Annotated in this window: 102 protein-coding genes and 2 pseudogenes (2 of these 104 only partly in view); 51 read left to right on the forward strand and 53 right to left on the reverse strand. The window is 65.1% G+C overall.

The features are described 5' to 3' along the window. The 4 genes and pseudogenes from OG874_RS35010 to OG874_RS35025 form a co-directional block, all read right to left on the reverse strand. A protein-coding gene (locus OG874_RS35010; protein WP_330251323.1) for an SDR family NAD(P)-dependent oxidoreductase crosses the window boundary here: on the reverse strand, positions 1-537 show its 5' portion. It extends 156 nt beyond the left edge of the window; 537 of the gene's 693 nt are visible here — the first part of the coding sequence; the start codon lies at positions 535-537; its stop codon lies beyond the left edge, outside the window. Beyond that, positions 534-1,526: an NADPH:quinone oxidoreductase family protein gene (locus OG874_RS35015; protein WP_330251324.1), complete on the reverse strand. Its 993-nt coding sequence runs from the start codon at positions 1,524-1,526 to the stop codon at positions 534-536. The genes OG874_RS35010 and OG874_RS35015 overlap by 4 nt, the downstream gene beginning before the upstream one ends. Further along, the gene (locus OG874_RS35020) at positions 1,523-2,302 is read right to left on the reverse strand and encodes an SDR family NAD(P)-dependent oxidoreductase (RefSeq protein ID WP_330251325.1); all 780 of its coding nucleotides are present in this window, start codon (positions 2,300-2,302) and stop codon (positions 1,523-1,525) included. Before OG874_RS35020 ends, OG874_RS35015 begins: the two co-directional genes overlap by 4 nt. A gap of 160 nt (positions 2,303-2,462) precedes the next feature. Continuing rightward, a pseudogene (locus OG874_RS35025) lies at positions 2,463-2,696 on the reverse strand (SDR family NAD(P)-dependent oxidoreductase); the annotation flags it as partial. Between the two features lie 428 nt (positions 2,697-3,124). On the opposite strand from OG874_RS35025, the gene OG874_RS35030 reads away from it, so the two are divergent. Genes OG874_RS35030 through OG874_RS35035 form a run of 3 tightly spaced genes read left to right on the forward strand, consistent with a single transcriptional unit; the run spans position 3,125 to position 4,276 of the window. Further along, positions 3,125-3,874, forward strand: a complete 750-nt coding sequence (locus OG874_RS35030; protein ID WP_330251326.1) for a GntR family transcriptional regulator — start codon at positions 3,125-3,127, stop codon at positions 3,872-3,874. A gap of 22 nt (positions 3,875-3,896) precedes the next feature. Further along, positions 3,897-4,085, forward strand: coding sequence for an AMP-binding protein (locus tag OG874_RS44960; RefSeq protein ID WP_442943172.1), 189 nt, complete (start codon positions 3,897-3,899; stop codon positions 4,083-4,085). Continuing rightward, entirely contained in the window at positions 4,028-4,276 is a 249-nt protein-coding gene (locus OG874_RS35035; protein WP_442943173.1) for a heme-binding protein, read from the forward strand. Before OG874_RS44960 ends, OG874_RS35035 begins: the two co-directional genes overlap by 58 nt. 82 nt (positions 4,277-4,358) lie before the next feature. On the opposite strand, the gene OG874_RS35040 is transcribed toward OG874_RS35035, so the two are convergent. The 11 genes from OG874_RS35040 to OG874_RS35090 form a co-directional block, all read right to left on the reverse strand. Continuing rightward, positions 4,359-5,213, reverse strand: coding sequence for an ABC transporter permease (locus OG874_RS35040; protein WP_330251327.1), 855 nt, complete (start codon positions 5,211-5,213; stop codon positions 4,359-4,361). Position 5,214: 1 nt separating this feature from the next. Then, on the reverse strand, positions 5,215-6,036 hold the full coding sequence (locus OG874_RS35045) for an MlaE family ABC transporter permease (protein ID WP_330251328.1): 822 nt from the start codon (positions 6,034-6,036) through the stop codon (positions 5,215-5,217). Between the two features lie 5 nt (positions 6,037-6,041). Continuing rightward, positions 6,042-6,710: a hypothetical protein gene (locus OG874_RS35050; protein WP_330251329.1), complete on the reverse strand. Its 669-nt coding sequence runs from the start codon at positions 6,708-6,710 to the stop codon at positions 6,042-6,044. Between the two features lie 33 nt (positions 6,711-6,743). Next, positions 6,744-8,024, reverse strand: coding sequence for an MlaD family protein (locus OG874_RS35055; RefSeq protein ID WP_330251330.1), 1,281 nt, complete (start codon positions 8,022-8,024; stop codon positions 6,744-6,746). After that, entirely contained in the window at positions 8,021-9,130 is a 1,110-nt protein-coding gene (locus OG874_RS35060; RefSeq protein WP_330251331.1) for an MlaD family protein, read from the reverse strand. Before OG874_RS35060 ends, OG874_RS35055 begins: the two co-directional genes overlap by 4 nt. Continuing rightward, on the reverse strand, positions 9,127-10,233 hold the full coding sequence (locus OG874_RS35065; RefSeq protein WP_330251332.1) for an MCE family protein: 1,107 nt from the start codon (positions 10,231-10,233) through the stop codon (positions 9,127-9,129). Before OG874_RS35065 ends, OG874_RS35060 begins: the two co-directional genes overlap by 4 nt. Beyond that, positions 10,230-11,270, reverse strand: a complete 1,041-nt coding sequence (locus OG874_RS35070; protein ID WP_330251333.1) for an MCE family protein — start codon at positions 11,268-11,270, stop codon at positions 10,230-10,232. Before OG874_RS35070 ends, OG874_RS35065 begins: the two co-directional genes overlap by 4 nt. 5 nt (positions 11,271-11,275) lie before the next feature. Beyond that, positions 11,276-12,313 (reverse strand): MlaD family protein, encoded by a 1,038-nt coding sequence (locus OG874_RS35075; RefSeq protein WP_330251334.1) that lies wholly within the window; start codon positions 12,311-12,313, stop codon positions 11,276-11,278. Next, positions 12,310-13,623 carry an MlaD family protein gene (locus OG874_RS35080; protein WP_330251335.1) on the reverse strand — a complete coding sequence of 438 codons (1,314 nt, stop codon included), beginning with the start codon at positions 13,621-13,623 and terminating at the stop codon, positions 12,310-12,312. Before OG874_RS35080 ends, OG874_RS35075 begins: the two co-directional genes overlap by 4 nt. A gap of 168 nt (positions 13,624-13,791) precedes the next feature. After that, positions 13,792-14,220 carry a hypothetical protein gene (locus tag OG874_RS35085; RefSeq protein ID WP_330251336.1) on the reverse strand — a complete coding sequence of 143 codons (429 nt, stop codon included), beginning with the start codon at positions 14,218-14,220 and terminating at the stop codon, positions 13,792-13,794. Between the two features lie 85 nt (positions 14,221-14,305). After that, positions 14,306-15,304 carry an LLM class flavin-dependent oxidoreductase gene (locus OG874_RS35090; RefSeq protein ID WP_330251337.1) on the reverse strand — a complete coding sequence of 333 codons (999 nt, stop codon included), beginning with the start codon at positions 15,302-15,304 and terminating at the stop codon, positions 14,306-14,308. Between the two features lie 324 nt (positions 15,305-15,628). On the opposite strand from OG874_RS35090, the gene OG874_RS35095 reads away from it, so the two are divergent. Together OG874_RS35095 and OG874_RS35100 are read left to right on the forward strand one after the other, a co-directional pair. After that, entirely contained in the window at positions 15,629-16,849 is a 1,221-nt protein-coding gene (locus OG874_RS35095; RefSeq protein WP_330251338.1) for a cytochrome P450, read from the forward strand. Positions 16,850-16,997: 148 nt separating this feature from the next. After that, the gene (locus OG874_RS35100) at positions 16,998-17,831 is read left to right on the forward strand and encodes an SDR family oxidoreductase (protein ID WP_330251339.1); all 834 of its coding nucleotides are present in this window, start codon (positions 16,998-17,000) and stop codon (positions 17,829-17,831) included. 375 nt (positions 17,832-18,206) lie between these two features. On the opposite strand, the gene OG874_RS35105 is transcribed toward OG874_RS35100, so the two are convergent. Together OG874_RS35105 and OG874_RS35110 are read right to left on the reverse strand one after the other, a co-directional pair. Next, positions 18,207-19,460, reverse strand: a complete 1,254-nt coding sequence (locus OG874_RS35105; RefSeq protein ID WP_330251340.1) for a PucR family transcriptional regulator — start codon at positions 19,458-19,460, stop codon at positions 18,207-18,209. Between the two features lie 551 nt (positions 19,461-20,011). Continuing rightward, complete coding sequence (locus OG874_RS35110) at positions 20,012-22,354, reverse strand: AMP-binding protein (protein WP_330251341.1); 2,343 nt, start codon at positions 22,352-22,354, stop codon at positions 20,012-20,014. A 300-nt stretch (positions 22,355-22,654) separates the two neighbouring features. On the opposite strand from OG874_RS35110, the gene OG874_RS35115 reads away from it, so the two are divergent. The 8 genes from OG874_RS35115 (at position 22,655) to OG874_RS35150 (ending at position 30,605) form a co-directional block, all read left to right on the forward strand. Beyond that, entirely contained in the window at positions 22,655-23,293 is a 639-nt protein-coding gene (locus tag OG874_RS35115; RefSeq protein ID WP_330251342.1) for a TetR/AcrR family transcriptional regulator, read from the forward strand. Between the two features lie 23 nt (positions 23,294-23,316). After that, a complete protein-coding gene (locus tag OG874_RS35120) occupies positions 23,317-24,399 on the forward strand; it encodes a CaiB/BaiF CoA transferase family protein (RefSeq protein WP_330251343.1) in 1,083 nt (360 codons plus the stop codon). Between the two features lie 119 nt (positions 24,400-24,518). Then, entirely contained in the window at positions 24,519-25,808 is a 1,290-nt protein-coding gene (locus OG874_RS35125; RefSeq protein ID WP_330251344.1) for an acyl-CoA dehydrogenase family protein, read from the forward strand. Between the two features lie 59 nt (positions 25,809-25,867). Next, positions 25,868-26,902 carry a phosphotransferase family protein gene (locus OG874_RS35130; RefSeq protein WP_330251345.1) on the forward strand — a complete coding sequence of 345 codons (1,035 nt, stop codon included), beginning with the start codon at positions 25,868-25,870 and terminating at the stop codon, positions 26,900-26,902. A gap of 75 nt (positions 26,903-26,977) precedes the next feature. Then, the gene (locus OG874_RS35135; RefSeq protein ID WP_330251346.1) at positions 26,978-27,646 is read left to right on the forward strand and encodes a nitroreductase family protein; all 669 of its coding nucleotides are present in this window, start codon (positions 26,978-26,980) and stop codon (positions 27,644-27,646) included. A 619-nt stretch (positions 27,647-28,265) separates the two neighbouring features. Beyond that, the gene (locus OG874_RS35140) at positions 28,266-28,577 is read left to right on the forward strand and encodes a PE family protein (RefSeq protein ID WP_330251347.1); all 312 of its coding nucleotides are present in this window, start codon (positions 28,266-28,268) and stop codon (positions 28,575-28,577) included. Between the two features lie 45 nt (positions 28,578-28,622). Next, positions 28,623-29,774, forward strand: coding sequence for a PPE family protein (locus tag OG874_RS35145; protein WP_330251348.1), 1,152 nt, complete (start codon positions 28,623-28,625; stop codon positions 29,772-29,774). Next, complete coding sequence (locus tag OG874_RS35150) at positions 29,775-30,605, forward strand: ESX secretion-associated protein EspG (RefSeq protein ID WP_330251349.1); 831 nt, start codon at positions 29,775-29,777, stop codon at positions 30,603-30,605. A 49-nt stretch (positions 30,606-30,654) separates the two neighbouring features. On the opposite strand, the gene OG874_RS35155 is transcribed toward OG874_RS35150, so the two are convergent. The 4 genes from OG874_RS35155 to OG874_RS35170 are packed head-to-tail and all read right to left on the reverse strand — an operon-like array spanning position 30,655 to position 33,046. After that, on the reverse strand, positions 30,655-30,990 hold the full coding sequence (locus tag OG874_RS35155; protein ID WP_330251350.1) for a DinB family protein: 336 nt from the start codon (positions 30,988-30,990) through the stop codon (positions 30,655-30,657). A gap of 31 nt (positions 30,991-31,021) precedes the next feature. After that, the gene (locus OG874_RS35160; protein ID WP_330251351.1) at positions 31,022-31,684 is read right to left on the reverse strand and encodes a histidine phosphatase family protein; all 663 of its coding nucleotides are present in this window, start codon (positions 31,682-31,684) and stop codon (positions 31,022-31,024) included. Beyond that, positions 31,681-32,595, reverse strand: coding sequence for a prephenate dehydratase (pheA, locus tag OG874_RS35165; protein WP_330251352.1), 915 nt, complete (start codon positions 32,593-32,595; stop codon positions 31,681-31,683). Before pheA ends, OG874_RS35160 begins: the two co-directional genes overlap by 4 nt. Positions 32,596-32,605: 10 nt before the next feature. After that, complete coding sequence (locus tag OG874_RS35170; RefSeq protein WP_330251353.1) at positions 32,606-33,046, reverse strand: hypothetical protein; 441 nt, start codon at positions 33,044-33,046, stop codon at positions 32,606-32,608. 849 nt (positions 33,047-33,895) lie between these two features. Here OG874_RS35170 and OG874_RS35175 point away from each other — a divergent pair. From OG874_RS35175 to OG874_RS35195, 5 genes are all read left to right on the forward strand, one after another. Then, the gene (locus OG874_RS35175; protein WP_330257562.1) at positions 33,896-34,657 is read left to right on the forward strand and encodes a DUF2470 domain-containing protein; all 762 of its coding nucleotides are present in this window, start codon (positions 33,896-33,898) and stop codon (positions 34,655-34,657) included. Between the two features lie 90 nt (positions 34,658-34,747). Beyond that, positions 34,748-35,539 (forward strand): CPBP family intramembrane glutamic endopeptidase, encoded by a 792-nt coding sequence (locus OG874_RS35180; protein WP_330251354.1) that lies wholly within the window; start codon positions 34,748-34,750, stop codon positions 35,537-35,539. A gap of 108 nt (positions 35,540-35,647) precedes the next feature. After that, positions 35,648-37,051, forward strand: coding sequence for an LCP family protein (locus OG874_RS35185; RefSeq protein WP_330251355.1), 1,404 nt, complete (start codon positions 35,648-35,650; stop codon positions 37,049-37,051). A 10-nt stretch (positions 37,052-37,061) separates the two neighbouring features. After that, complete coding sequence (locus OG874_RS35190) at positions 37,062-37,631, forward strand: ferritin (RefSeq protein WP_330251356.1); 570 nt, start codon at positions 37,062-37,064, stop codon at positions 37,629-37,631. Between the two features lie 85 nt (positions 37,632-37,716). Further along, positions 37,717-38,265, forward strand: coding sequence for a ferritin (locus OG874_RS35195; RefSeq protein WP_330257563.1), 549 nt, complete (start codon positions 37,717-37,719; stop codon positions 38,263-38,265). A gap of 304 nt (positions 38,266-38,569) precedes the next feature. Here OG874_RS35195 and OG874_RS35200 read toward each other — a convergent pair whose 3' ends face one another. From OG874_RS35200 to OG874_RS35215, 4 genes are all read right to left on the reverse strand, one after another. After that, positions 38,570-39,493 (reverse strand): DUF5926 family protein, encoded by a 924-nt coding sequence (locus OG874_RS35200; RefSeq protein ID WP_330251357.1) that lies wholly within the window; start codon positions 39,491-39,493, stop codon positions 38,570-38,572. A 100-nt stretch (positions 39,494-39,593) separates the two neighbouring features. Then, a complete protein-coding gene (locus OG874_RS35205) occupies positions 39,594-40,361 on the reverse strand; it encodes a glycerophosphodiester phosphodiesterase (RefSeq protein ID WP_330251358.1) in 768 nt (255 codons plus the stop codon). Continuing rightward, a complete protein-coding gene (locus OG874_RS35210) occupies positions 40,358-41,404 on the reverse strand; it encodes a DUF4328 domain-containing protein (protein ID WP_330251359.1) in 1,047 nt (348 codons plus the stop codon). The genes OG874_RS35205 and OG874_RS35210 overlap by 4 nt, the downstream gene beginning before the upstream one ends. Positions 41,405-41,498: 94 nt before the next feature. After that, on the reverse strand, positions 41,499-41,870 hold the full coding sequence (locus tag OG874_RS35215) for a rhodanese-like domain-containing protein (protein ID WP_330251360.1): 372 nt from the start codon (positions 41,868-41,870) through the stop codon (positions 41,499-41,501). A gap of 564 nt (positions 41,871-42,434) precedes the next feature. Here OG874_RS35215 and OG874_RS35220 point away from each other — a divergent pair. Then, entirely contained in the window at positions 42,435-43,046 is a 612-nt protein-coding gene (locus OG874_RS35220) for a hypothetical protein (protein ID WP_330251361.1), read from the forward strand. A gap of 50 nt (positions 43,047-43,096) precedes the next feature. Here the strand turns inward: OG874_RS35220 and msrA are convergent, their stop codons facing one another. Continuing rightward, positions 43,097-43,795, reverse strand: coding sequence for a peptide-methionine (S)-S-oxide reductase MsrA (gene msrA / locus OG874_RS35225; protein ID WP_330251362.1), 699 nt, complete (start codon positions 43,793-43,795; stop codon positions 43,097-43,099). A 299-nt stretch (positions 43,796-44,094) separates the two neighbouring features. Between msrA and OG874_RS35230 the strand changes: the two genes are divergently transcribed. From OG874_RS35230 to OG874_RS35240, 3 genes are all read left to right on the forward strand, one after another. Further along, positions 44,095-44,718 (forward strand): superoxide dismutase, encoded by a 624-nt coding sequence (locus OG874_RS35230; RefSeq protein WP_330251363.1) that lies wholly within the window; start codon positions 44,095-44,097, stop codon positions 44,716-44,718. Between the two features lie 193 nt (positions 44,719-44,911). Further along, a complete protein-coding gene (locus OG874_RS35235; protein WP_330251364.1) occupies positions 44,912-45,439 on the forward strand; it encodes a peptidase in 528 nt (175 codons plus the stop codon). A 295-nt stretch (positions 45,440-45,734) separates the two neighbouring features. Further along, positions 45,735-46,451 carry a TMEM165/GDT1 family protein gene (locus OG874_RS35240; protein ID WP_330251365.1) on the forward strand — a complete coding sequence of 239 codons (717 nt, stop codon included), beginning with the start codon at positions 45,735-45,737 and terminating at the stop codon, positions 46,449-46,451. A 313-nt stretch (positions 46,452-46,764) separates the two neighbouring features. Here OG874_RS35240 and OG874_RS35245 read toward each other — a convergent pair whose 3' ends face one another. Together OG874_RS35245 and OG874_RS35250 are read right to left on the reverse strand one after the other, a co-directional pair. Further along, complete coding sequence (locus OG874_RS35245) at positions 46,765-47,445, reverse strand: TetR/AcrR family transcriptional regulator (RefSeq protein WP_330251366.1); 681 nt, start codon at positions 47,443-47,445, stop codon at positions 46,765-46,767. 44 nt (positions 47,446-47,489) lie between these two features. Further along, positions 47,490-48,368, reverse strand: a complete 879-nt coding sequence (locus OG874_RS35250) for an SDR family NAD(P)-dependent oxidoreductase (protein ID WP_330251367.1) — start codon at positions 48,366-48,368, stop codon at positions 47,490-47,492. A 177-nt stretch (positions 48,369-48,545) separates the two neighbouring features. Here OG874_RS35250 and OG874_RS35255 point away from each other — a divergent pair, with 177 nt between their 5' ends. Next, the gene (locus tag OG874_RS35255; RefSeq protein ID WP_330251368.1) at positions 48,546-49,313 is read left to right on the forward strand and encodes an SDR family NAD(P)-dependent oxidoreductase; all 768 of its coding nucleotides are present in this window, start codon (positions 48,546-48,548) and stop codon (positions 49,311-49,313) included. Between the two features lie 73 nt (positions 49,314-49,386). On the opposite strand, the gene OG874_RS35260 is transcribed toward OG874_RS35255, so the two are convergent. The 4 genes from OG874_RS35260 to OG874_RS35275 form a co-directional block, all read right to left on the reverse strand. After that, entirely contained in the window at positions 49,387-50,205 is an 819-nt protein-coding gene (locus OG874_RS35260; protein WP_330251369.1) for a class I SAM-dependent methyltransferase, read from the reverse strand. 91 nt (positions 50,206-50,296) lie between these two features. Then, complete coding sequence (locus tag OG874_RS35265; protein WP_442943461.1) at positions 50,297-50,806, reverse strand: GNAT family N-acetyltransferase; 510 nt, start codon at positions 50,804-50,806, stop codon at positions 50,297-50,299. A 264-nt stretch (positions 50,807-51,070) separates the two neighbouring features. Continuing rightward, positions 51,071-53,026: a molecular chaperone HtpG gene (htpG, locus tag OG874_RS35270; protein WP_330251371.1), complete on the reverse strand. Its 1,956-nt coding sequence runs from the start codon at positions 53,024-53,026 to the stop codon at positions 51,071-51,073. Beyond that, positions 53,023-54,699 carry a TM0106 family RecB-like putative nuclease gene (locus OG874_RS35275; RefSeq protein WP_330257564.1) on the reverse strand — a complete coding sequence of 559 codons (1,677 nt, stop codon included), beginning with the start codon at positions 54,697-54,699 and terminating at the stop codon, positions 53,023-53,025. The genes htpG and OG874_RS35275 overlap by 4 nt, the downstream gene beginning before the upstream one ends. Before the next feature lie 266 nt (positions 54,700-54,965). Between OG874_RS35275 and OG874_RS35280 the strand changes: the two genes are divergently transcribed. The 9 genes from OG874_RS35280 to rraA all read left to right on the forward strand — a co-directional run bounded on the left by OG874_RS35280 (position 54,966) and on the right by rraA (position 60,383). Next, positions 54,966-55,616 (forward strand): DUF6474 family protein, encoded by a 651-nt coding sequence (locus OG874_RS35280; RefSeq protein ID WP_330251372.1) that lies wholly within the window; start codon positions 54,966-54,968, stop codon positions 55,614-55,616. Positions 55,617-55,680: 64 nt separating this feature from the next. Further along, on the forward strand, positions 55,681-56,187 hold the full coding sequence (locus OG874_RS35285) for a hypothetical protein (RefSeq protein WP_330251373.1): 507 nt from the start codon (positions 55,681-55,683) through the stop codon (positions 56,185-56,187). Positions 56,188-56,229: 42 nt separating this feature from the next. Continuing rightward, complete coding sequence (locus OG874_RS35290) at positions 56,230-56,880, forward strand: YcnI family copper-binding membrane protein (protein ID WP_330251374.1); 651 nt, start codon at positions 56,230-56,232, stop codon at positions 56,878-56,880. Beyond that, positions 56,877-57,431, forward strand: a complete 555-nt coding sequence (locus tag OG874_RS35295; protein WP_330251375.1) for a copper resistance CopC family protein — start codon at positions 56,877-56,879, stop codon at positions 57,429-57,431. The genes OG874_RS35290 and OG874_RS35295 overlap by 4 nt, the downstream gene beginning before the upstream one ends. Positions 57,432-57,462: 31 nt before the next feature. Next, positions 57,463-58,401, forward strand: a complete 939-nt coding sequence (locus OG874_RS35300) for a CopD family protein (protein WP_330257565.1) — start codon at positions 57,463-57,465, stop codon at positions 58,399-58,401. Positions 58,402-58,470: 69 nt separating this feature from the next. Further along, positions 58,471-58,929: an SRPBCC family protein gene (locus OG874_RS35305; protein ID WP_330251376.1), complete on the forward strand. Its 459-nt coding sequence runs from the start codon at positions 58,471-58,473 to the stop codon at positions 58,927-58,929. Between the two features lie 54 nt (positions 58,930-58,983). After that, positions 58,984-59,364: a DUF5313 family protein gene (locus tag OG874_RS35310; RefSeq protein ID WP_330251377.1), complete on the forward strand. Its 381-nt coding sequence runs from the start codon at positions 58,984-58,986 to the stop codon at positions 59,362-59,364. A gap of 65 nt (positions 59,365-59,429) precedes the next feature. Then, the gene (locus OG874_RS35315; protein WP_330251378.1) at positions 59,430-59,795 is read left to right on the forward strand and encodes a DUF5313 family protein; all 366 of its coding nucleotides are present in this window, start codon (positions 59,430-59,432) and stop codon (positions 59,793-59,795) included. Positions 59,796-59,897: 102 nt separating this feature from the next. Then, positions 59,898-60,383 carry a ribonuclease E activity regulator RraA gene (gene rraA, locus OG874_RS35320; RefSeq protein WP_330251379.1) on the forward strand — a complete coding sequence of 162 codons (486 nt, stop codon included), beginning with the start codon at positions 59,898-59,900 and terminating at the stop codon, positions 60,381-60,383. A 1-nt stretch (position 60,384) separates the two neighbouring features. Here rraA and OG874_RS35325 read toward each other — a convergent pair whose 3' ends face one another. Next, entirely contained in the window at positions 60,385-60,606 is a 222-nt protein-coding gene (locus tag OG874_RS35325; RefSeq protein ID WP_330251380.1) for an RNA-binding S4 domain-containing protein, read from the reverse strand. 143 nt (positions 60,607-60,749) lie between these two features. Here OG874_RS35325 and lysX point away from each other — a divergent pair, with 143 nt between their 5' ends. After that, positions 60,750-64,073 (forward strand): bifunctional lysylphosphatidylglycerol synthetase/lysine--tRNA ligase LysX, encoded by a 3,324-nt coding sequence (gene lysX / locus OG874_RS35330; RefSeq protein ID WP_442943174.1) that lies wholly within the window; start codon positions 60,750-60,752, stop codon positions 64,071-64,073. 102 nt (positions 64,074-64,175) lie between these two features. Further along, positions 64,176-64,415: a hypothetical protein gene (locus OG874_RS35335; RefSeq protein WP_330251381.1), complete on the forward strand. Its 240-nt coding sequence runs from the start codon at positions 64,176-64,178 to the stop codon at positions 64,413-64,415. 74 nt (positions 64,416-64,489) lie between these two features. Here the strand turns inward: OG874_RS35335 and OG874_RS35340 are convergent, their stop codons facing one another. Beyond that, entirely contained in the window at positions 64,490-66,004 is a 1,515-nt protein-coding gene (locus OG874_RS35340) for an MFS transporter (protein ID WP_330251382.1), read from the reverse strand. Between the two features lie 107 nt (positions 66,005-66,111). Between OG874_RS35340 and OG874_RS35345 the strand changes: the two genes are divergently transcribed. The 3 genes from OG874_RS35345 to OG874_RS35355 all read left to right on the forward strand — a co-directional run bounded on the left by OG874_RS35345 (position 66,112) and on the right by OG874_RS35355 (position 68,089). Further along, positions 66,112-66,873: a winged helix-turn-helix transcriptional regulator gene (locus tag OG874_RS35345; protein WP_330251383.1), complete on the forward strand. Its 762-nt coding sequence runs from the start codon at positions 66,112-66,114 to the stop codon at positions 66,871-66,873. 99 nt (positions 66,874-66,972) lie between these two features. Then, positions 66,973-67,590, forward strand: coding sequence for a histidine phosphatase family protein (locus OG874_RS35350; RefSeq protein WP_330251384.1), 618 nt, complete (start codon positions 66,973-66,975; stop codon positions 67,588-67,590). Positions 67,591-67,756: 166 nt separating this feature from the next. Beyond that, entirely contained in the window at positions 67,757-68,089 is a 333-nt protein-coding gene (locus tag OG874_RS35355) for a hypothetical protein (RefSeq protein ID WP_330251385.1), read from the forward strand. 87 nt (positions 68,090-68,176) lie between these two features. Here the strand turns inward: OG874_RS35355 and OG874_RS35360 are convergent, their stop codons facing one another. The 4 genes from OG874_RS35360 to aroQ form a co-directional block, all read right to left on the reverse strand. Further along, on the reverse strand, positions 68,177-69,097 hold the full coding sequence (locus tag OG874_RS35360) for a cutinase family protein (RefSeq protein WP_330251386.1): 921 nt from the start codon (positions 69,095-69,097) through the stop codon (positions 68,177-68,179). Positions 69,098-69,478: 381 nt separating this feature from the next. Continuing rightward, positions 69,479-70,948, reverse strand: coding sequence for a glutamate synthase subunit beta (locus OG874_RS35365; protein ID WP_330257567.1), 1,470 nt, complete (start codon positions 70,946-70,948; stop codon positions 69,479-69,481). Between the two features lie 56 nt (positions 70,949-71,004). Beyond that, positions 71,005-75,657: a glutamate synthase large subunit gene (gene gltB / locus OG874_RS35370; RefSeq protein WP_330251387.1), complete on the reverse strand. Its 4,653-nt coding sequence runs from the start codon at positions 75,655-75,657 to the stop codon at positions 71,005-71,007. 731 nt (positions 75,658-76,388) lie between these two features. Continuing rightward, a complete protein-coding gene (gene aroQ / locus OG874_RS35375; RefSeq protein WP_330251388.1) occupies positions 76,389-76,982 on the reverse strand; it encodes a gamma subclass chorismate mutase AroQ in 594 nt (197 codons plus the stop codon). Between the two features lie 233 nt (positions 76,983-77,215). Between aroQ and OG874_RS35380 the strand changes: the two genes are divergently transcribed. Both OG874_RS35380 and OG874_RS35385 read left to right on the forward strand, forming a co-directional pair. Continuing rightward, positions 77,216-78,994, forward strand: a complete 1,779-nt coding sequence (locus OG874_RS35380; protein WP_330251389.1) for a DUF4407 domain-containing protein — start codon at positions 77,216-77,218, stop codon at positions 78,992-78,994. 236 nt (positions 78,995-79,230) lie between these two features. Beyond that, positions 79,231-80,796 carry an adenylate/guanylate cyclase domain-containing protein gene (locus OG874_RS35385; protein ID WP_330251390.1) on the forward strand — a complete coding sequence of 522 codons (1,566 nt, stop codon included), beginning with the start codon at positions 79,231-79,233 and terminating at the stop codon, positions 80,794-80,796. A gap of 256 nt (positions 80,797-81,052) precedes the next feature. Here OG874_RS35385 and OG874_RS35390 read toward each other — a convergent pair whose 3' ends face one another. Further along, positions 81,053-82,594 (reverse strand): MFS transporter, encoded by a 1,542-nt coding sequence (locus OG874_RS35390; RefSeq protein WP_330251391.1) that lies wholly within the window; start codon positions 82,592-82,594, stop codon positions 81,053-81,055. An 85-nt stretch (positions 82,595-82,679) separates the two neighbouring features. On the opposite strand from OG874_RS35390, the gene OG874_RS35395 reads away from it, so the two are divergent. Genes OG874_RS35395 through OG874_RS35415 form a run of 5 tightly spaced genes read left to right on the forward strand, consistent with a single transcriptional unit; the run spans position 82,680 to position 87,525 of the window. Further along, complete coding sequence (locus OG874_RS35395) at positions 82,680-83,225, forward strand: TetR/AcrR family transcriptional regulator (RefSeq protein WP_330251392.1); 546 nt, start codon at positions 82,680-82,682, stop codon at positions 83,223-83,225. Between the two features lie 54 nt (positions 83,226-83,279). Next, positions 83,280-84,152 (forward strand): hypothetical protein, encoded by an 873-nt coding sequence (locus tag OG874_RS35400; protein ID WP_330251393.1) that lies wholly within the window; start codon positions 83,280-83,282, stop codon positions 84,150-84,152. Then, positions 84,149-85,246 (forward strand): DUF4129 domain-containing protein, encoded by a 1,098-nt coding sequence (locus tag OG874_RS35405; protein ID WP_330251394.1) that lies wholly within the window; start codon positions 84,149-84,151, stop codon positions 85,244-85,246. The genes OG874_RS35400 and OG874_RS35405 overlap by 4 nt, the downstream gene beginning before the upstream one ends. Next, a complete protein-coding gene (locus OG874_RS35410) occupies positions 85,243-86,226 on the forward strand; it encodes an AAA family ATPase (protein ID WP_330251395.1) in 984 nt (327 codons plus the stop codon). The genes OG874_RS35405 and OG874_RS35410 overlap by 4 nt, the downstream gene beginning before the upstream one ends. Before the next feature lie 3 nt (positions 86,227-86,229). Beyond that, positions 86,230-87,525, forward strand: coding sequence for a DUF58 domain-containing protein (locus OG874_RS35415; RefSeq protein ID WP_330251396.1), 1,296 nt, complete (start codon positions 86,230-86,232; stop codon positions 87,523-87,525). 152 nt (positions 87,526-87,677) lie between these two features. Here the strand turns inward: OG874_RS35415 and OG874_RS35420 are convergent, their stop codons facing one another. After that, positions 87,678-88,484 carry an RDD family protein gene (locus OG874_RS35420; RefSeq protein WP_330251397.1) on the reverse strand — a complete coding sequence of 269 codons (807 nt, stop codon included), beginning with the start codon at positions 88,482-88,484 and terminating at the stop codon, positions 87,678-87,680. A 41-nt stretch (positions 88,485-88,525) separates the two neighbouring features. On the opposite strand from OG874_RS35420, the gene OG874_RS35425 reads away from it, so the two are divergent. Then, positions 88,526-89,557 carry a stage II sporulation protein M gene (locus OG874_RS35425; RefSeq protein ID WP_330251398.1) on the forward strand — a complete coding sequence of 344 codons (1,032 nt, stop codon included), beginning with the start codon at positions 88,526-88,528 and terminating at the stop codon, positions 89,555-89,557. Positions 89,558-90,293: 736 nt separating this feature from the next. On the opposite strand, the gene OG874_RS35430 is transcribed toward OG874_RS35425, so the two are convergent. Further along, positions 90,294-92,459 (reverse strand): MMPL family transporter, encoded by a 2,166-nt coding sequence (locus tag OG874_RS35430; RefSeq protein ID WP_330251399.1) that lies wholly within the window; start codon positions 92,457-92,459, stop codon positions 90,294-90,296. Positions 92,460-92,547: 88 nt separating this feature from the next. Here OG874_RS35430 and OG874_RS35435 point away from each other — a divergent pair, with 88 nt between their 5' ends. Beyond that, on the forward strand, positions 92,548-93,207 hold the full coding sequence (locus tag OG874_RS35435; RefSeq protein WP_330251400.1) for a TetR/AcrR family transcriptional regulator: 660 nt from the start codon (positions 92,548-92,550) through the stop codon (positions 93,205-93,207). Positions 93,208-93,514: 307 nt separating this feature from the next. Here the strand turns inward: OG874_RS35435 and OG874_RS35440 are convergent, their stop codons facing one another. Beyond that, on the reverse strand, positions 93,515-94,933 hold the full coding sequence (locus OG874_RS35440) for a hypothetical protein (RefSeq protein ID WP_442943175.1): 1,419 nt from the start codon (positions 94,931-94,933) through the stop codon (positions 93,515-93,517). Positions 94,934-95,130: 197 nt separating this feature from the next. On the opposite strand from OG874_RS35440, the gene OG874_RS35445 reads away from it, so the two are divergent. Beyond that, positions 95,131-95,766 (forward strand): class I SAM-dependent methyltransferase, encoded by a 636-nt coding sequence (locus tag OG874_RS35445; protein WP_330251401.1) that lies wholly within the window; start codon positions 95,131-95,133, stop codon positions 95,764-95,766. 6 nt (positions 95,767-95,772) lie between these two features. Here OG874_RS35445 and OG874_RS35450 read toward each other — a convergent pair whose 3' ends face one another. From OG874_RS35450 to OG874_RS35460, 3 genes are all read right to left on the reverse strand, one after another. Further along, entirely contained in the window at positions 95,773-96,540 is a 768-nt protein-coding gene (locus OG874_RS35450) for an SDR family NAD(P)-dependent oxidoreductase (RefSeq protein WP_330251402.1), read from the reverse strand. 31 nt (positions 96,541-96,571) lie between these two features. Then, positions 96,572-96,931 (reverse strand): hypothetical protein, encoded by a 360-nt coding sequence (locus OG874_RS35455; protein WP_330251403.1) that lies wholly within the window; start codon positions 96,929-96,931, stop codon positions 96,572-96,574. 617 nt (positions 96,932-97,548) lie between these two features. After that, positions 97,549-98,628 carry an alpha/beta hydrolase gene (locus OG874_RS35460; RefSeq protein WP_442943177.1) on the reverse strand — a complete coding sequence of 360 codons (1,080 nt, stop codon included), beginning with the start codon at positions 98,626-98,628 and terminating at the stop codon, positions 97,549-97,551. Positions 98,629-98,997: 369 nt separating this feature from the next. On the opposite strand from OG874_RS35460, the gene OG874_RS44965 reads away from it, so the two are divergent. Then, complete coding sequence (locus OG874_RS44965) at positions 98,998-99,294, forward strand: DUF6968 family protein (RefSeq protein ID WP_442943462.1); 297 nt, start codon at positions 98,998-99,000, stop codon at positions 99,292-99,294. 250 nt (positions 99,295-99,544) lie between these two features. On the opposite strand, the gene OG874_RS35465 is transcribed toward OG874_RS44965, so the two are convergent. The 4 genes from OG874_RS35465 to OG874_RS35480 form a co-directional block, all read right to left on the reverse strand. Then, a complete protein-coding gene (locus tag OG874_RS35465; protein WP_330251404.1) occupies positions 99,545-100,261 on the reverse strand; it encodes a DUF3592 domain-containing protein in 717 nt (238 codons plus the stop codon). Between the two features lie 269 nt (positions 100,262-100,530). After that, entirely contained in the window at positions 100,531-101,271 is a 741-nt protein-coding gene (locus OG874_RS35470) for an SDR family oxidoreductase (RefSeq protein WP_330251405.1), read from the reverse strand. Positions 101,272-101,820: 549 nt separating this feature from the next. Beyond that, complete coding sequence (locus OG874_RS35475; RefSeq protein ID WP_442943178.1) at positions 101,821-102,372, reverse strand: site-specific integrase; 552 nt, start codon at positions 102,370-102,372, stop codon at positions 101,821-101,823. A gap of 36 nt (positions 102,373-102,408) precedes the next feature. Further along, positions 102,409-102,855, reverse strand: coding sequence for a hypothetical protein (locus OG874_RS35480; RefSeq protein WP_330251406.1), 447 nt, complete (start codon positions 102,853-102,855; stop codon positions 102,409-102,411). Between the two features lie 458 nt (positions 102,856-103,313). Here OG874_RS35480 and OG874_RS35485 point away from each other — a divergent pair, with 458 nt between their 5' ends. After that, positions 103,314-104,117 (forward strand): hypothetical protein, encoded by an 804-nt coding sequence (locus OG874_RS35485; protein ID WP_330251407.1) that lies wholly within the window; start codon positions 103,314-103,316, stop codon positions 104,115-104,117. Beyond that, the gene (locus OG874_RS35490; protein ID WP_330251408.1) at positions 104,114-105,343 is read left to right on the forward strand and encodes an XRE family transcriptional regulator; all 1,230 of its coding nucleotides are present in this window, start codon (positions 104,114-104,116) and stop codon (positions 105,341-105,343) included. Before OG874_RS35485 ends, OG874_RS35490 begins: the two co-directional genes overlap by 4 nt. 69 nt (positions 105,344-105,412) lie before the next feature. On the opposite strand, the gene OG874_RS35495 is transcribed toward OG874_RS35490, so the two are convergent. Together OG874_RS35495 and OG874_RS35500 are read right to left on the reverse strand one after the other, a co-directional pair. Continuing rightward, on the reverse strand, positions 105,413-106,942 hold the full coding sequence (locus OG874_RS35495) for a UvrD-helicase domain-containing protein (RefSeq protein ID WP_330251409.1): 1,530 nt from the start codon (positions 106,940-106,942) through the stop codon (positions 105,413-105,415). Further along, complete coding sequence (locus OG874_RS35500) at positions 106,942-108,939, reverse strand: ATP-dependent nuclease (protein ID WP_330251410.1); 1,998 nt, start codon at positions 108,937-108,939, stop codon at positions 106,942-106,944. The genes OG874_RS35495 and OG874_RS35500 overlap by 1 nt, the downstream gene beginning before the upstream one ends. Positions 108,940-109,620: 681 nt before the next feature. On the opposite strand from OG874_RS35500, the gene OG874_RS35505 reads away from it, so the two are divergent. Continuing rightward, a complete protein-coding gene (locus tag OG874_RS35505; protein WP_330251411.1) occupies positions 109,621-111,603 on the forward strand; it encodes an ATP-binding protein in 1,983 nt (660 codons plus the stop codon). Between the two features lie 269 nt (positions 111,604-111,872). On the opposite strand, the pseudogene OG874_RS44970 reads toward OG874_RS35505, so the two are convergent. Together OG874_RS44970 and OG874_RS35515 are read right to left on the reverse strand one after the other, a co-directional pair. Further along, positions 111,873-111,998 (reverse strand): annotated as a pseudogene (locus OG874_RS44970) (hypothetical protein); the annotation flags it as partial. Between the two features lie 51 nt (positions 111,999-112,049). Then, positions 112,050-115,343, reverse strand: partial view of a DEAD/DEAH box helicase gene (locus OG874_RS35515; protein ID WP_330251412.1) — the 3' portion only. The gene runs 1,566 nt beyond the window's last position; only the last 3,294 of its 4,860 coding nucleotides appear in the window; its start codon lies beyond the right edge, outside the window; its stop codon occupies positions 112,050-112,052.

Consider the following 115,343-nt stretch of genomic DNA (forward strand, 5'->3'; position numbering starts at 1 on the left):
GTCGGCTTCCGGTATCGCCTCTGTCATCCCGGTGAGAGTCGCGCCGGGGCACACGCAGTTCGCGGTCAAACCGTACCTGCCGTAATCCACGGCGAGTGCCTTGGTGAATCCGGCGAGGCCGTGCTTGGCAACGGTATAGGGACTGCTGAATCGGCCTGCGCCGAAGGCTTCGGTGGACGCTACATTCACGATCCTGCCGCTACCGTTCGCCAGCAGATCGGGCAGACATGCACGGACCACCAACATCGCACCGGTGAGGTTGACCGCCAGTGTGTTCTGCCACGTCTCGATGTAGTGATCGTCGGTTGGCAGGCCCCCTGCGGCGATGCCGGCGGCGTTCACCACGATGTTCACCGAACCCAGCGTCTGCCGCACCCCGGCCACGGCAGCCTCGACGCCCGCGGGATCGCTCACGTCGACCGGCGGCGTGCCGTCCCGATCGAGGACCGCGACGCGCACTCCTTGTTTGTCCAGCAGACGCGCGGTCGCCCGGCCGATACCAGAGTGACCGCCGGTGACCACTGCGACCCGACTCATGAGTGAGTCGTGAAGGTGATGACGGTTTTTCCGGTCGCACGCCGTTCCCACAGGGCCACACACGCCTCGGGGAGAGCTTCCAGGGGATAGGTGGCGCCGACGAGTGGCTTGATGCGCCCGTCGCCGTACCAGTCGAACAGTTGTTGGAAATTCGCGATGTTGGCGGCGGGATCTTTGATGGCCGACAGCCCGTAGGCGACGCCGATCACCGATATCGATTTCAAGATCGTGTAGTTGATTCCGAGTTGGGGGATGTCGCCGCCCGCGAATCCGACAACCAGGTAGCGGCCGTTCCAGGCAGTGCAACGCTTGGCTTGGTCGAACAGGCTGCCGCCGACGGGATCGAAGATCACGTCGGCGCCTGCTCCGTCGGTTAGCTCCAACAGCCGTGTGCGTAGATCCTCGATGCCGTAGTTGATGGTGTCGGTGGCGCCCATTGTGCGGGCTGCCCGGCATTTCGGTTCGGTGCTCGCGGCGGCGATCACTCGTGCGCCGATTGCGGTGCCGATTTGGACCGCGGCGCTACCGCATCCGCCGGCGGAGCCGAGGACCAGCAGAGTCTCATCGCGATCCAACCGTGCTCGTTGGGTCAGCGCGTGCATGGCTGTGCCGTAGGTGAGGTTGAAACCGGCCGCATCGGTGAACGGCATTTCCGCGGGAATCCGGTGAAGCTGTTGTCCGGGCGGCGTCACCAGCACTTCCTCGGAGAAGGCGTCATAGCCGGTCAGCGCCAGGACTCGTTGGCCAACACGGAAGTCGGCGACATGGGCACCGACCTCGATGATGGTTCCGGCGAACTCGCTGCCCGGCACGAACGGCGGCTCGAGCTCGAGCTGATAGAGCCCTCTCGTGATCAGTGTGTCGGGAAAGTTCAACGCGGCGGCATGATTTCGGACGCGAACCTGTTCGGCACCGCATGCGGGCCTCGTCCTGGTTTCCAGCGACAGCCCTGATTCTCCGGTCAGTGTGTTGCACACCCATGACCTCACGGTGCGACACCTCCATCGATGGTGATGAACGATCCTGTGGTGTAAGAGGATGCCGCCGACGCCAGATAGAACGCGGCGCCGACTACTTCGTCGGGCCGGCCGATGCGGTGCAGGGCAATAGGTTCGACCACGCTGGTCAGGATGTCGGGGTTGCGTACGAAACCCGCGGTGGTGTCGGTGTCGAAGGTGCCGCAGATGATCGCGTTGACCCGCACGTTGACAGCCGCGTATTCCTGTGCGGACGCTTGCGTCAGCGCGTTGAGCCCGGCCTTGGCGGCGCTGTAGGCAGTGGTGACCGGGGTCGGTCGCCGCGAGGCCAGCGAACTGATGTTGATGATCGATCCGCCGCCGGTAGCGGCCATCGTGGTGGCCGCCAGGGCGGTGAGGCGAAGGGGCCCTTTGAAGTTGATGTCGATGATTTTGTCGACGAGTGCTTCCGACGTTTCGAGCAGTGAGGGCGCGATCGGTGACATGCCCGCGTTGTTGATCAGCACATCCAGCCGTCCGTAACGCTCGATGACATCGTCGATCAGCCCATCCAACTGCCGCCAGTCGCCGACATGGCAGGCTCGCGGGAACGATTCGCCGCCGCGGGCATTGATCTCCTCGGCGAGAGCGTGGCAGGCGTCGTACTTGCGGCTGGACACGACGACGCTCGCGCCGCGATCGGCGAAGCCGAGTGACATGGCGCGCCCGAGCCCTCTGCTGCCGCCGGTAATGAGCACGACCTTGCCGGCGACATCGAACAGCGGGTCGGGGGTCGGAGCGTCGTTCATTCGGTGAACCTCCAAGAGTGTTCGAGCAAGCTGTCCACGGTGATACCGAAATATTCGCGAGTCGGATTCTGTGACCGGCCGGCCCGGTAGCCGGCATCGGACTGCGGTATCGCGAGCGGATGAACGGTCACAGGGCGACCATGTGAACTTGACGAGGGAGTTCAATCCCGTCGGTGTCGCCTAGATGCGTGGGGACGCCAATAGCTTGGCCGCCCAGGCCCTGTAGGTGCGTTGCCGCCGCCGCGCAGGCTTCCGGTTTTCGACTGGCCACAACAACATTGGCGCCGACGCCGATCAGTGCCTCGGCGATGGCCAAGCCGATCCCCCTGGTGCCTCCCGTGACGATCGCCGTTCCTCCGCTCTCACGCGCGATGTCGTTCGCACTGGGCGCCAGAGTGCCGCGCGGTGGACGACGTACCACGATGCGAAAGCCGTCGACGTCCACCAGATCCGTGAGGTTGGCACGGCCAGCGGTGAACTGGCGGACCTCCAACCGGCCTGCCGGCAGGTCGAGATGCGTGAGCAGATGAGACTCGAGCGCGGCCCAGTCGAGCTCAGCCTGGTAGTCGGGGTCGGTTTCGAAGTCCCACATTGTGTTCAGATTCTCCGGTCGTTCCAGCTCGCGAGGTTCCGCTCTTTGGCCTGGTGACAGCTGAACTCGTAGCCGAGCCGGTTGAACTCAAAGTTGCGGGTGAGTTCCACGGGTTCCTCCAAGCGGGTTTGACATGCACACTGCGGTGTGGTCGGATCAATTGATCCGGATCATTCCCGATGATCCGGATCATTGCACGGCGATAGCGCGCCGCGCAAGACAGGAGCGACATGCGACAGGCAACATCGGGGGGACCGCCCCGCTACGTCGAGATCATTCGGGCCATCTCCGACGACATCACCACCGGACGCATTGCTGTCGGAGAGCGCCTGCCGACTGAGAAAGGACTCTGCGCCCAGTACAACGTCGGCCGGCACACGATCCGCGAGGCAGTTCGCGGACTCATCGATCTGGGCATGGTGCAGCGCCGCCCCCGCATCGGCACCAGCGTCATTTCCGCGGAGCCCGTTGCAGGCTATCGGTGGGTGCCGGGCTCGGCCGCTGATATCGCCGCGAACATGAACGCGACCTGGATTGTGCGGGGACAGGAAACGGTCGTCGTCGCCGATGGAGAGCTGGCCGCCAGATTGAGCTGCGACGTCGGAGAACGATGGTTCCGTTTCGCCGGCCCGCGCATCCTACGGGACCGCAGCGTCCGCGAGCCGCTGTGTTTCAGCGAACAGTACGTGCAGGACACCCCCCGCGGGCGCGAAGCGATTCGCACCCCATCGATGACGCCGGCGTCGCTCGATGACCAGGTGGTCGAACAACAGATCCTCGCCAGTGCGCTCAACGCTGAGCAGGCGGCAGCGCTGAACGCGGTCACGGGCAGCCCGGCCCTGGTGGTGGTGCGCCGCCATTACAACGCCGAGGGCACCCTGCTTGCCGTCGGTATACACAGCCATCCGGGGGACCGCTTTTCCATCACGATGACCATCCCGGTCGGGACGAGTAATGGGAACTCGCTAAGTGGCGAATAATCTTGCTGACAAGTTCGAGGCCATGGCCGACGTGGCGCCGGGTCGCATGTGCGTAATCGACCACGACCAACGCCTGACTTACGCAGACATCGAAGCGCTCGCGAACCGGTTTGCCCATCACCTGGCTGATCACGGGATCGGTCCGGGTGATGGGTGGCATTGGCGAGTCGCAACAGCGCACCATGGATCGTCGCGTTCCTTGCCCCGCTGAAATTGCGCGCAGTCCGGTCAATATCAACTACCGGTACATCGCAGGCGAATTGGCGCACCTATTCGACGACAGTCTTCGCGGGAGGCGTTCCCCTCACACGCGACGGCGTAGTCGTCGGCGGTCTCGGTGTCAGCGGTGGATCGGGAGAACAAGACCAGACCGTCGCCGAAGCCGGCCTGACAGCACTGTAGCGATCGGACACTATTTCCTGCCTCGACCCATTGACAAACCTCGGGTCGAGGCAGGATCCACTGCACCCCAACTTCTTTCACACTAACCGCTGATGCGTGCTCCAGCGTCGAAACCCCAGAGGGCCATGGTCATCAGGAGGTTGACGCAGATCATCAGGGTGATGCCTGCGCGCATGGCGCGGCCTGCGGCGACGCCGACTCCTTCGGGGCCGCCTGTGGAGTAGTAGCCGAAATAGCACTGGATGATTGTGGTGAGTATGACGAATATGACGGCTTTCAACACCGAGTACAGGATGTCGGTTCCGTTGAGCACCATGTGGAAGTAGTGGTTGTAGGTGCCGGGGGCGTGGCTTCCTGCCAGGCCGATGGCGAATTCCACGGCGACGAAATTCGCTACAAGACATACCAGGTACAGCGGAATTATGGCGGTGACCGCTGCCATCAGGCGGGTGGTCACGAGGTACGGAACCGGCCGTATGGCCAGAGATTCCATCGCATCGATCTCCTCGGCGATGCGCATGGCGCCCAGTTGCGCCGTGAATCGGCATCCTGCCTGCGCGGCGAAAGCGAGTGAGGCCATGATCGGTGCGAGTTCCCGCGTCGCCGCGGTCGCCGCGACCAAGCCGGTCGCGGGGCCGATCCCCAACAATTTCAGGGCGCTATAGCCTTCGATGCCGACAAGCGCGCCGGTGCTCGCGCCCAAGATGATGATGATCCCCGCAGTGCCTCCGCCGACTATGAGCGAACCGTTTCCCCAAGTGACCATGGATATGAGGCGGAGCAATTCGGTGCGGTAGTGGCGCAGCACGATCGGGATACCCGCAATGGAACGCAGGAAGAAGTTGGCCATGTGGCCCAGCCGGATGATTCCCCCCAGCGGTGCGCCTGCCGCGCGGACAACCGCTCCGAGGCCGAGCGGATAATATGTCGACGCCATCTCACAGCGCCTGTCGAGGGAAGATCATGGTGTAGAGCTCGGTGAAACCGACGTTCACGATCATCAGCAGAACGATCGAGGCCACGACCGACGCATTGACCGAGTCGGCGACTCCCCCGGGCCCACCTTTGGTGCTCAATCCTTTCTGGCACGCGACGATCGTCACGATCATCCCGAATACCACGGCCTTCACCATCGCCAGGTACATATCGCCGATGGTGGCGAAGGAAGAGAACGTGGCCAGAAAGCTGCCTCGCGTCCCGCCCTGAACGAATACATTGAACAAATAGCTGGCCAGGAAGCCGACGAACGCACTCAACCCGGTCAACCCGACGGCGACGACGACACCCGCGGCGACCCGGGGAACCACCAGCTTGTGCAGTACCGAAACCCCCATCACCTCCAGTGCGTCGATCTCTTCTCGGATGGTGCGCGAACCGAGGTCGGCGCAGATCGCCGAGCCCACCGCGGTGGCAAGCAGCACGGCGGTCACTACGGGTGCCGCTTGCCGGATCACGGCGAGTCCGCTGGCCGCGCCGGACAGCGACGTCGCCCCTACCTGATCGGCGATGAGCCCGAATTGGATCGACAGGGTGGCGCTGATCGGCAGTGCCACAGCGAGAGTCGGTAGATACGACGTCTTGATCATGAAGGCCGCCTGCCGCACGAATTCCTGGAACGCGAAGCGGCCCGTGGCGATGTCGAGCACCAGGCACTGTATGGCCCGCACCCCCATGACGAATTGCGCGCCCACGGTTTCGAGCGAGGCGACGGGATGGCGGCGAAGGTAGCCGCGTCCCCACTGTTCGATCTGTGACACCATGGCGCTCAGACCATTTCGACTTTGCTGGCCAGCCAGTGGCCATCGACTCGTTCCATCGTCATCACGACGCGACTGCGGTCGACGCGAGGGGCGGGACTTTGGGTGTTGGTGACCATTTGGTCGACGAACAGCATGACCTCGACCCGATTCTCGCTGGCGGATTTGACACTCGAATCGACCACATTCCCCTTGCTCACCGCATTGTTCTGCACGAGCAGCGATTTCAGCTGGTTACTCGACTTGGAGTACATATCTTTGAACTCGCCGGTCGACCCGTTCAGCACGTCGGTGAAGTTCTGATCGATGTGCTGGAAGTCGATGCTCGTCAACGTCACGGCATAGGTTCGCGCGGTATCCGCCGCCTGCCTGGCCGCGTCGTCGATATCCTTGCGCTGCTCCAACTTCCACACTGCGATGCCTGCGCCGACTACCAGAGCGATCAGCACCACTACGACGAACGCGGCCGCGCCACGCAGGACCCATCGCCGACGCGAGCTCGGGGACTTGTCGTCGGTGCCCGCGACAGCCGTGTTCTCGGTGTCGTCCTGACCAGAGCTGCTCACCTCGGGAGCGTCGGTGTCGTCGCCGCGCGAATCCGGTTCGGGCGTCGTGACATCGCCGTCAGATGTGTCCGTGGCGTCTTTCATTTCGTTCCCGGGGGGTGAGACTTTCATCGGTCATACTCCTGAACATCGTTGATCCGACAGCTAATTGGGCGGGACGTAGACCGGTGCGGGCACGCCCCCGTAGGGTGTCGGAATTGTCAGCCGCCCTTGTGGAGTCGGGTCGGTGGTGGCCAGAGGGTCAGCGCCCGGTGGTGGATAGGAGGCGTTGTCCCCCGGCGGGCGCGGAGCGTTGCGCGCGCCACGGGGTAGCAGGCTGGGATCCGGGTCGGAACAGTCGACGTAGCGGTAGGGCTCCGGGTAGCTGGGATCGGTGGCGGGGAACCGGGGGACGTTGTAGTCGCACTGTTTACGCGGGTAGATGCTCACCAACGCCCAGATCTTGCCGTCATGCACTGCCGAGGCCACCGCGTCGGCGGCGGAACCTTCTCGCTGTTGCGGAAAGAACAGCTCCCGCATCGCGGGCACACGCAAAGACGACATCTGCGCTACCGTCGCCAGATTGCCGAGCAGGTGCACCATGGTGGGTGAGTTGTCGGCGATTATCTGGTCCATAGCGTCCAGCGCCGCGGGCGCGATGCCGACCGCATTCACGAAGCCGCCCGACATCGATTCCACACCGGTGAGTGTGCGGTCGAGTTCGGCGGCGCTCGATCGGAGCCCTGGGCCGAGGTCACGCACGGTGCCGAGCACGATCTCACTGTTGTGCAGCAGGCTGATCGTCTGGGGCAGAACCGAACTCAGCGTCGTGACAAGGAAGGTGCCACCGTTGATGATGGCCGCCAACTTGTCCGGCGCCTGCGGTCCTGCCCCCAGTTCCTGCACGATGCTGTGGAGTTTGTCGGGATCGAGCTGAGCGATGGTGCCATTGAGGTCGGCGAGCATCTGCGCCATCGCGATCGGTGTCGAGGTCCGGTTGGCGCCGATCACGGCACCGTCGGCCAGATAGGGGCCGGTCGAGCCGGTGGGGACGAAATCGAGATATTGTTCCCCGGCGGCCGAGAGCCCGGCCACTCGCACAGCACTGTCGGCCGGGATGCGCTGGGAGGCTTCGATCGATGCCACCGCCACCACGTCGCCGTCACCGAGGTCGACCGAGGTGACCCGCCCCACCCGGACACCGCGCACCGTCACGTCGCGCCCGGACAGCAGACCACCGGACTGGGCAAGGTGTATCCGCAGGGTGTATGTCGCATCGAACGGGTTGAACTGCAACGATCCGAGCGTCAGATAGGACGCACCGAAGATCAACGTCAGCCCCAACGCCACCAGTGACACGATCAGTCGATGCCGGGCCAGGCGCGTGATCGCCGCATTCGCCGTCGCGCCCGACAACCGCGTGATGCGCATCCGCATGCCGCTCATCGGCCTGGTCCGACCACGCGGTCGTGCAATCGCCCGAGCGTATAAGCCAGGGAGCCCACAAAGTTCGCCCAGTCGGTCTGATCGGGAATCTTGGCCGCCGAGCTGCCTGGGAAATTGGGATCCGGAACGGCGCCTACCGCGATCTGCGCGATTTCGGCATCGGCGGCGGCGGCAGTCGCCGACGTCACCTTGCCGCCGACCACCGAGATGGTGCGGTTGAGCTCGTCCAGATTCGAATTCGGGTCGATGGCCGCGGCGTTCATTCCGGCGGCGAGGTTGTTCATATCGGCGATCAGACTGCGCTGTCCCGTACCGTTCACCGACGGATACCGTTGCAGTTGACGAGCTATTCGGCCCAACCGATCGGCCAGGTCGACGAACGTACCGGTGTTGGAACTCAAGACGTCCAGCGCCGGGCCCGCGGCGGCGACGGCGTCGTTGACTGTCGACTGCCGCGCGGCCACGGTCGCGGTGAGCGCATCGGCGTCGTGGACTGCGCCCTGTATCTGCCCCGACCGCGAAGACAAGGTGTTCACCAGAGCAGTGGTCTGGGCGATGAGGTCGGCGAGATGGTCGCCGTTTCCGCCGAGTTCCGCACCCAGTCCATTGACCGTCTTGGTGAGATTGCGAATTGCCCCGCCGTTGACAAGCATCGCGGCCCGAGCGAGTACTTCCTCGATCGTCGCTGCCGCCGAGGTCGACGTCTGCGGAATGCTGCTGTCGTCGTGTAGCGGGGCGGCGCCGGGCGCCGGATTCGCCGGACGCGTCAGCGCGACGAAGACATCGCCCAGCGGAGTGGCCGAACGGAGTTCGGCGGTGGTGCCCGCAGGCAGGACGGTCCCGGCTCGGATGCGCAGGGTCACAATGGCGGCGTAGTCGTGGGCCCGCATGGATTCCACCTCGCCGACGTCGGCGCCATCGACCTTCACCTTGGCCTGTGCGGGCAGGTTGAGAGCATTGGCGAAGGTGACGGTAAGGGTGTAGCTGTGCGGGCCGACCGACGGTGACGGCAGCGGAACACTGTCCAAGCCTGCGGAACAGGCCGCAGTGGATACCGCGAGCAGCACTGCGCTCGCCGCGACTAGTCGATTCGGTTTCGTGATCATTTGGGTAACTCCGCAATTCCCGCGAGCATGGCGACGACACCGAAATCCGGACCCATATCCGAAAGCTTTCCGGTGTTGCAGCCGAGTTGTTTCATATCGAGCAGGTTGCACACATCTTTGACCATCTGCCCATCCAGCAGAAGCCGGTCCACGTTCACGTGCACGCGGCCCGCGCCGACCTTCTGGTCGACCGCGGCGTAGGCATTGTCGGTAAGCATCGGGAACACGTCCAGGAACTCGGCGATCTCGTGCTGGTAATCCGACAAGCTGCCCATGACGGTGTCGGCGCCCGACACCGTCGATTTCATCGTGCCGCGATACTTCTGCAGCAGATCGCTGGTTTGGCTGAGGATCTGGACCAACTGAGCGCCGGTGTTACCGGTGCCCAGATTCTGGTCGGCGAGCAGATCGCTCAATTGCCCTACGCCGGCGCCGAATTCACGGATGTCGCGGTCGTTGCGGGCCGCTGCGCCGGTGAGAGAGTTGAGGTTGTCGACGATCGTGGTGATCGCGTTGCGTGTGGCCGCGCCCTGATTGTCGCCCATACGCAGAGCCCGCGACAGTTGATCCAACGCGCCTCTCATGTCTGCACCGTGACCTGAGGTGACAGCCGCGCCGGTACCGACCATGTCGGCGATCGGACCGTGTCCGGCCCCGTCACCGTTGAGTGCGTTGGACAGCTTGTGCACCATCGCCAGCAGGCTGTCGAACTCCACCGGGGTCCGGGTGTGGTCTAGGCCGAGTGTGGCCCCGTCGCGCAGTGTGGGGCCGCTGCGGTAAGGCGGCGTGAATTCCACATGCCGGTCGGTGAGCACCGAATCCGAGACGATCACCGCGGTCGCGTCGGCCGCGATCGGGACCGAGGCATCGACAGTCATGTCCACCTCGGCGAAGGCGCCTTTCTGCGTAATTTCTGCCACCTTGCCCACGCGCATTCCCAGCACGGCGACGGCATTGCCCACGAACAGTCCTGCGGCACTGTCGAAACGGGCGGTCACACGGATGGTGTCGTGCTCGAGCAACACCGGACCACCCGCGGCCGCGACGACAGCGACGAGAGCGAAAAGCAACACCAATTTGGTAGTCCGCGAGAACACTCTCATTTACATTCCTTCGAATACGGCGGCAGATCGACCTGGGGTGCGCGTCCGACCAGCGCGCATATGAACGAGTCGACGAACGCTCCCGCCGGCACGTTGGCGTCGAGTTCCGGTCCGGTGCCGCTCAGATTCGCCCAGCTCCGCCATGGCACGGGGACGACCTGCAGGATGTTGCGCAACAGGTCGTCGTGCTGGCTCAGCGCCTGCATCATCGAACTCAGGTTGTCCAGCAGCGATCGAATCTCGGGCTGATCGTCCACGGCGATCGGGGTCAGCGTTCGAACCACGGAGGTGGTGGCCGACAGCAGATATTCGATCGACTGCCGACGTGACTGGAACTCTTGCAACACTTCTCGCCCCTGGGTGAACAGTACGGCCAAGTTCGCGTGTTGCATCTCGATCACGGTGGTCAGCTGGCTGGTGCTCGTGAGCAGGGAACCGATCTGATCGCGCCGTTCGGCGATCACAGTCGATAGCGTCATCACGTTCTGCATCACCGAAGGGATCATTTGCGGCAGACCGTCGAGCTGAGTCGACAGCCGCGTCATGGCTTGCCCGACCTTGTCGGCGTCGACCTGATCGAAGGTCGTGGTGACATCCTCCAGTGCGGATTGCAGATTGTAGGGAACTTCGGTGTGCGCCAACGCGATCCGTCCATCAGGCAACGAGCCGGAACCTGCGGGCGACACCTCGATGAATCGATTCCCCAGCAACGTGGTGAGTTTGATCGACGCGGTCGTATCCGCACCGAGACGCACATCCGACTTGATGCTCATGGTGACGGTCACGCGGTCGCCTGCCAGCCGCAAACCGACCACGTGGCCGACCGGCACCCCGGCCACCGTGATCTGATCGCCTGCCTCGAGTTGGGCGGCCTGAGCGAAGTCGGCCTCCACTCGCCGTTGCCCGATGCCGAGCGAGTTCACTACCAGTGTGGCCGCGAGCACGACAACGAGCACCACGAGCGCGGTGACCCCGAGCCACACCGGGCGGTAGTTCTCGAGCGGTCGCAGCCGTGGCCGACGAATACGCGCAAACATGATTCTCACCTGCACCTCGCGGTGTGTTGGGCGGTACCGCTTGGCGAAATGGCATCGACGATTTGCGGAAGCAGCGGGCTCAGCCCAGGCAGGAGTGAGATGGTGACATCGCATATGTAGCCCTCGATGTACGCCCCGCTGTTGGAGATACGCGCCAGCCCCTTCATCAACAGCGGAAGGTTCTCGCCCATGAACTCGAACTTGTTCTTGTTGTCCATGAAATGCTGGGCGAAGCCGGGGTCTCGGCTCAGGAACTCGCCCAAAGCGGGCTGATCGGCGGCGGCGATCTGCGATACCCGGCCGACCATTGCAGAGACCTGGTCCACCGAATCGAACAGCGGCTCCCGACGGGCGTTGAGGCCCTCGAACACCGCTCGCGACTGGTCGATCACGGTGGTGAGGTTCCCGCTCTGTGCCGCCAGGTTGCTGACGATGGTGGTCAGGTTGTTGATGACCTGGCCGAGGATTTCGTCGGGTCCGACGAAATTCTGTGCCAGCGACGTGGTTTCGGCGATCAACGTGGCGACCGAGCCGTTGTCGCCCTGCAACGCCTTGATCAGCGCGTCGGTGATGTTGTCGATCGCGGTGTGGTCAATGGTGGCGAACAACGGCTCGAATCCGTTGAGCAGATTGGAGATATCGAACGACGGCTCGGTGCGCTCGACCGGAATCTGCGCGCCCGATTTCAGGGCGACGTGGTCACCGCGGGCACCCAACGCGAGACCGAGATACCGCTGGCCGATCAGGTTCTGGTAGGTCACCGACGCCTTGGTGTCGCCGTAAACCACCTGATCGTCGCGGACCGAAAAGCCGACGCGCGCAAGGTTTCCGGTGAGCTCGATCGACTCGACCCGCCCCACCCGCACCCCTGCCATCCGCACGTCGTCACCGGCTCGCAGACCCGAGACATTGGTGAACAGCGCCGAATACTCGGTCGTCGGGCCACTCACACCGCGTCCGAGCGTCACCACGACCGTCCAGGTCAGCACGACCGAGACCACTACGAAGACCACCAGCACAATCAGGGATCGTCGGAAATTCATTTCCCGCCTCCCGCTGGATCAGGTGCGACGCTCACAGTCGTGCCGCGTGCCAACGGACCGAAAAGGATATCGGCGGCGGAATTGGGAAGCCCCCCGAGTATTTCCGCGATCTTTCGCTGCTCCTCTGGGCTGCCGACCGGCCCGATGTTCGGGCCCACAAGCGAACTCGGCGGCTGGAACGCACGCGGATCCAGACTGGAGGGAACCGCGGGGGAGTCGGCCGACGAGGTCGGCCCCGTTTGGCAACTGGGCGCAGCGAGTTCGCCGTAGCGTGGACAGTCCGCGCGCGTGTACTGCCGGTTCGGGGTCAACTGCACGATGGCCGCAGTCGACATGCGCTGTGTCTTCGGATCCCACGCTTCATTGGCCACGAGGCGCACGAGGTGCGTCACCGACCGGGTGATCTGCGGGAAGGTGCTCGCGCCGTCGCCGAGTGTAGCCATGACCGGCGAGATGTGTGTGGTGATGTCGAGGACTCGGTCGGTGTTGTGCTCGAGGGCTTCGTCGGCCGTGGTGAAGGTGTGCACCCCGCCGGACAACAACGCCGTCAGCTGCGCATTCTGCTGCGCCAGCGTCAGCATGGGCACCACCGCGTGGTGCAGCGCGTCGAGCAGATCCGGTGCGGCCGCCTGCACCTCGCGCAACGCGCCCGACAACGAGTCCAGGGTGGACGGCGCGGCGTCCGCGGACACGACGCCACGAAGACTCGCGACGATATCGCGCAACTGAGCAGCAGCGGCCGCGATCGAATCGCCCTGCCCGTTGGTCGCCTTGGCCAGTGTGGCGAGCATGCCCACCGCGGTATCCGCCTGGTCACGTCCGACGGCGGCGACGACGCGGCGCAATTGGTCCAACGACGTCTGCAATCGGACCGTGGACAGGCTCCGGTCCTGCGCGATCTGCGCACCTGTCCGCAGCGGTTGTGCCGACCCGTTGTCCACCAGCTGAACCGAAGGCACCGCGAAGATGTTGCTCGGAACGACCCGCGCGGTCACCGTGTCGGGAATGCGACCCGCGTACTCCGGACCGAGTTGGATCCGAACGACATTCATACCGGGCTCCGGCGTGGGTTCCACCCCGCTCACCAGTCCCACCCGTATACCTTGAAACTTCACATCGGATTTAGGCGGAAGCCCGTCGCCCACATTCGCCATGATCGCGGTCACCGTCACCATGTCGCGGAAGGCCCCGCGCGAATTCGCGATCATCGCCGTGACGGTGCCGGCGGCCACGGCCAGACAGCAAATCCCGGTCACCAGTAGTTGCGTCGCCGAAGGCCCTCGACCATCGGATTCGAATTCATTCGACATTTCCCTTACCTGCCTTAGCAGTGATGTCGTGCCCACTCCCTCGTGGATCTGGCATCACTGTGCCTCGGATCACTTTCAAAGAAGATAACACCCGACTGGACAAGTATCCAGAACATTGTCCAGATTATCGTTTCGGTTATAGACGTCGAGGTGGGCCAGGTGCGGGAATTACTGGCGCCCTTCGAGGATGTGGGCATAGGGGTCATGGTCCGGATCAACGTGTTCGGGCATGGGGTAATAGGTCTTGATCAGCAGGTTGCCCGCACCATCCCAGGCGAAAGTTTCGATGCTGTAGGCGGTATTGATATCGGGTTCGGTGCCGAAACGGTTCTCGCATACCCAGGCCATTTCGTTGCCGTTGACCTGGACAGTGATCATGGTGATCCGCAGCAAGTGCTGAAATAAATCCCAGGCATGGGTGGTGGCCGTGTCGAACCCGGTTTTTTCCTTTGTGCCGACCGGGTCGAACATCCGAACTTCGGCTGGCACGATAGCGCGCCAAGACGCGATCCATTCGTCCCTCTTGCCGGTATTCCACAGCTCGGCGTGCCTCGCGGCATGCGCTAAGCGTGCTTCGCGACTGGGTATCTTGCTCACTATCAGGTCCTTTCGGCGATCCCGCGACAACCACCCGTGTGTCGAGCGGGTTCCACCACTGGGTCTCCGGAATGTTGGTTTGGTCTTAGCCGTGAAACGCCTTGGCGAACGACTCGATTTCCCCGGCGATGTCGGGACCGGCGGGGGTGTAGACGATCTCGGTGATGCCCAGCGCGGCAGAGTCGGCCACGGCGGCGCGGATATGTTCTGGTGATCCGGTCCAGCCGTACTCCAGGATGGCCGCACCGGCCTCGCGGATGGCGGCGCGGTCACGGTCGGTCAGCGCGCACACATGCCCTTCGTGCACACCGAGATGCAGTTGCCCCTCGCCACGTACTGCGTGTAGCCCCTCGAGCCACGTACCGCCGCCGGGCATCTCGGTGACGAAGTCGGGCGCGGCTTCATATACGGCGTGCCACATGGCGGCATACCACGGCCCGGCGGCTTCGACCACCCGGTCGCTGGTGTGGTCTTCGTCCGAGCCCAAGACAGTGCCTGACACGATCATCGCGGCAGGTCGGCGACCGTCCAGTTGTTGCGGTGGCGGCTGGCTCAGCAGCAGGCCGGCGGCGTCGACGTCCTCGGCGACCGCCATTCCCTTGGGGCCGCTCGGCGCTACCCACAACGGTGTCCGCAGGGGCCGGTCGGGGGCCCACCCCGGCAGCTGCAGCATCTGGCAGGCAGCACCGTCGATGTCCACGACATCACCGTCGAGCAGGCTGGCGACCTGTCGGAGGTAGGCGCTCACCGCCGCCCACCGCATCGGCTTCTGGCCCATGGCGCGGCGAGCCGTGAAACCGGTCCCAAAGGCGCAGGTCAGCCGACCTGGCGCCAGCTGCTCGATCGTCGCGATCGCCGCCGCGGTGACCATCGGATGGCGCAGCGCCGGAACAGCCACACCCGTGCCCACGCCCAGGTCGGAAGTCGCGTCGGCTGCTCGGGCCACCGCAATCCAGAGGTCGCCGTAGACAGCGGGGGAATCGAAGAGCCACAGCCGGGCGCAGCCGGCACCCTCGGCCGCCCGCGCGTACTCCGGGATCTGAGCACTGGGCGGCAACGCCACCGATAGCGAAAGCTCACCCATACACACTCTCCGCGCTAGTCGTCTATCCAGCAGTTTGAAAAACAACGTTACCTTAACATGAATTCACCGAACACTCGATGGGTTCGGCGTGGCTGATCGACCACGCGCGGCCGAGTCCGGCGGCCCGCCACCCGAGATCAGCACGCCGCCAGTCATCTCATCCACGGATACTTGCCCCCGCGTTCCTCTCGGTTTATAGTCCAGACATATGTCCAGACAAGTGTTGACATTCATGAATTTCGGTACACGGGTTCGGAAAATATGTGATGTGGCACGCGGACTGTGCAACCTCGCCACCTACGGCTCCCAAGGTAAGGACCTCGGATGACCCAAGAGATCCCCGGAACATTGCTGCTCGATCCACAGGTCATCGATGACCCGTATCCCTTTTACCGTCGACTGCACGCCGAGGCGCCGGTGTGGGAAGTCCCCGGCACCGGGGTCTTCACTGTCAGCACCTTCGAGTTGGTTGCCGAAGCAGTTGGTCGTGTCGGCGACTTCTCGTCGAACATGACGAGCCTGCTATACCGCGACGATGCGGGCCTGCCCGCCCGCTTCAGCTTCGGAGACGCCGGCGGGCAAGTCTTGGCCACCGCCGACCCACCCCTGCACGCCATACACCGTGGGGCGGTTTTTCCCGAACTGGTGGCCAAACGGATGAGGGAACTCGAACCCGTCATCATCGATCTCGCAGACGGACTCGTGACCACGGCCCTGAACGACGGAACCGTCGAATTCATGGCCGCCATCGGCAACATCGTGCCCATGACGATGATCAGCCGCCTCACCGGCTTCCGTGACAGCAACCTCGACGATCTGTGGAATTCAGCAGTCAACGGGACGAGAATGCTGGGATCGACGCTCAGCTTCGACGAGCTCATCGAAATCGCTACCAGCGGCGACACGGTCCGGGCATGGATCACCGACCAGCTGTCCGCGGCACTGAAGGACCCCGGCGAGGACCTCCTCGGAGCCGTCGCCCGCAGCGTGATAGACGACGTGATGAGCGAACAGGAGGGCATGATCATCCTGACGACCCTGTTGAGCGCCGGCGGCGAGACCACTACGAGTCTGCTGGGCAACGCGGTGCGCATCCTGGCCGACAATCCCGAGCTACAAGAGCACCTCCGTCAAAACCCCGACCAGATCCCGACTTTCGCGGAAGAGGCGCTCCGTCTGGAGTCTCCCTTTCGCTATCTCATGCGCTCGGTGCCCAAGGACACCACACTCGGGTCCGCCGCGATCCCGGCCGGTTCCACGGTGCTGTTGCTCTGGGGTGCCGCCAACCGCGACGCAGCCGAATTCGAACGACCCGACGAGATCGATCTCGGACGCCGCATCCCGCGACGCCACGTAGCATTCGGCCGCGGCATCCACACCTGTGTCGGTGCGCCGCTGGCCCGACTCGAGGCCCGCATTGTGCTCGGTGTCCTGCTGCAACGCACCACAAATATCACCCTAGAGCCGCAGCACCGGCCAAGCTGGGTAACCAGCCTTCTGGTAAGACGCCATCACGAGCTCCCGGTACGCCTCCAAGTCCATTGAAATAGCCGAACACGTCGTGCCGACGCGACAGGTACATAAGTGCGTCCGGCGGTCCACCTGATTCCGTTCAACTCCCGAACGACGGAGGAAGAACGTGTTGTCGAGGTTTCCGCCCGATGAAGTGAATCGATTCGACAGGGAAGTGCTCATGAATCATCAGGAAGCACCACGCAGCGCCGTGGTCGTCATCGGCGTCGGCGCGATGGGGCTCGCTATCGCACGTCGCCTGGGCAGCGGGAGGCGACTATTGCTGGCCGACTATTCCGAGGTAAGCCTGGAAGCCGCCGCGGCAGCGTGCCGGGGCGAGGGACACACCGTCGAAAGTCACACCGTCGATATCTCCGACCGGGGTTCCGTCGTGAAACTCGCAGCCGCGGCGGCCGATCTCGGTCACCTCGACGCTGTCGTTCACACAGCAGGTGTTTCCCCCACCATGGCCACCGCCCGACAGATCTACGAGGTAGACCTGCTCGGCACCGCCCACGTGATCGACGCTTTCCTTGCAGTCGCATCCCCTGGCACCTCGCTCGTGTCGGTAGCCAGCATGGCCGGATATCTCGCGTCGCTATCGCCCGACTTCGAGAGACACCTTGCCACCGTGGCCACCGATCAGCTCTTGAACCACAAAGGGATCGACCTCGATTCGTCGAACGCCGCCGAGGCCTACATTGTCGCCAAACGCGGCAACCAACTGCGTGTGCAAGCCGCCGCGCACGACTGGGGAACCAAAGGCGCACGGCTGAACACCATCAGCCCCGGCGTGACCTCCACACCAATGGGCATCGCCGAACTCGCTGGTCCGACCGGCGCTTACATCCAGTCCATGATCGACCTCTCCGGTGCACGCCGGACAGGCACACCCGACGACATCGCCGCCACCGCCGCGTTCCTCACCGGACCGGAGTCATCCTTCATCACCGGCAACGACATACTGGTCGACGGCGGAGCGATCGCCGCACAACGATGGAACACCGGTAATTGATCTGGTTGATCCGACCCGTCCGAGCAGAGCTGCCATTTCCCCACGCGCGGGCACGCCGCCGGACCGTCCGCCGTCCGCGCTCACCACAGGATGCGCCCCTCATCGACCAAACCCTCGACGACTAGCGGCGACAACCCCGAAAACGCTACGCCAACAGCAACCTTCACCTCACACACCGACACATCGTGCCGCCGCTATCGGCACCAGACGGCCACCCGAAAGTGCGACAGAGCCCCCGAGCGGCGACAGAGCCGTTGCATCTACAGCCCATCCGCTGGAGTGGGTCGAGTTCTGCGATCACCTGAATGAGGTTGCATCTCAGTCCAAAACGCGGATCTGATTACAACCGACCCACACTTGCCGAGATCAGATGCGCTACACGGGTTGACCAACTGTTCGGTAGGTGCGGGCCACCAGGGCCGAGCGTAGATACCACTGCCCGCGGGACTGGGTGGGGTTGAAGCCGGTGAGTTGGCCGATGCGTTTGCAGCGGTAGTCGAGGGTGTTGACGTGTATGCACAACTGGCGTGCGGTCCTCTGACGGCTAAGGTTGTTGCTGATATGTACACGTAGCGTTTCGAAGAGTTCGGGGTGCTCGTCTAGGGGGGCCAGGATCGCCTCGAGGCGGTCCCGCGCCGGGCCCGGGCGGGTCAACTGGTACTCGACAACGAGATCATTGAAGCGGTAAACCCCGCCGATCAGATCCAATCGGTGCACCATGTCGAGGAGTTCGTGCGCTCGATGGGTCGCCTCGGGAATCGCGTCCGTCGCTGACCGCACCATGGCGGCACGGATGGATACCTGGCCTGCACGCGACAGGTGGGCGACGAGTTCCTCGACCCGATCGCCAGTGGACTGCTCCACCGGGATCAAGACCGTGCCACCGTCGGCACTGAGTAACGCCAGCGCTTGATCATCACACCGGAGGGCGAGCTCCGCCTGGATACGCCGCAGCTTGCGGCGCCCGACGACCTTGGCGTCCAGTTTCGTGATCAGTTCGTCGCGGTGCTGTGGGATAGCAACGGCCAGCACGAAATACGATGCCGCGATCGGGATTCCGTATTCGCGCGCCGCTGAGGAGATACCTTGCCCGCCGAGCAGAGCGGATGCCAGCGTGTGTACCGCCATGTGATGTTCACTGGCAACGCTGCGCAGTTCTCGCATGTAAGCCTGCGCGACGGTGGGGGTGATCCGATCGACGATGTCGAGGAACCGACGGCCGACGTCGAGCATGCTGGCGTAGTCGTCAGTCGTCGCGCCCATCACGATCAGGTCGAACGCCATCTTCAGCCCTTCGTGGACCGCATGGTGAATGGCCTCGATCGGGATACCCTCACGGGCCCACTCGGCGGCGGCCCGTTGCACCCGCTCGGACTCTTCCAGTAGATCTTCACCGTCGAGCATGCTTGCTGCCAACTGCAGGCAAACCCTGGTAATCGTGGTGACTTCGCCGCCGAGGGCATCACCGGGCAGGGTTCCGCAGGGGGCCACATGGTCGACGAAGTGACTCACCATTTTCCGCGAGAGGTCCCGGACGTCGCGTAGCGGTTCCGACGCTGGATGCCCGGAGATCGTGATGTCGCGCCCGGGTGAGTCTCGGCGAAGATTCATCATCGGTTCGGTCGACATGAGCACTGCTTTCCGTGGCACCGTTGCAGAGTCAGTCTTCTGTGATTTCGATGACCCACCGCAGAGCCTGCTCTCATTCAAATACAGCCGGTCTGGTTGAACAGATTTGCACACGGCAAAGGGCTCAAGGTGTCCTGCACCTGCGTATCGATCGAGACCGATAGGCCGTGCCGATAGAAGGCGTCGCGAGCAAACTCATAAGCGATATCGAGGTCCGTGATATACGCGTGCATGCCGTCACTGAGCCATACACAGACCCGGCAAGGCCGTAAGATTGCTTTATTCGAGTGCAGCATGTTCTGACTACTTCGCTGATCTGTGTCGGCTGGTACCGACGTGGTTGGGGACTATGGGCAGTTTGTGCCTAGTTTGTTGATCCGATCCCCCATCGCTGCGGCAATTGATGGCAATGCCATCGGCGATCATTCTGCTTTTTACGGCTGCGGTACATTCTCGGCGTCACCCGAGCAGCTCTGACAGGTACGTTTACGCGCCGGACCAAGTCTTACCCCGGCTGCTCCATCTATCGGTGCAACGCACTAGGGCGTTGATCACGGTTCAGCGCGCGACGCGCCGACCATCGCGACAGCCATAACCACAGGTTCGTTGCTGCGGTTGTGCCAGCGGTGCCGCGTACCGTTCTGGATATTCACGTCGCCGGCGTGCAGCGTCGTTTCGGCTCCGTCGTCGAGTTCGAGGACGATTTCCCCCGACAACACGATCTCCATATCGACGGTGTCGGTGGTATGCATGCCGGGATGGTCGAAATCGTTGGTTTCCAGCATCCCGGGCATCTTCTCCTGAAGGTCGCGCAGACCGGCTTCGATATCGATACCTTCGAGGTCTGCGTAGTTTTCGCCGGGCGGGATGGTCAGGAGAAAGAATCGGTATCCGCCGAGCGACGGGAAGAACGTCGTTTTGAGGCCGTTCGCGCCGGGACCAGGAAAACTGGGCGCCGCGTCCGCACGCCACAGTTCGTGGTAGCTGGTTTTGGACAATGCGACTGTCGTAGGTTCGACCAGTTGATCATCAACGAAAATCGCCTTGCCCTGATCGTCGTGACCGGTCACGACGCGGCGTACTTTCATGGGTTTCCTTTCCCCCCTCGGCGTCGGACTGTCTGATGCCAGTTGGACCATCGGGAAGCTACGGCGAATGGCTAGCCGGTGGATCTTCTCGCTGACGTTGCGAGGTAAGGCCATGTCGGTCAAGGTCACATATTTGGGTACCTTGAACGCCGGGAGCACGCTTCGCAGGTGATGGCGCAGTTCGTCCTCGGTGAGTGCCGAGCCCGGTTGCGGGTGGCACACCATAGCCAGCTCCTCGCCCATGGCGTCGTCGGGTACACCGAACACGGCGACCTCCTTGACGGATGGATGCCGGTAGGCGACGTTCTCGATCTCGATCGGGGAGATATTCTCCCCGCCACGGATGACGATTTCTTTGATCCGCCCGGTGATGTGCAGGAATCCGTCATCGTCGTGACGGCCCAGATCACCGGTGCGAAGCCAGCCGTCGTAGGTGAACGCCTCGTGTGTGAGGTCGTCACGATGCCAATAGCCCGGCGTCACTGTGACGCCACGCACTTGGACCTCACCCTCGTTACCGGAAGGAAGCGCCTTCTCGTCCGCGTCGACGACGCGCAGCTCAACGATCGGCGAGACGATACCGGCAGCCGTCGGCTGCAGATCGAACACCGGCCCGTTCATCGTCGCGCACACCGACGTAGTTTCGGTCATCCCATAGCCCGATGACCGGTTCGCGATACCGAGTTTATCGCTGAGCAGATCCGGAAGATCGGCGGGAGTCGCCGCCCCAGCAGCTGCGACCCTCGAGAGTGAGGACATGTCATGGTCGCCGAGCTCGGAGTGGGTCAGTAGGTCCTTGAGGATGGCAGGGACGGTCGACAGCATCGTGATCTTCTCGGTTTCGATCACTCGCATCGCTGTTCGGGCATCCCATTTGCGCAATAGTGCGATCTTGTGGCCCACCGCGCAGGGCAGCAGGAATCCGCCGAAGAGCCCGGTCGCATGGAACAGCGGCACCGTGACCAGGTGTGCATCGACAGTCGCTCCCCCGCGCAGCTCGACGGAACCGCCGAGTTCAATACCCAGGAAGCCGACCAACATCATGTGCATCAACGCCTGACCGACGGCGACGTGCCGATATACGACCCCTTTGGGATGCCCTGTGCTGCCGGAGGTGTAGAGCAACAAGGCCATGTCCTGCGGGCCGTGTGATGGCGGAAGGTAATCGCGGCCTCGACCGGCCGCCACAGCGTCGCGGATGGGCCGCAGGTCGAGATGGTCGGTGAGTCCCGTGTCGTCGCCGTCGACGTCGCTGAACAACACCGGAATATTGCATTCCGAGAGTGTGTCCGCGCCCAGTGTGGTGCGGGGCAAGTCGGCCGCGAATATCGTCGCATCAGAGTCGCGCAAGGTGAACTGCAACTCTTCGGCCGAACCCCAGCTGTTGATCAGCACCGCCACGGCTCCAACGTGAACCGCGGCGGCGAAGGTGATGACCCAGTCCGAACAGTTACGCATCGCGATGGCGATCCGATCCCCCGGCTGCACACCCATGTCGTGCTGCAGTGTGGCGGCCAGTGAGTCGACGTCGGCGAAGAACTGTTCGAACGTCCACCGGTGGTCGCCGAAAACCAGAAAGTCCGCGGCGGCGTGACCGCGACCGGACTGGAGAATGTCGAGCACGGTCGGCGCCGCATTGGTGAATACGTGCTGGCGCACGCCGCCACCCATATCACGCTCCGTGACTTCGAACATCTCGCCGGGACCAGTGAGGCGTCGGACCGTCTCGTGCACGACCTCGGCAGTAAGCCCCTTCGACTGGCCGTGGCTAGGCGATTCCGACACGTTCGCACCGACAGTCTTCATGCGTTGAACTCCTTCACGGTGTACGCCCACACAAGCGCCGACCTTGGCCCGAGGCGCCGATCTCGTCGTGAGCGGTCTGGGCGCAGGCCTGGGCAGTCGGTTCCTTGATGCGGCCTATCACCACGATAAAACTACATCGTTTTTCTACCACGACGTGGCCTGGATCACAAGACCCCACCTCCGATTGCGCGGCCGATCACGATGCGCCAGCCGACCGATCCACGCGGGCCGCTACCTACCCGAACATGGGCGGTGCGGTCCCGGTTAGAACAACATCGTCACCTTAGATATATTCAGCCAGTGGCCAAGCCGCTGATTCCAGTCGAGGTGATCTACTCGCACGCCTTGGAGCTGCTCGACGCCGAGGGGGAACAGGCCCTCAACGTGCGCCGAGTCGCCGCAGACCTGAAGTGCTCCACACGGACGCTCTACCAGCAGGTAGGCAACCGAGAGCAGCTGATCCGCGCACTGGTCGCTCGTCACTTTTCCCAACTGAAGCTGGAATTCCACGACTGCGGCGCGTGGGAATCGACGGCCCGGCAGTGGTGTCTCGCCCTGCATGCGGCACTGCTGGCGCATCCATATTTGACCGAGTTGATGACCTTTGACGACCGCAGTGCCGTCGCTTCCTACGTCAAGGACCTGTTGACGTCGCTCATGGAATCGGGCATCGCCCGCGGGCTCGCTACGGAATGTTGCCGTTCACTGGCAAACACCACGATCAACCACGCCATCACCGAGGTGCAGGCGCTGCGGCAGCCGCCACAATCCCGCGAAAACAGCTCGGGCACGCCAGCAGGCGAGGAATCCTTCCGACGCACGATTCAGTGGATCATCGCAGGCGTCCGCCAAGAGGCACTGACAGCGGCGAGCAGCGACCCACCCGCTAGCCGCGATTTCGGCGCAGATGCGCACCACGGAGATGGCTTGCACCTTTAGAAAAATTATGTTTTCTTAAGACGATGAATGGTCCTCTCGCTGGGGTGCGGGTTATCGAATTCGCGGGCGTGGGTCCCGCCCCACACGCAGCCATGATCCTTGCGGATCTGGGTGCCGATGTCGTGCGAATCCAACGGTCCGACATGTTGCCTCTCGCGGGGCACGCCGCCGACGGGGTGCTGCGCGGACGCCCCGTCGTGGAGGCCGACCTGAAAGATCCCGACGACAAAGCGGCTGTCATGCGACTCGTCGAACGTGCCGATGTGCTGATCGAAGGCTTTCGTCCCGGTGTGATGGAACGTTTAGGGTTCGGCCCCGACACGCTCGAGCCGATCAACCCTCAGTTGATCTACGCACGGATGACGGGATGGGGGCAGAGCGGGCCGAGGGCGCCACGAGCCGGACACGATATCAACTACTTATCCGTGACCGGCTTCCTACATGCGATCGGGCGGCGGGACGACCGGCCTGTCCCCCCGCTCAATCTGGTCGGCGACTTCGGTGGCGGATCGATGTTCCTCGTTGTCGGGGTCCTCGCCGCGATCATCGAACGCCGGACATCGGGTCGAGGTCAAGTTGTCGATGCCGCCATCGTGGATGGTGTTTCTGTTCTGGGACAGATGATCTGGGCGTTTCGGGGGCTCGGACTGTGGAGCGACGAGCGCGGCACCAATGCGCTCGACACGGGTGCGCCGTATTACGACACCTATGAGACCGCGGATGGCAAGTACATCGCCGTGGGCGCTATCGAGCCGCAGTTCTACGCGGAGTTGCTCGCTGGTCTGCAATTGTCCGATGTCGACCTGCCCGATCGCGACGACGTCTCGCAGTGGAGTTCACTGAAAGCGACGTTCACAGAGGTGTTCAGGACCCGCACCCGCGATGCCTGGGCGGCCGTGTTCGAAGGCACAGACGCGTGCGCGACGCCAGTGTTGACGTTTGCCGAGGCCGCAACGGATCCACACATGACCGCTCGAGGCACCCTGGTCGCTCTCGACAATGTCGTGCAAGCCGCAGTGGCACCCCGCTTCTCACGCACAACGCCCGGCACACCTGACACACCGGTTCACACGGCCAGTAACCCCAGCGACCTATGGACGACCTGACATATCCACCAGTCGTCCGCTTCGGCGACGACCTTGCTTCAACACCTCTCGAACGTTAACCTCATTTTTGGAAAACAAGGTTTTTTTAAACGGTGCTACTGAAGGAAGGTTCGGGACTCATGGCGTGGGACTTCTCTGACGACACCGAATTTCGGCCAACTCTCGACTGGATTCGCGAGTTCGTCGCGCACGAACTCATACCGCTCGAACCATTGGCTGACGAGGTCGGCGAGACCGAGTGGCAGCAGATACTCGAGCCGTTGAAACAACGTGTCCGCGACCGCGGGTTGTGGGGGTGTCATCTGGAGAAGGCACTGGGTGGACAGGGATTCGGCCAGTTGCGCCTGGCTCAGATGAATCTGATCACCGGACGGTGCCCGTTCGGACAGGAAGTGTTCGGAAACATGGCGCCGGACTCGGGCAACGCGGAATTGCTCGCAGGTGGTGCGACCGACAGTCAAAAGGATCGCTGGTTATGGCCGAACCTTCGCGGCGAGATCCGCAGCGCTTTTGCGATCACCGAACCGTGGGTGGCCGGCACCGACCCGACGCAGATCGAATCAACGGCCGAACTCGACGGCGACGAGTGGGTCCTCAACGGGCGCAAGTGGATGATCACCAACGCCTCCAGTGCCGACTTCATCATCTTCATGATGGTGACCGACCCGTCGGCGCCGCCGCATCGCCGCTGCTCGATGTTCGTCGTGGAGCGAGGCACTGCCGGGATGGATATCTTCCGTGACATCCCCTCCATGCACAGCCCGTCCGTCGAATACGGCCGCCGCGGCAACCACGCCGAGATCATTCTGAACAACGTTCGTGTTCCCGGCGAGAACCTCATCGGTGAGCCCGGTGGCGGCTTCGTCTTATCCCAGGTCCGGCTGGGCCCAGGGCGGCTTCACCATGCAACCCGGTGGTTGGGAGAAGCAGAACGAGCCTTCGATATGTTGTGTGAACGCACCGTATCGCGGACTTCGTTCGGCAAATCCTATGCCCGACACCAGATGGTGCAGCAGTATGTCGCCGACTCCCGAATCGAGATCGACGCCGCGAAGCTGTTGACGCTGCGAGCGGCTTGGAAGTTCGACGCCGAGGGCGGCCAGGCAGCCCGCAGTGACATCGCCATGGTGAAGGTCTACAACGCCAAAGTGGTGTTCGATGTCGTCGACCGGGCCCTGCAGGTACACGGATCTCTCGGGTACAGCTCGGATCTACCACTGGAGTCAATGTTCCGCATCGCCCGTATGGCCTCAATGGTCGACGGAGCGAACGAAGTACACAAGGTCACCATCGCCCGATCCGAACTGCAGCGATACCACGCCGTAGACGGCTGGCCGTCCGAACACATCCCTACCCGCCTGCACTTGGCACGCCAGAGATTCGGTCACCTACTAGAGGCCACGGCATGAGCGAGTCAGGGCCGGAGGCGGAACCACGCAGGCCCTCGCTCATGCCCAATGGATACGGCATGAGTACGGACGTCACGGGCCCGGACTTCGACGTCGCAGCCTTCGACGCCTGGCTCGCCGAGTACACCGGCCAGCCAGGCGATCTACTGATCAGCCCAATGAAGGGTGGCGGATCGTGTGAGTTGTTCAAGATGACCCGACACGGGCGCAGTTGGGTCATCAGACGTGCCCCTGTCGACGCGGTGTCCGAAACAGCACACGACGTCGTCCGCGAGTACAAGATCTACAAAGCCCTCCAACACAGCGACGTGCCGGTGCCCGAATTGTTGGCAGTCAGCGACGACCCCACCCTCGTCGGCGGTCCCTTCTTCATCATGGAGTTCATCGACGGAACTACCATCCGAAACGCGCTGCCCGACAGCTACCTTCACGCTCCGCAGCAGCAGCACCGGATAGGTGACCAGCTCATCGATGCGCTGGCCGCTCTGCACGATTTCGAGTGGAAGGACAGCGCGCTGCTCGAGCTGGCAAATCCACACAGATTCCTCGATCGTCAGGTGGATCGTTGGCTGCGCCAATTGGCGACCTATCGTTGTCGCGACCTGACCGGCGTCGATGACGTCGCCGACTGGCTGCAACGAAACATGCCCCGAAGCCATGACCTCACGCTGATGCACGGCGACTACAAACTGGACAACGTGGTGTTCAGCAACGATGTCCCGCCAACCATCCTGAGCGTGCTGGACTTCGAGATGACCACCATCGGAGATCCCCTCATCGATCTTGCCTGGGCCATGATCTTCTGGCCCGAAGAGGGCAACACACTGGCGTTCGTGCCCCCAGGCCAACCCGGCGGCATGGACCACAACTACTGCCAAACCCCGCTGCAACTGGTTTCACGATACGCGGACAGGACCTCGCGCGACCTGTCGAACCTCGACTGGTACAACGCGTTCAGCGCGTGGAAGCTCGCGATCGTCCTCGAAGCGTCTTACGCCAAGCACCTGAGCGGACGGTCGAAGAACCCCTTGCACGAGCACTTCGGGACCGTCGTCGATCAACTCCTGATCAGAGCCCGCAGATACGCGTCATAGGATGCCGAACGCGTCCCTCGACCGCTACAAAGAGGGTTGATCACGGCCAAGGCAAATCAACATTCCGGAGGCTTCATGGACCTCTACGACGTGATGCGGACCACCTTCGCGGTGCGTGAATTCACCGACGACCCGCTTCCCGATCCGGTTCTCTACCGCATCCTCGACAACGCCCGATTCGCGCCCAGTGGCGGCAACAGACAAGGGGCGCACATCATCACAGTGCGAGATACCGCACTGCGCCAACGACTCGCAGAGCTCACCGTTCCGGGCGCACGACGATACCTCGCCCAGGCAAGCGCGGGCGAAAGCCCATGGAACCCCATCGAACCGAGCGCCGTGCCCGCTGAGACGATCGCGGAGACCGCGGTACCCGACCAATTCACCGAGCCACTACTGCGGGCACCGGTCGTACTCGTCATCACCCTCGACCTGACCCGCGTGGCCGCCATGGACCAGCATCTGGACCGAGTCGGCGTGGTCAGTGGAGCCTCGGTCTACCCGCTGGTGTGGAATATCTTGTCGGCCAGCCGAAATGAAGGCTACGGCGGCACCCTCACCACCATGGCCGTCCCCGAAGAGGCAGCGATCCGCGATCTGCTGTGCATCCCCGAAAACCACGCGGTCGCCGCAATCCTCCCCCTAGGTAAACCCATACGGCAGCTGAGCAAACTCCGCCGCCGACCCGTCGAGGAATTCACTACCATGGACCGGTTCGACGGCCCACCATTTCACCCCCAGTGACGCCGGTGTAGTGGGTCGGGCCGAGCACGGGGTGTCGCCGCAAGGCCATGCGACCCCTCCAGACACATTGGAGGCCGAACTACCTTCCTGAACACTGGACAGCACCGCTGTCCGAGGACCGCGGACACGCCGCGCCCGATCGAGACGACACGCCGAGGATTTCAAGCTTCTCGCAACCGTGGTTGCCAGTTGTTCCCTCACACATCCCCGGCATGGATGGACTCACTGATGGCCTGGCCATACTTCCCCAAGAATCCCCCACAGGGACTATGAGGCAACAGCGACCACGGCGAGGCAGCCACTGAGCCCACCGGCCACCAAGACGGCTACGCCCCGATCCCCGCTGGTAAACGCGCATCTCCCAACCTCGATCGAGGTGTAAGGACATGGCGCTCACCCTGATTCGTGCGGAATACCACTGCTTCCACATTGACGAAGACCGGTTGCATGAGCTGGGATAGGGCTAGTCTTGACCAAGCTGTGTGGGTCCGGATACGGCTGAAAGACCGGGAAAGAAATTTGGGGATTCGATGGAACCGATTGCGTGGCTGTCGCGTCCTATCACTCGTAGGGGGAATTCTCGTGGTTCCGCCCAGTTGCCACTAGAAGGAGTCGAGTCATGGTTGGCCACATACTGATCTCACCCGAAGCTATTCTGCTCGCCGCAGCCGAGCTGGATCTGGTCGCCGAGCGGTTGGCCGGAGTCGCCGCGATCACCGCACCGGCCACGCACGTGCTGCCCTCGGGTGTCGAAGAGGTCTCACTGCTGTCCGCCAGCCACTTCAACCAAGGCGCGATGACCCACGACCACTCCATCGCCCAGGGCATCCTCGAACTCCATCATGCCGCTGCGACGCTGCGGATGCAGCTGGCCGAGCACTTGGCCGGGGACGTAGTGCGAGCCACCGGTATCAACGCCATCCAGGTCTAACCCGGACAACAGACAACAACCACTTACTTCAGGGGAGAAACGAACATGGTTGCAGGAGTCACCGGGGTGCTCTGGATCACGCGCCCGTCAGAGGTCAATTCGGCCACGCTGCACGCTGGCGCGCACGCGATTCCGATCTCGGCCGCAGGCACCGCATGGGGCGGGCTCACCGCCGCCTGGATCGACGCCACCACCACCGTCGCCCGCGTAATGGCCGAACTGGGAGTCGGCATGCAAGGCCTCAACGGCATTGCCGCACTGGGCAAACTCACCGGATTCCTCGGTTGGTCCGAACAGCAAGGCGTGCAGTCGGCGGCGATGGCCGGTAAGGCAGCCGCGAACGTCATCGCTTACACCGTCGCCGCGCTGGCGATGCCGAGCCCGCCCGAGATCGCGGCCGTTAACGCCGCACTGGCCGCCTCGACGAACCCGGCCGGTGCGGTGAGCGGTGCCTTCGAGGCAGCCGAAATCGCCAGGAACGCCATGGATATCCGCGCGGCGCTGGTGATGGAGACCTACGAGGCCGCGACCTCGGCGATGCTCGCGGTGCCCGCCGATTTCCTGATGCCGCCGCCGATCGCCGCGGGCGCCGGCCAGGCCAATCCCGGCGGTGCCGCCGATGCCGCGACCCAGGTCCCGCTCGACCCGATCCAAGGGGCGATCGCCGCCGTTCAGGCGTTCGTTTCCAACCCTGGCGTGGCAAACGCGGCCACACAGGCTGCGCAGGCTGTCGCGTCGGTGGCCACCACCGGTGCGACGACTGTCGGCAACGTGGCGGGCAGCGCTATCACGGCGGCCACAAGCAGCACGCCGATGGCAACCACCAGCATGGTCCCGATGGCCATGGGCGGCGCATTGGCCACCGCGAGTGGCGCGACCCGCGCGGTGTCGTTTGCCAGTTCGTCGGCCGGCGGTGCCAACAGCACACTCAAGCTCCCGGCGGGCTGGGGTGTGGGCAACGTGATCGGCGGCAGCGGCTCCGCGACGGCTGTACCCGAGACGGCTGTCTCGGTCGAAGCCGCACCGACACGCACCGCGAACAGCAGCGGCAACCCGCTGCTGGGGAATCAGGCACGCGGCACCGAGGACGACGAGTCCGAGCACAACAGCCACGACTATCTGCGGGCCGAGCATTTCAACGACGGTCGGCTCGTGGCCGACGGAGTCATCGGTGCCGACGGGCGCCGGGACGTCTAGGTGACGGTTCTCGGCTCCGGCACCGGCCCGTCCGCACTCGACGCGGTCGTGCTGTCACTCGACGAGATGCAGTTCCTCCGAGAGGAGTTGGATATCGCCGATCTTCCGGTTGTGCTGAACGCGTATGCGCGCTTCGACAGCGTGGACCGTCACCAAATGGCACTCGCCGCCGCGGTCGAGTCCCTCAGCCAGCGGGGCCTGATTTTCGACGGGGCGGTGCAGCCTGATCTGGAGGACCGGCTGCAGGTGCTGAACCGTCCGCATTGGATCATCGCGATGCGTTTGATCGTCGACGGCTACGTGAGCCGTTTCTGTCTGGCGAAGGGCGACGACCTCACCGTCGTCGCCCTTCGCGGGCAGGATTCCTACGTGATCGACCAAGCGGGCTTCGATCTGCCCGGGACGGTACTGGCGGCACTCGGTACCGCCGAGCCGCTCAGACTCAACGGGATGAACGCCCCGACCGATCAACTCGCGGTGATCTTCGAGGACATCGGTGACGCGGCGGCCACCGCCGAACGACTCGCGAAGGCATGCACACCGGCGCAAGACGCAGAGACCCTGGCCTCCGCAGTGGTCGAGATCCATTCGCACGCCCAGATCACCAGCGTGGTGTACGGCGACGGCACCCGCGATATCGGCGACAACCACATCGCCGTATTCAACACCCGCCACGGGCGCTTCATCGCCACCGCAAGCGTGTCCGACGATGGCACCAAGTGGACATCGCTGAGCAGTGGCACCCCGGCACGGCTGCGAACGGCGTTGCAGGACTTGATCAATTCGCTACCCGAACGCGAGGAGTTTCCGCGGAATCCAAAGTTGTCCTGAGGGTTGGACTTTCGGCTGTAGCCGGCCCCGGTGGCGGGTGAGGCAGAGGTCATGCGCGCGATGCCGCGCGTAGCAGTCGGAGCTGGCCGATTTCGGCCGCGTTCTTCGTGAGTTCGGTGTTGACCCAGGCGATTGTGTGGGCCACGGTCATCTCGGGGTCGTGCTGCCACGGGAACCGTGCGGTTATGTCCAAGTCGGCGTCGTCAATCTGACCCGGTACCGTGAGCCAGTCCTGCCGCAGGCGCCGAAGCCAGTCGGTGGTCGGTTGCCGGGCGCCCGGCCAGGTGATGCCCGTGCGCTCGCGTGGCGTGCGTCCCTGTACGTGGTCGATGGTTACACTCCACCACCAGCCGATATGCCAAAACCGTTTTCGATTGCCACGCACTGTGAGCGAAGATAGCCAACCCCAACAGGATTCAGCCCATGGGGTCGTCGGCGGTGGGGGCTACGTCGTAGCCGAAGGGTGGGGTGAAACGGCCCCAGCGGATGCATTCCCAGCCGCCGACGGGGCGGGGGAGCAATTCGATGGTTTCGGTGTTGTCGAGGTGGTTGTTCGTGGTGAACGGAGGGGCTACGCCGCTGAGGTTGCGGGAGACCAGGCGCATGGCGGCACCGTGGCTGACCAGCAGGATGTCGCCTTCGGTGCCGTCGGTCAGGAACTTGGTGCGTAGGTCCTCGATGACCGGGAGGAAGCGGGCGAGAACGTCGTAGCCGGACTCGCCGCCGGGTACGCGTACGGACAGGTCGCCTTCATGCCAGGCGCGGTAGATCCGCTGGAACCGCGCGTGCGCCGCCTCGGAGTGCTGGCCTTCCATCTCGCCGACCTGCACTTCGTGCACACCCTCGAGCACCTCGACCGGCACGCCGGTCGCCGCCTCGATGTATCCGGCGGTCTGTCTGGCTCGCAGCGCGGCCGAGCAGAACAGCGCCTTCGGCGGCCGCGATAGGCTCGCGCCGAACGTCTTCGCTTGTGCCGCACCACGTTCGGTGAGCGGCAGGCCCGGCACCCTGGTATCCAGGAGCTTGGCGACATTGCCCTCGGTTTCGCCGTGCCGAACCAGAATCAGCTTGCCCGTCATAGGTCGGCCACCCCCTTCCGTAGCTGGATCAGCCATTCCGCGGCCGGTTCGTCGGAGGGCGGCGGGGTTCCGGTCGCCGAGGTCGCGGGCCAGGAACCGAGGAAACGGATCCGCGCCGTGCGGTGCAGTGCCTTGAGCGCCTCGGCGACCGCGGCGTCATCGATATGCCCGACGCAGTCGAGATAGAAACGGTAGGTGCCGCGAACCGCTCGGGTTGGCCGGGACTCGATCCTGGTCAGATCGATACCGCGCGTGGCGAATTCGGCGAAGGCCCGCATCAGCGAGCCCGGTTCGTTGGGCAGCTCGAGCACGATCGACGTGCGGTCCGCACCGGTCGCGGGCGGCGCGACGCACGGGCGGGTGACCAGCACGAAACGGGTAATCGCCTGCTCGTGGTCGGCGACGCCCGAGGCCAGCGCGACAAGGCCGAGACGCTCACCGGCCAGGGCAGTCGAGACCGCGGCATCGGCATGACCGGCCGCGACATCCTCGGCGGCAGCCGCATTCGACGCCGAGACGTACATCTCGACATTCGGCAGTGTGCGCGAAACCCACAGCCGCACCTGCGCCGTGGCCACCGGATAGGCGGCCAGCGTGCGGACAGCGTCGAGCTTCGTCCCCGGCCGAGCCAAGATCGTGAAGCTCACCTCCAGCTCGGTCTCCGCGACGATCTGCAGCCGCGGACCGATGGCCAGCGAATCCAGGGTCGCCGAGATGGAGCCATCGACCGAACTCTCGATCGGCACGACGGCGCCCTCGACGTCACCGGACCGGATCAGGTCGAGCGCCGCCCCCTGGCTGGGCGCGGCAACCCGCTCGACCGGTCCGTCGAAGGCCGGCGAGGACTCGAGCTTGGCGAGGGCCATCTCGGTGAAGGTTCCGGACGGCCCGAAGTACGCGATACGCGGCACGGTTACGAGATTACTTGCGTGTGCTGAGGATGCTCAGAGTTCCCGCTAGATCGTCGGGCGCATCGGTTTCGATCGCCAGCAGCACACTGCGCGCCGCCTCGACCGCCGGCGGCTTCAACGAGGTCAGAAAGGCGATATCGGGCCGGGCCAGCGCGGCCCGAATATCCTCACCACACAGCGCGGCGACCGTTCCCGCGACGATAGCCAGAGCACGCTCGCCATCTGAGGTCCGCGCGACGAACCCACCGTCGGAATGCACCGCCCCGGCCAGAAAGTCGGCGATCTCCGCATCGGAGGCATCCGCATCCAGAATCCGAGCCCCCGCTTCGCCTGCCCCCACCCGCCGCACCAGGCCATCGTCCAAACTCCGCCGCGCCGCCGTCGGCGCCGTCAACGAAAGCAATACCGGCTCCCCTGCCACCCCACGCCCCGCATGCGCTCCATCCGCCATACGCCCACCGTAACCATGGCCCCCAATCGACCCACTCGCCCGGGCGCCCGCGTGAAGCTGCTCGTCCGTCGGTGCTCGCCCAGTCGACGCACTCGCCCTGTCAGGCACGCTCACCCCGTCAGCACGCGCACCCCGTCAGCACGCGCACCCAGTCAACGCGCTCACCCAGTCAGCACGCTCACCCAGTCAGCACGCTCACCCAGTCAGCACGCGCACCCAGTCAAGGCGCTCACCCAGACAGGCACGCTCACCCAGTCGGGCAGGCTCACCCAGTCAAGGCGCTCGCCCAGTCGGGCACGCTCGCCCAGTCAGACACGCTCACCCAGTCAAGGCGCTCGCCCCGTCAGCACGCTCACCCAGTCAGCACGCTCACCCAGTCAGCACGCTCACCCAGTCAAGGCGCTCACCCAGTCAGCACGCTCACCCAGTCGGGCACGCTCACCCAGTCGGGCACGCTCACCCAGTCGGGCACGCTCACCCAGTCGGGCACGCTCACCCAGTCGGGCACGCTCACCCTGTCAAGGCGCTCGCCCAGTCAGACACGCTCGCCCAATCAGGCACGCTCGCCCGGGACAGCCCGATCCTCAGGACAGCCCGATCCTCAGGACAGCGCGATCCTCAGGACAGCGCGGTCGGGCGGGTCGGCGAGATGTAGGAAGCGGTCGGCCGTGATGGCAGGCATCGACAGTGCTGGTGGGGCGGCGGAAAGTGTTGGTGGGGCGGCGGAAAGTGTTGGGGATTCTCAGGATCCGGGGTGGTGGGACGCTTGCGGAATGCGGGCGCGTCACTTAGCTTAGGATAACCTAATTGAGCGCGCCGAGCGCGGCACATCCCGCACTGGAGGTCTGCATGCCGAACACGACTGTCGCACCGTCTACCGCCGAGCGGGTACGGAGTGCGTGTGCCCATGCCGAGCATGCGGTGCTGGCGCTGCCGGGCATCGATCCGACACCCATCTCCGTGCACCATGTGCGGCAGTGCGGTGATGCGGTGATCGCGGTGCCGGCCGCGTCCATGGCGGCGGTGCTGGCCGGAAGTTCGGGCGAGAGCGGGGCGCCCGCGGTGCTGGAGCTCACCGACCATGCGCCGCTGCCGCTGCGGGAACCGGTTCGCGCCCTGGTGTGGCTGCGTGGCTGGGTGCGGACGGTGCCGACGCAAGCGCAGCGGGCGCTGGCCACCGCGGTCGCCAAGGATCATCCGCATCCCGACCTGCTCGATGTCGGGCACACCGCGACCCTGCTGCGGGTGGTGATCAACTCCGCGGTGGTGGCGGACTCCACCGGCGCCGAATCCGTCTGCGTCGACGAACTCCGGCTGGCCCAACCGGATCCGTTCTGCGCCTTGGAATCCGCCTGGCTGCAGCATATGGAGGCCGATCACGCCGACGTCATCGCCCAACTCGCCCGTCACCTCCCACCGCGCCTGCAGCGCGGGGCGGTGCACCCACTCGCGATCGATCGCTACGGCGTCACCCTGCGCATCGAAGGCCTCGACGGCGACCACGACTTCCGCCTCCCCTTCAACGCCCCCGTCGACGACGCCGAAGCCCTGAGCCGAGCCGTCCGCACCCTCGCGGGCTGCCCCTTCCTCAACGGCCTCCGCCGCATCTGACCCGAACCACCCGCACCGCCGAAATCCACTACCCCACGACGCGGCATACGGATCACCCGCGGGATGGGTGCGGGCAATACATTCGGACGCATGCGTGCTGAGACCGGTTCCGGGTGGGACGAGCCAGAGCTGACCGATCGGGAGCGGCTCGGTATTCGGGTCGAGATCGTTGTTGTGTTGGTTGTCACATTTGGGCTGAGCGGGCTCAATGCGGGGCTGTCGTTGATCGAGAGTGCGTTGTCGCCGGGTGGGGTTGGTGGGCAGACTATTGCGTTGAATCCGACGCGGGCGGCGCAGTCCACTATCGATCTGCTGTTCCAGCTGCTCAGCGCGTTGCGGCTGGCCGGGTGGGCGGCGCTGGGGCTGTATCTGTTGTGGCGCAGTGGGATCGCGCCGCGGTTGATCGGGTTGGCCAGGATTCGCTGGCGTTCGGATGTGCTGCCGGGCCTGGCCCTGGCGGCCATCATCGGGCTGCCTGGGCTCGGGCTGTATCTGGCCGCGCATGCGCTGGGGTTCAGCGTGACGATCGTGCCGAGTTCGCTCGGTGACCACTGGTGGCGGTTGCCCGCGCTCATTCTGTCCGCGTGTGCGAATGCGGCCGCCGAGGAAATTCTGGTAGTGGCCTATCTCATCACCCGGCTGCGCAAGCTCGGTTGGTCGGAGAACCGGTCGCTGCTGGCCTCGGCGCTGCTGCGGGGCAGCTATCACCTCTATCAGGGATTGGGCGGTGGGATCGGAAACCTGGTGATGGGCTTGATCTTCGGCCGATTCTGGCAGCGCACCAACCGGCTGTGGCCGCTGGTGCTGGCCCACGCCACCATTGATGCGGTCGCCTATATCGGCTATACATTGCTGCGCGGTCACGTTTCCTGGTTGCCGTAACGCATACGGGTCCAGGCCGCGAATTATCGAGGAGCGCTCAACCGAGCGAACGAACCTCCGGCCGCTCGTCAAGCCCCCCGACGGCCCTCGATCAGTAAAGTCTGAGTGATGAACGGCGACGACCCCCAGCGCTACGAGCGGACGCGCCGGGTGCCGCAACCCTTCGGAAACCCGGGTGCGCCGTCCATGCCGCCGCGACGCGAACCGGCTCCGGGACATCGGGAACCGCAGCCACCTCCGCCGGGACACGACCCCGGGCGCGTCGAACGCACCAAGGTGATCCGGCATGACGGGTCGAACTACGCGCCACCACTGGCATATTCGCAGGTGCCGCCCGACCCCGCCGCATCGCGTATGCCACCGCCGGCCCGCAGACCCGCGCCGTCGCACGCGCCCACTCAGCAGCCCTACCGTGAAGCCCGCGGTGTGCCCGGCTATGCGCCGCCGCAGCAGCCACAGCCGTATCAGGATCCGCGGCAGCTGCGCCATGGCCGCGATATACCACCGCCGCCCCCGCCCTCGTTACCGCCATCGCGCCGGGAGCGCGAACCCCGCCCGCCGCGCCGCCGCCGCAAACCGCACCTGTTCCGCTGGTTCCTGGTGCTGCTGGTGGTGCTCGTACTCGCGGTGGTCGGCGCGGTCGTCAAACTCGACGGCTCGCTGAACCGGATCGACGCACTCGCCAACTACAAGGACCGTGTCGGCGACACCCCGGGCACCAACTGGCTGCTCGTCGGCTCCGACGGCCGGGCCGGCCTGACCCCCGAACAGGAACAGGAACTCGCCACCGGCGGCGAGGTCGGCCCCGAGCGCACCGACACGATCATGCTGGTGCACGTCCCGGAATCGGGCGCGACCACGCTGGTCAGCCTGCCGCGCGACTCCTATGTGGGCATCCCGGGCCACGGCAAGGACAAGCTCAACGCGGCCTTCGCTTTCGGCGGCGCGCAACTGCTGGTGCAGACCGTCGAGATCGCCACCGGCGTGCGAATCGACCACTACGCGCAGATCGGTTTCGGCGGATTCGCCGGCGTCGTCGATACGCTCGGCGGCATCGATGTCTGTGTGCCCAAGGCCATCGACGATCCGCTCGCGGGCATCGATCTGCAGCCGGGCTGTCAGAAGCTGGACGGCGCGCAGGCCTTGGGCTTCGTCCGCAGCCGCGCGACCGCCCTCGCCGACCTCGACCGGATGAACAACCAGCGCCTGTTCATGGCCGCGCTGCTGAAGAAGGCGACCAGTGCGGGCACCCTGGCCAACCCGTTCACGCTGTGGCCGCTGGCCCGCGACACCGCGAAATCGCTCAAGGTCGACAAGGGCGATCACATCTGGAACCTCGGCCAACTCGGCTGGGCGCTGCGCGGCGATACGGTGGCGACCACCGTCCCGGTCGGCGGCTTCACCGATACCGACAGCGGAAACGTGCTGCTGTGGGATAAGGAGCGGGCGGGCCGATTGTTCGATGACCTCGCCAAGGACCAACCGATTCCGGACGATCTTCTGACGAGGTAGCGTCGGGCCTATGCCCGACATCGATCTCGACCAGCCCTTCCCCGACCTGCTGCGCGACCAGATCCGTCGTGGCTTGACCGCCGCTCAGCAGTACCTGGCCGCGGCCGTCTACTTCGATTCCCATCGTCTGCCGCAGTTGGCCAGGTACAGCTATGGCAAGTCCACCGAGCACCGCTCACACGCCTTGCGCATGGTGCAGTACCTGCTGGACCGCGATTTCGAAGTGCAGGTCGGCGGGCTCGACGATGTGCAGCCCACCTTCGAATCGGCGCGCGGGGCCGTGGTTTTCCTGTTGGAGTCCGAGCGCGCCCGCAACGCGCAGATCACCGAGTTGGCCGGGACCGCCCGCGCCTCGGGCGACTATCTCGGCGAACAGTTCATCCAGTGGTTCCTCAAGGAGCAGGTGGAGGACGTCGCCGGGATGACCACGTTGCTGAACGTGATCGACCGCGCGGCCGGCGATCTGTTCGACGTCGAGGACTTCATCTCGCGCGAGCTGCGCACCACTCAGCGCCACGACATCAGCGCACCGAGAATGGCAGGCGCCGACCGTTCAGCGCGACCTGCGAGCAGTCGCTAGGGGCCACAAAATAATTAGGCAATACTAGCCTCAATAAGGCTGCACTTGGATGACACGCGGCCTGACCAGCGCTAATGTCGCTTCCATGTCCAGCCATCCGGAGTCCCCACGCAGCAAATTCCACGGCCTGCTCCATGACCAGATCCGGCATGAATTCAACGCCGAGCATCAATACATCGCGATCGCGGTGTGGTTCGACAATGCGGATCTGCCGCAGCTGGCCAAACGTTTCTACGCGCAGGCGGTCGAAGAGCGCAATCACGCACTGATGATTGTGCGGTACTTCCTCGATCGGGATATCAGTGTCGAGCTTTCCGGTATCGATGCCGCGAAATCCCAATTCGAGAATGCTCGCGAACCGATCGCAATGGCCCTCGCGCAGGAAAAGAACGTCACCGACCAGATCATCCAATTGGCGAGCACGGCCCGCGAAGAAGGTGATTACCTCGGTGAACAGTTCATGCAGTGGTTCCTGAAGGAGCAGGTGGAGGAGGTCGCGAATATGACGACCCTGCTCACTATCGCCGATCGCGCTGGTAAGAACCTCTTTGATCTGGAGGACTTTGTCGCCCGCGAAATGAGCGGTCCGAGTGACGCGTCCGGCGCCCCTTCCGTTGCGGGCGGCAGCGTCTAGTCCTTTCGATAGTCAGATAGCGGAATCAGGGCCGACTCGTCGCGACGAGTCGGCCCTGTCGCGGTGATCGAGAGCGGAGTCACAACCCCGCGATCGATTGGGCAGAAGAACCGCTTACGCGGCACTCAGGCTGCTGAGCAGCGACGTCAGCAGCGTCAAAATGGCGGCCATGGTTTTCCTACTTTCCTCATCTGTTCGGTGAGACTGTCCCTCACCACCACCAGCTTTCGGTGATGGACAGAACCTAGCCGAGCGATGATTAGAAAGGAGGATATTTCACAAAATTCTCGGTGATTTTTTTAAATCACCGCAAGGTGACCTGACGAGACCGCAGTCCGTCGCGGGAACGACGTTCATCGGCCGAGAGCGGAGCATCGGCGGCCAGCGCCGCCACCAGCCGCTCACCGAACTCGATGGCCGGTTTCGTCCACTCGCTGGCATGCATCTCGGGATCCAGATCGAACACCGGAACCAGTAGACCGTGCGTACGGAACGAGCCCGCGAAACGGGAGCCCTCGCCGAGCTGCAGCCCGCCCGACGCGTGCAGCCGGGCCAGCGCCAGCATCAGATCGTCCTCGTTCTCCGGACGCACCCAGCGCACATGCGCCTTATCGCCCGCGTCGACCCACCACGCCGCACCGATCGAATCCGCACCCAGATCCAGTCGCGCCGAGGGCATGATCGCCTGCTTGGCCTGTTCGATGGTCGCGGCGACCTGGGCGTCGGGCTGCACACCCGCCGGCACCCACCAGTCGAAGTCCTGGTGCACGGTCAGTTCCAGATCGGCGCTCGCATCGATGACATCGGCCAATCGCGGTCCGCCCGCGACACTTTCGGCCGCGGTCAGCGATTCGCCGGGCTCGGCCGACTGCGTCCACAGAATGGCCGCGGCGATATCAGCGGCCGGATCCGCACCCTGGAACTGCACCTGCGCGGCGACGTAACCGGTCGGCGGCTCGCCCGCCCGCACCAACCCGGCGACCGCACCCGGCAGCACCGTGGCCAGCACGACGGAGCGCTCCGCCGCGACATCGGGCGACAGCTTCAGCGTCGCCGTCGCCGACGGTACGAACTCGCGCAGCGCGACGAGATCGCACTCCGCGGCCAGCCCCTCGAACGGGCGCGCGACGGACTGCGCCGCCTGCTGTTCCAGAGCCGCCCGCCGCTCCGCGAGACGCTGGGCCCGGTTCCCTCCGGGCTTGGGACTGTTTCGCTTGCTTTTACCCACGGCAGGTCAAACTACAGGGTGCGACCTGGGATGTGTTGCGCGCCACGGCAACGCTGAGCGGTACAGGTCATGGCACACGATGCGGCCGAAACGAATCGGCTCAGGCGGCGGCCAGCAGGGCCTTGGTGCGGCCCGGGTGGTTGGTGGCGACCCAGCTGACGCCCAGGTCGGCGCACAGGCGCACATCGTCGGGATCATCGACGGTCCAGCAGTAGGTGGCGCGCCCGGCGGCGGCCGCCTTGTCGACCAGATCGGGGTGCTCGCGCAGGGTTTTCACCGACGGGCCGACGGCGGTCGCGCCGACCGTGGTGGCCGCGCCACCGCCGAGGTAGCGCGATGATTCGCCCAGCAGGACTGTCGGCAGCAGCGGTGCGGAGCGGCGGATCCGCCAGACCGCGGTCGCGGCGAAGGACATGACGACCGCGCGGGAGTGATCGGCGGAGGCAGGGGTGGCGATGCCGAAGCGCTGGAGTTCGGCGAGCAGCTTGTTCTCCACCAGCGCGCCGTAGCGCACCGGATGTTTGGTCTCGATGAACAGTTTGGTCGGTCGGCTGCGCCAGTCCAGCACCAGCTCGATCAATTCGCTGAGGGTGAGCACCGACGCCGGCGCGCCGTCGGCCCCGAAGTCGAGCTCCTCGAGTTCGTCGAGGGTCAGCTCGCTGACCAGTCCGGTGCCCGACGAGGTCCGGTCCACGGTGCGGTCGTGCACGCAGACCAGATGCCCGTCCCTGGTCAGGCGGACATCACACTCCACGCCATCGGCGCCCTCCTGCAGCGCCAGTTCATAAGCGGCGAGCGTGTGCTCCGCGCGCGCCGCCGAGGCTCCCCGGTGCGCGACCACGAACGGTGCGCGACTGCCCTGGCTCACTTGGCCATAACCTCCTCGTGCTCACGGTCTCGTTCAGCGCTGCCGGTGTCCGTCGCCGCCGCCTCGACCTCGATCTGCTTCGCGGTGCCGCCACCCGGCTGCACCGGTTCGATGACCGGCACCGCGGGATCCACCGCGATCACCCACCGGCGCGCGATCCTGGCGCGGCCGAACAGATCACGACCCGCCATCGACCGATATACCCAGAGCGTCAGGATCGCGACTGCGGCGCCGACGAGATCGGTGAAGGCCGTGAACAGTACCCCGTCGGCCTTGGCCTGCAAGGTATCCGCGGTCCGCCACAGCAGCGCCGCCACCGTGCACACCGCACCGAGCAGCCAGCCCAGCCACCAGATACGCACGGCCCGCAGCGCTCGCGGATCAGGACGCAACCCGACCGCCTCGGTCAGAAAGACGCCGGGCCACAACAGATTCACCACCGGAATCAGACAGCCGAGCGCCAACACCCGGGCCGAACGCGGGTCACGCCGTCCGGCCGCGGCGAAGTCGGCTCGACGCGTCCCGATCAACCAGCCGAGCATCGCGAGCGCGCAGGCCAAGCCCAGTGCGAGGGCGAGCAACGCGGAAGCGAACACCAGGACATCGGAGAGATGCAGCAGCCACGACGGGATCAGCCGGGTGCGGTTGCGCAGCAGAATCAGATAGCGCCCGAGTTCGGCGCAGGCGGCGACCGCGAATACCGCCGCGGTCGCGATGAGTAGCGCTTCGGCCCGACTGGTCAGCCGATCCAACGGCCGCTGCGCGACAGTGGCGGGGCCGACCGGCGGATCCAGCAGACCCCAGCGCGGAACCTGCTGGTAGCGAGGCGTTTCCAGGGACCGACGCGGCCTGGTCGAGATCGGCCTGCGCAGGCGCTGATCGGGGCGGCGCGCGACCCACCGGTAATTACGCCGCTCGGCGGGGGCGTCGATGGGCGCCGGTGACAGCAGCACGCCACGGCAGCGCGGGCACCAGTGCATCGGGGTCGTCTGCACGGCCCAGCGCGCGCCGCAGCGCGCACAAGGTTGTACCACCGTACTCACTGTGTTTCCTTTGCGGCATGCACGGGCCCTACGTGGTTACGCAGGCTGCCGCCTCCGGGCCTGACGTTCATGCCGCGTGCCCCTCTCTCTTGCCTCAGTAGATCTTCGCCTGGTGATCGCCGTCGGCGATCAGCGGACGGCCCGCCCGCTGCCATGCCACCATGCCACCGCTGACGTTCACCGCGTCGTATCCGATATGCGTCAAGTACTTGACCACCTCGAAGGACCGGCCGCCCTGTCGGCAGACCACATATAGCTGCGCGTCGTAATCCAGCTCGTCCACGCGAGCGGGGACGTCGACCATCGGAATGTGGATCGCCCCCGGCGCGTGCCCGAGCTGCCATTCGTCGTCCTCGCGAACATCGAGCAGGATCGCCTGCGGCGCGTCCGCGGCGACACGCTCGTTCTTATCGAATTCGTCCGGTACGGCTTCCACCGGCACCGACGACACTTCGGGGCTCGTCACGCTTCGATCCTGCCATGGGTGGCGCACTGCCGGGGAGTTCCGGGGGCCGCTGCACGGTAGGCCGACGGCACTTCACGGCCTCGACATCGGCACGTTACCTCGGGTATGTTCTGTCCTTCTGGATCCTGTCCGCCGCCCCGCTCCGGGGCCGCTTGTGCATATCTCGATCAAAGTTATCCACATAATCCACAACTTGATCCACAGGCCCCAGCTATCGAACAGCACATGACTCACAGGCTTCGACTATCGAGCAAAACCTCGGAGAAGCCGATCTACGAGCACCGATGCAGTGAATCCTGGCTAAATCGGGTGATCGCCACTGGATTGCTGGAGCCCATCGATCGACCTGCGAGCACTCACTAGCGGTACGAACGACCGATCCGAGACTCCCCTCCTAGCCATCCCGGAGCGGTCATTCGCCGCTGCGTCGGGACCGGACCCCGAGTCAGGTCCCGATACCTACTTGGACGTCACTGCGGGCCGATCGGTTCCACAAAAAAACCGGAACACTAGCGAAACAATCAAATACCGGGTTCCCGCAGGTGCTGTCGGTAGCCTGAGTGCATGAACGTGAGCAGGGGGCTACTCGACGGAATGGATACCACCGCACTCAACACCGCACTCTCCGAGGCCATATGCCTAGGGCTGGCCGTGGACGCAGCAAACGCACAGCTCAGTCTGGATCTGGAAGTATTGACACTGCCGGCTGAGGGACCCGTACCCGAGGACTATCGCGTGCGACTGACGTTCACCGGCGTCGGCCGGGTCGCGGCCTCGCTGCGCATCCAGGAGTGGGACGATCTGGCACCCACCGTGCTGCCACTGCAACTGGACGGCCTGGACAAAGCCATCCGCAGCTTCGGCGGCGGACGGCTGCACGGCTGGGAATTCATCGACGTGGACGACAGCGGCTGGGTGCACTGGAGCGAACTGCTCAGCTTCGACACCCAGATCGACACTCACGTCTCCGCGCACGTGCTGGAGTTCTCCCAGGAGGAGGGCATCGACCCGCGCGAACTCGACGTGCGAGTGTGGTTCGACGACATCACGATTCACGACCCGAACGGCATCGAGATCCCGCTTGCGCAATTCATCGAGGGCGGAGTGCGCTGGTGGAAGGCGCATGACGCGGGCGATCCGCGGACCATGCGCGCGGGAATCGTGCCGCAGCTCTGACGTCGTCGAGATCGGCGACCGCACACCCGTCACCGAGTATGCGGTCGGGTCTACGCGCCCGAGCCCACCGGGCAACTGACGCCGGTGGCATGCACCGGGCAATAACCGCCGGGATTCTTGGCCAGATACTGCTGGTGGTAGCTCTCGGCGTAGTAGAAGCCGGGCAGCGTATCCGTCTCGGTCGATCCCGGCAGTTCGGTGATCTCCGTGGTGATTTCGCCAAAGCCCGCCGCCGCCAGTCGCTCGCCGTAGGCCTGTGCGGTGCGGTGCGCGAGCTGCGCCTGTGCCGGATCGATGGTAAAGATCGCCGAACGGTACGGGGTGCCGCGATCGTTGCCCTGACGCATGCCCTGGGTCGGATCGTGGTTCTCCCAGAACTGCTGCAGCACACCGGCGTAGTCGATGACGGCCGGATCGAACACGATCAGCACCGATTCGGTGTGTCCGGTCCGCCCGCTACAGACCTCTTCGTAGGTCGGATTCGGCGTGTACCCGCCGACGTACCCGACCGCGGTCGTATAGACCCCGTCGAGCTCCCAGAACTCCTTCTCCGCACCCCAGAAACAACCCATCGCCACCACACCGACCTGCAGACTTTCCGGAAATGGCGGATGGATCGGATGACCGTTTACATAATGGGTATCCGACACCAGGATGGGGTCGGGACGACCGGGCAGCGCCTGTTCGGGCGTCACCATGACCGGTTGTGGAAGGCGGACCCTGCCGACTAGTTCGTCGTACCAGGACATGGTTCGATCCTAGTCTCCCCCCGCCTCTCCGCGTCTTCTGCCGGTCGTAGGTGCCGAGGACGTATCGTCGCGGACCGGTGGTCGAGTTGTTGGTCGAGTTTTGGACGTAGACAACGAGTTACCCATGTGCTCACGAAATCAGTCGACCGGTAGCGACGACGAGCAAACAGCCAAGGCACGGCAGACAGACCAGGAATGCAGGGGTACACAGCCCGGTTGGAACCGATCGGGTGTACGAATGATGGTTGAGTGTGCCCGAAGACGAGGGCGCACCCAGCCCGACATTAGGAAGGGACATCGTGGCTGAGTACACGTTGCCAGATCTGGATTACGACTACAGCGCCCTGGAGCCCCATATCTCCGGGCAGATCAACGAGATTCATCATTCCAAGCACCACGCTGCCTACGTCGCCGGCGTCAACGCGGCACTGGAGAAGCTCGAGGCCGCGCGTGAGGCGGGCGACCACGCCGCCATCTTCCTGAACGAGAAGAACCTGGCCTTCCACCTGGGCGGCCACGTCAACCACTCGATCTGGTGGAAGAACCTCTCCCCCAACGGTGGCGACAAGCCGGTCGGCGAGCTGGCCGCCGCGATCGACGACCAGTTCGGTTCGTTCGACAAGTTCCGCGCGCAGTTCACCGCCGCGGCCAACGGTCTGCAGGGCTCCGGCTGGGCGGTGCTCGGCTATGACACCCTCGGCCAGAAGCTGCTCACCTTCCAGCTCTACGACCAGCAGGCCAACGTGCCGCTCGGCATCATCCCGCTGCTGCAGGTCGACATGTGGGAGCACGCCTTCTACCTGCAGTACAAGAACGTCAAGGCGGACTACGTGACCGCGTTCTGGAACGTCGTCAACTGGGACGACGTCCAGGAGCGCTTCGCCCGCGCCGTCGGCCAGGCCAAGGGCCTGATCTTCGGCTGAATCTGACCCGCCTTCGGGCCCGCGAACCCGCCATCCGTGGCGACCCGTTCGCGGGCCCGTTGTGTTTCGAACCCTTGCCGTGTCCGATTAGCACTCTTTGGTACTTGTGTGCCAGGTGAGTTCTAGCGCATTCTCGGGAATCCACAGTTCGAGGACGGGCAACGCCGCCCCCGGTCTCATGACGGGAGGCATCATGCATACGAACGGCCCCATCGGCATCACGCCGTTCCAGGCCCGCGGATCGTTGCGGGGGTTCGTCATCTCCGGGCGCTGGCCCGATACCACCAAGGAATGGGCACAGGTTCTGGTGCTCGCCGTGCGGGTGGCCTCGTTTCCTGGATTGCTGACGACCTCGACGGTATTCGGCGTGCGTGAGGAGCTACCGGACGATCCCGCGCCCGGCACTGTGGGCCTGGTCCTCGCCGAGGGCCCGGTGCTCGGCGAGCAGGCACTCGCACCCGGCCGGTTTGCCGACCATGTGCCACCGGCCCTGCTGATGCTGCATCCGCCCTCGGAGACCCGGCCGTCACTGCCGGAATGCATCGGCGCGGCATCGGGGTGTGTGTTGCTGCCCGGGGTTCCGCATCTGGGTCTGGAGCACCGCGCGGCCTGGGCCGAGGCCGAATCCGACGGCACCGTCACCTCTTTGGTCAGCCGAGTCGGATTGGATCCGATCAGTGATCCCGATACTGCGGTTCTGGCCATGCTGCTGGCCGCGTAAGGGCACCCTAAACCTATCGATAGGATCGCCAAACTTATTGTGCGCATTGCGATTTCGACAACAACGGGTTGGCGCCTGCCGGGCCGCCGGGGTACAGTCGGTGACAGCGAAGGGGAGTAGCCCGCAATCGCGTTGTCGACATACTGGTCCGCCGCCCCACGAGGGCGCGGATCCGGCAGCGTGAACCGTAGATCCGGTGGGCGAGACCTTCGGCCGAGACAACCATTTCGTTGTCGGCCGGAGGCGTCACCCGATCTCCCGGCCGACAGGCCGGAGACCCGGGAGTGCACACCATATGATCGCCACGATATTGCTGAGCGTCGGAATCGTCTTTCTCGCCGAATTGGGTGATAAATCCCAGCTGATGGCGTTGACGTTCGCGCTGCGCTACCGCTGGTGGGTGGTGCTCGGCGGCATCGCGACCGCCAGCGCCGCAGTACATCTGGTCTCGGTCGGCGTCGGATATTTCCTCGGGGCCGCGCTGCCCACCAGGGCCATCGCACTGGTCGCCGCGATCACCTTCCTGGCCGTCGGTCTGTGGACACTGCGTGAGCATTTCGGCGACGACGAAGCGGCCGAACCGAAGCCGCCGCGCTCGACCACCGCACCGTTCCTCGTGGTGCTGTCGGCATTCCTGCTCGCCGAACTCGGCGACCGGACCATGTTCGCCACCGCCGCGCTGGCCACCGACAACAGCTGGGTCGGCGTCTGGATCGGCTCCACCGTCGGCATGGTCGCCGCCGACGCCCTCGCGATCGCCGTCGGCATCCTGGTCGGCAAGCATCTGCCCGAACATGTGATCGGCATCTGCTCCGGCCTGCTGTTCCTCTACTTCGGCACGGCCAGCCTGCTCGCCGCCGCCATCCCCGGCATCAGCGTGCTCACCGGCGGCGCGCTGGCCATCCTCGCACCGGCCGCCGCGGGCATTGCCCTGCTGATCCGGTCTCGGCTCGTGCGCAGCAATCCAGCGCGCATCGACGACCATCCGCCGGTCGAGCCGGTCGACCGATAGTCGCCCCCGCAGCCTCGCATCGCGCACCGCGCTCCTCGCCAGCATCACTGCCCACGACGCGAATTCCCCAGCCTCGCATCGCTCAGCGACACGCTTCCCACGACGCCACTACTGAGCGCTCACCACGGACTGCCGCAGGCTCGCATCGCTCAACGGCACGTCTCCCGCGACGCCACTACTGAACGCTCACCACGGACTGCCGCAGGCTCGCATCGCTCAACGGCACGCTTCCCACGACGCCACTACTGAACGCTCACCACGGACTGCCGCAGGCTCGCATCGCTCAACGGCACGTCTCCCGCGACGCCACGGCTCAGGCGCGCACTTCGGACTGCCGTGACACCGCATCGCCGTACAGATCGCCGCTGCGGCGCACCAGATCCAGCAGCGGTTCGCGTAGTGCCCGCAGCCCGGCCAGGTCGTCGACGGCGATGTGTGCGGTGACCATCGCACTGACCGCCGCGGCCAGGGTTTGGCAGGCGAAGCGCTGCTGTTCGGTGCGGGCGTCGAGGATGTCGGCGATCAGCGCCACGAATGATTCCTGCATCTGCGCGCGCCGGGCCACCGCCTTCGAACCCACCGCGTAGACCTCGACGAGATAGAGGCGGGCGTACGCGGGTTCGGCGATCAGCCCCTCGAAATAGGCCTCGAGTATCCGGCCCATCCGATCCGGATCGGATGAATCGTTGTCCCACGCATCGGATTCCGGCCCGTCGACCGCGTTCGCGATATTGGCGATCAGCAGTTCGACGGCCCGCTGGTAGGCGGCCTCGAAACAGTCCTCCTTGGAACGGAATTGCTCGTAGAAGGTTTCCCGCGATACCCCGGCCCGTTTCAGGATGGCCGCGACCGAGGTCCCGACATATCCGTTCTCGGCCATCGCATCGGCCATCGCGCTCAGGATCCGCTCGCGCTGCGAGGCGATCACCTCCGCCCTCGGTAGGCCGTGCCGGCCCCTGGGGAGTTGGCGTGCGCTGCTGGCGGATTCGGTCATACGGTGGCTCCGGTAGTCGGTCATACGGTCGGGACGGCGCCTGCCTAGGCCGGCCGCTCCATTTTGCGGGGTCGGGCCGGTTGATCCGTAGTGAAGGGGGCCTCTTCGGTGCGTGCGATATCCAGAGCCCGCGCCACCCCGCGGCGCAGCGCGATATCGATGACCCGCTGGGCGATCGGCCGGAACGGGAGCGCCACCGCCACCCACCACGGCGAAACCACCTGACGTTTGCGGCGGGCGATGGCGCGCTCGACCGCATCGATCGCGGGTCCGAGTGGCGCCACTCCCGACACCGTCGAGCGACCGAGGATGGCCCGCGCGGCGGCGGTGCCGAAGCCGCGTGAGGTCATATCGGTGTCGAGTTCGGCGAAATACGCGACCCCGACCTTCGCGCCGGTATGCCGGACCTCATGGCGCAATGTATTGCCCAGCGCCTCCACGCCGGCCTTCGACGCGCTGTACGCGCCGACCAGCGGGAGGTGCACCGCGGCTGCCAGCGACGAGACGACCAGCGCGTAGCCGTTCGGATGGCAGATATGCGGCCCCGCGGCGCGCAGTGTGTAGTAGACGCCGAGCACGTTGACCGCGAGCGTCTCCTCCATCACCGCCGGATCCCCGCCGAGCAGCGCCAACTGCTTGGCCACCCCGGCGTTGGCGACCACCACATCCAGTCCGCCCAACTCGCTGACCAGCGTGGTCACCACCCGCTCCACCTGCGTGTGATCGGCGACGTCGCAGTAGCGCCATGGCGCATCCCCACATTCGCGCGCCACCTCCGCGAGCAGATCCGCCTCCAACCCGAGCAGGGCGACCCGCGCCCCTTTCGCGTGCAACTGCCGCGCCAACGCGGCGCCGATACCCCGTGCCGCGCCGGTGATGAGAATCCGGCGCCCGGCCACGGGCGCGGCGGAAAACAATGTCATACCAGCGACGATACCAGCTGTGAACAAATATGTTCGCAAATAATTTTCGGCTTATCGAACAGTGCCGCGCGAGGCCGATGCGGCCTCAGCGGTAGCCGTGATCGGCCTCGCACCCGAGACCCGTTAGGGTGCAAATTGACGAAGGGCCAACTGGCTGTCACGAACGAGAGGACCATCGTGGAGATTTCGGGTTCCGCCGCCATCATCACCGGAGGCGCATCCGGCCTCGGCGCCGCCACTGCCAAGCGTTTCGCCGATCTGGGAGCAACCGTCTTCGGACTCGACGTACCCCAATCCATCGAGCGCGCGGGCGATAACGTACCCGCGGGCGTCACCCTGATCCCCGCCGATGTCACCAGCAATGACGAGGTCGCCGCCGCGGTCGCGAAGGTCGTCGAATCCGGTGCGCCGCTGCGCATCGTGGTGAACTGCGCCGGTGTCGGCTGGGCCGGACGCATCCTGTCCAAGAACGGCCCGCACGATCTGGAGCTGTTCCGCACCGTCATCACCGTGAACCTGCTCGGCACCTTCAACGTCATGCGCCTGGCCGCGGACGCGATCGCCAAGACCGACGCCGTCGACGAATACGGCCAGCGCGGCGTCGTCATCAACACCGCCTCGGTCGCCGCGTTCGAGGGCCAGATCGGCCAGATCGCCTACTCGGCCTCCAAGGGCGGCGTGCACGGCATGACCGTCCCCGCGGCGCGCGACCTGGCACAGTTCGGCATCCGCGTGAACACCATCGCCCCCGGCATCATCGACACCCCGATGCTCGCCGGTGTCACCGAGGAGTACCGCAAGGGCCTCGAGGCGGGCGTGCCGTTCCCGTCGCGCCTGGGCCGCCCCGACGAGTACGCGCAGCTGTCGCAGTACATCGTCGAGCACGACTACCTCAACGGCGAGACCATCCGCATGGACGGCGCGCTGCGCATGGCCCCGCGTTAATCGCCTGCACCGCAACGCAACCGCGCCCCGTCATCGGCTGGATGACGGGGCGTTTCCATGGCTGAGCAGCCGGTCATGGCACCGGTTTGTGGCCGATGCCGAGGAAGGCCGTGGTGGACAGCGGCTGGTTCGGGCGGTAGTTGGCCGCGAGATATGCGCGCATCAGGGCGGCGCGCTCGGCCCACACCGGCTCACCGACGGCGCGCCGCATCAGCAACAGCGGGGCGCTGCTGCGCACCATGGTGTCCCACATCTCGTCGGAGTCGGCGAAAGTCAGTGCGGTGGTGTGGCGTTGGATGGTGACCCCCGCGAAGCCGGCCGTGCGCATCTCGGCCGCGAAGACCGCCGGGTTCTCCAGATTGAGGAAGTTGGGCTGGGGCTCCTGGATGCTCGGATCGGCGGCGGCGAAGGCCCCGAACATCATTCGCATGAGCGACGACTCGGCCACCGGGGCCCAACTCGACACCACGGCGGTGGCGCCGGGACGCAGCACCCGGAACAGCTCGGCGAAGCCCTTGGTCCGGTCGGGGAAGAACATCAAACCGAACATCGAGAAGCCCGCGTCGAATCGGTCGTCGTCGAAGGGCAGCGCCTGACCATCCCCCACGGACGTTTCGATATTGGTCAGTCCCGCGGCCCGCGCGTCCTCGGCGAGTCGCTGCAGCATCGGCTCCGAGAAGTCGATGGCGTGCACCTGCGCGACCTGTTCGGCGGCGGGCAGGCTGAGCGTGCCCGGCCCGGCCGCGATATCCACCACCTGTGAACCCGCCGACAGGCCCGCGAGCTCGAGTGCGCGAGCGGAGAACGGCGACATGATCGCGGATCCGAATTCGGCGTACCCGTCGGCGACGAGATCCCAGGGTTCGACGACGGCAAGCGGGTTTCCAGACATCTGCTGACGATCCTTTCGACCGTCCAAGGCTAGCCGCGCCATACCCCGGGAACCTACAAACTCACGCCAATCGAGCTGGGCGCGAACAAGATCAGATCTTGCGTTCGAAGGTGATCAGGTGATGGCCCGGGCCGTTGTAGTCGCGCACCGGTCCGGAGACCGTGAAGCCGAGGTGTCGATGGAAACCGATCGACGTGTCATTCCCGGATGAGGTGATCGCCTTGACGATGTGCCGATCGTTCGCCCGGGCGATCGCGAAGAACCGCTCGTAGAGTTCGCGGGCGAGGCCGCTCTTGCGGGACTGCGGATCGATGCCGACGAAATGGATGTAGGCCTCATCGGATTCGGACGGCGACAGGAAACCGATCAGGAACCCGGCCAACCACTCGGTCGGTTCCCGGGGACTGATCTTTTCGAGCGACCTGCGAGCCGTCGCCAGCGATACGGCAGGAACCTCGGCGACCAGGCTAGTTCGGTAGAAATGATCGAGAAACAACCTCGGCAAGTGCGGTAACACCGAGCGCCCCCACCAGTCATCGATGACGATGGCGATGGCGTCGTAGTCATCGGCACGTGCGGTCCGGATCACCGGCCCGTTCACATTCGGCACAACTTCATTGTCCGCATCTGACGGCGTTGCGGGGTGTTGGCCTGGTCACGCTCCCGCCGCCTCGACGATCGCCTTGGTAATGAAATGCCCGAGCGCGGTGACGACGAAGACGACGGTGCTGAGGATCGGCGCCCAGGACCAGGTCAGCGCGAGCATCATGCGTTCGAAGGTGTCACGCGGCTAGACCACCGGCTCCCAGCTGTTGAGGCGCATGCCACCGCCTCCACCCTGGTCGGGTGGAGGCGGCAGGCTGGCTCAGAGTGTGCGGGTGAGGCGTTCGGTGAGGATCTGGGCGAAGCGGGCCGGATCCTTCAGTTCGCCGCCCTCGGCGAGAACCGCGGTGCCGTAGAGCAGTTCGGCGGTTTCGGTGAGTTCGGGAACCCTGCCCGCGTCGGCGTCTTCCTTGCGGGTGTCGTAGGCGTCACGCAGACCGGTGACCAGCGGGTGGGTCGGGTTGAGCTCGAGGATCCGCTTGGTCTCGGGCACCAGCTGACCGGAGGCGCGGTACATGCGCTCCAGCATCGGGGTGAAGTCGAAGACGTCACCGACCAGGCAGGCGGGCGAGGTGGTGAGCCGGTTGGTCAGGCGCACCTCCTTGACGCTCTCGTCGAGGGCCTTGCCGAGCCAGGTGAGCACCTCGGCGAAGTCCTTGTCCAACTGCTCGCGCAGGGCCTCGGACTCCTTCTTCTCCTCCTCGGTCTCCAGATCGACCTCGCCCTTGGCGATGGACCGGAACTGCTTGCCATCGAATTCGGGCACCGAGCCGACCCACATCTCGTCGACCGGATCGATCAGGATCAGCACCTCGCGGCCCTTGGCCTTGAAAGCCTCCATATGCGGGGAGCTTTCGACCTGCTGCCGGGTCTCGCCGGTCATGTAGTAGATGGCGTCCTGGCCGTCCTTCATGCGCTCGACGTACTGCGCCAGGGTGGTGAGTTCTTCGTCGGAGTTCGTCGAGGCGAAAGATGAGACCTGCAAAATAGTTTCGCGATTGTCGACGTCGGAGAGCAGACCCTCCTTCAGGACGCGCCCGAACTCCTTCCAGAAGGTCAGGTAGTTCTCCTGGTTCTCCGCGCCCTGCAGATCCTTGACCGTGGACAGCACCTTGCGCACCAGGCGCTTGCGGATCATCTGGATCTGCCGGTCCTGCTGCAAGATCTCGCGAGAGACGTTGAGCGAGAGGTCCTGTGCGTCCACCACACCCTTGATGAAGCGCAGGTACTCCGGCATCAGCTCTTCGCAGTTGTCCATGATGAACACCCGCTTGACGTAGAGCTGCACGCCGCGCTTGTGCTCGCGGGTGAACAGATCGAACGGCGCGTGCGACGGAATGAACAGCAGCGCTTGATATTCGAAGGTGCCCTCGGCCTTCATCGGGATGATCTCCAGCGGATCGTCCCAGCCGTGGCTGACGTGCTTGTAGAACTCCTTGTACTCCTCGTCGCTGACCTCGCTCTTGGGGCGGGTCCACAGCGCCTTCATGGAGTTGAGGGTCTGCTCCTCGAGAATCGTCTTCTCGGTTTTGTCCTCGCCCTCCCCTTCGGTGACGGTCCGCTCGACCTGCATACGCACCGGCCAGGCGATGAAGTCCGAGTACTTCTTGACGATCTCGCGGAGTTTCCACTCCAGCGTGTAATCGAAGAGGTGATCGTCCTCGTCGGCGGGCTTGAGATGCAGTGCGACCGTGGTGCCCTGTGGGGCGTCATCGAGGGTCTCGATGGTGTAGGTCGACTGGCCCTCGGACGCCCAGCGGGTGCCCTCGGTCTCGCCCGCCTTGCGGGTGGTCAGCGTCACCTTGTCGGCGACCATGAAGGTCGAATAGAAGCCGATGCCGAATTGGCCGATCAGCTCCTCGGCGGCCGCCTCGGACTTGGCGTCGTTGAGCTTCTTGCGCAGCTCCGCGGTACCGGATTTGGCGAGTGTGCCGATCAGATCGACCACCTCGGCGCGCGACATGCCGATGCCGTTGTCCATGACCGTCAGGATCCGGTTGTCCTTGTCGACCGCCAGCTCGATATGCAGATCGGCGGTGTCGACGTGCAGATCCTTATCGCGGAAGGACTCCAGCCGCAGCTTGTCGAGCGCGTCGGAAGCGTTCGAGATCAGCTCCCGGAGGAACGTGTCCTTGTTGGAGTAGACCGAATGGATCATCAGCTCGAGCAGCTGATGGGTTTCTGCCTGGAACTCGAGTTGTTCGACGTGCTCAGTCACGACGCGATAGTACGACGGCCGAAATCGGCGAGGCCAGGAACCTCGCGGTCCGCGCAGTGCTGGACAGGTTCGCCGGGTGTTCCGGGCTTGGGTTTCATCCACTCGCGCAGCACCATGGTGGCGCGCACATCGTCCTCGTTGTACTCGAGCAGCCGGGTGCGCTGGCCGAGATCGGGCTCGCCCGCATAGCCGACGGCCAGCCGATACCAGCTCATCGACGCCTCGCCGCCCGCCTCGGGATCGCGCCAGGCGAATCCGGCCACCGGCGCGATCTTCTTGAGCCCTTTGCCGTTCGGGCAGATGAACTGGTCGGAGACGGCCTGGAACATATCCACCCACTGCGGTCCGTCGACGAACGCGCGGACCTGATCGACCGTCGGCACCCCCGGCCGGCCGGCGAACCGGCGCGCGGATTCGTAGAGCCACTTGTCCTCGGCGGTGCGCGAATAGCAGTAGGCGGCGAAGGTTTTTCCGGCCGCGACGGCCTCGGCACGCACGGTCATCAGCCAGGTCCAGAACTCGCCGAAGGAGCGGCCCTCATCCTCGGTGGGCAGCGGATCCCAGGTGACGAACGGGCGGTACACGCCGTCGAGCAGCGTGCCCCACAGATATGCGCCGTACTCCTGGAAGCTCTCCAGATCGACATCGACCTCGACATCGGCCCGGCGCACCCACACCCGTTCGACCCGGCGGACCAGCGGCGCACCCGCGAGCCAGGCCCGCGCGGTCACCACCGCCTCGTCGAACGGACCGTGCTGCCAATCTTCCGGATCGTCACCGACCCAGGCCGCCAGATCGTCGATGGACTCGACGCCGTGCCCGCGCAGCACCTCCGCGCGGGAGCCCGGCGCCACCAGGCTCACATCCCGGTGTTCGGTCAGCCAGCCCTCGCAGCTCTGTCCGGCGAACGCGCCTTCGTCGTCGGGCGCATTGCGGGTCCACCACGGGCACTGCCTGCATTCGGGGACCTTCGACGGAACGGTCGGCAATTCCCCGCGCACCACCGCGACTCGATCGGCGTAACGCCGGTCGTAATCGTCGAGCAGCGGGCCGAGATCGTGTACCAGGATCTTGTCGAAGCTATAACCGATCACGCCGCCGACCAGCGCCGGACTGGCCAGCCCGTGCCGCTGCAGCATCCGGTACAGATGCGCGAGCCGCTGCTGATCGCGAGGCTGCTGACGCAGCTTGCGATGCGGATCCGGTTGCGGATCCCAGTGATACGGATCCGAGGTGGTCGGGTGGAAGTCGGCCGGTTCGGGCTGGCGCGGGTCGGTCACCTTGTGGTTGACCACGATCACCGGGATGTAGCCGCCGCGATCGCCGTCGCGCAGCAGAATCTCCGCGCCGCCGCGGCGTCCGGTATCCGGCTCCTGCGGCAGCAATCCGCCCCAGATGTGTTGTGCGCCTTCGGCACATGCGCGCATGGTGGCCGCGGCCCGCTCCCCTGCGCGCAACGTCGGATCGATCACCACCCAGTTGTCCGGATCCGCGGCGATGAGCGCCTCGCGCACCTGGGTGCGGTGCGCCGTCGCGGCCTCCCGGCGCTGGCGGACCCCGGCATCTTCGGACACCCCGGTGAGCAGCCCGGGATTAGCCGCGTTCAGATGCAATCGATGACGACAGCCGATCAGAGCTCTGGCATCGACGAACGCCGTCGGCCCATCGTTCACCTCGGCCTGCCGCTCGTCGGCGCCGCCTTCGTGATTGCGACCGTCGCGGTCACCGATGCCCGAATACACATACGCAGTATGGTCCAGACCCCTGACAACTCCGCGAACCGCATGACACAAGGTCTGCGACAGGCCAAGTCGCGCGCTCACCCACTCGCAGCCCCCACCATGGACCCGATAGGGTAACGGCGACACTGTGACATGGGCGGACGGGCGTAACCCGACGTCGTACAGCCATGGCGAACCAGCAATACGGAGGGCCTTCGATGGGGTTGTTCACGAAGCGCAAGCGGCGACCGAGCCGTAGGGCCGAGGCGAAAGCCCTCAAGCACAAGGCCGCCATGGAGGCGAAACTCGGCGCCAGGAACGACCGCAAGGCCCACCGCGCGGAGGCCCGCACCCAGCGCAAGGTCGCCAAGGCCCAGATCTCCGCACTGCAGGCGGAGGAGAAGGCCGCGCTCAAGGTGGCCGCCAAGGCCGAGCGGGATCCGTTCACCGCGAGCCAGGTCCGCAAATACCTCGGTGTCGCCCGTGTGCTCGTGCCCGTGCTCGCCCCGCTGGCCTATCGCGCCGCGACCTTCATCCGCGGCCAGATCGATACCCGCCGTGCGCATCAGCTCGGTATCGGCGTCGAACAGCTCGGTGACTTCAGCGGCCACGGCGGTCGCCTGCAGGCGCGGATCTCCAGCACCGAAGCCACGCTGGACAAGATCGGCGCGCAGTCCGGTGACAAGGTGAGCAAGGGCGAGACGCAGAAATTCGTCAGCGCCACCCAGGATCGACTCGGCAACCTGACCGCGGCGATTCGGACCGCGGAACAGATGCCTGCGCCACGCAGGCGCACCGTGCACGCGTCGATCTCGAACGAGCTGTCCGGGATCGAGGCGGACGTGTTGGCCCGCCTCGGCGTCAACTGAGCTGAGCCGAACGATGCGCACCGGTCCGACTAGCAGCAGCCCGCGTGGCTGTCTGGTAGGCGGCATGGTCGGGGCGCTCGCCGTTGCCGCGCATGGTGCGGCCGGCGGCGGATATCCGGATTCGACCGAGTCGGCTCTGCTGCTGCTCATTTCGATGCTGACGGGTTGGCTCGCGGCCAGCGGAACCGTCCGGAACGGCGCGCGCGCGGCCACACCGGGTCGTGCGACCATGTTCGCCCAGCTCGCGCTGGGTCAGCTCGCCGGGCACGCGGTGTTGTCCGGACTCATCGACCACTCGCATGCCCACCCTCCGCAGCACCTGAGCGCTGTCTATCTGCCAACCGGCTGGATGTTGGTGGCGCATCTGATCGCGACAGTCGGCTGCGTCGTGCTGATCCGGTTGGCCGAGCGGCTCTACGCGGTCGCGTCCAGCGTCGTGCACGCGGTCTCGGCCACGGTGTCCGCACCGCGTATCACCGGACCGATCCGCTGGTCGAATCCCGGTCCGCGGCACTACAGCTTTCATCCGAGCGGCGCGATCGGCCCGCGCGCGCCACCGGTGTCGGCCTGACCCGCCACACCCAAACCCTTTCGGACAGAAAGCAGTTCACTCATGCGCACGCAGATCTCGCGCGCCTGCACGGCCGCAGCCGCCGCCGGCCTCATGCTCCTCGCGGGCGGCACCGCCTCCGCACACGTCACCGCCGACGCGCCGGGCGCGACCCAGGGCAGTTACTCGGTGATCACCTTCAAAGTCCCCACGGAATCGGCGACCGCGAACACCACCGCGCTGACCGTCACCCTGCCCAACCTCGAGAGCGCCCGCACCGAACCCATCCCGGGCTGGAGCTCCAAGGTCGACCACAACGACAAGGCCGAGGCCACCTCGGTCACCTGGACCGCCGATCCCGGCGCGCCCGGCGTCGGTCCCGGACAGTTCCAGCGCTTCGTGCTGTCGGTGGGCCCGCTGCCGACGCAGCACGAGGTCAGTCTCCCGGCCACGCAGACCTACAGCGACGGCAAGGTCGTGAAGTGGGACCAGCCGATGGGCACGGACGGCTCCGAGCCCGAGCACCCCGCGCCGACGCTCACCCTCGCGGCGGCCAAGGGCGGTGGCGACGATCACCACGTCGACAGCGAAGCCGCCGAGACGTCGAACGAGACCGATGACACCGCACGCTGGCTCGGCGGTATCGGCCTCGCGCTCGGTCTGCTCGGCGTCGCCCTCGGTGTCGGCAATGTGATTCGCGGACGGCGGGCATGAGCGGCCGTGCGCCGCGCCGCCTGATCGCCGGATTGATCGCTGGTCTGCTCTTCCTCGGCGCGGGCGCACTCGCCGCCGGAACCGCCGCGGCGCATTCGGCACCGGTCAGCAGTGTGCCCGCCGATGGCGCGAACATCGAGACCGGCCCGGAGCGGGTCAGCATCACCTTCAACGAGCCGCTGCAGGAGAGCTTTCCGGCGCTCACCGTGGTCGGTCCCGACGGCAACCTGTGGTCCAAGGGCGATCCGACCGTGGACGGCCCGACCGTCAGCGTCCCGGTCGGCGAACTCGGCCCGACCGGCGTCTACAAGATCGGGTACCGGGTCACCTCCGCCGACGGACATCCGGTCAAGGGTGAGCGGACCTTCACACTCACCAAGGCGGGCAACGGTACGCCGGGCCCGAAGGCCGACAGTCAGCACAACTCCGGCGGCAAGGACGATTCCGGCGGAGTTCCACTGTGGGTCTTCATCATCGGCGCTGTCGTATTGTTCGGCGGTGGACTCGCGTTCGCCCTGTACGGCGGCAGGGGCCGGAAACCGCAGCAGTGAGACCGCAAGCACCGGTGCGGAGGGCGCAGCGGTGAACAAGGGACAGCGGACGACCGGCGGCTCGAACGCGCAGGCGTTGCTGCTGGTCGTCCCGGCCGGTCTGCTCGGCGTGGCCCTCGCCCTGATCCTGGCCGTACCGGCGCCCGCCGAGACCGAGGCCGTCGTCCGGGTAATCGCGGACTGCGCCGGAGCGACCGTGCTCGGCCTGGCCGCGCTACCCCGGTTGCACGATCGGCTGCGGCCGCCGTGGCGGGCACTCGCGGTGCTGGCCGGGATCTGGTGCGTCACCGAATTCACGGTGCTCGTCTTCGAGGCGGCCGGGGTCGTCGGTGTGCCGGTCGGCAAGCTGACGGGCGGACAGTTCGGCAATTTCCTCGTCGAGATCAGCGGCGGTCAGGTCGGCATCGCCGTGCTGGTCGGCACCGGTGCGGTCGCCTGCTACTCGACGTTGGCATTCCGGCGACCGGAGACCGCGTCGACCGATCTGGTGCTGGTCTTCGCCGCGGTGGCGCTGGCGCTGCGGCCGATCACCGGGCATATGTCGCAGCAGCCGTTCGGCTCGGTGCTGGCCGCGGTGCACGCACTGGCCGCGGCGGCCTGGCTCGGGCTGTTGGTGGCGCTGGCGCTGGTGGTCCGCACACGCGGCGAGTGGGCGGTGGCGCTGCCGAGGTATTCGGCGGTGGCGCTGCCGCTGGTCGGCGTCGTCGCGGTCACCGGCATCGTCAACGGGCTGGTGCGGGTCGGCGGGATCACGCCATTCGTGACGACCGGCTACGGCCGCATTCTGCTCGCGAAAACCCTGGTGCTGGTTGGTTTGCTGGCCCTGGGCTGGTGGTGGCGGCGCAGCTGGGTGCCGATCGCGACCAACCATCGGATGTTGGCCGAATCGTCGCTGCGGCGGGCGGTCATCGAGGTCGTGGTGATGTCCGTGGCGTTCGGTCTGGCGGCGACACTCGCGGTCACCGCCTGATGCTTGCTGATGCAAGCAGACAGATAGCACCCGCCGATCCCGTCGTGGTAACCCGTTACAGTTGGGCCCATGACCGTAGTGAAGATCGTCGAGGACTGCGCGGCGACGGCCGAAACCGCATTCGCCTATGTCAACGACTACCGGAACCTGTCGCGCTTCATCACCGAGGTCCAGGACTTCACTCCGATCACCGAACAGGTCGAGGGCGTCGGGGCGACCTTCGACGGCACCATCAAGCTCGGTCCCGCCGCGCTGCATTCCCGCCTCCAGGTCGTGCGGTGGGAAGAGAACTTCGCGATCGCGGTGAAGTCGATCAAGGGGTTCGAGATCGAATCCACCTTCCTTTTCCACGACAAGGGCGCGGACACCTGCACGGTCGACGCGATCGTCGACTACCGCGTGTCCGGCGGTATCGCGGGCAAGGTGCTCGGCAAGACCATCGAGCCATTCGTGAAGATCGCGGTCAAGCACTCCACGCACAACCTGACCACCCAGATCTCCGAATTCCACGTCAGCAGACAGGGCTGAGGCCCATCGAGGGGCGACTTGTCCGGACGGCCCACCGGCGAGGATGCTGTTCACATGGCTGAACGCACGACTCCGACGCTGCCGCAGCGCATCGCCTACATCTGCGGGCGCACGCTGCCGGAATCGATGTCGGAGTGGGTGCGCAACGACCTGACCGGACCGGGTGCGGCACGGCGCTACCTGATGCGCTTCCTCATTCCGATGATTCCGGTTCTGAGCCTGTTCCTGCTGGTACCGGGGCCGAAATGGATGGGTGCGGCGATGATGGCCCTGCTGTATCTGCCGCTGATCTATTTCACCGCGGCGCTGATGTACGTGTATCGCAGATCGCGGCTGGTCAAACACGGTCTCGACCCCGCACTCGCCGACTCCGCCGCGAGGAAGCGCGGGGAATCCGAGCGCCTGGCCTATGAGCGCCGCCACGGCCGCGCCTGATTTTCGTCTTGCCGACTATTCGCCAGACCTGGCGGTGACACATACCACAGGCATAGCCTGAACGTATGAAACGTCCCACGTTCGGCCAACGGGTCGCCTACGATCTCGGCCGCGAGCTCCCGGAGGAGCTGCACGAGTGGGTTATCCACGACCTCGTCGGGCACGGGGCCATGGAACGCTATCTCGTCCGGTTCGTCGTTCCGTTCATCCCATTCTTCGCGCTGTGGTTGCTGTTCCCAGGGCCGATGGGTTTGAAGATCGGCATGATCGTCATGATGATCGTGCCGCTCATCCTGTTCACCGTGTCGCTCAGCTACGTCTGGCGGCGCTTCCGCATGGGACAGCACGGTCTCGATCCGGAGTGGATCAACCACAACAAGATGCGCGAAACCGAGCGGATCAAATACCAGATGCACTACGGGCACCGCTAGCGGTTGCGTTGCCGGTCGCTCGGAAAGCTCGGCTGGCGACCGAGGTCACATAAGGAACAGGCCTCCCCGAAATCCAATTCGGCCACCCCTAAGCTGGGCGGCGTGACCGAATCAGTGAACATTGCCACCGCGGATCTCGCCGATGAGATCGGCCCGGAAATCCGCAGCTGCGATACGCAGTTCATTCAGTTCGGCGGGCGTGCGGCGTTCTCGGGACGCGTCACCACGATCCGCTGCTTCCAGGACAACCTGCTGGTCAAGCAAACGCTGAGCGAACCGGGCAATGGCGGTGTGCTGGTCGTCGACGGCGGAGCCGGCGTGCACACCGCACTGGTCGGCGACATCATCGCCGGACGCGGCGTGGCCAACGGCTGGTCCGGCGTCATCGTCAACGGCGCGGTGCGGGATTCCGCGATTCTGCGCACACTCGACATCGGTATCAAGGCGCTGGGCACCAACCCGCGCAAGAGCACCCAGACCGGCACCGGCGACCGCGATATCCCGGTCGAATTCGGCGGCGTCACCTTCGTGCCCGGCGACATGCTCTACAGCGACCAGGACGGGATCGTGGTCCGGGCCGAGGACTGACCTAAACCGCCGCCACTCTGGCCTTGTGACCGGCGATGGCCACGATGTCGCCGATATGCAGCTGCCGTCCGCGGCGTAGTTCCACCTCCTCGTTCACCCGCACCAGACCCGCGGCGATCACGGTCTTGGCCTCCGAACCGGATTCGATCAGATTGGCCAGCTTGAGGAACTGACCGAGTCGAATGACGTCGTCATCGATCGGCACATCGACTGCATCGGACATGGGATACATCCTTACTCCGTGGCGTTCTGATGGGAACTCCAGCCCCCGTAGTGACAACTGACACGCAGGCACGACGCGCCGATAACCGACATGCCCGGGTGGCCTTCGAGCACCAGTACCGCGGCACCGTACACACTGGTGCAGTGACTTCCACGCACGCCGGGCAACACATCGAGACCGAACCACCCTCGGACAGACCGATACCACCGGTTCCACATCGCGGACACGGGCGGCTGCGCGAGGTCCCACATATCGCGGGTCTGATGCTGGGTGTGTTCGCGGTGCTCTGTTTCCTGTGGAGCCTGTCACCCGGACTGCGGTATCTGACCCATGTGCCGCGTCGCTACATCGACCTGTACTACTTCGACGCTCCGGACACCAGCCTCGTGTGGGCGCTGGTGGTCGGTCTGCTCGCGGGGGCGACGGCCAGCCGCAAGCGGATCGCGTGGTGGTTGCTGCTCGGCTACATCGCGCTCTACGCGCTCGCCAACGTGCTGGAGTTCGCCGACGAGGGCAATATGAACGCGCTCGTGGCCGCGGTGGTGCAGCTCGCCGCGATCGGCGTGCTGCTCGCGGCCTGGCGGGAGTTCTACACCAAGGTCCGCCGCGGCGCGGGTTGGAAGGCGCTCGGCGTGCTGGCCGGCGGCCTCGCGGTCGGGTGTCTGCTCGGCTGGGGTCTGGTGGAACTGTTCCCCGGTTCGCTGCCCCAAGGCGTGCAGCGGCCGCTGTGGTCGGTCTATCGGGTGACCGCCGCGGTGCTGGTGGACAACGAACATTTCGACGGTCACCCGCGTCCGTTCGTCAACTTCCTGCTCGGTCTCTTCGGCGCCATCGCCCTGCTGGCCGCGGTGGTCATCCTGTTGCGCTCGCAACGCGCGGGCAATGCGATGACCGGCACCGACGAATCCGCGATCCGCGGCTTGCTGGAACGCTCCGATATCGAGGATTCGCTGGGCTACTTCGCGACTCGCCGCGATAAGGCGGTGGTCTTCGCGCCGAGCGGCAAGGCGGCGCTCACCTATCGCGTCGAATTGGGGGTCTGCCTCGCCAGCGGCGATCCGATCGGCATTCGCGAGGCCTGGCCGCAGGCGATCGATGCCTGGCTGCAGTTGGCCGACCAATTCGGTTGGGCGCCAGCGGTCATGGGCGCGAGCGAACTCGGTGCGACCGCATACCGACGGGCCGGGCTCTCGGCGCTGCGCCTCGGCGATGAGGCGATCCTCGACACCAGGAGCTACTCGCTGGCCGGGCCGGAGATGAAGCAGGTTCGCCAGGCCGCGAACCGGCTGCGCAAGCACGGGATCAGCGTGCGGATCCGCCGCCACCGCGATATACCGGCCGAGGAATTCCGGCAGGTGATCGCCCACGCGGATGCCTGGCGCGATACCGAAACCGAGCGCGGCTTCTCGATGGCGTTGGGACGGTTGGGCGATCCGCACGACGGCGATTGCCTGTTGGTGGAGGCAGTCGATCACCAGGACCGCGTGCTCGGCATGCTGTCGCTGGTGCCGTGGGGCCGCACCGGCGCCTCACTCGAGCTGATGCGCCGAGATCCGCACGGGCCCAATGGCGTTATGGAGCTGATGATCTCCCAGCTCGCGCTGACCTCCGAACAGCATGGCATCACCAAGGTTTCGTTGAACTTCGCGGTGTTCCGATCGGTCTTCGAGGAGGGCGGGCGCATCGGCGCCGGTCCGGTGCTGCGGCTGTGGCGCGGTGTGCTGCTGTTCTTTTCGCGCTGGTGGCAGCTGGAGGCGCTGTATCGATCGAATGTGAAGTACCAGCCGTACTGGGTGCCGCGATTCTTCCTGTTCGAGGAGCGCAGGCAACTACCGCGGGTCGCCATCGCCAGCGCGCTCGCCGAGGGCTTCCTGCCGCGCTTCGGCAAGGAACCCGACACCATCACCCACACCGGTCTGTACAGTGCGGTACCCGCGGGCATCACCGGACTGCACTCCGACGGCAGCCCGCCGGACCTGCCGGATATCGGTGGCGTCGAACAGCTTCCGCGCCGCCCCGAGCAGGTGCGGGTGCGCATGGACAAGCTGGACCGGCTCAGCACCGCCGGCGTCGACGCCTATCCGGTCGCCTATCCCCCGACGCATACCGTCGCGGCGGCACGCCGTTCACCGCGCGGCACCACGGTTCGGGTGTGCGGGCGGCTGTTGCGCATCCGCGACTACGGCGGCGTGATCTTCGCGGTGGTCCGGGACTGGACCGACGATATTCAGCTGGTCATCGACCGTGATCGGGTCGGTGCGGAGCGTAGCGCCGAATTCGGCGAGTTCTTCGACCTCGGTGATCTGATCGAGGTCAGCGGCCAGATCGGGCGCAGCCGCCGCGGTGAACTCTCGCTGCTCGCCGCGGACTGGCGGATGATCGGCAAATGCCTGCACCCGTTGCCGGACAAGTGGAAGGGTCTGTCCGATCCCGAGGCCAGAGTGCGCCAGCGCTACGTCGATATGGCGATCAATCCGGAGGTCCGCGAGGTGCTCACCAAGCGCACCGCGGTGGTGCGCTCGCTGCGGGATTCGTTGAACGCCTGGGGATATCTCGAGGTGGAGACCCCGATCCTGCAGAAGGTGCACGGCGGGGCCAACGCGACGCCGTTCCTGACCCATATCAACGCCTACGACCTGGATCTGTATCTGCGGATCGCGCCCGAGCTGTATCTCAAGCGGCTATGTGTCGGCGGTATGGAGAAGGTTTTCGAGATCGGCCGCAACTTCCGCAACGAGGGCGTCGATTTCAGCCACAATCCGGAGTTCACCAGCCTCGAGGCCTATGAGGCGCACGCCGACTACGAGCGGATGATGCATCTGTGCCGCCAGCTCATCCAGAACGCCGCGTTGGCGGCCAATGGTGCGATGGTGGCGCTGCGCCCCAACCCCGACGGCACCTTCGAACAGGTGGACATCTCCGGGGAATGGACGGTGAAGACCGTGCACGGCGCTGTATCCGACGCGCTCGGCGCCGAGATCACGCCGGAGACCGCGCTCGACGAGCTACGCGAACTCTGCGATAAGGCGGAAGTGCCCTATCAGCACGGCTGGGATGCCGGGCAGGTGGTGCAGGAGATGTACGAGCATCTGGTCGAATCCCACACGCAGGAGCCGACCTTCTACATCAACTTCCCCACCTCGGTGTCCCCGCTGACCCGCGCGCATCGCAGCATTCCCGGCGTCACCGAGCGCTGGGATCTGGTCGCCTGGGGTGTCGAACTCGGCACCGCCTACAGCGAACTCACCGATCCGATCGAACAGCGCCGCAGGCTCACCGAGCAGTCCATGCTGGCGGCCAACGGTGATCCGGAGGCGATGGAGCTGGACGAGGACTTCCTGCAGGCGCTCGAGCACGCGATGCCGCCCACCGGCGGTCTAGGCATGGGCGTCGACCGGGTCGTCATGTTGATCACCGGTCGCAGCATTCGGGAAACGCTGCCCTTCCCACTGGTGAAGCCACGCTGAAGATCTCACCATGAAGGATTGCATCGGTGAAAAGTTCCCGATGCCGGATTCGCCCGCTACTCTTGGTGATTCGGCCCCGGGAGGAGGCCGTTACCTTCGTAGATGGGGAGACGTATGTATCTTGACGTGCTGACCAACGCGACTCTGCTGGACCCTCAGGTGTGGGCGAGCGCGGATACCTGGACCAGCTCGGACACCTTGGCCTCGGCAATGGAGTACACGGCCAAGAAAAAGAAGAAGAGCAGCAGCGGATTGATCATCGGCGGCATCTGCTGCCTGGTGATCGTCGCCCTGATCGTCGGCGGCATCTACCTGCTCACCCAGCGCAAGAAGCAGCAGTAGTAGTACCGAAACAGCAAGGCCCGGTTCGCTTGTCGGCGAACCGGGCCTTGCTGTTTCCGATCTCGGCTGAGACGTCAGATCGCGGTGCGCTCGGTGGCGACCTCGGCTTCGAGCAGTAGCTCGTCGTCGAGTTCGCTGCCCTGTGGTCCGTGGCCCTGCGGCGGCACCGACTTCAGGATGATCACCGCCGCCGCCAACGCGACCACGACCAGCGCGGCGCCGATCCAGAACGCGAGGTGGAAACCGTTGGTGAGCGCCTCGGCGACCGGGGTGCCCGTCTGCATCAGATCCGCGGTCTTGCTCGCCGACAGCGTGGCCAGTACGGCGAGGCCGAGCGCGCCACCGACCTGCATGGTGGTGTTCGCCAGACCCGAGGCCAGACCCGCCTCCTGCGGCTGCACGCCCGACATGGCCAGGTTCATCAGTGACGGGAACGCCAGACCTGCACCCGTACCGAACAGCACCATCGGGCCGAAGATGTCGATCCAGTAGTTGCCGTCCACCGGCGCCTGGGTCAGCCACAGCAGTGCGATGAGGATCAGCGACAGACCCGGAATCAGCACCTTGCGCGCGCCGAAGCGCATCACCAGGCCCTCGGAGAACTGCACCGATAGCAGGCCCATGATCGCCGCGACCGGGAAGAACGCCAGCCCCAGCTGCATCGGCTCGTAGCCGAGCACCTGCTTCAGGTACAGCGAGCCCATGAAGAACATGCCGAACATGCCGGCCACGGTCAGCACCTGGATCACATTGGCGCCGGACAGATTCCGCGAGCGAAATATCTTCAGCGGCATCAACGGGGTGGCGGCGGTCGCCTCGCGGGCGACGAATCCGGCGAGCAGCAACAGCGACACCGCGCCGAGGCCGAGGGTGACCGGATCGGTCCAGCCGTACTCGGCCGCGGGCTTGACGATCGTGTAGACGCCGAGCATCAGCGCCGCCGTGATCAGCACCGCGCCGGGCACATCCGCGCCGTCTTTCAGGCCGGCGCCCTGATCGTTGTCGAGGATCTTCAATGCGCCGACCCCGACGAGGACGCCGATCGGCAGGTTCACCAGGAAGATCAGTCGCCAGTCCAGCGCGGTCAGCACGCCGCCGAGCAGCAGGCCGATCGCACCACCGGCGGAGGCCACGAAGGCGTAGCGGCCGATCGCCTTCGCCTGCTCGCGCGGGTCCGGGAACATCGCGAAGATCATGCCGAGGATGACCGCCGAGGTCATCGCGCCGCCGACACCCTGCAGGAAGCGGGCCGCGATGAGGGTGACCTCGTTGATCGCCAGACCGCACAGCGCCGAGGCCGCGGTGAAGACCACCAGGCCGGACAGGAACATCGTGCGGCGCCCGATCAGGTCACCGAGTCGACCGGCCAGCATGAGCAGGCCGCCGAAGGAGATCAGATACCCGTTCACCACCCAGGCCAGGCCTGCCGAGGTGAAACCCAGATCCTGCTGGATATCCGCGAGCGCGACATTCACGATCGTCGCGTCGAGCACGATCATCAGCATGCCGCCGCACAGCACGTACAGCGCGAGCCACCGCTTGCTGTCCGGCGCATCCGTCTGTCTTTGTTTTTCTCTTACTTCCGTCACCACAGACGCCCTCCAGCCGAAGATCGTTACCGAGGCACGCTATCGTGGTTAGTCCTAAAAGACAACTAATTAATTCAGTTGAAGAATCGGCTGATATGCTGTAGCCCATGAGTATCGGTTCCCAGGCATCCCCGACCGGCCGGGTGGCCCCCGCCGCCCAGGTGCCGCCGGTCGGCGAGCATCGCGCCAAGCGCAGCTACCACGACGCCTGCGGTGCCGCCCGAGCGCTGGACCTGGTCGGCGAACGCTGGACACTGCTCGTGGTGCGCGAACTGCTGCTCGGCCCCAAGCGATTCACCGATCTGCGCGCCGGTCTGCCCGGCATCAGCCCGAACGTGCTCTCCCAACGTCTCGAAGAGCTCCTCCAGATCGGCGTCGTGCACAAGCGCAAACTGCCCCCGCCGGTCAGCGCCGCCGTCTACGACCTCACCGATTGGGGCCGCGAACTCGATTCGGTGATCGTGGCGCTGAATCGCTGGGGCGCCCGTTCCCCTAACCTCTACCGCTGCTCCGAGGTATCCACCGACTCCCTGGTGGTCACCCTGCGCACCTTCTTCGAACCCGAATCCGCCGCCGGCGTGCACGCCGACTACGACCTGTACTTCACCGGATCCGATTCCGGCACAGACGAATTCCACGCACTGGTCACCAACGGCACCTTCACCATCACCCGTGGCGCCACCGGCCGCGCCGCCACCACCATCCACACCACCGTCCCCGCCTTCGTCGCAATCGCCTTCGACGGCCACCCCCTCGCCGGCCCCATCGCCACCGGCGACATCAAGATCTCCGGCAACCTCCCCGCCGCCGAACAATTCCTCGACTTCTTCGAACTCCCAGCGGAGTGCAAGGGGAGTCCGACGGCCTGAATCACCACGAGCCGATCCACGTCGGCGTGCCGTTCGGTGAGTCGCGGTGTCCAGGCTCCGGTTCGCCTTGGGATTCGGGGTTGGGGCAGAGTGGGCGGGGTGCAGTTGATTCTTGTTCGTCATGCCCAGCCGGTGCGGTTGTCGAATGCGGGCGGGCCCGCCGATCCCGAGTTGGCGCCGGTGGGCGTCGAGCAGGCCGAACGGGTGCCCGCGGCATTGAGTCATCATCGGATCAATCGGATCGTGAGCAGTCCGCAGCGGCGGGCGCGGGAGACGGCGGGGCCGACGGCGGCGAAGCTCGGGCTGGACGTCGAGGTGATCGACGATCTGGCGGAATACGATCGGGACCTGCCGGCCTACATTCCGATCGAGGACGCGAAGGTCGAATTCCGCGAGGTGTACGACCGGATCAAGGCCGGATATCTGCCCGAGCAGATCGACGGGGCGCGGTTCAGCACCCGGGTGCGCGATGCGATCACCGAGATCGCCGCGCATACCGATCCCGCCGATACGGTGGTGATCTTCGCGCACGGCGGGGTGATCAATGTGATCCTGCAGGATGTGCTCGGCCTGGCCCGGCCGCTGACCTTCCCGATCGACTACTGCTCGATCACCCGAATCCTGTTCTCGCGCAGCGGCCGCCGCACCGCGGCGACCATCAATGAGAACGGCCACGTCTGGGATCTGTTGCCGCGCAATATCGCACAGCAATCCTGACGCTCATCCACAGACTCGGGCATTCACAGCCGACTGCCAGACGCGTCGCACCACCATCCCAGTGACGGAGCCTTGTATAGGACCGGTGAGCCGCCGTAGCGACTACTTGCAGGTCGCTCGAAACAACCAGCACCAGCGACTCACAGTCCGAGGAAAGGAATCCGTTTTGTTCTCCAAGACATCGTCCTCCTTCAGGCGTGGCTTCGCGCGCGTTGCGATCGCCGGCGCCCTGGCCGCAGTGCCGCTCAGCGCGCTCGCGGTCACCGCATCCGCGGCCGCGCCCGATTCGTCCGTGCCAACGGTTCAGGCGGCATCGGACCAGATTCCGTTGCAGGGCACCGATATCGACGGCCCGCATCGTGGTGACGACTGGGACGGACAGCACCACCATCGTGGTGATCATCGCGGCCCCGGCGATCAGCCCGGCGATCAGCAGAATGGCCCCTGGCAGCCACCGTTCCCGCCGCAGGGCCTGCCGTCGACCGGCTCGGCCGGCTAACCAGTCGAGGTCGTTCGGAAAAGCGCAGGCCACCCCTCCATAAGGAAGGGTGGCCTGCGCTTTTGCCTGGGGATTACGGCCTGGGAATCAGGCCATACCCGCGATCCAGTTGTGCATCCAGGAGATGGCGGTCTGACCGCCGCCCACCGGGTAGCTGCCGTAGAGCGTATGCGACTGCGAGCGGTAGAACTGCTCGAGATCCTTGGCCCGCTGCTCGTTCGCGGAGTCGGTGAGCTGCGACTGCAACGTCGGGATGCCGCCGCGCGACATCAGGTCGTTCATGATCGCGCCCGCCTCGATCTGGTAGCGCCAGACGTTGGCCGGATTGGCCTCCGAGGCCTGCGCCAGGAATCCGGCGAACCGGGTCACGAAATCGTCGGTGGCGGTGGCGCAGTAGAGATCGTCCACCGCGCAAATGGTGCGGGTACGGTCGCTGAGCCAGCCGAAGCCGCCGACCCGCGCGCCGCTCGCGCCCGCGCCCTGCGCGATCGGCCCGACCTGCACGTCGGCGGGCGAACGGCGCGGATCGGAGATCAGGCCGACGCCGGCGACCCGATCCGCCGGGACCGAGCTGAGTCCGGTGCCGATCTCGGCCGCGAGATCACCCGCGGCGTCCGCACCCTGGCTGTAGCCGACGAGGGCGATCCTGGTGCCGCCGCAACGCTGCGCCATCGAGGTCGCCAGGTCGCGGGCCCGGTCGGTCGCTTCCTTCTTCGACGCGCCGTAGACGTCGCCTTCCCACGGGAAGGCGGTCGCGGCATAGGTCACGTAGTCGACATCCACCGACCTGGGCATACCGTTGGTGACACCGGCCAACATGCCGGGCTGCGGCGTCTTATCCTTTCCGGTCTCCCAGGTGCCGGGAATCGCTACCACATAGAGGCTCGGGCACCCTGGATCGGCCGTTACCGAACCGCTACCAAGGACCAAGCCGGATGCAACAGCCGCGCACGCACCGAGTGCGGCGGCGACTTTCTTCAACTGCATATTGCTCCAGTTCAAAACCATTGCTCCTGTGGGAGCAAGCCCCGACAGTTGTCCGTAAACGATGCTGACCTGGGCGGATATCGGTCCAGTGCACATCGGGTCAACACCAGCTACCCCGCTGGTATGACATGCACGTCGCGCCCCACATCCCAAGATCACGCATCACGCCGCAGATCACAATAAGGCAACACCCCCACCTGCGCCATCCGAACTCGGTACGGTGTCCGATTCCCGTCGATCGAAACCTGCCCCACCGGCCCGCCGCCGCGATCTTCGCGCGCACCCGCCGAGATCACGCACACGCGCCCAGCAAATATCGGGCGGACGGTGGGAAATACAAAAGACGCCTGCGGACTCGTGGTCCGCAGGCGCCTTTCCGCTCCGGTAAGAGGCGGGTTCTTGTCAGCGCTGGGCGACAGCCGTCGGCGGGATCGGCGCGGGCAGCGCGGTCTCACCTTCCAGGAACTTGTCGACGGCGGCCGCGGCGGCGCGGCCTTCGGCGATGGCCCAGACGATCAGGGACTGGCCGCGGCCCATATCACCGGCGACGAAGACGCCGGGGATATTGGTCGACCAGTTCTTATCGCGCTGGACATTGCCGCGCTGGTCATAGCCGACGCCGAGACCTTCGAGCAGACCCGGCTTTTCCGGACCGGTGAAGCCCATGGCGAGCAGCACCAGATCGGCCTCGAGGATGAAGTCGGTGCCCTCGACCTTCTCGAAGCGGCCGTTGACCATCGTGACCTCGTGCGCCTCCAGCGCGGTCACCTTGCCGTCCGCGCCGACGAAGCGCTGGGTGTTCACCGAGAACACGCGCTCGCCGCCCTCCTCGTGTGCCGAGGAAACCCGGTACATGAGCGGATAGGTCGGCCACGGAGTGGAGGAGGCACGCTCCTCCGGCGGGCGCGGCATGATCTCGAACTGGTGGATGCTCTCGGCGCCCTGCCGGTGCGAGGTGCCCAGGCAGTCCGCGCCGGTGTCACCGCCGCCGATGATGACGACCTTCTTACCCTTCGCGTGAATGGGCGGCAGGCCGTTCTCATCGGTGACGTCATCGCCGAGCTGCACCCGGTTGGACCAGGGCAGGAATTCCATCGCCTGGTGGATGCCGTCCAGATCCCGGCCCGGGATCGGCAGATCACGCGCCAGGGTGGCGCCACCGGCGAGCACGACCGAGTCGAACCGCTCGCGCAGCTGCGCGGCGGTGATGTCGACACCGACGTTCACACCGGTCTTGAAGATGGTGCCCTCGGCCTCCATCTGCGCCATCCGACGGTCGATGAAGCGCTTCTCCATCTTGAATTCCGGGATGCCGTAGCGCAGCAGGCCGCCGATGCGATCGGCGCGCTCGAAGACGGTCACGGTATGACCGGCGCGGGTGAGCTGCTGTGCGGCAGCGAGACCGGCCGGACCGGAACCGACGACGGCGACCTTCTTGCCGGTGATGCGGGTCGGGTAGACCGGGGTCACCCAGCCCTCGTCGAAGGCGTTCTCGATGAGCTCGACCTCGACCTGCTTGATCGTCACCGGATCCTGGTTGATGCCGAGCACACAGGACGCCTCACACGGCGCGGGACACAGCCGCCCGGTGAATTCCGGGAAGTTGTTGGTCGCGTGCAGCCGGTCGATGCCCTCGCGCCACTGGCCCCGGTGGACCAGGTCGTTCCACTCGGGGATGAGGTTGCCCAGCGGACAGCCGTTGTGACAGAACGGAATACCGCAGTCCATGCATCGGCTGGCCTGGGTCTGCAGGGTCTGGTGTGAGAAACCCGGCTCGTAGACCTCTTTCCAGTCCATCAGGCGTAGCGGAACCGGACGACGTGTCGGCAGTTCCCGTTTGGTGTGCTTCAAGAATCCTTGCGGGTCAGCCACGTGCAGCCCCCGAATCGTCACAGCGCCTCGTCGACATCATCTCTAGAACTGTTCGGTCAGCCACGTGCAGCCTCCATAATCGCCTCGTCGACATCCGTGCCGTTCTTCTCGGCTTCGGAGATCGCGAGCAAAACCTTCTTGTATTCGCGCGGCATAACCTTCACGAAGTGGTTCACCTGCTGTGACCAATCGCTCAGAATGCGTTCGGCGACAGCCGAACCCGTCTGGTCGCGGTGCTGGGTGATGATGTCGCGCAGCCAGGTGAAATCGTCACCGGCGAGCTGCTCGACGGCGTCGGCCTGCTCCGGATTGAGCTTGGCCTCGAAGGTGCCGTTCGGGTTGTAGACGAATGCGACACCGCCGGACATACCGGCGCCGAAGTTGCGACCGGTCTCACCGAGGATGACTACCCGGCCGCCGGTCATGTACTCACACCCGTGGTCACCGACGCCCTCGACCACCGCGGTGGCGCCCGAGTTGCGCACGGCGAACCGCTCGCCGACGGCACCGCTGATGAAGGCCTGACCGTTGGTGGCGCCGAACAGGATCACGTTGCCCGCGATGATGTTCTCCGCCGCCACGAAGTCGGCCGGTGCGTTGAGCGACGGGCGCACGATCAGGTGGCCGCCGGAAAGGCCCTTGCCCACATAGTCGTTCGCGTCGCCCTGCACCCGCAGCGTGATGCCCGCCGGGACGAACGCGCCGAAGCTGTTGCCCGCGGACCCGGTGAAGGTGATGTCGATGGTGTCGTCGGGCAGGCCCGCGCCACCGTAGAGCTTGGTCACCTCGTGGCCGAGCATGGTGCCGACGGTGCGGTTCACGTTCGTGATCTTGGTTTCGAACTTCACCGCCTGGCCCCGCTCGAGCGCATCGGCGCTCTGCGCGATCAGCTGCACATCCAGCGCCCGGTCCAGGCCGTGGTCCTGGGTCTTGGTGCAGTACCGGTCCTGGCGCATGAACGCGGTCTCGACATCGTCGAGGATCGGCGACAGGTCCAGCTTGCTGGCCTTCCAATGTGCCTTGGCCTGTGCGGTATCGAGCATGTCGACCCGGCCGATGGCCTCGTCCAAGGTGCGGAAGCCCAACTCCGCCAGCAGTTCCCGCACTTCCTCGGCGATGAACAGCATGAAGTTCTCGACGAATTCCGGCTTGCCGGTGAAGCGTTCGCGCAACACCGGGTTCTGCGTGGCGACACCGACGGGGCAGGTGTCGAGGTGACATACGCGCATCATGATGCAGCCCGAGACCACCAGCGGCGCGGTCGCGAAACCGAATTCCTCGGCACCGAGCAGCGCGGCGATCATCACGTCGCGGCCGGTCTTCATCTGGCCGTCGACCTGCACCACGATGCGATCGCGAAGTCCGTTGAGCAGCAACGTCTGCTGGGTCTCGGCCAGGCCGAGTTCCCATGGCCCGCCCGCGTGCTTGAGCGAGGTCAGCGGCGAGGCGCCGGTGCCACCGTCGTGGCCCGAGATCAGCACCACGTCGGCGTGCGCCTTGGAGACGCCGGCGGCGACGGTGCCGACGCCAGGCTCCGCAACGAGTTTCACGTGAATCCGCGCCTGCGGGTTCGCGTTCTTCAGATCGTGGATCAGCTGCGCCAGATCCTCGATCGAGTAGATGTCGTGGTGCGGCGGCGGCGAGATCAGGCCGACGCCCGGCGTCGAGTGCCGCACCTCGGCGACCCACGGGTACACCTTGTGCGCGGGCAGCTGGCCGCCCTCACCGGGCTTGGCGCCCTGCGCCATCTTGATCTGGATATCGGTGCAGTTGGTCAGGTAGTGCGCGGTCACGCCGAAGCGGCCGGAGGCCACCTGCTTGATCGCACTGCGCCGCCAGTCACCGTTCTCCTCGATCTCGAAGCGGGCCGGATGCTCGCCGCCCTCGCCCGAATTCGACCGACCGCCGAGACGGTTCATCGCGATCGCGAGGGTCTCGTGCGCCTCGGAGGAGATGGAGCCATAGCTCATCGCTCCGGTGGAGAACCGCTTCACGATCGCACTGGCGGGCTCGACCTCGTCGATCGAGATCGGCTTGCGCTCACCGGTACGGAACTTGAACAGGCCGCGCAGCGAGGCCAGCCGCTCGGACTGGTCGTCGATCAGCTTGGTGTACTCCTTGAAGATCGAGTACTGACCGCTGCGGGTCGCGTGCTGCAGCTTGAAGACGGTGTCCGGGTTGAACAGGTGGTATTCACCCTCGCGCCGCCACTGGTATTCGCCGCCCACCTCGAGCTCGCGGTGCGCGCGCTCGTTGCGGTTCTCCAGGAACGCCACGGTATGCCGGGCCGCCACATCGGCGGCGATCTCGTCCAGGCCGATGCCGTCCAGATGCGAACGCAGGCCGGTGAAGTATTCGTCCACCAGGTCCTGCGACAGGCCGATCACCTGGAACAGCTGCGCGCCGGTGTAGGAGGCGATGGTGGAGATGCCCATCTTGGACATCACCTTCAGCACGCCCTTGCTCGCGGCCTTGTTGTAGTTCGCGACCGCCTTGCGGTAGTCGGCCACCAGATCGCCGGTGCTGCCCGGCAGATCGAGCGCGCCGCGCTCGATCATGTCCTCGATGGTCTCGAAGGCCATGTACGGGTTGATCGCGGCCGCGCCGAAACCGACCAGCATGGCCATGTGGTGCACCTCGCGGGCGTCACCGGTCTCCACGACCAAGCCGACCATCGTCCGGGTGCGCTCGCGCACCAAGTGGTGGTGCACCGATGCGGTCAGCAGCAGCGACGGGATCGGCGCGAGCTTCTCGTTGGACTCGCGGTCCGACAGCACGATGATCCGCGCACCGCCCTCGATTGCCGCCGAGACCTGGGTGTTGATGGCCTCGAGCGCCTTGCGTAGGCCCTTGCCACCCTTCTTCACCGGGTACAGGCCGTGCACGACCACCGAGCGCAGCTCGGGATGCGAACCGTCGTCGTTGATGTGGATGAGCTTGGCCAGCTCGTCATTGTCCAGAATCGGCTGCGGGATGGTGATCTGCTTGCAGGACTCCGGTCCCGGATGCATCAGATCGGCCTCCGGGCCGAGGGCCCGGCGCAGGCTGGTGACCACTTCTTCGCGGATCGCGTCCAGCGGCGGGTTGGTCACCTGCGCGAACAGCTGGGAGAAGTAGTCGAACAGTAGCCGCGGACGCGACGACAGCACCGCGATCGGGGTATCGGTGCCCATCGAGCCGAGCGCCTCACCGCCGGTCTTGGCCATCGGCGAGATCAGCAGGTTCAACTCTTCGTTGGTGTATCCGAAGATCTGCTGCCGGATCAGCACGCGGTCGTGCGACATGTGCACGTGCGGGCGGTCGGGCAGGTCGGCCAGCTTGGTCACGCCGGCATCGAGCCACTCCTGGTACGGGTGCTCGGCGGCCAGCTGCGACTTGAGCTCCTCGTCGCCGACGATGCGGCCCAGCGAGGTGTCGACCAGGAACATGCGGCCCGGCTGCAGCCGAACCTTCTTGACCACCTTGGCCGGATCGATGTCGAGGACACCGACCTCCGAGGCCATGACGACCAGGCCGTCATCGGTGACCCAGATGCGGCTGGGACGCAGACCGTTGCGGTCGAGCACCGCGCCGACGACGGTGCCGTCGGAGAAGCACACCGATGCCGGGCCGTCCCACGGCTCCATCAGCATCGAGTGGTAGCGGTAGAAGGCCCGTCGCTGCGGGTCCATCGTCTCGTTGCGTTCCCAGGCCTCGGGAATCATCATCAGGACCGCGTGGGGCAAGCTGCGGCCGCCGAGGTGCAACAGTTCCAGCACCTCGTCGAAGCGCGCGGTATCGCTCGCCCCCGGCGTACAGACGGGGAAGATCTTCTGCAGGCGGTTGTTGCCCGCCTCGTCGACGCCGAAGACATCCGAACGCAGCAGCGCCTCGCGGGCGCGCATCCAGTTCTCGTTACCGGTGACGGTGTTGATCTCACCGTTGTGCGCGACCCGGCGGAACGGATGCGCCAGCGGCCACGACGGGAAGGTGTTGGTGGAGAAGCGGGAGTGCACGATGCCGAGGGCGGACTCCACCCGGCTGTCCTGCAGGTCCAGGTAGAAGGCGCGCAGCTGCGGGGTGGTGAACATGCCCTTGTAGACGAAGGTCTGACCGGACAGGCTCGGGAAGTACACCGACTCCTTGCCGACCGCGCCCTGGCCCGCGCCCGCCTTGCCGAGCTCGTGCTCGACCCGCTTGCGCACGACATAGGCGCGACGCTCCAGATCCATGCCCGACAGCTGTTCGGCCGCACCCCGGGGGGACCCGATGAAGATCTGCCGGAAGGTCGGCATGGCGTCGCGCGCCAGCGCACCGAGGGTGGACTCGTCGGTGGGCACATCACGCCAGCCGAGTACGGCAAGGCCCTCGGACTCGACGATGCGCTCCAGACCGTAGGCGGCCTTGGTGGCCTCGCGGCGGGCCTGCGGCAGGAAGGCGATACCGGTGGCGTAGGAGCCCTCCGGCGGCAACTCGAAATCGACCACGGCACGGAAGAACCGGTCCGGAATCTGGATCAGGATGCCAGCGCCGTCACCACTGTTGGGTTCGGCACCTGCGGCACCGCGGTGCTCCAGGTTCAACAGAGCCGTAATAGCCTTGTCGACGATGTCGCGGCTGCGGCGGCCGTGCATGTCGACGACGAATGCGACACCGCAGGCGTCGTGTTCGTTCGCCGGGTCATAGAGCCCGATGGGTCCGGGGGACCTGTGGCCAGGAAGTTGCGTCATGCCTCTGCCTTCAAGAAAGTCGGCCTCGATGAAATCGGCCTATGGGAAGGGGCCCCTTCGTCGATTGCCTCCGTCAAGACTGCGCCTGTACGTTGCTAAAACCAGCCGCGCTGATGGTCTTCTTCGTGCAGTCACGTCTCCAGTTGTCCACCCGCATTCAGTGACGTAGTGGGTGCTCGTCGGTAACGGAACGCTTACGTGTTCCTTACCTCTGCGCGGGTGCTCGCCCGCTACGCTTGGGCACCGGATTCACCGAGCCCGAGCGGGCGATATTGCCGAACATTCTGTGTTCGGCGTAAGAGCAAACGATAAGTCAGGTCCGGGGCCCAACCAACTTAGGTCGTGCTAATAACTAGGTCTAGCTGGGCTTCTTCAAGCGGTCCTCCACGTGTGCGCGTTGTCCAGTGTAAAGCAGCGAACACGGTCGAATCGATCCCCTTGGCACCCCGTGCCAACCTGCGACAACGGGCGCCCAGGACCCGCGACACAGCGCACCGCAGATGCGAGAACCGGCGCTCACCTGCACCGCAGTGGATTTCCCTGCTGCACACGGCGCAAACCCCGTTGGCGGTGGCTAACTGGCCACACGGCTGGATGAGAGATTTCCGACAGGGGTGTGACGAGCACGCGACCCGATCCGACCGTCCGGGCTCTTTCGCTTACTGTGGGATTCAGCACATTTCTAGCAATCGAACTCATGTGGTGTACAACACACTTCCGATATCCGGTACCTAAGGACCGCACAGTGCGGCGGCCGCCCGAACCAGCGCCGCCTGATGCAGCGCATCGGCACGTCCGGAGGTGAGCACCCCGAAAACCGGCGGCGCCAGGCGCACGGCACAGTTCGGTCCGGTGAGTTCGGCACGCCGCAGTGCGAGTTGGTCGACGATCTCCACATTCACCCGATCGATCACCGGGCGGACCGACGCGAGATCCGGCGGCGCACTCGGTACCGCGGCCGGATCGAAACGCCAGCGCGTGACCAATCCGCGCTGGACGATCTTGTTGGCCTCGATTTGCCCGGAGAACACCTGGCGGATCCAGCTTTCCGGCAGTCCGCGCTCGGCGCCGAGGCGCGCCATCGTGTCGTACACCTGCGCTTCACGCACCGGATCGTCGATCGAGGGCTGCCCGCCGTTCTGCTCGGCCGCCGCCCATTTGGCCGCGGCCACCGCATCGGCGGTGTCCAGGCGTTCGGTCACCAACGCGACGATGCGATCCAGGGCCGGATCATCGTCGAGCGTTTGCGCACGACCATCCGGGGCAGCCATCAACAGTGCCGCCGCGACACACACCAAAACCCTCGCCGAGCCTCGGAAAAACATTCGCAACACCTCGTCCGCCGGCTCGTTCCGATTCGGGTCACCTACGTCAGATTAAGCGTGAGCGCGGACACAAACCGCCCGGTGGAACCAATTTTGTGAGCCTGACCACATCCCTGGTGCCCTACTCGGTGTGTCGTGGCCTCGCCTGTCACGCTATGACAACGAATCCGTGACAGTTTCGTCGCCTAGCGACACACGCCACCATGACTGGGATGTAGAGGATGTGGGGTCCCATGACAGTCACCGGCTTGTTCATCTGGCTCGGCGGAGGTCTGGGGCGCGAGCAGAGCGGGACCGAACTCGACTATCCGCACGAGCGGTCCGGATATGCCGTCACCGGCGCGGTCGTCGTACTCTTCGCGACGGTGGCCGGTGTGGTCACCACGCTCGCCCTGGCCGCCGCAGGCAACTGGCCGTTATTTGCGATCGTGCTCGTCGCGCTGGTCATCGCACTGCTGACCGGTGCGGTGGGCCGCGCGCTGGCGACCGCGCGCCCGGGCAGCGGACCCGACCGCCGCGGCCTCGCCGGACGGATCACGGTCGCGGTGCTGGCCGGCGTGCTGATCGCCGAACTCGCCGCGACGGTGCTCTTCGGCGGTACCGTCGATCGGCTGCTGGATGAAAAGGCCCAGCGCGCGGTGGATTCCGCACCCGCCGTGGTCGCAGCGCGCACCGAACTGGATCGCGCCGAAGCCGATCGCGCCGCACTGGATCAGTCGATTGTCAAGGCGCAGGCCGATATCGACCGGGCACTGGTGATCGCACGCTGTGAATACAACCCGAGTCCGGAATGTCCGCAGACCCGAATCACCGGCGTGCCCGGTCGCGGACCCGAATCGCAGACCGACAACGCAATGCTCGATGACGCCCGCAAGCAGTTGGCCGCGGCGCAGGATCGGGTGGCGGGGCTGGACCAGCGCGTCACCGCCGACCAGCAGGCTCTCACCGCAGCCGATTCCGTCGCATTCGCCGACGCCGACCGCGGCCTCGGCGCGCGCTGGCTGGCGATGAACGACTACACCACCGACAAGGCGGGCGCGTTCCCGCTGCGGGTGCTGACCATCATCACCTTCGTCCTGCTCGCGCTGCTGCCGCTGATCCTGCGGTGGTGGCGCGGTGAGACCTCGTTCGATCGGCGACTGGCCTTCCACACCGTGCAGGACCGGGCCGAGCGCAGCGCCGACGCCGCCATCGCGGTCAAGCGCGCCGAGGTGCGGGCCGAGGCCGAAACCCTGCGCGCCGAGCACCAACTGACCGCCGCTCAGCTGGCAGTCGAAGCCGATACCGCCATTGATCGGGAACGGCAGCGCACCCGGATCATCGCCGCCATCGGCGGGTTGCAGATCGGCATCACCGAACCGCCACATGGCGAACTACCAGCCGGATCGGCTGGCGATCGAGAGGACAGCTCCGTGTCTCAGGAGGGCTACGTCACACCGAACCTGCCGGCCACCGTGAGCGCGGGGGCGCTGGCACCGACGAGCGGTGCGGGGGCCGTTGTGCCGCAGGTCGCGGCGCAGGTGCCGACCGCGCCGCAAACCGGTGGCGGCCTGGAACTCCCGATCATCGGCACGGTGCCGTTCACCGATACCGCGGCCCGCTGGATCCGGCCGCTGGTGCCGTCCTTCGTCGCCAATGCGATCGACACCGCCACCCATCCGCTGCGCACCGCCCGGCAGGCCTTTGAAGAGGTTGAGGAGATCACCTTCACCCTGCGCCGGACCCGCAAGGTGACCATCGATACCCAGGATTCGCACGCACCGGCGATGAGTCAGGCGGCCGGCTACCAATTGCAGCCCGGCTCTGCCGAGGCGTGGCACGCCCAGCGGGTCGCCGCGAATGTCGTCGACGCGGATTACCAACAGCCGGCGCACTACTCGGCCCTGCCCCAGACGACCGTGCAGCAGGGTTACGGCCTGCCGCCCGCCGACCGGCATGACGAGTTGTCGGCCCAGCATCGCGGTGAACTCCAGAACCGCCCCGGACCGCGGGAACTTCCACCCGCCAACTAATCCGGGTGCGGGCACGATCGGTCCCGTCGAACAGCACGACGAATTCGGTGAGCACCCCGCAGGATCGATGCTGTTCGCGACAATCGGTAGCCGTGCCCGTTTCGGATCGCTATGGCGCATAGCGCTCTCGACCGGCGGCCTTGCGTCCGGAATTCGGCCGGAGCCCGACCGCGCGGGTACCCGACTCGAAGCGGCGGCCGGCAGTACGGCCCAGGCGACCCGCTTACGCTGCACGCATGGACCGTCTCGTGAACGCTCCGGCGAATGCCGCCGCCCCGTGGGGTTCGCGGCTGCTCGGGCCGGCCGACGAGTCCTCCGGCAGGCGACGGCTCCGGATCCAACTGCTGCTGACGGTGCCGCTCATGATCGCGAATGTGACCGGCATTTTCGTCTCCATCGCGCTGGTCGGATTCGTGCTGCCGGGGCCGACGGTATTCACCCGGCGGTTGGTGCTGCTCGATTTCGTCGCCACTCCGGTGTACGGCGCGCTGGCGGTGCTGATCGGACTCTGGTGGGGTACGACGCGCGGTTTGGCGGCTTTGCGCTGGGCCCGTGATCCGGATCAGGTGCCGACCGAGGCCGAGCAGACGGCGACCGCGCGAGTGCCCATGCAGTTGGTGCTGTTCCAGACAATGCTGTGGTTTGGTGGGGTCGCGGTGCTGGCCCCGCTGTACGGCGTGGCCGAACCCGGGCTGATTCCCAAGATCGTATTCGGCATCGGGTTCAGCGCGATCGTGGTGTGCGCCAACAGCTATCTGATCATCGAGTTCGCGCTGCGGCCGGTGACCGCGCGGGTGCTGGAGGCCGCGGCCTCGCGGCGGCGGCGCGGTATCGGCGTCTTCGGTCGTTCGCTGCTGGCCTGGACGCTCGGCTCAGCGGTGCCGGTCGCCGGATCGATGGTGGTGGCGGTGCTCGCGTTGACCATGGACGACGTCAGCACCGCGCGGCTGGCGGTCTGTGTGCTCGCACTCGGCGGGGCCGCGCTGATCTTCGGGTTGTTGCTGATGGCACAGGCGCTCGCGGCGACGGTCGCCCCCATCCGCGGGGTGCGGCGCGCATTGCGGCTGGTGGAGGACGGCGACCTCGACGTGTCGGTCACCGTGTACGACGGCACCGAACTGGGTGAACTGCAAAGCGGATTCAACCGCATGATGGCGGGACTGCGCGAGCGCGAACAGATCAGGGATCTGTTCGGCAGGCACGTCGGCCACGACGTCGCCGAGGCGGCGCTCGAGGGCGAGCCGAATCTCGGCGGCGTGGAAACCGAAGCGGCCGTACTGTTCGTCGACATCATCGGCTCGACGACCATGACCACCACCCGCCCCGCCACCGAAATCGTCGCCATTCTCAACAGCTTCTTCGACATCGTCGTCGACGAGGTCGAACGCTGCGGCGGCCTGCTCAACAAGTTCGAGGGCGATGCCGCGCTGGCCGTCTTCGGCACACCCGCGCCGCTCGATGACGCATCGGGCGCGGCCATGTCCTGTGCCAGGGCGATCCGAACTCGGCTGAGCGCGAAGGCCTCCGACTTCTCCGCCGCCATCGGCGTAGCCGCGGGCCGAGTGGTGGCAGGCAATGTCGGTGCCCACCATCGGTACGAATTCACCGTCATCGGCGACGCCGTCAACGAGGCCGCCCGCCTCTGCGAACTCGCCAAGAACGACCCGGGCCGCCTGCTCACCTCGGAAACCACCATCGCCACCGCCGATCCGGCCGAAGCGGAACATTGGCAACTCGGCGAGTCCGTCACGCTGCGCGGCCGCGTCACGCCGACCCGATTGGGACGGCCGCAGCCGGATTAGCCGGTCGGCACTACACACCCGCATCCGCACCAGCTATCCGGTACCGGGCATCTGCACCGAAACGCACAGCTGTTCTGAACCGGACAGCAATCACGGTGCCCGCTGAAGTCACAGGTCAGCACGGTAATTCCGAGATAGCACGATACGACCGCGCGGACCGGCGCGCACCTAGTACAGACCGGTTGGCTTCCAATGTGACTTCGCCCCCGCTCCGGATACGCGGAACAGAGGCGAAATCATCACCGAGATATGCCGTTTACGCACGAGCCGTCCGCAGCCGGAAGGCGACCACCGCGGCGATCAACAGCACCACAGCGGTACCGATGGCGGCGATATGGACGCCGGAGACAAAGGCCTCGTGCGCCGAGGCCAGGAATCCATTCGCCACCGATTCCGGCAGCTGACGGGCGAATTCGGTAGCGCCGCCGAGGGATTCCGACGCCGCACCGGTCCGGTCGCTCGGCACCTGGGACAGGTCGAGCCCGCCACGGAATACCGCCATCGTCACACTGCCGAGCACCGCGACACCGAGGGCGATGCCGGTCTCATAGGCGGTCTCCGAGACCGCCGCGGCCGCGCCGGCCCGCTCCGCCGGAGCCGAACTCACCACCAGGTCGGACGAAACCGTCAGCGCCACACCGACACCGGCCCCGATGAACAGGAACCCGAGGATGAACGGCACCGCACTGGTCGCCGCATCCAGACTCAGCCACAGGAACAGCGCCGAGCCGACCGCGGCCAGCACCAACGCGCTGCCGAGCACCAGGCCCGGACGTAGCACCCGCACCAACCAGGCCGCCGCCAGCGAGGCGAATACGCTCGCCGCGAGACCGGGCAATAGCAGCAGACCCGCCTGCATCGGCGAATGACCGAGCACCAATTGCAGATACTGCGAACCGGAGAACAGCACACCGGCCAGCGCGAAGACCGCGAGCAGGTTGGTGAGGACCGCTGTGCGGAACCTGGGCAGCGCGAACAGCTTCAGGTCGATCATCGGATGCGCGAGGCCGCGCTGCCTGCGGACGAACAGCACACCCGCGACGACACCGATCGCACCGATCACCACCAGCCGGACACTCATTCCGTGCGCCGCCGATTCCTTGACCGCGTACACCACTGGCACCAGAGCCAGCATGGACAGCGCCGCGCTCGGCAGATCGAAACGGCCGGGATTCGGGTCGCGGGATTCCGGAATCAGCATCGGACCCACCGCGATCAGCACCAGCATGACCGGCAGGTTCACCAGGAATACCGAACCCCACCAGTAGTGTTCGAGCAGCCAGCCGCCGAGCAGCGGCCCTGCCGCCGCACCACCACCGGCCATCGCGGCCCAGACCGAGATGGCGACGGTGCGCTGCCGCGGATCCAGGAACATCGACCGGATCAGACCGAGCGTGGCGGGCATCAGGGTGGCACCGGCGACGCCCTGCAGCACGCGCGCCGCGATGAGCATCTCCGGATCGACCGACCACGCGGCCAGCATCGAGGCGAGTCCGAATCCGACGGCGCCGATAAGCAGCAGCCTGCGCCGCCCGATCCGGTCGCCCAGATTGCCCATCACCACCAGCAGTCCGGCCAGGACGAACGAGTACACGTCGATGATCCAGAGCAGCTGTGGCGTGGTCGGCGCCAATTCCGCGCTGATCGCGGGCACGGCCAGATCGAGCACGGTCGCATCGACGGCGAGCAGCAGCAGGGCCAGCGCGAGTACGACCAGACCCGCCCAATCCCGCGCCGTCGCGCGCGGCGGGGCGGCCCGATGGGTGCGCCAGGTGTCCTTCTCGATCTGTGTGGTCATCGCCTTCTCGATTTCCGTCTCGAATTCTTACCGTCCAGACGGTACAGTAAATCGACATTACCGTCCAGCCGGTATAGTCACTCGGGTGACAACGAACACCCGCGACCGGATCTTGGACGCGCTCGAAACCCTGCTGCTGGAAAAGGGCATGTCCCAGGTGACCCTGGAGAACGTCGCCGCGAGCGCCGGAGTCTCCAAGGGCGGACTGCTGTACCACTTCAAGAGCAAGGACGCCCTGCTCGCGGGCCTGGTCCGGCGACTGAGCGAGCGCGCGGACCAACAACTGGGCACCGCCGTCGCCAAGGGCACCTCGGTCGCCGAGTGGTACCTGCAGACACCGAATCCCGACAACGAATCGGACGCACTGGAATTGGCGCTCAATCGGTCCATGGTCGCGGCCATGCGCACCATCGACGCCAACTCCGGCCCGGAGACCGATGAGGTGCAGCAGGCACTGTCCGACATGCTGGACGCCTGGTCGGTCGGTTTGGACAACGATATCGACGATCCGGTGCGAGCCGACATCATCCGGTTGGTCGGCGACGGCGTCTACCTGCGTGCTCTGCTCGGCCTCCCGCCCGTCGACCCCGCGCGCTACAAGAAGGTCGTGGACCGGCTGCTCGACCGCTGACCCGCCGCACGTGGTGAGCCGTCGGACCGGTCGCCGACGGCTAGACTCGGCCGCGTGCTACCAGCCGCCGAGTCGGCCGGTGCCGTCGGGGCGGGGAACGATCCGGTGCCAGGGTCCCCTGGAACGACGGTGCCGATCCGCCCATTGAGCTTCCGCGAACTCCTCGACGAGCCGTTCGCGCTGATCCAGGCGAATATCGTGGTACTGGCCTGTACCACCGTGATCGGGCTCGTCCTGGCCGAACTCGTGGTCGTTTCGGTCACCGGAGGAATCTCCGCTCTGACCGACGGCTCCGACGCGGGCACCGCATGGGCGGCGATCCTGACGACGGCGGCCTGCGCGTTGCTGCTGCGGTTTCTGCTGCGGGGCATGACCGTCGCGGTCGGGCTGGCGACGGTCGCCGGATCCCCGATCGGCTGGCGCACGGCACTGAGCCGAGTGGGCGCGGTCGCCGGACCGCTGTTGCTGTTCCAGGTGATGTTCACGCTGGTCGGCATCGGTGTGCTGGTCGTGGGCAGCATTCTGATCATCACCTACCCGTTCGCCTTGATCTGGCTCGGCTATCTGCGGGCCGGACGGTTCGTGGCGGTGCCGGTCATCTTCGTCGAGCGCACCACTCACGCCGGCGCGGTCGCGCGCTCTAGACTCCTGGTCGACGGCGCGCAGTCGTCGATAGCCGGGCTGTGGTTCGCCGGGCGCGCCCTGCTCGTCCTCGTCGCCATCCCGCTGTTCGGCATTCCGTGGTACCTCACGGAGTTCGTCGGCACCCATCGCTGGCCGGTGATCGTCCTGCTGACCTCGGCCGCCCTGTTGATCATCGCGTTCGGTGAGGTCGTCGAGTCCGCGACGCGGGTGGTCTCGTATGTCGATCGCCGATGCCGCCGCGAGGGGCTCGATATCCGAGTCCCTGGAACGGAAAAGCCATGAGTGACCCGTCGCGAAGCGATTCCGTGCGGGGTGGTGGCCGGACGACGGGTGGGCGCGACCCATCGCGAAACGAGCCTGCTGCCCCACCGCCACCACGGCTCGGCCCCGCCGACGACCATCGCGGCGCCGCCGAGAACGCCGCACTGCACCGCGATTTCGACACCGCGCTGCGCGAGCGGTTCCGTGCGGTACTGCGCGGGCTCGAACAGCGCGGCATGCTCGAGGTCCGCCGCTCGCGCACCGCCCGGGAAACCGCGGACGACGCGACCACCGCGCTCCCGGTCGAGAGCGCGTCCGAATTACACCCGGCCGCACACAGTTTCGACGAGGTCGTATACGGCGGCCGCCGGGCCACCGAGGACGAATACCGCAGACTCGAATACGCCGACCGGTACTCCCGCAGCGCACCACCGCCCACACCGGAACCGGTCGAAGCGACGATCACCGAACAGACCAAGCCCGGCAGGCAACTTCCGCCGCTGCCCGATCTGCTGCGCAACCCTAAGTTCTGGGCCGCCCTGCTCGCCACGATCGCGCTGGTCGTGCTGCTGTACGCGGTGACACGGTCCTGCGCCGTGAACCCGCCGCACAAGCCGCAGACGCCGGACCTCCCGCCGCCGACCAAGACTCCCGACCAGCACCCGGACAATCGCGACGACTCGGGCTTCGGCGCGGGCGACGACTCCCTATTCAGCAGACATCCGGCACTGGCCTTCGGCGGCCTCCAATTCCTCATCGCCGCCGCACTGGTGGTGTGGTGGCGGGCCCGCCGCCGCGGCGCCCTGGTCGGTGAGCCGCGGCCGGTCGAGGTGGCGGCGAACGAACTGCTCGGCGGCCAGGCCGCGCTGTATCGGCGCTCGAAGGACCATGAACATGTCGCCGCCCGACTGCGCGCGGCGACGCTGCGCCGCATTCGCCCGATGCTCGGCGTGAGCACCGATGCCACCCCGGATCGGCTGATCGCGGCGCTCGCCGCACGGACCAGAGCCGATCCGGCCTCGGTCGGCGCGGCACTGTACGGACCGGTGCCCGATGCCGGCACCCTGCAACTCGTTGCCACACAATTGGAATGGATAGAGGCGGAGGTCGGATGACCAGCACGGACACCAACCACACCCCCACCGCCGAGGAGGCCGGGGCCGCATTCGCCGCACTGCGTGCCGAGATCGGAAAAGCGGTGATCGGCAACGACAACGCGATCATGTACCTGGTACTCGCACTGCTGTGCCGGGGCCATGTGCTGTTGGAAGGCGTACCGGGCGTGGCGAAGACGCTGTTGGTGCGAGCGCTGGCGACGGCGCTGGATCTCGAGCACGCCAGGGTCCAGTTCACCCCGGACCTGATGCCCGGCGATGTGACCGGCTCACAGATCTACGACCCGCATACGACCGAATTCACCTTCCGGCACGGCCCGGTCTTCACCAACCTGCTGCTCGCCGACGAGATCAACCGCACACCGCCGAAAACCCAATCGGCGCTGCTGGAATCGATGGAGGAGCGCCAGGTCTCGGTAGACGGCAAGCCACGGCCGCTGCCGGATCCGTTCGTCGTGGTCGCCACCCAGAACCCGATCGAACAGGAGGGCACCTACCCGCTGCCGGAGGCGCAGCTGGACCGGTTCCTGTTCAAGGTCGATATCCAATTGCCCGGCCGCGATGACGAATTCCGCATTCTGCAGCGGCATGCCGGCGGATTCGATCCGCGCGATCTGGCCGCCGCGGGCCTGCGCCCGGTTGCCGGGCCGTCGCATATCGCCGCCGGGCGGGCCGCGATCACCCGGGTCACCATCAGTCCGGAGGTGCTCGCCTACACGGTGGACATCTGCCGGGCCACCCGCAACTCCCCCGCGGTGCAGCACGGCGCGTCCACCCGCGGCGCGACCGCGCTGATGGCGGCCTCGCGCGCGTTCGCCTGGCTGAACGGCCGCGGGTTCGTGACTCCGGATGATGTGAAATCGGTTGCGGTGGTGGTGCTTCGGCACCGTCTGCAGCTGCGGCCGGAGGCCGAGTTGGACGGCGTGACGACCGAGGGCGTCATGTCGTCGCTGCTGCTGTCGGTTCCGGTTCCGGTGTAGCCCGTGGTCGTCACCGGTCGGCTCGCCGCGACGGCGGCGGTGCTCGCGCTGTTCGTCACCTTCGTCATGCCGTCGTTGCTCGGCGTCGTATTCATGACGAGTCTGCTTGCCGCCCTTGTCCTTTTCGATATGGGCACGGTCGCCCGATCGCGCGACCTCACGCTGTCCAGGGAACCGCTGACCGTGCTTCGGCTCGGCCGCGGCGCCGAGGTGGAACTCAGCGTGGTGAATACCGGAACCCGCACCGTACGCGGGCGGCTGTGGGACGACTGGCCCGGCAGCGCCCGCGCCGAAACCCGCACGCACAAACTGGATCTGGCACCCAATACGCGCATCCGGGTACACACCGCGCTGACCCCCACCTATCGGGGTGATCGGGTCGCCGGTCCGGTGACGATACGGCTGTTCGGCCTGCTCGGCATGGCCGGATGGCAGAGCAGGCACATCGTGCCCGCGCGGGTCCGCGCGCTGCCGGAGTTCCGCAGCGAACGCCTGTTGCGTTCGAAGGTGAAGCGGCTACAACATCTCGAGGGCCGCAATATCGCGAATATGCGTGGCCAGGGCACCGAATTCGACTCGTTCCGTGAATATGTCGCCGGCGACGACGTCCGGGCGATCGACTGGCGCGCCACCGCCCGCGCCACCGACGTGCTGGTGCGCACCTGGCGCCCGGAACGCAACCGGCACATGTTGATGGTGCTCGACACCGGCCGCATCAGCGCGGGCCGAGTCGGCGCGGGCACCCGGCTGGACGCGAGCATCGAGGCCGCACTGCTGCTCGGCGGACTCGCCGCCGCTGCGGGCGATTCGGTGGACCTGCTCGCCTACGACCGCCAGGTCCGCTCCGAGGTGCGCGGCGTGGGCGGTCGCCGCCTGCAACTGAAACTCATGCACGCCATGGCCGGCGTGACCCCCGCCTTGGTCGACACCGACAGCGCGGGCCTGGTCCGCGCGGCCATCCAACGCACCCGCCGCCGCAGCCTGGTCGTCTGGTTCACCAGCCTCGACGGCGCCGCGGTCGAGGAGAACCTGCTCCCGGTGCTGCCGACCCTCGCCCAGCGCCACCGCGTTCTGATCGTCTCGGTCACCGATCCCGACGTCGCGGCGGCCGCTGCCGAACGCGACACCCTCCTCGACCTCTACCCCGCCGCGGCGGCCGAAACCCTGCTCGCCGAACGCGCCCTGGTCCAGGAATCCCTGCGCCGCATGGGCATTGCCGTCGTCGCCGCCTCGCCCGAGCGTCTGCCCGAGGCCTTGGCCGACGAATATCTAGAACTCAAACAGTCCGGCACCATGTGAACCCGCGAATCGTCCAGCGGCGGCGCTGTGGCATCGACGTCGATCCGGGCCTCGACCGCCAGCGAGTCGACGCCGCCCCAGCGCGGGCGGTCCTGCGCCGACATCAGCTCAGCTCGAGTCACCGCCCCGAATGACCGTGTCGGAGTGGGGATCTAGCTCGCCCGCGTGATCGGCATCGGTCGCGGCACCGCCAGCACCCTCGGCGCGATGATCGCGCCGAGGGTCCGGCGTTGGCGTTCGGCGATGACCGCTCCCAGAATCTGCACCGGCGGGTAGCCCGCGGGCACCGGAATCCCCAGCCGGTCGCAGACGGCGATGACAAGCGTCCGACCGAGGTTCGCCTGGGCGGCCGGAGTGAGCGTGTTCACGCGAGACAGGTACTGGCGCACCGCGAGTGCGAGATCCTCGTGGATGCCGGAGAGGTCCAATTGTCCGGACCAGGCCACCAGCCAGGGCGGCGCGACGGCGAGCAGCGGGAAGGGCACGCGCCGCTGACTGTGCACGACAACGGTGCCCGCGAGCACATCGCCGACCCGGCGCGCGTTCGGCGAGCACATCGAGGTGAGCACCCCGACCGCACCGAAGGCTCCCAACATCCAGAAGTCGACGATCACACCCGCCAGGCCCCGGGTGAGGGCATGCCGGAAGTCGATCGGCCCGCCGTCGCCGCGCACCACCCGCAGGCCGAGCGCCAACTTTCCGATGGTCCGTCCGCGCATGAGGGTTTCGCAGAGCACCGGATAGCCGACCAGCGTCCCGACGATCGAGGTGATCAGCGCCGCGCTGAACCACGCGGAGTCCGCACCGGAGAACAGCAGCAGCAGGCTGAGCCCGAGCAGCAGCAGGCTGCCCAGCGCGAACTGCACCAGCACGTCCAAGAGGAACGCGGTGGCTCTGGTCGGGATCCGGGCGATCGGCAGCTCGAGCGCGACCGCTTCGCCGGTGGTGAATTCAGCCATGTCGATAGCATTCTTCCGACCGGCGGTATGGGAGGCAACCAATGGACGTAGACGCGTACAGCTACGCACAGCGCGGGGCATGGGATCGGCTGGACTATCTGGCCGGACGGCGCAAGCTCACCGGCGCCGAAGCCGACGAACTGGTGGCGCTGTACCGGCGCACTTCGCAGCAATTGGCGCGCCTGCAATCGCATAGTCCGGACCCGGAGCTCATCGCCGGACTCAGTGCGCTGCTGACCAAGGCGCGCGGGCGAGTGCTCGGCACGAAGGGGGACGCGTGGACCGAGGTCGGCCGATTCTTCACCCACCGCTTCCCCGCGGCGCTGTATCGGGCGTGGCCGTGGTGGGTGGCGGTCGCCGCGGTCTTCATCATCGTGTCCACCGGTCTGGCCGTCTGGATATCCGGATCCGGTAAGGCGCGCGATATCTTCGGCATCACCGATCACAACGACTGGCTCACCGCACCCGGCGGGGAGTTCGAGACCTACTACTCCGAGCATCCGCACGATGCCTTCGCCGCGCAGGTCTGGACCAATAACGCGTGGGTGACGGCGATGGTGCTGTTCACCGGGGTGCTGATCCTGCCAGCGGTGTACCTGCTGTTCGGGAACGCACTCAACACCGCGGTGACCGGCGGGCTGATGGCCGACGCGGGTCGCCTCGACGCGTTCTTCGGATTCATCCTGCCGCACGGCACGCTCGAGCTCACCGCGATCTTCGTGGCGGGCGGTGTGGGCCTGAAACTGGGCTGGACGCTGATCGATCCGGGCCGGTCCAGTCGGTTGGAGGCGGTGGCGCGGCAGGGCCGGGCGACCGCGACGGTCGCGCTCGGTCTGGTCGCGGTGCTGCTGGTCTGCGGTCTGCTGGAGGGTTTCGTGACACCGAGCTCGCTGCCGGTGCCACTGAAGGTCGGCATCGGATTCGTTGCGGAGGCACTGTTTCTCGGCTATGTCTTCGTGGCCGGTCGCCGGGCCGCGCTGGAACAGGACGCGCGAGCGGCGGCGGCGTTGGGGTTCACGATTTCCGGCGCGGATCCCGCGGACCGATGGCAGACAACGCCGAGCACACGATGAGCGAAGTGGGTCCGGGCAATCGGTAGCAACGCCCGGTTGCGGATGAGTTTCGAAGCCCCCGAATTGAGTTCCGCTGGCCGCAGCGAGTCCAGCTCAGCTGCGGCCAGCGTTACCGTCAACTCTACACAATCGTTATCCCGATGCAACCCTCCCCGCCGAGGTCAGGCGTATAAAGCAGCACCCCAGCAAACCCAGATGGGCATAGGGTTTTTCATACATCCAGCAAACCTGTGGCGGCGATCCAGACGGCCCGCACCGGCTCCCGCGTAAGGCTTGCGGCACCTGTTCCCTGATCACGATCGGAAAACCCTCGGTCGGTAACAAACATTCTTGGAGCGATTAACTGAGTTGCAAACATAGACCTCTCTATGTTCATCTATTCCGGTCTGACCTGCTGTTTCATTCGCGACAATTGCGATAGCTGGCCATTGCACGAACCAAAAGCGACCTCAAGTTTGTTTACTGGGCAATAAACGTGCTTTACACCCAGTCGCATCGGTTCAAGGTGGACTTACATCTGGTCAAGATCATGATTAACCAGTTGCGTAAACGCGGTTGCTCGTCTATCGGATCGAGCCCCCGCCAGCACCATGACCGCAACCGAAACGGACTCTGTGATCTCCACCACCCTGGCCGTTCGATCTCGCGGAATCGGGCGAAAACGGCACCGTGCCAAGCGATCACCACGGGCCCCTTCAACAGCAGGCGGCCCCGCACTCCCCCTCGCGAACAGCGCTCAGGCTTCGGCCAGACCGAATCGACCGTGCACCAACCGCAACGGCTTCGGCGCGTACCAAGCCGCCCGGCCGAGCAGCCGCATCGCCACCGGCACCAGCACACCGCGCACCAACGTCGCGTCGATCAGAATCGCCAGCCCCGCGCCGAGCCCGAAGAACTGGATGAACCGGACGTCGCTGCTGGTGAAGGCGAGGAAGCTGATCGAGATCAACGCCGCCGCGGTGGTCACCAGACGGCCGGTGCGGGCCAGCCCCTCGATGACCGCCTCCTTCGTCGAGGCCCCGCGATCGCGCAGTTCCTTGATCCGGCTGATCACGAAGACCTCGTAGTCCATCGACAATCCGAAGGTGATGCAGAACAACAGCAGCAGCATCGAGACATCCAGCGGCGCCGGGGTGAAACCGATCAGTCCGGACAGATGCCCGTCCTGGAAGATGAACACCATCAGACCGAGCGTGGCGGCCAAGCTCAGCACGTTCGACACCAGTGCGCGCAGCGGCTGCACGATGCTCCCGGTGAACAGGAACAGCAGCACGAAGGTGGTCGCCACGATCCACCCGATCGCGATCGGCAGCTTCGCACCGATCGAGGCGAGACTGTCGCGCAGTTCGGCCACCTGCCCACCGACGAGGGCGCTGGCCCCGGCCGGACCGGGCACCGCACGCACCCGATCGACCAGATCGCGGGCGGCCGACGAATCGCGATCCAGATCGGTGAGCACGGTCAGCCGCTGGGCGTCCGGACGGGCAAACCTGACATCGGCGGGTGTGGTCGCCCGCAACTCGCCGTGCGCGAAGGTGCCCGCACTCGATTCGACCTGGCTGACGTGCTCGACCCGGGACAACGTGCGCGCGTAGTCCGCGAGCGCAGGCGCGGCCACGCCGGTTTCGGTGATCACCGACAGCGCGTTGACATCGCCGCCACCGAAATCATCGCGCATCGCGTCACCGACCTGGCGCACCTCGGTGCTCGTCGGCAGCACCCGATCGTCGGGCGTACCGAACTGCACATTCAGCAGCGGAGCCGCGGCGAGCAGGAGCACCGCGACCACCGGCACACCGGCGACCAGCGGCCGGCGCATCGCGAATCCGGCCACCCCGGCCCAGAACGGCGTCGCATCGCCGCGGATGCCGCGAACACCGGGCACCCGCCACACATCGGTCCGCGCGCCGAGCACCGTGAGCAGCGCGGGCAGCACGATCACCGCGGCGATGGCGGAGATGGCGACGACGCCGATACCGCCGTAGGCGAATGAGCGCAGGAAGTACTGCGGGAAGATCACCAGTGCGGACAGGGCAGCCACGACGGTGGCCGCGCTGAACGCGATGGTCCGGCCGGCCGTCGATACGGCCGAGATCACCGCATCGGCTGGTTCGGCTCCGGCCGCACGGCGCTCACGGAAGCGACTGACCATCAGCAGTCCGTAATCCACCGCGAGTCCGAGTCCGAGACCGGTGGTCAGGTTCACGGCGTAGATCGAGACATCGGTGACCGAGCCGAGTATCGCGAGCTCGGTGAAGGTGCCGAGTATCGCGATGCCGCCGACGACCAGGGTGAGCAGCGCAGCGATCACATTGCCGAAGGCCAGCACCAGCAGCGCCAGGATCAGCGGTACCGCGACGGCTTCCGCCAGCCCGAGGTCCTTGCCGATCTGTTCGGTGATCGAGTGGAAGATCGCGGTGGCGCCACCGACCTTGATCTGTGCGGTCGGGCCGTCGGTGCGGTAGGCGTCGACGATCGCGGCGGCGGACTTCTCCTTGTCGGTCGCGTCCTTATCGGCGTTGCCCGCCAGGACGACGGCGGCGGTGCCGTCCCCCGAGCGCATGGCCGGGGATCCGGTGTCCCAATACGACACGACATTGATGAGACGCTGATCGGCCGCGAGTCGGCGCGCCAGGTCCCGGCCGACGGTGGCGACCGCGTCGGTGTCGACGCTCCCCTGTTTCGCCTCGACCAGGAAGACGCAGTCGGTATCAGCACCGAATTTATCGGCTAATTGGGTTACGGCGGCGCTGGATTGGGCGTTGGGGTCCTCCTGACCGCCGGGTTGCATCTTGCTGAATGCGGTCGCGCCGACCACTCCGCCCGCAACGAGGGCGAGCACGCCGACGACCAGGATCCAGCGCGCGTAGTGGACAACGAATCTGCCGAGTCTTTCGAACATGTCGGTCTCCGATCGGGCATGTTTGCATGCGTAAACTTTATGGCCGTTAACTTGCCATGCGATGTGTGCGGGTGTCAACATCGGAGTGATGACGAATTCGGAAACGGCTGTTCCGGCAGCGACGGCGAAGCACTCCACCCGCGAGGGCCCGTACCACCACGGCGACCTGCGCAACGCGCTGGTGCGCGCGGCCGCCGAGCTCGCCGAGACCGGTGGACCCGAGGCGGTGACCGTGCGCGCGGCCGCGCGTCACGTCGGCGTCACCCCGACCGCGGCCTATCGGCACTTCACCAATCACGACGAATTGCTCAACGCCGCGCAGGAGCAGGCGCAACAAACCCTGTTCGCCGCAATGGGCGAGACGATGGCGAGCCTGGCCCCGCAGGCCGATGCGATCAGTCGCCTGGCCGCGGTGGGCCGGGGCTACATCACCTTCGCGCTGCGCGAGCCCGGTCTGTTCCGCACTGCCTTCTGCGGCGACCAGTCGGACGCCCCGGCCTACGACCTGCTCGCCGGACTTCTCGACGAACTCGTCACCATTGGATTCCTGGACGCGGCGGATCGTCCGGACGCCGAATACGCCGCCTGGTCGATGGTGCACGGCATGGCCACCCTCATCATCGAGGGCGCACTCGACGACCTCGATGACGCGGCCAGGGACAAGGCGATCCAGCGCACGCTCGCTGTTGTGGAGCGAGGGTTGGCCACTGGGCCGAACGCGAGTGAGCGTGGCGCTGTCCGACGCTGACGCGCACAGGCGAATCCACAGGACTGTCCATGACATCCACAGGTTCGCCGATGAAATCCACAGGCTCACAGGCAATGTCCACATGTGCCGCACATGAGCTACACAGGGGCTCGCGGCATCCACATATTCACGCACAGGCCGTCCACAGGCTGTGCGCTGTGGATAACCACAAGCGGGCGGTGCGCTGACGGTTGTGCACGAGTGCGGTCAACGGGTGATTGATGCACAACCGTTTGTGCACCGGCTGACCACACATACAGGCCGTCGCGCACAACAGGTTTCGCACAGCGGTCAGTGCACAGGCACGTCAGCTGATGCGCAGGATTCCAGTGACCGTGCCTTGGAGGACTTGGCGGCTACGGGTGATCAACGGTGACGTCTGCAGTGGATCGTCGATGATGGTTCCGGCCAGCGGCTTGCTCGAAATCACCGCGCCGGTATCCGGATTCACGAGGGTGAAGGCGTAGCCGTCGAGCGGTGTCGTGGTGTCGAGTCCGACCCGCGTCACGGTGTAGATCGAGCTGTCGGCGGTGGACAGATGCGGGACGGCCGCGCTGCGGACGGTGTTCTCCCACACCGTGTGACAGCCGGTGTCGTCCACATCGACTCGGGTCATGCCGCCGACGAACGGCGCGGTCGGCGGCACCGCGGGCCCCGCGCCCTCGGGAACAGCGGGATACGGGTAGCCATAGGTGCTGGCCACGAACACCGACCGCCCGATCCCGATCGGCGAGTTCTCGCTGCCCGCGCCGCCTCGGGTGAGCACCGGCTGCGAGCAGACCAATTGTCCACTGCCGGAACGGAAGACCAACGCGTTGACCTGCCCGTCCGCATTATCGACGATGGTCAGATACTCGGCACCCGACGTCGGTCCGAAGTAGGTCGGCGTCGAGCCGGTACCCCAACTGAGCTGTCCCGGCTTGCGCGCCGATCCGCGATCGTAGGCCGCCCGCCACAGCACTTCGGGCCGCCCGGCCGCATCGGCGCGCAGTTCGTACAGCGCATGTGTCGTCGCGACGGCGACCCGCCCACTCGGTGCGGACGAGATGCTGTTGGCCACCTGCTCACCCGCGGGCAGCGCGACAGTGGCGGCCGCACCCGCAGGCGTGACCAGCCCGACCACACTCTTGCCGGTGGCGAACCAGACATTGCCGGACCAGTCCGGCACCAAGCCGGTCACATTGTCGCCCACCGGGATTGCCGAGGTGAGATCGGTGGACGCATCGATCGACAGCCGCCATTCGCCGGGCGCGTCGCGCGCGTGACCGACGCGGAGCAGGGTGCGGTTGCCATCCACGATCACCAACCGGTCGGCGTTGTCGAGATAGGCGTAGACGCCGCCGAGCAGGCTGCCCTTGGCGATCTCCAGTGAGGCCAGCGGGGTGCCGACCGGACCATCGAACGACGGATCGAGCAGATGGATGGTCGGGGTCTGGCCGACGACGGGTGTGCACAGCGCGACCACGAGATCGTCCGAGCCCTGCAGCAGCGTCGGGCACGCCGAGGCCAATGGGTATCCGGCGACCGAAAATCCGCCCGCCCCCGGCCCTGTCAAAGGCGTCGCATCCGATGACCCGGCGTCACCGTGCATGGTCGCGGTTCCCAGCGGACCGAGATACGGATTCGGCGATGCCAGCGGACCCCATGACCCCGCCGCGTCGGCCGTGCCGGTCGGCGCGAGCGCCAGGACACCGGCAGCGAGGAGTACCAGGGGTGATCGCCTCAACCCAGCTTTCTTCCCCGCCTCCCCACGTCTTTCGCGGGTCGTAAGTGGCCACGACCGTGCCGTCGCGGGCAGGCGGTCAGGCGCGGGTCGTGTGTTGGACGTGTCCGACGAGTTACCCATATACATACGAGATCAGCTGCCCATTTCGTCTGTCGTGAAGTGCCCGGTTCGATATGCCGGTCGATACGATGACCGGCATGAGTATCCGAGCCCGCCTGCTGTCCACGATCGCCGGTCAGCTCGGCAATCCACATGGGACCCTCGGCAAAGGCGTCGCGTTCATGCTCAATCGCAGTAATCACCGTGCCATCGCGGGTGCGGTCGAGGCGACCGGGGTGACAGCCGGTGCAACGGTCGCCGATATCGGATTCGGTGGCGGCGCGGGGCTTTCCCTGCTGCTGGAGCGGGTCGGCGCGAACGGCAGCGTGCACGGCTTCGAGATCTCGCCGGACATGCTGAGCCGGGCCAGGTCCAGGTTCGCCGGCGAAATCGGTACGGGCCGATTGCAACTCGCCGAGGGCCCGATGACCGGTCTGCCGCTGGCCGACAATGCCCTCGATGCCGCCATCACCGTCAACACCATGTACTTCGTACCGAACCTGGACGCGGCCTGCACCGAACTCGTGCGCATCGTCCGGACCGGCGGCAGCCTCGTCGTCGGCATCGGCGATCCGGACGCGATGGCGAAGATGCCGTTCACCGCATACGGTTTCACGCTGCGGCCGGTGGCCGAGGTGATCGCCGCGCTGGAGCGCGCGGGTTGCACCGTCGACCATCAGCAGCTGGCGAACCCGCCGATTCCGCATCACCTGCTCGTCGCTCGCCCGGCCTGATCACAACTACATCAGGGCGCCGCCGTCGATACGGATCTCCGTTCCGGTCATATAGCGACCGTCATCGGAGGCGACCATGGCGACCACACCGGCGATATCGTCCGGATTTCCGAGCGCGCCGCCGTTGAGCCACCCGGTCATCCGGGAGAACAGCTTCGGATCGAAACCCTCCGGCTGATCGAGGATGGACTTGGTGGTGATCCCACTGGTGATCCCCGCGGGCACGATATTCACCGCACGCAACCCCTGCTTGGCGTACTCCAGCGCGATCGCGTGCGTGAACGCGTTGACGCCACCCTTCGACGCCGCATAGGCGGCCAGGTAGGGCGCCGCACTGAAGGCCGCGGTCGAGGAAAGGTTCACGACGACGCCGTGTCCGGACGCCAACAGCGCGGGCAGCGCGCTCTGGGTCATCAGGAAGGTCCCGGTGAGATTGACCGTGATCACCTGATTCCACACCTCGAGCGGCATCTCCTCGGTGCGCGCGGGCCGCAGGATGCCCGCCGCGTTCACCAGCACATCCAACCCGCCGAGGAATTCGACCGCCTCGCCCGTCGCCGCCCGCACCGACTCGATATCGGCGATATTCACCGCAACGGTCCGCAGCCGCTCGGCGGCATCGCCCGCCTTCCCCGCGGTGGTCTCGAGCCCGGCCACATCGACGTCGGCGGCAACCAACGTCGCCCCCTCATCGAGCAGCCGCAGGGCGATCCCCTGCCCGATCCCCGACCCTGCTCCCGTGACCAATACCCGGCGGCCTTCATATCTGCGCATGCCAAAAATTAGAACAGGTTCTCATTAGGAGTCAACAGGTTCTCGCGAGCGGACGGTCGAGCGAGCTGTGCACGATGGGCGGAAGCCGCACGACCGAGGATCGGATCCCGCGCTCGGCGAGCGCGATCGCCGCGTTCTCGGCGTCGATCCGCGGTCCGCCGTCTCGCACATCGGCCTCGGTTCCGATGTGTCCCAGTCCGGCCATCGCCAGCAGCAGTGTTCCCGATGTGCTCACCAGCGGTTTGCCGGTCCCGGCGAGCGCGTTTGGCCGGTCACGGTGCACAGCCGGATTGACCAGAACAGCGTGTTTTTCCTGGCGTTTCGTGACCGTCTCGTGGTGTCCACGATGCGCATTCGTCGGGCATCCTGGCAGATCGATACTCGCCCGCATCGATCGCAATCCCGTGGCCCGGATAACAAAAGGCGGGTCGGGCACCTGTTTCGGGCGTCCGACCCGCGCTTCGTCCGAGACTTGCTAGATCACTGCGAGATGATCTCGAGAATCACACTTCTTTGGCCTCGCGCGTGTATCCGACAGCAGAATTCGAGCTGATTCGGATGCCCTCCTGCCGGCATCGAACGGCTTCGAATCTCCGGCTGTTAGATGGCCGCGATGATGAGACCGACGATCACACCGATCGTAGCGACGGCAAGGCCAACAACACTTCCAACGCCTGGCAGCAGCACAGTTCCTCCTGTGTCAATTACGTGCGGGTTGGTCTAGCGGCTCCGATCATGCTAACTGTTCGGTTCGTCATCGTTGAACTACTGCGGCGTGTCGGCGGCGGCCGGCGCTACTGCGTGCGTCGCCGCGTCGATCTACGGGAAGGAGCATGTCGAAGTCAACAGCGGATCCACATCGTCGATCAAATCCGCGGCGGCGGTTCCCGGGCCTAGTAATGAACGACCCCTGGCGAATCCGCCGGTAGCGCGTGTGGCGATCAATTGTCGAGATTTGAGCATCGTCATGAATTCACCCCTCGCTGGCTGGGAAGTGAATACTGCCGGTTACTGCTCGGATACGCCCATCCCGCGTGCGAGCACCGGCCAGGACCGTTTGAGTTCGTCCTGCCAGTAACCCCACGAGTGCGTACCCGAGGTGAAGTGATAGGTCGCGGGGATGTCGAGCGAGTTGAGCTTCGCCTGCAGATTGTGCGCACAGTAGTTCGTGGCGGCCTCGATCAAGCCACCGACCAGGATCTGGTTCGCCATGCCGCCCAGGGCGGACTTTTCCTGCTCTCGCTCCAGCGTTTCGTATTTCCCGGGCAGACCATTGCCCGATGAGATGTACATATCCAGCCCGCGCAGTCGCTCGGCATGCAGATAGGGGTCATTCTCCGCCCACCCCGGCGAATCGGCCGGGCCCCACATGTTTTCGGCGCTGCCGCCGCCCCAGGCGACGGCGAGTTTCACGAACCGCGCCCCCATCGGATCGCTGGTCTGGACACATCCGCTATAGGCAGCGGCCGCTTTGTAGAGGCCCGGCTCGGCTATCGGCAGTGCCAGCACGGTGGTCGCCGAGGTGGAAACTCCCGCAATCGCGTTGACCCCGTTCGTGTTCAGCGCGGCGTTGATCAGCGGCGGCAGTTCGTCGGTCAGGTAGGTCTTCCATTTGTTGCGGCCGAGTACCGGGTCATCCTTGATCCAGTCCGCGTAGTAGCTGAACCTGCCACCGACCGGCATGATGAGGTTGACGTTCTTGTCGGACATGAATTCCCGAGCATCGCTCTGCGCCTGCCAGGATGCGTCGTCCTCGCCGCCACCCGCACCATTCAGTAGATACAGGCTCGGCCGCGGCCTCGAAGTATCCGCTGGGCGCTGAATCTCCACCGGAAAGGTCTCGTCCATCGCCGCGGAGTAGACCCGCAGCCGGAGGTGGCGGTTGTCGATGCTCTCGATATCGGTAATACGCGAGCCATCCTGTGCGACAACCTCGGTCGGGTATCCCATCGGCCGAGTAACCGGGTCGACGGGAGCAGTCGATACACCGAGCGCGGTCAGGGCGGGGACGAGTAGTCCGACGAACGCGAGATTGGTGACGGAACACGTGCCGCGAGCATTGCGTACTGCGCTTGCGCTCCTATTCATAATCCCACCTTCTAGCAACGTAATTCCGTCCAGTCACGCACCGACACCACGTATTCCCGATCCGGAAGCCGCGACCGATCCGGAGTATCAATTCATTCCACGGTGACCGCCGCGCGCAATGACACCCGGTCAGGGTGCCCGCCACAGCCATCGAAGCAACCTGCGCGATGGTGACGATCCGATGCCGAGTACCTCGCCCTGTTGGCGCCGACGAAGCCGAACAGCTCACCGCCGCAGGCACTACGTGACACACAAAGAAACCGTGTGGTCTATTTTGTGACCGGTGTGATGCCGTCGGGACGCGCCGGGTTTCTCGGACACGCCGATACCCAAAAGGTCGATACCCGATGCAGGCCATACTGTTTCGCTATGACAGTCGGGGTTGGCAGAGTGTTGGTTACCAGGAAGATTCAACGAAGCGGCCGATCAGTGCTCGTGACAGTCGGTGCGCCGCAACCGTTTTCGTCGACCGATTCCAGCTATATCTGTCGACTACGGATCGAGGGCTTGCAGCCCGCACCGATGATGATCAGAACGACCGGCACAGAACCGATGCAGGCCTTGATGTCCGGATTGGGCGAGATCAGCACGAGGTTGTCGCTGTCGGTGGCTGATTTCCTATCCGAGGCACAAATCGGTGGTGCGCTCGCACCGCTTCGCGCCTAGCACATGGACCTTCGGGGCCCCGGTGCACGGCCGGGGCCCCGCTAGCGGATCTATCCGGGAAAGGTTCAATCCAGTCGAGCGAGAGCAGCCGTGCCGATCTTATGGTCCGTGATCGAGCAGCCGGCACCGGAAACCCCCAGTTCGGCTGCTGTCTTGCGAGCGGCCGCGATTATCGATTCGGCCTGCCCCAGCGAAATCGCCGTGGGCACATCCTCGCGCACCACCGCATCGGATTTCCCCTCGGCGTTGGTCAGAACTGTCGAACTTGTGGCTTCTGATCGAAATCGATGCGATTGCGGGTCGGATCCGCCGGGTCGTAGAGCACGCGGACTCGCCCGCGAAAGCTCACGAGTTCGCTCGGATCCTCGCGCAACATATCGCTCTCCGCGGTAAAGGTTCGCCGCGTGATCGGGTCGACCCAGCAACCCTGCAGGACGAAGACCGATGGCCGGTTGCTGTCGGAGTCGTGGTGGGTGACCCGCACGCGGGTGTGTTCGGCCGGAACCCAGATTTCGCGACCCTGCCGATCGAGCCATTCCCGCAGTTTCATCTTGCGCCGCCCGTAGACGTATCCAACGACGGCGGCAGCGATGATCAGAACGCCGAATCCGCCCGCGAACAGCGGCCCGCCGTAGGTCGAGTGCAGATCCGCCACCTGCGCGTCGGCGGGATCGGCCGGGTCGTAGGCAACGGGCACCCGCGCACCGGTCGAGTAGGTGTGCAGCACACTTTCCGTCGCGGTTGTGGTCGTGTACCGCTTTCCATCGACGACGAATTCGACCACCCGACCATCACCTCGGCCGGCGAACAACACCGTGCCATCAGTGCGCGCGGTGCCCTCGAGCCCTCGCATACTCAGCACGGCCCACACCACAGCTGCCGACACGATCGCGATCCCGATCGCGCCGGCAATGAGCGCACCCCGCACCGCGTGAAACGTCCTGGGGGTGGTGGTTACGAGATCCATCGTGTCCTCGAGTCTGTTGCCGTCGTTCGCTTACACGGTTATCGAGTCCGACCCGCCCGGCGTAGCACCCGCAGGAAAATCAGCGCTGACGGGCGCGCTTGTGCTGGATGGGATCGAGTCCGGAATCTGTCGACACTGCCTCGGCGGGCACGTACACGTCCAGGGCAGGGTCCGCTGGATGAACCCGCCTCGCACTGCCTCGTTCTGGTTCGCTCACCAGACCAGAACCTCGACGCCCGCGCACCTACCGAGCAGCCGGTATCCCTGATTCAGTGGGCCTGCTGGATCCAGTCCTGGTAGTGCGTCGGTGCCAGGTGTGCGTCCGGTCCCGCGATGAGCACATCGCCGGTGACGGCTGCGAACATGCCAGCTGTGTCGTCAGTGATCACCTTCCGGCTGTCGTGCTGTGCCGCGAGGGTGATCCTGCCGAGTTCGTCGAAGGGGAAGATATCCGGGCCTGCGACGTTCCAGATCCCTTGTAGCGGAGTACCGGTGGAGACCTCGACGACCGCGTCGACGATGTCGGCGGCGGCGATCGGCTGGAGCGGGGTTGCGGGCAGCCGGACAGTGTCGCCGTCGGAGGTCCAGGACAAGACCGCGTCCATGAACTCGAAGAACTGGGTGGCGCGCACGATGGAGTACGGCGTGGGCCCCTGCCGGAGCAGGTCCTCCTGCAGGGTCTTGGCCAGGTAGTAGTCCAGCTGGGGCACCTGGTCCACTCCGACGATCGAGAGGACGACCTGGTGCCCGACACCGGCCCTGTCTCCGGCGGCGAGCAGGTTGTTCATGGAGGTGCGGAAGAAGTCCACCGACGCCTCGTCGAAGGTCGGCGAGTTCGCCACGTTGACCACGACGTCGGCGCCCTCCAGCACCTGGTCCAGACCCTTGCCCGTGATCAGGTCGACACCGGTGGACGGTGCCGCAGGGACGGCCTCATGTCCGGCTGCGGTCAACTTCTGGACCACCTGCGAGCCGATCCGTCCGGTACCGCCGATGACTATGAGCTTCATGGTTCTCCCCTTCCACGGCGTGCCACCCGGACATGCCGGGGGTTTCATAGAGGTCGATTGCACTGATGTCCGAAGTCCTGCGCACTGCGGCGGCCCGAAGTCGATCCCCTCTGCTACGGCCGTGGCACGCGTAGTCGACTGCCTTGCGCGTTCCAGCATCCCATCAGCAAACTGGTCGTGCGGTGTTTCTGTCAGAGGTCGATGAATTCGAGCCCCGCGGCGTCATTCCAATCAACAAAATCCTGTTGACGAAAAAAGCCGCAGGTCAGAGGGAGCACCCTCTGACCTGCGGCTACACTGAAACTGTGGGCGAAGGGGGACTTGAACTTCCGGTTCCCCGTGCTCGCACGTCAATTTCGGTGCAATATCCTGCGTTCCAAGTGATTTCGGCACGCTTACGATCATTACGGTAACGCTCAGGTGCTGACCCGGTCAACATCCCCCGCCGGGGGATCACGGGCCCCATACGGGTTCGGGTCACCATCAAAATCGGTCACGGCAGCAGTAGCCCGGTTGACCAAAGTCCGATCAGCCAACCGGGCCACAGACCTACAGCGTCGGGTCTTGCAGGTGCTTCAATCGCGGGATCCTTGCGGCCAGAACTTGCGCCGCCGCGGCACTCGCGGTGCGGTCCAGATGCCCGTACCGCTTATCGGTCGTGTCGTAGGAGTCGTGCCCGGCATCGCGGGACACCACGAACATCGGCACACCACCCAGCAACCGCCAACTGATCCCGGTATGCCGCAACGTATACGGACTCGGACGCTTACCGCCGAGCCGATCCACCACTACGTTGCCCTGATCGTCGACCACGACCAGCTCCCGCAGGGCGGGCAGGAATGCTTCCTGATAAAAGTAGGCCGCACGGATCGGAGTACCACGCCGGGTTTGGAACAACAACGCGTCGTGCGGGCGATCCAGATCCAACAGTCCAATGGTCTCGAACGGGACGTTCACCGTCCGCACACCCCGCTTGGTCTTCGGCGGCCCCAACCGCCACCCGGTGCCGGTGTACTTGAACGCCTTATTGATCCGCACCCCACCGGTATCCCTATTGACATCACCCACGGTCAGCGCACCAACCTCACTCGGTCGCGCCATCGACGCCAGACAGAACTCGGTCTGGGCATGCCACCGTTAGGGCATCGCTGACAGGAGCAGCGCGTACTCGGCGGGTTCGAAGAACATCATCTCCGGCACGTCATGGCGCGGGAGCCGGGTGCCGATGCAAGGGTTGTAGGCGATCAACGGCTTGGGCCGCATCCGCGCGGCCGCGGCCATCGCCGAAGCGAAGAAACCGTGCTTGTTGGCGATGGTCTTACCGCTGTTGCCCCTCTCCTCCAGCCACAACACCCATGCAGCATCGGTGAACTGAGTAACCGCTTCCAACGGCAGGTGTCCCATGAACGGGGCAATGTCGTTGAGGATGTATGCGCGGTACTTACGTTTCGTGTACGGCTCGACCCCAGTCAGATGATCGACATAGGCATTGAGCCACTCGGTCACCGTCGTCGGCGCGACGGTGCTGCCACGTTGAAACTCCAGCAACGCGATCGCATCCACGACACCGAGCTTGTCGACCAACTGCGCCCACCCGATCGCAGCCTCCAACGTCGGAAACGATTTCGAGCTCTGCACCACACGCCCATCACGAGCGATGCGGATCGGGACCTGCCACAGCACCGTGCCATCACGACGCACACGCGGACGAGGATTCGGCAATTCAAGAACCTCCAGATAGACGGGATAGAGTCCCGTCCACCAATCCGCACTCCCTCACTATTGCGACCGCACAGGGCCGTTGAGGGCAACGCCTATGGCACATCGCCGACGCAATCAGGGAAGCTAGACGATAAGGCCGCCGACCACTCGAACACAGACCGTGACTTCAAAGCCGCCCAGCGCAAAGACCCAGAACTGACCGGTACAGCCGCTGCGGTACAGAGCTGACAGCGTGAACATTGGTGTTCCAGACTGCGTCAACACGCCGATGTGGTTCAGTTTGACACGTAATCTACTGGTATCGGTGTAGATTACGCGTCGTGAGCGAACAGCAGGAAGTCATCGCGGAGTTCGGTGAAGCCGGGGTCTTGGCCGGGATTCGCTGGGCCTACGATTCAGCCACGACTCGGTCTCTGGACACCTATTCGCCGACGGACGGCCACGACGCCGCGTGGCTTGGTATGACTCGGTTCACGCTGCTGCGTGACCGGTTGGACCGTGTGTTCGCCTGCGAGCGCTTCGCTGTGCGGTCCGGTAACGACACGGATGACATTGATCTGCTGTATGCCGACCTGTCCGAGCGAGATGTCGAGTCGATCCCTGCCCTCGATGCCGGGCTGGTTCGCCGCTCGAATCTCAATGGCAGTCCCGGCTGGGCCTATCAGCAGTGGCGATTCCTGTTGGCGTCGTGCGTGTTCGGGAAGGTCGCCGAGCTGCCGTGGCCTCAGAAGAGCGCGACGAAGCAGAAGGTTGCAGGGCAGCGCAATCCAGAGCCTCCACAGCCGTCGTTGTTCGAAGGGCTCGCGCTGGACGAGATCGGGGGCCTGGAAGGCATGGTGCAGGCTGACGAGGATCTAGATCTTCCGACCCTTGTCGTCGCTCACAGTCTTGATCCGCTCAGCCAGAAGGGCGAGCTTGTGATCGGGCGTGCTCGTTTGAACTCCGGGGGCGGTCAGGCGTGGGATTGGCGTCATGATCTTCTCAGCATTCCGCCCACCGCTGGTGGTCGTGTGATGGGCGATGCGCCGCTTCCAACGGGTCCGGAGTCGGTTCCTGATGCGCCGGTGCGGCTTCGGCGCCCTGCGGCCGAGCTGCGTGATGGTCACGCCAATGGTGAGCAGTGAGCCCACGCACTCCTACCTCGGATCGGACAGCGGACGTCGCCGCTTTCTTCGACGGACCTCGCCTGACGCTGGCCAGGCATCTGGCAGGGCTTCGAAAGAGTGATCTCGCGGCCCTTCTCGACAAAAGTCCGACCGCGGTGGCGGCGTGGGAGTCGGGTGCTAAACGACCCTCGGCCGCCACGGTGGCTCAACTCGCCTTGAGCCTCTCGGTGGATCCGGGGTTCTTCGCGGTCCGCCCCGACAACGTCGCCGCGCTGAGCACGACACCACATTTTCGTTCGCTGCGTTCGACAAGCCAGCTGGCCCGTGACCAAGCCTTCGCTTACGGCCAGCTGGCCGTGGATATCGCCTCCAGCCTCGAACGGCACGTCGAGTTCCCGGCCCCTGCCATGCCGAATCTCCCAGTGCCAGTGGATGACCGCGAAAGCGACACCCCCGAGCGGGCCGCGCACCTCGTCCGCGAGCAGTGGGATCTGGGGGCAGGACCGATCCGCCACCTCGTCCGCCTGGTGGAGAACCACGGCGCCTTAGTGGTCTTCAGCCCACCGCAAGCAGCATCGGTAGACGCTTACTCCTTCGACAGTCGACTGCGACCAGTGGTAGTCCTCAACCCGATCAAACACGACTACTACCGCCAACGCTTCGACGCCGCACACGAATTGGGTCATCTGGTCATGCACAGCGACGCCGAACCCGGGGGGCGAATCGTCGAAGACCAAGCCAATCGCTTCGCCGCCGAACTCCTGATGCCAGCCGAACAGATCCGCCACCTACTACCCACCACCATGAGCGGCAACGCCTGGCGGACACTCGCCCAGCTCAAAGAACACTGGGGCGTCAGCATCCAAGCCCTGCTCTACCGCGCCCGCTGGCTCGGACAACTCAGTGACGTCTCCTACCGCAACGCCATGACAACCATCTCGACCCGTGGTTGGCGCAGAAGCGAACCCGGCTTGGTCAACATCATCGAGCAACCATCGCTACTCCCGCGAGCGGTGGAACTGCTCGAACAAGAGGGAATCAGCGAAGCCTTGCTCATCGAGCAGTGCCGGGTACCAGCCGAGCTTTTCCACACCGTCACCTCCCGAGCGCCCAAGGACCGCACAACCGAAGCGGATGTACAGGCAGCAGCCGACCAGCGACTGACTGCACGCGTGGTGTCACTCCTGGACTGGCAACGATCGGCGGCATCAGACCTTCAATCCGACCTAGGCACCCAACAGTGAGGCACTTCAACCTGGTTCGGTTCGCCCGAGGTTGTTGGGCCGGACGCGATCGGGGCAGCCGAGAGCGGGTCAGATCGACCCAACGAGGATTTCGACGGTCGAGTATCGTGCCCGCGTACATGCGACGTACAGGGAACGATGAGACTCCAGCATCGGATCGAGCCCGCCCGCGAGAATGTCGCGATCAGGGTCGGTGAGACGAATCCCGACATGGTCCCATTCCCGGCCTTTCGCTTGATGAACAGTCATGCCTGGAATGCACGCGCGATCGCCTAGTCGGAGCCTCGGCGCAAGACGCCGGAGTCGTCCTGTGTAGTTTGCGTGCGCTTTCGGCGGGAATTCCCGTGCGCTCTCTTGGCTGATTGCAGCGATGAGACTGTAGTAACCGTCGTTGAATTGCTTGGCGGTGGTGGCTTCGGCCAATGCTGCAAGGAGTTCAGCGAAGGGCGATTCGAGCCGTTCGATGGCCGCCCGGTCGGTGATGCCCAGTGTCGCAAGAGCATCGGCGAGGAAGGTCGCCTCGACACCGAGCAGGTCAACAGCTACCTGATTGAGGAGCAGCGTCGTCGCGGCCTCGACCAGGTTGCCCTTGGCGGACACCCAGGCCAGGGGCAACACCGACTCACTGACTGTCCACAGATCGTCCCAGACACCAGCCAGGACGACATCGCAATCTGAGTTGAGCTCTTTGTGCGGCAGGCTGATGCCATGCCCGGCGCGCAAATCCTCCGCGAGCGCACGTTGTTCGTTGCTACGCCAGCGAAACGAGCGCGACAACGGCAACGTTTCCATGTCCGCATCTGCGATGAGCTCGGGAACCTTGTCGGGTTTGGCGCCGCGGAAACCGTACAGCGCTTGCCAGGGATCGCCAATTACGGTTACTTGCGAGCCAGCCCTGACAACGGATGTGATCAGCGCAAGATCCAGCGAATTGGCGTCATAAACCTCGTCGACGATGAGACTGTGGATCGTCTGCCTCAACCGATCGGTAACGCGTGCTTGCACTTCGGGCCGGCGCAGCGACAGAGTTAGAACCCGCCGGACGTCATCGTGCGTACAGCGCCCAGCCCGAACCGCTGCCTTCATCAATGCTGGCTCGGGGCGGGGCGCGCCTTTCTCGTGGCGGCGCTGACCGACGAAGATGTGCCCTGTCGAGTCAACGCTAACCCCCCATTCGATTTTCGTGAACCCGTGTCTGACAAGGACTTTCCACGAGTCATGGACCTCAAGTGTCGTGTGCCCACCGGGCCATTGCACCAGTCCGCACAACAACAAATCCTGCAGCAGATCGCATAGCAACGTGTCGAGGGTGCATATGCGATGCGGCCAGGTCAATGCGGTCGGCCCCCAACTGCGGCGGACTCGCTGGCGCAGTTCCCATGTCGCCGAGCGCGTGAAACTTACCGCTACGACAGCTCGTGAGTCAGGGCGGCCGTTTGGCAGCACGCGCTGCGTATATCGCAGTACACCGAATCGCTGCGCTGCAACGGTTGTCTTGCCAGAGCCGGGTGCCGCTTCGATGAAGACGCGGGAGCAGCTTGTCCCGGCTGCGACGAGCTGTTCGTCTGTGAGTGCCTTAAGTGCAGGATCGCTGCTCACTATCGGGTTCCCGATGCCGACATCTCGCCGCTACTCGACCCACCTGCGGGATTGTCATCGATATCGACCTGGTCATCGGGAACAGAGGGAGACGCCGGTGATGGATAGAGGAAGAAGAGCATGTCGTTGATGTGAGCTGGCACGGTGACTTCAGTTCCCTGCTCACGGGCGAGGACGATCCGCTCGGCGAAGGCCAGTGCGAACTCACCCTTCTTGCGGGCCGCAGGACCTGCCGGAGAGGCAGGCCGGGTGGCCGTCTGCGCACGCGCGCTTCTAAAGGCGTCACGAACACTCTCGACTGTGAGAGGATCCGCGACCGCAACGCCGATCGCGTCCAGAGCCGCTCTCACCAGATCCTCGTTCCCGGGCGTCAGCGCTGGTTCAAGGGTCGGGTGACTGTGGAAGACCTGCACGACATCAGGATCGTGATCGGCGACCCACGCCGGCGGCGTCGGAATTTCGTCTAGCTCTTTGTCGCTGTCGGACAGCACAGCTAGCCGGTGACAGAGCTCATGATCGCGTGTCGCGAGCAGTCGAACGGGCCAAGGACCGACTCTGGTGCCCATTGCAACGATCGTGAGCGCATCAATAAAGGCTTGCTTGGCCAAGTCCTCAGATGCCCAAACCCATGCCAACTCACGGAGCACAGCAACTTCAGTGACTCCTTCCACCAAGACGAGTCGTTCGGCAAAAAGGGAAGTCGTACGGCTGGAGTCCAAATGCAAGCGCGCCTTGCGAAGCACATCGTCACGTTGCTTCAGGGGAATCATGGCGACGCTACGGCTGACATGCCGCCCATCACCGAGACGTCGCAGCACGACAATGTCCTCGGGCAGTGCCGAGGTGATGACATCCGGAGCGTGACTGGATAGCACAACCTGCAGTTCAGGGCGATCGGCCACAGTCCGGCGCAGGTGCCGCACCAACGCATGTTGCAACTGCGGATGCAAGTGGGCCTCGGGCTCTTCAATAAGGACCGTGGCGTGGAACGGCGCTTCCTGGAAGAACGAGTCCTCCGCGATTTCGGCCTCTTCTCGCGCCTGCGCAAGGAGACCTCGGGCCTGGTCAGCGTCCGACACATCAGGTACCGGACTGTTGGAATTCACTGCATCCGTGGTGGTCTCGTCGGTGGCAGAAGCCGCGCCGTCACCTAGCACGGTTGTCGCAAGCAAGCTTCCGCCGGTCGAGGGGTCAGGGATCGCAGCGAGCGTGACAGCGATGTGCAGCAGGTTCACATACCCAAGGCCCGAAACATCGAGCGGCCGAGCGTGACTGCGCCCCTCAAGAACCGACAGCATCAACTCGAGGACGCGAGCAAGGTAGGCATCGTCCACGCGTTGGCCCCGCACGTATGGCCATTGCCTCGCGACACCAGCTGTCAGCGAGTTCAGGTGTGCCGTAACGCGCTCCTCTACCGCCTGAATGAGCGGATCCGCGGAGAGCGCTTCCAACAGACCCCACGCACGGGCGCGCAACCCAGTGAGATTGCGTGTCTTATCGAGGCGCTGTTGTTGTGCGCGTAGCAGTTCCACAAGAATGCGCGCTTCACGTCGAGCCAACTCGTCGATGGGGTTTCGTTGCGCCGGTAAGTAGATCAGCTTCACCGCAGAGGCAAGTTCATGACCTTGGTCCCACTGTGATCGGATGGTGCCGAGATTGCGAGACAGGGTCTTTCGCCATGTAGCCGCAACATCACCTGGTTGAAGTGCTCCCGACTGCGATATCAGCTGTATGCCGAGCGGACCTTCCGCCGCGCCAGGCGGCTGCAACCTGCACTCGACGTCGATTCCGCGCTCACCGCTGCCGAGCGACGCCGCGCTGAAACGTCCTAGGGCAGGAAATGTCTCACCATGCCCAAGGTATGCGGCATCACTGAACGTCGTCTTGCCGGAGCTATTCGCTCCGACCAGGACCGCGAACCGCCCCGGAAGCCGCACCTCAAGCTCACTGTCTGCGCTCGCCCGCAGACCACGAACCGAAAGCTTGCTCAAGTACATCTGGTTGCCTCTCAGAGGTCAGAACCGCACACATGACGAACCGAGGGGCGATGTTACCGAGCATCGACGACAGCAGTCCTTTCCGCCGTAGCCAAGACGCTCGAACACGCTGAAAGGCAGCGGGATCCATCGATCGCTTCGGTTGACCCAGCATGACTCGAACAAGATGGAATCTGCGAAATCTACTCATCGAGCAATGCCGCGTGTCAGCCGAGCTGTTTCACACCATCGCCTTCCGTGCCCCGAGAACAGTATGGGCCGCCAGACGGCGAGAGCTGGTTGCCAGATCAGGGACCCGGAACACCATCGCGGCCACCATTGCCCGTGAGGCATGCACCGGCACCTCTGGGTGATCACACCAACCGAACACGGTGTTGTGCGTCGATGAATCACAGGCATCCCAGTCGCGAAGCTGCACCCGAGGCAAAATCCCCATACAGCAACAGTATTCCCGGCCAGCGACACCCCCGGCCAGTGCGCATCTGGTCATCCAGCCGGGCTGGGGCTAGTTCAACCAAAGAGATTGCTGCACCCATGATCTGGAGACCCGCCGGTGCGTTGCGGCGGGCCGGCCGGAGGGTGATGATGAACCGAATGAAGTGTCTATAGAACGGATCGCAACCCTCGATCGGTGCCTGTCGATCTTCATCAGTCAGGTGCGCCGGTGACTAGGCTTATCGGGTGGAAGACCTGATCCTTAAGGCTGGCGATGACCTTGTCGCTCGCATAGCTCACGAGGGCGACCCAGTACGCGCCGTCGTCGAGCTTGTCTGGAACGCTATCGATGCCGAGGCCACAACAGTCGCAGTCGAGTTGGAGCGCAACACGGCGGACGCGATCGCTGCCGTGCGCGTCGTGGATGACGGCCACGGAATCAGCTCCGACGAGGTGGAATCGACATTCGGCCGAATCGGCGATTCATGGAAGAAACGCACCGAGAAGACGAAGAACGGTCAGCGCTACCTGCACGGCAAGCTGGGCGAGGGGCGCCTGCGCGCCTTCGCTCTCGGGACCCGCGTCACCTGGGCCAGCGTGAGCAGCAACACCGCAGGGGTACGTCAAGAAGTGACGATTTCCGGCAGCCACAACAATCGGCACGTCTTCCGATGGGATGCCGCCGCATCTGTTGTCCCTAGGACTGGTACGACGGTCACCATCCACAACGACCAACAGCGTTCACTCGCGGCACTGGAGGTAGACACTGCCCTCGCGACGCTTCGGTCGCACTTCGCTCCGATCCTGCTGAACGAGCAGACCAATCTGACGGTCACCTTCGACAAGACAACGCTCGATCCTTCCCAGGAAATGCTCCACGACAAACGTGTCCCGGTGAGCTTCGGCGACGGCACCACGAGCAACGAGGCGACTGTTCGGATCATCGAATGGCGATCCGGAAAGCACCGGGCCATCTACTTCGGTCCCGATGAAGACCACTTCCCGTACGAAGAATCCGGCAGCGATATCGAGGGACAGTTTGCTTATTCGGCGTATGTCACCTGGCCGGGCCTGGGCACTGCTCAGCTCGCATTGCTCGGGCTCGGCGATATGGCGCCGGAGCCGGTCGGCGAGTTGTGGCAGGCGATCCGTAAGGCGATCCGTGAGCACTTCGCTGGGCGTCGGCGCGAACGCCGACGTGAGCAAGTCGATCAGTGGAAAGAAACGGGTGCCTACCCGTACCAGGGTGAACCTGCCAGTGAGCCTGAGCGGGCGGAACGGGCTGTCTTCGACGTCGTCTCAGGCACTCTCGTGCCGCACATCTCGAAGAACAAGAACGACGCCCGCCTGACCCTGGTGCTTCTCCGAGACGCGATACGTCACGACCCGGATCAGCTGACGACGATCCTGCACGAAGTCGTGTCCTTGAACGAGGCAGACCGTGACACCCTGACACGGCTGCTCAGCGAGACCACCTTGTCGGCAATTATCAGGTCGGCGAACCTGGTCACGAGTCGGCACAAGTTCCTAGCTGGGCTCCAACACCTCATTTTCGACCCCCGCGACGCGGGCCGCGTCGGTGAACGCGACCATCTCCACAAGATCTTGGAGCGAGAACTGTGGATCTTCGGCGAGGGCTATCACCTCATGAACAGCGAGCGGGGCCTCACCGAACTCCTGCGCACCCATCTCCTGCTCGAAGGGCTACCCGCCAGTGACGTTACGCCCGTCACGCGGTGGGATGGGACTAGCGGACGGGTCGACCTGCACCTCGCCGCGCAATACAAGGAGCACGACCGTATCCGGCATCTCGTGATCGAGCTCAAGGCCCCGAACGTCACGCTCACCCAGAAAGAGCTCAATCAGCTCGAGGGCTATATCAACACGGTTCGCACCACCGCCGCCTTCGCCACTGACCGATCATCGTGGGATTTCATCCTCGTTGGGACGGATTTCGACGACCTCGTCGACGACCGGATTCCGGAGCGGTACCGAGAAACTGGTCAGTTCCTATCGCCACCATCCAAGCCTGGCAGACCGCATGTACGAGGATTCGTGCGACGGTGGCGGGACATCATCGACGAGAACAAGCGCCGATTGGACTTCGTTACGTCCACCCTTGAGCACGACCCGTCGATCACCGAGGGGCTGCAATATGTGCGCGCGGAGTATCGGGACCTGCTGCCGGCCTCTCTGCTCGAGTCTCAGCCGACCACACCTGCCGCGTAATGCGCACAGCCGACGGGGATCCTCGCGCGCGACCCTATGTATGTCAGCTCCGATGTCAGCGCCAATCCGGGTCGGCGGCCTGGCGCGTGACGTGAACAGTCACGCTGGATTCTTCAGTACGCGAGTCAGATGGTTGGACAAGATTCGGCGCGAGACACCGATCCGGTCGGCGAGATCGGACAGGTAGCTCGGCGCGGTGCGCAACGCGAGCAGGTCCGGTCGTCGGCGTCGAACTCCACCGATCCACCACCATGTGCGAGGAGCTCGCAAAACATCGCGTACCCCTGAACGATCGCCGACTCCCGGTCCGCCGTAGAACACACTCCGACCGCGAGATTGCTGGTCATCATGACAATCGAGTCGAGAGACGGCCTGATCCAGCACAGCGCTGCCATAGCCTTCGTCTCGTCTTATCCAAGCCCAGTGCGCGGTCAGTGTGCCGAACTTCAATCCAGGATCTGTAGTGGCGGCAATCCGTCCACGACTTTCATGGTCTCCAGGCTGACAGTCACAATCCGCCGGATGAGGTCGATGATGTACCGCGGATCGTCGGACCAGTCGTTGGGGTCGTTGACGATCTCCGACTCCTTGTCGACCTTGATTTGATACCGGTCGATGATCCACTCGATCGCAGAACGCGCTCCGAGCTGGTAGCGATACGCCTCCTCCGGAATATTGGTGAGGGTGACTCGACTGTTGTAGACGATCGTCGAACGATCTTGCTTTCCCTTCGCCTTGGGGATCTTCATCTTCGCGACCCTGTACAGCTCGTCGGCTTGGGTACTGGATGCGTCGCCGGTTACTTTCTCGACGATGCCCTTGTACGGCTCCGCCTGCTCATAGTTGATATGCAGGCTGGCGAGCTTCTGGCCAGCCTCGGCGAAGCCTCGAAAGTCGTCCACCTTGGGAATGCGAGGAAGGGACTTCTTTAGGTCAGCGGCGAAAAGATCGCGGTACTCGGCAGAGTGGAGCAGTCCATACGTGTAGTAGAAGATATCGTCCTTGCTGATTACCTCGTCGGCATAGACTGCACGGTAGGACGCCAAGGCGGCATCGGTGATGTTGTCGACGCGCTCATAGCCACCTTCGCCCGCTGCTGCGAAAAGATCGTCGCCTTGGCCGAGCTTGCGGTAGGTGAAGCGGGGATAGAACTGTCCCGTACCCGATCCCCAAGTGGCGAGGTCAGGAACCTGGTCGACAGCTAACACGGAGAACGGCTTGCCACTGCCGGTACCTGTCGCGTAGAAACCAAAATTCACTTCCGCCGGTGTTGGAAAGATCCTGGGCAGCTTGGACGTATCGTGTGTGAGTCGTGAATCGAAGTAACACCGCGTTTTGTTGAACGGACGGTAGGCGGCGATAGCAATAGCCTGCGGATTGAACTCGTACTTTTCGCCACGGGCCACTCGGGACTTGTCGGCCCGATTCCAGCTGATGCGCCGCGAGTCCATGTCGACCCACTGCTCGGCATCTTTAGCCGTTGGCGACATCAAACCTTGGGTTCGGCAGTGCTCACTAAACTCGTCGACCTGCCCGTTGTAGAAGTCAATAAGTGACTTCATATTTGTAGCGACCGTTTCGCCGGAAAAATTATAGATCCAGGTGTCACGAGCTGTATTCAACCCATAGGAGTAGACCGAGAAGACCGCATTCTGTCCGCGCACCTTATCCTTGTCGCTGATGGCCTGGAATGTTGCGAACTGATCGTCACGTTGATTGATCCAGTCGCCTTCGGCATTGGGAGTAATCTGTTCCCACGGTACGGTATCCAGACTCTGAGCGGCGATTGTGCGTAGCTTTTCGTCTCGGGTCCGGGCATCACCGATATCCCGGTAGTAAAGAGCGCAGCCTTCGCCCGCGGTGGCGCTCTTATCGCCTTTGACCAGTATCAGGATGGCGACTCCAGTTTGACTTCCTTCACCGAATACCTTTTCACCCTCCTTGCGCCAGTCGGTCCGCTGATTGCCTCGCAAGTTGTAGCAGTAGATCGCGTCGAACTCATCCACTAGCGACTTACGCAGTCCGTCTGTGCTTGTACCGTCGACATATCCGCTGTTAGATACAAAGGCGACAACACCTTCGTTTTTGATGCGGTCAGAAGCCCAGCGGATTGCGCGAATGTATGAGTCGTAGAGCTTGTTTTTGTTGCCAGCCACGGAGCCAGCTACATATGTCTCAGCGATACGACCGTCGAGATCCACATATTTTTGGTTCTGATTGTTGTCGTTGACACTGTTCTGTCCCACCGAGTAAGGAGGGTTTCCGATAACGACACGAATGTTCTGCTTCTGCTGCTTCTTAGCGCGCGCACTGTTCCCCTCCATGACGTCCATACCGTCAAGCTTCGCCGTGCCCTCGGCGAGTTGGAAGGTGTCCGTGAGCACGATGCCTTCGAAGGAGTTGTAATCACCGCCAGCAAGGTCATGGAAGGCCGCTTCGATGTTTATTGCGGCAATGTAGTACGCGAGGAGCACGATTTCGTTGGCGTGCAGTTCACTCGTGTACTTCCGCAGCAGGTCTTCTGGCTTGATGAGGCCGGATTGAAGGAGACGCACCGGAAAGGTGCCGGTTCCAACAAACGGGTCGATGATCTCGACACCTTCGTCCGAAAAGGAGTGACCGAGGTGTTTGACCAAAGCCTGTTCTGTCGCGCGGAGCATGAAGTCGACGATTTCGATGGGGGTGTAGACAATACCGAGGGCGTCTGCAGTCTTGGGCAACGCGGTCTTGAAGAACTTGTCGTACAACTCGACGATAACGCGCTGGCGCCCTTCATGGTTGTCGATACCCTCAGCGCGAACCTTCACCGATTGGTAAAAGCCCTCCAAAGTCTTGGCCTCTGCGTCCAGACCCTGGTCGTCGAGGATGTCGAGCATCCGCTGCATGGCCTTGGAGACAGGGTTGTGCTCGGAGAAGCCGTAGTCCTTGAACAGGGCGTCGAAGACTGGCTTGGTGACGATGTGCTGGGCAAGCATGTCGATGGCGTCAGAATTGGTGACACCAGGATTAATTGTCTCGCGCAGCTCGCAGACGAACTCTTCAAATGCCGTCTGCTTCTCGGGGATCGTCAGTGCTGCCTTGATGCGAGTGACGTGTCGGTCGGCGATCTGAGCGATGTCCTTGGCCCAGTCTTCCCAGTAGTGACGTTCGCCGACCTTGTCGACGATGCGGGCGTAGATGGCGTCGCGCCAGTCGCTGATGGAGAAGAGTGCGTCCTGGATGCCCTGGGCACTCTGGGCTTCCTTGTCCTTGGCTGCTTGGCCGCTGTCGGAGGTGCTGGAGCCGTCCTTGTCGCCGATGGTCTCGTCGCTGGGGCCGATGTGGCCGATGCCGATCTTGTTGTCGGGCTTGTTCTTGTTCAGCTCGATCTGGTTGACGGTCGCGTTGAACCGGTCGTCGTGGGCGCGCAGAGCCTGAAGGACCTGCCACACGGTTTTGAACCGCTGGTTGTCGGCGAGCGCCTTCTCGGCTGGCATCCCGGCGGGGATGGCGACGGGCAGGATGATGTAGCCGTAGTTCTTGCCGGGGGCCAGGCGCATCACGCGGCCGACGGACTGGACGACGTCGACGACCGAGTTGCGGGGGTGCAGGAACAGGACAGCGTCCAGGCTGGGAACGTCAACACCCTCGGACAGGCAGCGGGCGTTGGAGAGGATGCGCGCTTGATTTTGGCCCGGATCCTGTTTGAGCCAGTCGAGGAGCCGGTTGCGTTGCAGGGTGTTGAAGGTGCCGTCTACATG

The sequence above is a fragment of the Nocardia sp. NBC_00565 genome, from assembly GCF_036345915.1.
GTDB lineage: Bacteria > Actinomycetota > Actinomycetes > Mycobacteriales > Mycobacteriaceae > Nocardia.

Excerpts from the sequence above, each read along its gene's own strand:
- OG874_RS35020 (WP_330251325.1), bottom strand. The coding sequence starts at position 2,302 with ATGAACGACGCTCCGACCCCCGACCCGCTGTTCGATGTCGCCGGCAAG.
- OG874_RS35030 (WP_330251326.1), top strand. The coding sequence starts at position 3,125 with ATGCGACAGGCAACATCGGGGGGACCGCCCCGCTACGTCGAGATCATT.
- OG874_RS44960 (WP_442943172.1), top strand. The coding sequence starts at position 3,897 with ATGGCCGACGTGGCGCCGGGTCGCATGTGCGTAATCGACCACGACCAA.
- OG874_RS35040 (WP_330251327.1), bottom strand. The coding sequence starts at position 5,213 with ATGGCGTCGACATATTATCCGCTCGGCCTCGGAGCGGTTGTCCGCGCG.
- OG874_RS35045 (WP_330251328.1), bottom strand. The coding sequence starts at position 6,036 with ATGGTGTCACAGATCGAACAGTGGGGACGCGGCTACCTTCGCCGCCAT.
- OG874_RS35050 (WP_330251329.1), bottom strand. The coding sequence starts at position 6,710 with ATGAAAGTCTCACCCCCCGGGAACGAAATGAAAGACGCCACGGACACA.
- OG874_RS35055 (WP_330251330.1), bottom strand. The coding sequence starts at position 8,024 with ATGAGCGGCATGCGGATGCGCATCACGCGGTTGTCGGGCGCGACGGCG.
- OG874_RS35060 (WP_330251331.1), bottom strand. The coding sequence starts at position 9,130 with ATGATCACGAAACCGAATCGACTAGTCGCGGCGAGCGCAGTGCTGCTC.
- OG874_RS35065 (WP_330251332.1), bottom strand. The coding sequence starts at position 10,233 with ATGAGAGTGTTCTCGCGGACTACCAAATTGGTGTTGCTTTTCGCTCTC.
- OG874_RS35070 (WP_330251333.1), bottom strand. The coding sequence starts at position 11,270 with ATGTTTGCGCGTATTCGTCGGCCACGGCTGCGACCGCTCGAGAACTAC.
- OG874_RS35075 (WP_330251334.1), bottom strand. The coding sequence starts at position 12,313 with ATGAATTTCCGACGATCCCTGATTGTGCTGGTGGTCTTCGTAGTGGTC.
- OG874_RS35080 (WP_330251335.1), bottom strand. The coding sequence starts at position 13,623 with ATGTCGAATGAATTCGAATCCGATGGTCGAGGGCCTTCGGCGACGCAA.
- OG874_RS35090 (WP_330251337.1), bottom strand. The coding sequence starts at position 15,304 with ATGGGTGAGCTTTCGCTATCGGTGGCGTTGCCGCCCAGTGCTCAGATC.
- OG874_RS35095 (WP_330251338.1), top strand. The coding sequence starts at position 15,629 with ATGACCCAAGAGATCCCCGGAACATTGCTGCTCGATCCACAGGTCATC.
- OG874_RS35100 (WP_330251339.1), top strand. The coding sequence starts at position 16,998 with ATGAATCATCAGGAAGCACCACGCAGCGCCGTGGTCGTCATCGGCGTC.
- OG874_RS35105 (WP_330251340.1), bottom strand. The coding sequence starts at position 19,460 with ATGTCGACCGAACCGATGATGAATCTTCGCCGAGACTCACCCGGGCGC.
- OG874_RS35110 (WP_330251341.1), bottom strand. The coding sequence starts at position 22,354 with ATGAAGACTGTCGGTGCGAACGTGTCGGAATCGCCTAGCCACGGCCAG.
- OG874_RS35120 (WP_330251343.1), top strand. The coding sequence starts at position 23,317 with ATGAATGGTCCTCTCGCTGGGGTGCGGGTTATCGAATTCGCGGGCGTG.
- OG874_RS35125 (WP_330251344.1), top strand. The coding sequence starts at position 24,519 with ATGGCGTGGGACTTCTCTGACGACACCGAATTTCGGCCAACTCTCGAC.
- OG874_RS35130 (WP_330251345.1), top strand. The coding sequence starts at position 25,868 with ATGAGTACGGACGTCACGGGCCCGGACTTCGACGTCGCAGCCTTCGAC.
- OG874_RS35135 (WP_330251346.1), top strand. The coding sequence starts at position 26,978 with ATGGACCTCTACGACGTGATGCGGACCACCTTCGCGGTGCGTGAATTC.
- OG874_RS35140 (WP_330251347.1), top strand. The coding sequence starts at position 28,266 with ATGGTTGGCCACATACTGATCTCACCCGAAGCTATTCTGCTCGCCGCA.
- OG874_RS35145 (WP_330251348.1), top strand. The coding sequence starts at position 28,623 with ATGGTTGCAGGAGTCACCGGGGTGCTCTGGATCACGCGCCCGTCAGAG.
- OG874_RS35160 (WP_330251351.1), bottom strand. The coding sequence starts at position 31,684 with ATGACGGGCAAGCTGATTCTGGTTCGGCACGGCGAAACCGAGGGCAAT.
- OG874_RS35170 (WP_330251353.1), bottom strand. The coding sequence starts at position 33,046 with ATGGCGGATGGAGCGCATGCGGGGCGTGGGGTGGCAGGGGAGCCGGTA.
- OG874_RS35175 (WP_330257562.1), top strand. The coding sequence starts at position 33,896 with ATGCCGAACACGACTGTCGCACCGTCTACCGCCGAGCGGGTACGGAGT.
- OG874_RS35180 (WP_330251354.1), top strand. The coding sequence starts at position 34,748 with ATGCGTGCTGAGACCGGTTCCGGGTGGGACGAGCCAGAGCTGACCGAT.
- OG874_RS35185 (WP_330251355.1), top strand. The coding sequence starts at position 35,648 with ATGAACGGCGACGACCCCCAGCGCTACGAGCGGACGCGCCGGGTGCCG.
- OG874_RS35190 (WP_330251356.1), top strand. The coding sequence starts at position 37,062 with ATGCCCGACATCGATCTCGACCAGCCCTTCCCCGACCTGCTGCGCGAC.
- OG874_RS35195 (WP_330257563.1), top strand. The coding sequence starts at position 37,717 with ATGTCCAGCCATCCGGAGTCCCCACGCAGCAAATTCCACGGCCTGCTC.
- OG874_RS35220 (WP_330251361.1), top strand. The coding sequence starts at position 42,435 with ATGAACGTGAGCAGGGGGCTACTCGACGGAATGGATACCACCGCACTC.
- msrA (WP_330251362.1), bottom strand. The coding sequence starts at position 43,795 with ATGTCCTGGTACGACGAACTAGTCGGCAGGGTCCGCCTTCCACAACCG.
- OG874_RS35235 (WP_330251364.1), top strand. The coding sequence starts at position 44,912 with ATGCATACGAACGGCCCCATCGGCATCACGCCGTTCCAGGCCCGCGGA.
- OG874_RS35240 (WP_330251365.1), top strand. The coding sequence starts at position 45,735 with ATGATCGCCACGATATTGCTGAGCGTCGGAATCGTCTTTCTCGCCGAA.
- OG874_RS35245 (WP_330251366.1), bottom strand. The coding sequence starts at position 47,445 with ATGACCGAATCCGCCAGCAGCGCACGCCAACTCCCCAGGGGCCGGCAC.
- OG874_RS35250 (WP_330251367.1), bottom strand. The coding sequence starts at position 48,368 with ATGACATTGTTTTCCGCCGCGCCCGTGGCCGGGCGCCGGATTCTCATC.
- OG874_RS35260 (WP_330251369.1), bottom strand. The coding sequence starts at position 50,205 with ATGTCTGGAAACCCGCTTGCCGTCGTCGAACCCTGGGATCTCGTCGCC.
- OG874_RS35280 (WP_330251372.1), top strand. The coding sequence starts at position 54,966 with ATGGGGTTGTTCACGAAGCGCAAGCGGCGACCGAGCCGTAGGGCCGAG.
- OG874_RS35285 (WP_330251373.1), top strand. The coding sequence starts at position 55,681 with ATGGTCGGGGCGCTCGCCGTTGCCGCGCATGGTGCGGCCGGCGGCGGA.
- OG874_RS35290 (WP_330251374.1), top strand. The coding sequence starts at position 56,230 with ATGCGCACGCAGATCTCGCGCGCCTGCACGGCCGCAGCCGCCGCCGGC.
- OG874_RS35295 (WP_330251375.1), top strand. The coding sequence starts at position 56,877 with ATGAGCGGCCGTGCGCCGCGCCGCCTGATCGCCGGATTGATCGCTGGT.
- OG874_RS35305 (WP_330251376.1), top strand. The coding sequence starts at position 58,471 with ATGACCGTAGTGAAGATCGTCGAGGACTGCGCGGCGACGGCCGAAACC.
- OG874_RS35310 (WP_330251377.1), top strand. The coding sequence starts at position 58,984 with ATGGCTGAACGCACGACTCCGACGCTGCCGCAGCGCATCGCCTACATC.
- OG874_RS35315 (WP_330251378.1), top strand. The coding sequence starts at position 59,430 with ATGAAACGTCCCACGTTCGGCCAACGGGTCGCCTACGATCTCGGCCGC.
- OG874_RS35325 (WP_330251380.1), bottom strand. The coding sequence starts at position 60,606 with ATGTCCGATGCAGTCGATGTGCCGATCGATGACGACGTCATTCGACTC.
- OG874_RS35335 (WP_330251381.1), top strand. The coding sequence starts at position 64,176 with ATGGGGAGACGTATGTATCTTGACGTGCTGACCAACGCGACTCTGCTG.
- OG874_RS35345 (WP_330251383.1), top strand. The coding sequence starts at position 66,112 with ATGAGTATCGGTTCCCAGGCATCCCCGACCGGCCGGGTGGCCCCCGCC.
- OG874_RS35360 (WP_330251386.1), bottom strand. The coding sequence starts at position 69,097 with ATGGTTTTGAACTGGAGCAATATGCAGTTGAAGAAAGTCGCCGCCGCA.
- gltB (WP_330251387.1), bottom strand. The coding sequence starts at position 75,657 with ATGACGCAACTTCCTGGCCACAGGTCCCCCGGACCCATCGGGCTCTAT.
- aroQ (WP_330251388.1), bottom strand. The coding sequence starts at position 76,982 with ATGTTTTTCCGAGGCTCGGCGAGGGTTTTGGTGTGTGTCGCGGCGGCA.
- OG874_RS35380 (WP_330251389.1), top strand. The coding sequence starts at position 77,216 with ATGACAGTCACCGGCTTGTTCATCTGGCTCGGCGGAGGTCTGGGGCGC.
- OG874_RS35385 (WP_330251390.1), top strand. The coding sequence starts at position 79,231 with ATGGACCGTCTCGTGAACGCTCCGGCGAATGCCGCCGCCCCGTGGGGT.
- OG874_RS35390 (WP_330251391.1), bottom strand. The coding sequence starts at position 82,594 with ATGACCACACAGATCGAGAAGGACACCTGGCGCACCCATCGGGCCGCC.
- OG874_RS35405 (WP_330251394.1), top strand. The coding sequence starts at position 84,149 with ATGAGTGACCCGTCGCGAAGCGATTCCGTGCGGGGTGGTGGCCGGACG.
- OG874_RS35410 (WP_330251395.1), top strand. The coding sequence starts at position 85,243 with ATGACCAGCACGGACACCAACCACACCCCCACCGCCGAGGAGGCCGGG.
- OG874_RS35420 (WP_330251397.1), bottom strand. The coding sequence starts at position 88,484 with ATGGCTGAATTCACCACCGGCGAAGCGGTCGCGCTCGAGCTGCCGATC.
- OG874_RS35425 (WP_330251398.1), top strand. The coding sequence starts at position 88,526 with ATGGACGTAGACGCGTACAGCTACGCACAGCGCGGGGCATGGGATCGG.
- OG874_RS35430 (WP_330251399.1), bottom strand. The coding sequence starts at position 92,459 with ATGTTCGAAAGACTCGGCAGATTCGTTGTCCACTACGCGCGCTGGATC.
- OG874_RS35435 (WP_330251400.1), top strand. The coding sequence starts at position 92,548 with ATGACGAATTCGGAAACGGCTGTTCCGGCAGCGACGGCGAAGCACTCC.
- OG874_RS35445 (WP_330251401.1), top strand. The coding sequence starts at position 95,131 with ATGAGTATCCGAGCCCGCCTGCTGTCCACGATCGCCGGTCAGCTCGGC.
- OG874_RS35450 (WP_330251402.1), bottom strand. The coding sequence starts at position 96,540 with ATGCGCAGATATGAAGGCCGCCGGGTATTGGTCACGGGAGCAGGGTCG.
- OG874_RS35455 (WP_330251403.1), bottom strand. The coding sequence starts at position 96,931 with ATGCGGGCGAGTATCGATCTGCCAGGATGCCCGACGAATGCGCATCGT.
- OG874_RS35460 (WP_442943177.1), bottom strand. The coding sequence starts at position 98,628 with ATGAATAGGAGCGCAAGCGCAGTACGCAATGCTCGCGGCACGTGTTCC.
- OG874_RS44965 (WP_442943462.1), top strand. The coding sequence starts at position 98,998 with ATGACAGTCGGGGTTGGCAGAGTGTTGGTTACCAGGAAGATTCAACGA.
- OG874_RS35465 (WP_330251404.1), bottom strand. The coding sequence starts at position 100,261 with ATGGATCTCGTAACCACCACCCCCAGGACGTTTCACGCGGTGCGGGGT.
- OG874_RS35470 (WP_330251405.1), bottom strand. The coding sequence starts at position 101,271 with ATGAAGCTCATAGTCATCGGCGGTACCGGACGGATCGGCTCGCAGGTG.
- OG874_RS35475 (WP_442943178.1), bottom strand. The coding sequence starts at position 102,372 with ATGGCGCGACCGAGTGAGGTTGGTGCGCTGACCGTGGGTGATGTCAAT.
- OG874_RS35500 (WP_330251410.1), bottom strand. The coding sequence starts at position 108,939 with ATGTACTTGAGCAAGCTTTCGGTTCGTGGTCTGCGGGCGAGCGCAGAC.